The sequence below is a fragment of the Pseudomonas sp. LPB4.O genome, from assembly GCF_038383825.1.
GTDB classification, from domain to species: Bacteria; Pseudomonadota; Gammaproteobacteria; order Pseudomonadales; family Pseudomonadaceae; genus Aquipseudomonas; species Aquipseudomonas putida.
Window position 1 is genome coordinate 3,087,152 of sequence record NZ_CP151298.1, and the last position, 109,860, is coordinate 3,197,011.

114 protein-coding genes, 4 pseudogenes and 1 riboswitch (2 of these 119 only partly in view) are annotated in these 109,860 nt (G+C 60.6%); of the genes and pseudogenes, 55 read left to right on the forward strand and 63 right to left on the reverse strand.

Features of this window, described 5'->3' with window-relative positions; all coding sequences use genetic code 11:
- Positions 1–2,438 carry the 5' portion of an Ig-like domain-containing protein gene (locus MRBLPB4O_RS13760; protein WP_341795529.1) on the reverse strand. It extends 958 nt beyond the left edge of the window, so 2,438 of the gene's 3,396 nt are visible here — the first part of the coding sequence; its start codon is at positions 2,436–2,438; its stop codon lies beyond the left edge, outside the window.
- Positions 2,439–2,690: 252 nt separating this feature from the next.
- Positions 2,691–2,805, forward strand: a riboswitch (TPP riboswitch).
- A 78-nt stretch (positions 2,806–2,883) separates the two neighbouring features.
- Between MRBLPB4O_RS13760 and MRBLPB4O_RS13765 the strand changes: the two genes are divergently transcribed.
- From MRBLPB4O_RS13765 to codA, 5 genes are all read left to right on the forward strand, one after another.
- Positions 2,884–3,531 carry a TenA family protein gene (locus tag MRBLPB4O_RS13765; protein WP_341795530.1) on the forward strand — a complete coding sequence of 216 codons (648 nt, stop codon included), beginning with the start codon at positions 2,884–2,886 and terminating at the stop codon, positions 3,529–3,531.
- Positions 3,528–4,193 (forward strand): thiaminase II, encoded by a 666-nt coding sequence (tenA, locus tag MRBLPB4O_RS13770; protein WP_341795531.1) that lies wholly within the window; start codon positions 3,528–3,530, stop codon positions 4,191–4,193. Before MRBLPB4O_RS13765 ends, tenA begins: the two co-directional genes overlap by 4 nt.
- 281 nt (positions 4,194–4,474) lie before the next feature.
- Entirely contained in the window at positions 4,475–5,740 is a 1,266-nt protein-coding gene (gene codB, locus MRBLPB4O_RS13775) for a cytosine permease (protein ID WP_341795532.1), read from the forward strand.
- Entirely contained in the window at positions 5,737–6,954 is a 1,218-nt protein-coding gene (locus MRBLPB4O_RS13780) for a PucR family transcriptional regulator ligand-binding domain-containing protein (RefSeq protein ID WP_341795533.1), read from the forward strand. Before codB ends, MRBLPB4O_RS13780 begins: the two co-directional genes overlap by 4 nt.
- A gap of 4 nt (positions 6,955–6,958) precedes the next feature.
- A complete protein-coding gene (gene codA, locus MRBLPB4O_RS13785) occupies positions 6,959–8,200 on the forward strand; it encodes a cytosine deaminase (protein WP_341795534.1) in 1,242 nt (413 codons plus the stop codon).
- Between the two features lie 13 nt (positions 8,201–8,213).
- On the opposite strand, the gene MRBLPB4O_RS13790 is transcribed toward codA, so the two are convergent.
- The 3 genes from MRBLPB4O_RS13790 to MRBLPB4O_RS13800 all read right to left on the reverse strand — a co-directional run bounded on the left by MRBLPB4O_RS13790 (position 8,214) and on the right by MRBLPB4O_RS13800 (position 10,871).
- A complete protein-coding gene (locus MRBLPB4O_RS13790; protein ID WP_341795535.1) occupies positions 8,214–9,161 on the reverse strand; it encodes an ornithine cyclodeaminase family protein in 948 nt (315 codons plus the stop codon).
- Complete coding sequence (locus tag MRBLPB4O_RS13795) at positions 9,158–10,159, reverse strand: threonine/serine dehydratase (protein WP_341795536.1); 1,002 nt, start codon at positions 10,157–10,159, stop codon at positions 9,158–9,160. The genes MRBLPB4O_RS13790 and MRBLPB4O_RS13795 overlap by 4 nt, the downstream gene beginning before the upstream one ends.
- A 106-nt stretch (positions 10,160–10,265) precedes the next feature.
- Positions 10,266–10,871 carry a PAS domain-containing protein gene (locus tag MRBLPB4O_RS13800; RefSeq protein WP_341795537.1) on the reverse strand — a complete coding sequence of 202 codons (606 nt, stop codon included), beginning with the start codon at positions 10,869–10,871 and terminating at the stop codon, positions 10,266–10,268.
- A gap of 238 nt (positions 10,872–11,109) precedes the next feature.
- On the opposite strand from MRBLPB4O_RS13800, the gene MRBLPB4O_RS13805 reads away from it, so the two are divergent.
- Both MRBLPB4O_RS13805 and MRBLPB4O_RS13810 read left to right on the forward strand, forming a co-directional pair.
- Entirely contained in the window at positions 11,110–12,096 is a 987-nt protein-coding gene (locus MRBLPB4O_RS13805; protein ID WP_341795538.1) for a DNA-binding protein, read from the forward strand.
- A 55-nt stretch (positions 12,097–12,151) separates the two neighbouring features.
- Complete coding sequence (locus tag MRBLPB4O_RS13810) at positions 12,152–12,316, forward strand: DUF6021 family protein (protein ID WP_241801080.1); 165 nt, start codon at positions 12,152–12,154, stop codon at positions 12,314–12,316.
- A 95-nt stretch (positions 12,317–12,411) separates the two neighbouring features.
- On the opposite strand, the gene MRBLPB4O_RS13815 is transcribed toward MRBLPB4O_RS13810, so the two are convergent.
- Positions 12,412–12,663 carry a hypothetical protein gene (locus MRBLPB4O_RS13815; protein ID WP_341795539.1) on the reverse strand — a complete coding sequence of 84 codons (252 nt, stop codon included), beginning with the start codon at positions 12,661–12,663 and terminating at the stop codon, positions 12,412–12,414.
- Positions 12,664–12,671: 8 nt separating this feature from the next.
- Positions 12,672–13,172 carry a DUF4142 domain-containing protein gene (locus MRBLPB4O_RS13820; RefSeq protein ID WP_341795540.1) on the reverse strand — a complete coding sequence of 167 codons (501 nt, stop codon included), beginning with the start codon at positions 13,170–13,172 and terminating at the stop codon, positions 12,672–12,674.
- Positions 13,173–13,324: 152 nt separating this feature from the next.
- Here MRBLPB4O_RS13820 and MRBLPB4O_RS13825 point away from each other — a divergent pair, with 152 nt between their 5' ends.
- A complete protein-coding gene (locus MRBLPB4O_RS13825; RefSeq protein ID WP_341795541.1) occupies positions 13,325–14,893 on the forward strand; it encodes a sensor domain-containing diguanylate cyclase in 1,569 nt (522 codons plus the stop codon).
- Between the two features lie 22 nt (positions 14,894–14,915).
- On the opposite strand, the gene MRBLPB4O_RS13830 is transcribed toward MRBLPB4O_RS13825, so the two are convergent.
- Positions 14,916–15,425 (reverse strand): GNAT family N-acetyltransferase, encoded by a 510-nt coding sequence (locus MRBLPB4O_RS13830; RefSeq protein WP_341795542.1) that lies wholly within the window; start codon positions 15,423–15,425, stop codon positions 14,916–14,918.
- A 17-nt stretch (positions 15,426–15,442) separates the two neighbouring features.
- Positions 15,443–16,156 (reverse strand): MgtC/SapB family protein, encoded by a 714-nt coding sequence (locus MRBLPB4O_RS13835; RefSeq protein ID WP_016499648.1) that lies wholly within the window; start codon positions 16,154–16,156, stop codon positions 15,443–15,445.
- A gap of 396 nt (positions 16,157–16,552) precedes the next feature.
- On the opposite strand from MRBLPB4O_RS13835, the gene MRBLPB4O_RS13840 reads away from it, so the two are divergent.
- Positions 16,553–17,020, forward strand: coding sequence for a beta-carotene hydroxylase (locus MRBLPB4O_RS13840; protein WP_258911904.1), 468 nt, complete (start codon positions 16,553–16,555; stop codon positions 17,018–17,020).
- Between the two features lie 78 nt (positions 17,021–17,098).
- Here the strand turns inward: MRBLPB4O_RS13840 and MRBLPB4O_RS13845 are convergent, their stop codons facing one another.
- Positions 17,099–17,992 carry a bile acid:sodium symporter family protein gene (locus tag MRBLPB4O_RS13845; RefSeq protein ID WP_341795543.1) on the reverse strand — a complete coding sequence of 298 codons (894 nt, stop codon included), beginning with the start codon at positions 17,990–17,992 and terminating at the stop codon, positions 17,099–17,101.
- A gap of 184 nt (positions 17,993–18,176) precedes the next feature.
- Here MRBLPB4O_RS13845 and MRBLPB4O_RS13850 point away from each other — a divergent pair, with 184 nt between their 5' ends.
- The 9 genes from MRBLPB4O_RS13850 (at position 18,177) to MRBLPB4O_RS13890 (ending at position 25,968) form a co-directional block, all read left to right on the forward strand.
- Complete coding sequence (locus MRBLPB4O_RS13850; protein WP_341795544.1) at positions 18,177–19,037, forward strand: Dyp-type peroxidase; 861 nt, start codon at positions 18,177–18,179, stop codon at positions 19,035–19,037.
- An 89-nt stretch (positions 19,038–19,126) separates the two neighbouring features.
- Positions 19,127–20,038 carry an aldo/keto reductase gene (locus tag MRBLPB4O_RS13855; RefSeq protein WP_341795545.1) on the forward strand — a complete coding sequence of 304 codons (912 nt, stop codon included), beginning with the start codon at positions 19,127–19,129 and terminating at the stop codon, positions 20,036–20,038.
- Positions 20,039–20,042: 4 nt separating this feature from the next.
- Positions 20,043–21,326, forward strand: a complete 1,284-nt coding sequence (locus tag MRBLPB4O_RS13860) for an MFS transporter (protein ID WP_341798882.1) — start codon at positions 20,043–20,045, stop codon at positions 21,324–21,326.
- 147 nt (positions 21,327–21,473) lie between these two features.
- Positions 21,474–21,650, forward strand: a complete 177-nt coding sequence (locus MRBLPB4O_RS13865; RefSeq protein ID WP_016499654.1) for a KGG domain-containing protein — start codon at positions 21,474–21,476, stop codon at positions 21,648–21,650.
- A 60-nt stretch (positions 21,651–21,710) separates the two neighbouring features.
- Positions 21,711–21,908 carry a hypothetical protein gene (locus MRBLPB4O_RS13870; protein WP_016499655.1) on the forward strand — a complete coding sequence of 66 codons (198 nt, stop codon included), beginning with the start codon at positions 21,711–21,713 and terminating at the stop codon, positions 21,906–21,908.
- Positions 21,909–21,926: 18 nt separating this feature from the next.
- Positions 21,927–23,258, forward strand: a complete 1,332-nt coding sequence (locus MRBLPB4O_RS13875) for an iron-containing redox enzyme family protein (protein WP_341795546.1) — start codon at positions 21,927–21,929, stop codon at positions 23,256–23,258.
- Positions 23,258–24,211, forward strand: a complete 954-nt coding sequence (locus tag MRBLPB4O_RS13880) for a class I SAM-dependent methyltransferase (RefSeq protein ID WP_341795547.1) — start codon at positions 23,258–23,260, stop codon at positions 24,209–24,211. The genes MRBLPB4O_RS13875 and MRBLPB4O_RS13880 overlap by 1 nt, the downstream gene beginning before the upstream one ends.
- A 6-nt stretch (positions 24,212–24,217) precedes the next feature.
- Positions 24,218–25,324: a carboxylate-amine ligase gene (locus MRBLPB4O_RS13885; protein WP_341795548.1), complete on the forward strand. Its 1,107-nt coding sequence runs from the start codon at positions 24,218–24,220 to the stop codon at positions 25,322–25,324.
- Between the two features lie 56 nt (positions 25,325–25,380).
- Positions 25,381–25,968 carry a nucleosidase gene (locus tag MRBLPB4O_RS13890; protein ID WP_341795549.1) on the forward strand — a complete coding sequence of 196 codons (588 nt, stop codon included), beginning with the start codon at positions 25,381–25,383 and terminating at the stop codon, positions 25,966–25,968.
- Between the two features lie 137 nt (positions 25,969–26,105).
- Here the strand turns inward: MRBLPB4O_RS13890 and MRBLPB4O_RS13895 are convergent, their stop codons facing one another.
- Positions 26,106–26,522, reverse strand: coding sequence for a hypothetical protein (locus tag MRBLPB4O_RS13895; protein ID WP_341795550.1), 417 nt, complete (start codon positions 26,520–26,522; stop codon positions 26,106–26,108).
- A gap of 244 nt (positions 26,523–26,766) precedes the next feature.
- Here MRBLPB4O_RS13895 and MRBLPB4O_RS13900 point away from each other — a divergent pair, with 244 nt between their 5' ends.
- Entirely contained in the window at positions 26,767–27,318 is a 552-nt protein-coding gene (locus tag MRBLPB4O_RS13900) for an ATP-dependent Clp protease proteolytic subunit (RefSeq protein WP_341795551.1), read from the forward strand.
- A 70-nt stretch (positions 27,319–27,388) separates the two neighbouring features.
- Here MRBLPB4O_RS13900 and MRBLPB4O_RS13905 read toward each other — a convergent pair whose 3' ends face one another.
- Complete coding sequence (locus MRBLPB4O_RS13905) at positions 27,389–27,787, reverse strand: NUDIX hydrolase (protein WP_341795552.1); 399 nt, start codon at positions 27,785–27,787, stop codon at positions 27,389–27,391.
- Positions 27,788–28,046: 259 nt separating this feature from the next.
- Here MRBLPB4O_RS13905 and MRBLPB4O_RS13910 point away from each other — a divergent pair, with 259 nt between their 5' ends.
- Both MRBLPB4O_RS13910 and MRBLPB4O_RS13915 read left to right on the forward strand, forming a co-directional pair.
- The gene (locus MRBLPB4O_RS13910; protein ID WP_341795553.1) at positions 28,047–28,259 is read left to right on the forward strand and encodes a general stress protein; all 213 of its coding nucleotides are present in this window, start codon (positions 28,047–28,049) and stop codon (positions 28,257–28,259) included.
- 176 nt (positions 28,260–28,435) lie between these two features.
- Entirely contained in the window at positions 28,436–28,705 is a 270-nt protein-coding gene (locus tag MRBLPB4O_RS13915; protein WP_016499664.1) for a DUF6555 family protein, read from the forward strand.
- A 38-nt stretch (positions 28,706–28,743) separates the two neighbouring features.
- Here the strand turns inward: MRBLPB4O_RS13915 and MRBLPB4O_RS13920 are convergent, their stop codons facing one another.
- Positions 28,744–29,358, reverse strand: a complete 615-nt coding sequence (locus tag MRBLPB4O_RS13920; protein WP_341795554.1) for a response regulator transcription factor — start codon at positions 29,356–29,358, stop codon at positions 28,744–28,746.
- A 116-nt stretch (positions 29,359–29,474) separates the two neighbouring features.
- Between MRBLPB4O_RS13920 and MRBLPB4O_RS13925 the strand changes: the two genes are divergently transcribed.
- Positions 29,475–31,097, forward strand: a complete 1,623-nt coding sequence (locus tag MRBLPB4O_RS13925; protein WP_341795555.1) for a hybrid sensor histidine kinase/response regulator — start codon at positions 29,475–29,477, stop codon at positions 31,095–31,097.
- A gap of 32 nt (positions 31,098–31,129) precedes the next feature.
- Here MRBLPB4O_RS13925 and MRBLPB4O_RS13930 read toward each other — a convergent pair whose 3' ends face one another.
- The 16 genes and pseudogenes from MRBLPB4O_RS13930 to paaF all read right to left on the reverse strand — a co-directional run bounded on the left by MRBLPB4O_RS13930 (position 31,130) and on the right by paaF (position 47,021).
- A complete protein-coding gene (locus MRBLPB4O_RS13930) occupies positions 31,130–31,429 on the reverse strand; it encodes a hypothetical protein (protein ID WP_341795556.1) in 300 nt (99 codons plus the stop codon).
- A gap of 160 nt (positions 31,430–31,589) precedes the next feature.
- Positions 31,590–33,644, reverse strand: coding sequence for a phenylacetic acid degradation bifunctional protein PaaZ (gene paaZ / locus MRBLPB4O_RS13935; protein ID WP_341795557.1), 2,055 nt, complete (start codon positions 33,642–33,644; stop codon positions 31,590–31,592).
- A 37-nt stretch (positions 33,645–33,681) separates the two neighbouring features.
- Positions 33,682–34,914 carry an OprD family porin gene (locus tag MRBLPB4O_RS13940; RefSeq protein WP_341795558.1) on the reverse strand — a complete coding sequence of 411 codons (1,233 nt, stop codon included), beginning with the start codon at positions 34,912–34,914 and terminating at the stop codon, positions 33,682–33,684.
- 39 nt (positions 34,915–34,953) lie between these two features.
- Positions 34,954–36,516: pseudogene (locus MRBLPB4O_RS13945) on the reverse strand (cation acetate symporter); the annotation flags it as partial.
- A complete protein-coding gene (locus tag MRBLPB4O_RS13950; RefSeq protein ID WP_016499671.1) occupies positions 36,513–36,821 on the reverse strand; it encodes a DUF485 domain-containing protein in 309 nt (102 codons plus the stop codon). The pseudogene MRBLPB4O_RS13945 and the gene MRBLPB4O_RS13950, both read right to left, overlap by 4 nt.
- Before the next feature lie 102 nt (positions 36,822–36,923).
- Entirely contained in the window at positions 36,924–38,000 is a 1,077-nt protein-coding gene (gene paaE, locus MRBLPB4O_RS13955) for a 1,2-phenylacetyl-CoA epoxidase subunit PaaE (RefSeq protein WP_341795559.1), read from the reverse strand.
- A 15-nt stretch (positions 38,001–38,015) separates the two neighbouring features.
- Positions 38,016–38,549 (reverse strand): 1,2-phenylacetyl-CoA epoxidase subunit PaaD, encoded by a 534-nt coding sequence (gene paaD / locus MRBLPB4O_RS13960; protein WP_258911890.1) that lies wholly within the window; start codon positions 38,547–38,549, stop codon positions 38,016–38,018.
- Positions 38,536–39,294, reverse strand: coding sequence for a 1,2-phenylacetyl-CoA epoxidase subunit PaaC (gene paaC, locus MRBLPB4O_RS13965; RefSeq protein WP_341795560.1), 759 nt, complete (start codon positions 39,292–39,294; stop codon positions 38,536–38,538). Before paaC ends, paaD begins: the two co-directional genes overlap by 14 nt.
- Before the next feature lie 8 nt (positions 39,295–39,302).
- Complete coding sequence (gene paaB / locus MRBLPB4O_RS13970; RefSeq protein ID WP_004374528.1) at positions 39,303–39,584, reverse strand: 1,2-phenylacetyl-CoA epoxidase subunit PaaB; 282 nt, start codon at positions 39,582–39,584, stop codon at positions 39,303–39,305.
- A gap of 25 nt (positions 39,585–39,609) precedes the next feature.
- Positions 39,610–40,599 carry a 1,2-phenylacetyl-CoA epoxidase subunit PaaA gene (gene paaA / locus MRBLPB4O_RS13975; protein ID WP_049276226.1) on the reverse strand — a complete coding sequence of 330 codons (990 nt, stop codon included), beginning with the start codon at positions 40,597–40,599 and terminating at the stop codon, positions 39,610–39,612.
- 215 nt (positions 40,600–40,814) lie between these two features.
- Positions 40,815–42,134, reverse strand: a complete 1,320-nt coding sequence (gene paaK, locus MRBLPB4O_RS13980) for a phenylacetate--CoA ligase PaaK (RefSeq protein ID WP_341795561.1) — start codon at positions 42,132–42,134, stop codon at positions 40,815–40,817.
- A gap of 121 nt (positions 42,135–42,255) precedes the next feature.
- Positions 42,256–43,476, reverse strand: coding sequence for a 3-oxoadipyl-CoA thiolase (gene pcaF / locus MRBLPB4O_RS13985; RefSeq protein ID WP_341795562.1), 1,221 nt, complete (start codon positions 43,474–43,476; stop codon positions 42,256–42,258).
- Positions 43,469–43,909: a hydroxyphenylacetyl-CoA thioesterase PaaI gene (gene paaI / locus MRBLPB4O_RS13990; protein ID WP_341795563.1), complete on the reverse strand. Its 441-nt coding sequence runs from the start codon at positions 43,907–43,909 to the stop codon at positions 43,469–43,471. The genes pcaF and paaI overlap by 8 nt, the downstream gene beginning before the upstream one ends.
- Positions 43,902–45,419: a 3-hydroxyacyl-CoA dehydrogenase PaaH gene (paaH, locus tag MRBLPB4O_RS13995; RefSeq protein ID WP_341795564.1), complete on the reverse strand. Its 1,518-nt coding sequence runs from the start codon at positions 45,417–45,419 to the stop codon at positions 43,902–43,904. Before paaH ends, paaI begins: the two co-directional genes overlap by 8 nt.
- 2 nt (positions 45,420–45,421) lie before the next feature.
- The gene (paaG, locus tag MRBLPB4O_RS14000; protein WP_049277884.1) at positions 45,422–46,213 is read right to left on the reverse strand and encodes a 2-(1,2-epoxy-1,2-dihydrophenyl)acetyl-CoA isomerase PaaG; all 792 of its coding nucleotides are present in this window, start codon (positions 46,211–46,213) and stop codon (positions 45,422–45,424) included.
- Between the two features lie 34 nt (positions 46,214–46,247).
- Entirely contained in the window at positions 46,248–47,021 is a 774-nt protein-coding gene (gene paaF / locus MRBLPB4O_RS14005; RefSeq protein ID WP_341795565.1) for a 2,3-dehydroadipyl-CoA hydratase PaaF, read from the reverse strand.
- 353 nt (positions 47,022–47,374) lie between these two features.
- Between paaF and paaY the strand changes: the two genes are divergently transcribed.
- Positions 47,375–47,974: a phenylacetic acid degradation protein PaaY gene (paaY, locus tag MRBLPB4O_RS14010; RefSeq protein WP_016499682.1), complete on the forward strand. Its 600-nt coding sequence runs from the start codon at positions 47,375–47,377 to the stop codon at positions 47,972–47,974.
- A 77-nt stretch (positions 47,975–48,051) separates the two neighbouring features.
- Positions 48,052–48,975 (forward strand): phenylacetic acid degradation operon negative regulatory protein PaaX, encoded by a 924-nt coding sequence (paaX, locus tag MRBLPB4O_RS14015; protein WP_341795566.1) that lies wholly within the window; start codon positions 48,052–48,054, stop codon positions 48,973–48,975.
- 102 nt (positions 48,976–49,077) lie between these two features.
- On the opposite strand, the gene chrA is transcribed toward paaX, so the two are convergent.
- A complete protein-coding gene (chrA, locus tag MRBLPB4O_RS14020; protein WP_341795567.1) occupies positions 49,078–50,295 on the reverse strand; it encodes a chromate efflux transporter in 1,218 nt (405 codons plus the stop codon).
- 217 nt (positions 50,296–50,512) lie between these two features.
- Here chrA and MRBLPB4O_RS14025 point away from each other — a divergent pair, with 217 nt between their 5' ends.
- The 6 genes from MRBLPB4O_RS14025 to MRBLPB4O_RS14050 all read left to right on the forward strand — a co-directional run bounded on the left by MRBLPB4O_RS14025 (position 50,513) and on the right by MRBLPB4O_RS14050 (position 53,875).
- Positions 50,513–50,683, forward strand: a complete 171-nt coding sequence (locus tag MRBLPB4O_RS14025; RefSeq protein ID WP_341798942.1) for a hypothetical protein — start codon at positions 50,513–50,515, stop codon at positions 50,681–50,683.
- Between the two features lie 100 nt (positions 50,684–50,783).
- Entirely contained in the window at positions 50,784–51,311 is a 528-nt protein-coding gene (locus tag MRBLPB4O_RS14030) for a chalcone isomerase family protein (protein WP_341795568.1), read from the forward strand.
- A gap of 11 nt (positions 51,312–51,322) precedes the next feature.
- Entirely contained in the window at positions 51,323–51,859 is a 537-nt protein-coding gene (locus MRBLPB4O_RS14035; RefSeq protein WP_341798883.1) for a DUF3833 domain-containing protein, read from the forward strand.
- Complete coding sequence (locus tag MRBLPB4O_RS14040) at positions 51,856–52,161, forward strand: DUF6482 family protein (protein WP_016499695.1); 306 nt, start codon at positions 51,856–51,858, stop codon at positions 52,159–52,161. Before MRBLPB4O_RS14035 ends, MRBLPB4O_RS14040 begins: the two co-directional genes overlap by 4 nt.
- Positions 52,162–52,169: 8 nt before the next feature.
- The gene (locus MRBLPB4O_RS14045) at positions 52,170–53,696 is read left to right on the forward strand and encodes a cryptochrome/photolyase family protein (RefSeq protein WP_341795569.1); all 1,527 of its coding nucleotides are present in this window, start codon (positions 52,170–52,172) and stop codon (positions 53,694–53,696) included.
- Positions 53,693–53,875: a DUF2256 domain-containing protein gene (locus MRBLPB4O_RS14050; RefSeq protein ID WP_082421981.1), complete on the forward strand. Its 183-nt coding sequence runs from the start codon at positions 53,693–53,695 to the stop codon at positions 53,873–53,875. The genes MRBLPB4O_RS14045 and MRBLPB4O_RS14050 overlap by 4 nt, the downstream gene beginning before the upstream one ends.
- Here the strand turns inward: MRBLPB4O_RS14050 and MRBLPB4O_RS14055 are convergent.
- The 7 genes and pseudogenes from MRBLPB4O_RS14055 to MRBLPB4O_RS14085 form a co-directional block, all read right to left on the reverse strand.
- Positions 53,813–54,301, reverse strand: coding sequence for a DUF2878 domain-containing protein (locus MRBLPB4O_RS14055; protein WP_341795570.1), 489 nt, complete (start codon positions 54,299–54,301; stop codon positions 53,813–53,815). The genes MRBLPB4O_RS14050 and MRBLPB4O_RS14055 overlap by 63 nt on opposite strands.
- On the reverse strand, positions 54,301–55,563 hold the full coding sequence (locus MRBLPB4O_RS14060; RefSeq protein ID WP_341795571.1) for a cyclopropane-fatty-acyl-phospholipid synthase family protein: 1,263 nt from the start codon (positions 55,561–55,563) through the stop codon (positions 54,301–54,303). Before MRBLPB4O_RS14060 ends, MRBLPB4O_RS14055 begins: the two co-directional genes overlap by 1 nt.
- A complete protein-coding gene (locus MRBLPB4O_RS14065; RefSeq protein WP_341795572.1) occupies positions 55,538–56,347 on the reverse strand; it encodes a DUF1365 domain-containing protein in 810 nt (269 codons plus the stop codon). Before MRBLPB4O_RS14065 ends, MRBLPB4O_RS14060 begins: the two co-directional genes overlap by 26 nt.
- Positions 56,344–57,591: an FAD-dependent oxidoreductase gene (locus tag MRBLPB4O_RS14070; protein WP_341795573.1), complete on the reverse strand. Its 1,248-nt coding sequence runs from the start codon at positions 57,589–57,591 to the stop codon at positions 56,344–56,346. The genes MRBLPB4O_RS14065 and MRBLPB4O_RS14070 overlap by 4 nt, the downstream gene beginning before the upstream one ends.
- Before the next feature lie 6 nt (positions 57,592–57,597).
- Positions 57,598–57,796 (reverse strand): annotated as a pseudogene (locus MRBLPB4O_RS14075) (short-chain dehydrogenase); the annotation flags it as partial.
- Positions 57,786–57,944, reverse strand: a pseudogene (locus MRBLPB4O_RS14080) (nuclear transport factor 2 family protein); the annotation flags it as partial. The pseudogenes MRBLPB4O_RS14075 and MRBLPB4O_RS14080, both read right to left, overlap by 11 nt.
- A gap of 102 nt (positions 57,945–58,046) precedes the next feature.
- A complete protein-coding gene (locus tag MRBLPB4O_RS14085) occupies positions 58,047–58,493 on the reverse strand; it encodes a PAS domain S-box protein (protein WP_016499701.1) in 447 nt (148 codons plus the stop codon).
- A gap of 154 nt (positions 58,494–58,647) precedes the next feature.
- On the opposite strand from MRBLPB4O_RS14085, the gene MRBLPB4O_RS14090 reads away from it, so the two are divergent.
- Positions 58,648–59,535 carry a MerR family transcriptional regulator gene (locus tag MRBLPB4O_RS14090; protein ID WP_341795574.1) on the forward strand — a complete coding sequence of 296 codons (888 nt, stop codon included), beginning with the start codon at positions 58,648–58,650 and terminating at the stop codon, positions 59,533–59,535.
- A gap of 239 nt (positions 59,536–59,774) precedes the next feature.
- On the opposite strand, the gene rfaD is transcribed toward MRBLPB4O_RS14090, so the two are convergent.
- The 3 genes from rfaD to MRBLPB4O_RS14105 all read right to left on the reverse strand — a co-directional run bounded on the left by rfaD (position 59,775) and on the right by MRBLPB4O_RS14105 (position 62,856).
- Complete coding sequence (gene rfaD / locus MRBLPB4O_RS14095) at positions 59,775–60,806, reverse strand: ADP-glyceromanno-heptose 6-epimerase (RefSeq protein ID WP_341795575.1); 1,032 nt, start codon at positions 60,804–60,806, stop codon at positions 59,775–59,777.
- Positions 60,807–61,759: 953 nt separating this feature from the next.
- On the reverse strand, positions 61,760–62,236 hold the full coding sequence (locus MRBLPB4O_RS14100) for a nuclear transport factor 2 family protein (protein WP_341795576.1): 477 nt from the start codon (positions 62,234–62,236) through the stop codon (positions 61,760–61,762).
- A gap of 53 nt (positions 62,237–62,289) precedes the next feature.
- Entirely contained in the window at positions 62,290–62,856 is a 567-nt protein-coding gene (locus MRBLPB4O_RS14105) for a TetR family transcriptional regulator (RefSeq protein ID WP_341795577.1), read from the reverse strand.
- A gap of 334 nt (positions 62,857–63,190) precedes the next feature.
- Here MRBLPB4O_RS14105 and MRBLPB4O_RS14110 point away from each other — a divergent pair, with 334 nt between their 5' ends.
- The 3 genes from MRBLPB4O_RS14110 (at position 63,191) to MRBLPB4O_RS14120 (ending at position 66,779) form a co-directional block, all read left to right on the forward strand.
- Complete coding sequence (locus MRBLPB4O_RS14110) at positions 63,191–64,108, forward strand: bifunctional helix-turn-helix transcriptional regulator/GNAT family N-acetyltransferase (protein ID WP_341795578.1); 918 nt, start codon at positions 63,191–63,193, stop codon at positions 64,106–64,108.
- Positions 64,109–64,776: 668 nt separating this feature from the next.
- On the forward strand, positions 64,777–66,363 hold the full coding sequence (locus MRBLPB4O_RS14115; RefSeq protein WP_341795579.1) for a phospholipase D family protein: 1,587 nt from the start codon (positions 64,777–64,779) through the stop codon (positions 66,361–66,363).
- Between the two features lie 65 nt (positions 66,364–66,428).
- Positions 66,429–66,779: a DUF5329 domain-containing protein gene (locus tag MRBLPB4O_RS14120; RefSeq protein ID WP_341798884.1), complete on the forward strand. Its 351-nt coding sequence runs from the start codon at positions 66,429–66,431 to the stop codon at positions 66,777–66,779.
- Between the two features lie 223 nt (positions 66,780–67,002).
- Here the strand turns inward: MRBLPB4O_RS14120 and MRBLPB4O_RS14125 are convergent, their stop codons facing one another.
- The 3 genes from MRBLPB4O_RS14125 to MRBLPB4O_RS14135 form a co-directional block, all read right to left on the reverse strand.
- Positions 67,003–67,431, reverse strand: a complete 429-nt coding sequence (locus tag MRBLPB4O_RS14125) for an NUDIX domain-containing protein (RefSeq protein ID WP_341795580.1) — start codon at positions 67,429–67,431, stop codon at positions 67,003–67,005.
- Between the two features lie 99 nt (positions 67,432–67,530).
- The gene (locus MRBLPB4O_RS14130; protein ID WP_341795581.1) at positions 67,531–70,173 is read right to left on the reverse strand and encodes an ATP-binding protein; all 2,643 of its coding nucleotides are present in this window, start codon (positions 70,171–70,173) and stop codon (positions 67,531–67,533) included.
- Between the two features lie 102 nt (positions 70,174–70,275).
- Positions 70,276–70,440: a hypothetical protein gene (locus MRBLPB4O_RS14135; protein ID WP_341795583.1), complete on the reverse strand. Its 165-nt coding sequence runs from the start codon at positions 70,438–70,440 to the stop codon at positions 70,276–70,278.
- 184 nt (positions 70,441–70,624) lie between these two features.
- On the opposite strand from MRBLPB4O_RS14135, the gene MRBLPB4O_RS14140 reads away from it, so the two are divergent.
- The 4 genes from MRBLPB4O_RS14140 (at position 70,625) to MRBLPB4O_RS14155 (ending at position 72,745) form a co-directional block, all read left to right on the forward strand.
- Positions 70,625–71,128 (forward strand): CinA family protein, encoded by a 504-nt coding sequence (locus tag MRBLPB4O_RS14140; RefSeq protein WP_341795584.1) that lies wholly within the window; start codon positions 70,625–70,627, stop codon positions 71,126–71,128.
- An 11-nt stretch (positions 71,129–71,139) separates the two neighbouring features.
- On the forward strand, positions 71,140–71,646 hold the full coding sequence (locus MRBLPB4O_RS14145; RefSeq protein WP_341795585.1) for a hypothetical protein: 507 nt from the start codon (positions 71,140–71,142) through the stop codon (positions 71,644–71,646).
- Between the two features lie 9 nt (positions 71,647–71,655).
- Positions 71,656–72,099: a YetF domain-containing protein gene (locus MRBLPB4O_RS14150; RefSeq protein WP_341795586.1), complete on the forward strand. Its 444-nt coding sequence runs from the start codon at positions 71,656–71,658 to the stop codon at positions 72,097–72,099.
- 397 nt (positions 72,100–72,496) lie between these two features.
- Positions 72,497–72,745, forward strand: coding sequence for a hypothetical protein (locus tag MRBLPB4O_RS14155; protein WP_341798885.1), 249 nt, complete (start codon positions 72,497–72,499; stop codon positions 72,743–72,745).
- 167 nt (positions 72,746–72,912) lie between these two features.
- On the opposite strand, the gene MRBLPB4O_RS14160 is transcribed toward MRBLPB4O_RS14155, so the two are convergent.
- The 6 genes from MRBLPB4O_RS14160 to MRBLPB4O_RS14185 form a co-directional block, all read right to left on the reverse strand.
- Positions 72,913–73,071 (reverse strand): hypothetical protein, encoded by a 159-nt coding sequence (locus MRBLPB4O_RS14160; RefSeq protein ID WP_341795587.1) that lies wholly within the window; start codon positions 73,069–73,071, stop codon positions 72,913–72,915.
- Between the two features lie 28 nt (positions 73,072–73,099).
- Positions 73,100–73,393: a DUF6555 family protein gene (locus MRBLPB4O_RS14165; protein ID WP_341795588.1), complete on the reverse strand. Its 294-nt coding sequence runs from the start codon at positions 73,391–73,393 to the stop codon at positions 73,100–73,102.
- A 286-nt stretch (positions 73,394–73,679) separates the two neighbouring features.
- Positions 73,680–74,888 (reverse strand): pyridoxal phosphate-dependent aminotransferase, encoded by a 1,209-nt coding sequence (locus MRBLPB4O_RS14170; protein WP_341795589.1) that lies wholly within the window; start codon positions 74,886–74,888, stop codon positions 73,680–73,682.
- Positions 74,885–75,514 (reverse strand): dimethylmenaquinone methyltransferase, encoded by a 630-nt coding sequence (locus MRBLPB4O_RS14175; protein WP_341795590.1) that lies wholly within the window; start codon positions 75,512–75,514, stop codon positions 74,885–74,887. The genes MRBLPB4O_RS14170 and MRBLPB4O_RS14175 overlap by 4 nt, the downstream gene beginning before the upstream one ends.
- Complete coding sequence (locus MRBLPB4O_RS14180) at positions 75,511–76,176, reverse strand: RraA family protein (protein WP_341795591.1); 666 nt, start codon at positions 76,174–76,176, stop codon at positions 75,511–75,513. The genes MRBLPB4O_RS14175 and MRBLPB4O_RS14180 overlap by 4 nt, the downstream gene beginning before the upstream one ends.
- Position 76,177: 1 nt before the next feature.
- Positions 76,178–76,840, reverse strand: a complete 663-nt coding sequence (locus MRBLPB4O_RS14185; RefSeq protein ID WP_341795592.1) for an RraA family protein — start codon at positions 76,838–76,840, stop codon at positions 76,178–76,180.
- 107 nt (positions 76,841–76,947) lie between these two features.
- Here MRBLPB4O_RS14185 and MRBLPB4O_RS14190 point away from each other — a divergent pair, with 107 nt between their 5' ends.
- From MRBLPB4O_RS14190 to MRBLPB4O_RS14200, 3 genes are all read left to right on the forward strand, one after another.
- Positions 76,948–77,847, forward strand: coding sequence for a LysR family transcriptional regulator (locus MRBLPB4O_RS14190; RefSeq protein WP_063424285.1), 900 nt, complete (start codon positions 76,948–76,950; stop codon positions 77,845–77,847).
- A gap of 89 nt (positions 77,848–77,936) precedes the next feature.
- Complete coding sequence (locus MRBLPB4O_RS14195) at positions 77,937–78,746, forward strand: alpha/beta hydrolase (RefSeq protein WP_341795593.1); 810 nt, start codon at positions 77,937–77,939, stop codon at positions 78,744–78,746.
- Positions 78,747–78,832: 86 nt separating this feature from the next.
- Positions 78,833–80,287 (forward strand): alanine/glycine:cation symporter family protein, encoded by a 1,455-nt coding sequence (locus MRBLPB4O_RS14200; protein ID WP_341795595.1) that lies wholly within the window; start codon positions 78,833–78,835, stop codon positions 80,285–80,287.
- A gap of 45 nt (positions 80,288–80,332) precedes the next feature.
- On the opposite strand, the gene MRBLPB4O_RS14205 is transcribed toward MRBLPB4O_RS14200, so the two are convergent.
- The 3 genes from MRBLPB4O_RS14205 to MRBLPB4O_RS14215 all read right to left on the reverse strand — a co-directional run bounded on the left by MRBLPB4O_RS14205 (position 80,333) and on the right by MRBLPB4O_RS14215 (position 84,341).
- On the reverse strand, positions 80,333–81,703 hold the full coding sequence (locus MRBLPB4O_RS14205; RefSeq protein ID WP_341795596.1) for an MFS family transporter: 1,371 nt from the start codon (positions 81,701–81,703) through the stop codon (positions 80,333–80,335).
- A 276-nt stretch (positions 81,704–81,979) separates the two neighbouring features.
- Positions 81,980–82,903: a LysR substrate-binding domain-containing protein gene (locus tag MRBLPB4O_RS14210; protein WP_341795597.1), complete on the reverse strand. Its 924-nt coding sequence runs from the start codon at positions 82,901–82,903 to the stop codon at positions 81,980–81,982.
- Positions 82,904–83,045: 142 nt separating this feature from the next.
- Positions 83,046–84,341 (reverse strand): dicarboxylate/amino acid:cation symporter, encoded by a 1,296-nt coding sequence (locus tag MRBLPB4O_RS14215; protein ID WP_341798886.1) that lies wholly within the window; start codon positions 84,339–84,341, stop codon positions 83,046–83,048.
- A 491-nt stretch (positions 84,342–84,832) separates the two neighbouring features.
- Between MRBLPB4O_RS14215 and MRBLPB4O_RS14220 the strand changes: the two genes are divergently transcribed.
- The 10 genes from MRBLPB4O_RS14220 (at position 84,833) to MRBLPB4O_RS14265 (ending at position 93,359) form a co-directional block, all read left to right on the forward strand.
- Positions 84,833–85,363: a thiamine pyrophosphate-binding protein gene (locus MRBLPB4O_RS14220; protein ID WP_341795598.1), complete on the forward strand. Its 531-nt coding sequence runs from the start codon at positions 84,833–84,835 to the stop codon at positions 85,361–85,363.
- Positions 85,351–85,947, forward strand: a complete 597-nt coding sequence (locus MRBLPB4O_RS14225; protein WP_016499729.1) for a thiamine pyrophosphate-dependent enzyme — start codon at positions 85,351–85,353, stop codon at positions 85,945–85,947. Before MRBLPB4O_RS14220 ends, MRBLPB4O_RS14225 begins: the two co-directional genes overlap by 13 nt.
- Positions 85,948–86,022: 75 nt before the next feature.
- Entirely contained in the window at positions 86,023–87,183 is a 1,161-nt protein-coding gene (locus MRBLPB4O_RS14230) for an acyl-CoA dehydrogenase family protein (RefSeq protein ID WP_162471785.1), read from the forward strand.
- Positions 87,184–87,238: 55 nt separating this feature from the next.
- On the forward strand, positions 87,239–88,435 hold the full coding sequence (locus MRBLPB4O_RS14235; RefSeq protein WP_341795599.1) for a CaiB/BaiF CoA-transferase family protein: 1,197 nt from the start codon (positions 87,239–87,241) through the stop codon (positions 88,433–88,435).
- A 52-nt stretch (positions 88,436–88,487) separates the two neighbouring features.
- Complete coding sequence (locus MRBLPB4O_RS14240) at positions 88,488–89,237, forward strand: electron transfer flavoprotein subunit beta/FixA family protein (RefSeq protein WP_341795600.1); 750 nt, start codon at positions 88,488–88,490, stop codon at positions 89,235–89,237.
- Entirely contained in the window at positions 89,237–90,166 is a 930-nt protein-coding gene (locus tag MRBLPB4O_RS14245) for an FAD-binding protein (protein ID WP_341795601.1), read from the forward strand. Before MRBLPB4O_RS14240 ends, MRBLPB4O_RS14245 begins: the two co-directional genes overlap by 1 nt.
- A gap of 13 nt (positions 90,167–90,179) precedes the next feature.
- Positions 90,180–91,022 (forward strand): MaoC family dehydratase N-terminal domain-containing protein, encoded by an 843-nt coding sequence (locus tag MRBLPB4O_RS14250; RefSeq protein WP_229609274.1) that lies wholly within the window; start codon positions 90,180–90,182, stop codon positions 91,020–91,022.
- On the forward strand, positions 91,019–91,834 hold the full coding sequence (locus tag MRBLPB4O_RS14255; protein WP_059394843.1) for a CoA ester lyase: 816 nt from the start codon (positions 91,019–91,021) through the stop codon (positions 91,832–91,834). The genes MRBLPB4O_RS14250 and MRBLPB4O_RS14255 overlap by 4 nt, the downstream gene beginning before the upstream one ends.
- 187 nt (positions 91,835–92,021) lie before the next feature.
- Entirely contained in the window at positions 92,022–92,627 is a 606-nt protein-coding gene (locus tag MRBLPB4O_RS14260) for a TetR/AcrR family transcriptional regulator (protein WP_341795602.1), read from the forward strand.
- A 417-nt stretch (positions 92,628–93,044) separates the two neighbouring features.
- Entirely contained in the window at positions 93,045–93,359 is a 315-nt protein-coding gene (locus MRBLPB4O_RS14265) for a hypothetical protein (RefSeq protein WP_341798887.1), read from the forward strand.
- A 3-nt stretch (positions 93,360–93,362) separates the two neighbouring features.
- Here the strand turns inward: MRBLPB4O_RS14265 and MRBLPB4O_RS14270 are convergent, their stop codons facing one another.
- The 3 genes from MRBLPB4O_RS14270 to MRBLPB4O_RS14280 all read right to left on the reverse strand — a co-directional run bounded on the left by MRBLPB4O_RS14270 (position 93,363) and on the right by MRBLPB4O_RS14280 (position 96,430).
- Positions 93,363–94,406: a hydroxyacid dehydrogenase gene (locus MRBLPB4O_RS14270; RefSeq protein WP_341795603.1), complete on the reverse strand. Its 1,044-nt coding sequence runs from the start codon at positions 94,404–94,406 to the stop codon at positions 93,363–93,365.
- A 12-nt stretch (positions 94,407–94,418) separates the two neighbouring features.
- Complete coding sequence (locus MRBLPB4O_RS14275) at positions 94,419–95,774, reverse strand: MFS family transporter (protein ID WP_341798888.1); 1,356 nt, start codon at positions 95,772–95,774, stop codon at positions 94,419–94,421.
- Between the two features lie 236 nt (positions 95,775–96,010).
- Positions 96,011–96,430, reverse strand: coding sequence for a hypothetical protein (locus MRBLPB4O_RS14280; protein WP_341798889.1), 420 nt, complete (start codon positions 96,428–96,430; stop codon positions 96,011–96,013).
- A gap of 181 nt (positions 96,431–96,611) precedes the next feature.
- Here MRBLPB4O_RS14280 and MRBLPB4O_RS14285 point away from each other — a divergent pair, with 181 nt between their 5' ends.
- Positions 96,612–96,782, forward strand: a complete 171-nt coding sequence (locus tag MRBLPB4O_RS14285; protein ID WP_341795604.1) for a hypothetical protein — start codon at positions 96,612–96,614, stop codon at positions 96,780–96,782.
- A gap of 90 nt (positions 96,783–96,872) precedes the next feature.
- Complete coding sequence (locus tag MRBLPB4O_RS14290; RefSeq protein WP_341795605.1) at positions 96,873–98,444, forward strand: sensor domain-containing diguanylate cyclase; 1,572 nt, start codon at positions 96,873–96,875, stop codon at positions 98,442–98,444.
- A 39-nt stretch (positions 98,445–98,483) separates the two neighbouring features.
- On the opposite strand, the gene MRBLPB4O_RS14295 is transcribed toward MRBLPB4O_RS14290, so the two are convergent.
- From MRBLPB4O_RS14295 to MRBLPB4O_RS14320, 6 genes are all read right to left on the reverse strand, one after another.
- Entirely contained in the window at positions 98,484–100,553 is a 2,070-nt protein-coding gene (locus MRBLPB4O_RS14295) for a PAS domain-containing protein (RefSeq protein ID WP_341795606.1), read from the reverse strand.
- Positions 100,554–100,654: 101 nt separating this feature from the next.
- Entirely contained in the window at positions 100,655–101,476 is an 822-nt protein-coding gene (gene nfsA / locus MRBLPB4O_RS14300; protein ID WP_341795607.1) for an oxygen-insensitive NADPH nitroreductase, read from the reverse strand.
- Between the two features lie 119 nt (positions 101,477–101,595).
- Positions 101,596–102,360 carry an amino acid ABC transporter ATP-binding protein gene (locus MRBLPB4O_RS14305; RefSeq protein WP_341795608.1) on the reverse strand — a complete coding sequence of 255 codons (765 nt, stop codon included), beginning with the start codon at positions 102,358–102,360 and terminating at the stop codon, positions 101,596–101,598.
- Positions 102,357–103,016 (reverse strand): amino acid ABC transporter permease, encoded by a 660-nt coding sequence (locus tag MRBLPB4O_RS14310; protein WP_341795609.1) that lies wholly within the window; start codon positions 103,014–103,016, stop codon positions 102,357–102,359. The genes MRBLPB4O_RS14305 and MRBLPB4O_RS14310 overlap by 4 nt, the downstream gene beginning before the upstream one ends.
- 9 nt (positions 103,017–103,025) lie before the next feature.
- On the reverse strand, positions 103,026–103,673 hold the full coding sequence (locus MRBLPB4O_RS14315) for an amino acid ABC transporter permease (RefSeq protein ID WP_341795610.1): 648 nt from the start codon (positions 103,671–103,673) through the stop codon (positions 103,026–103,028).
- Between the two features lie 65 nt (positions 103,674–103,738).
- Positions 103,739–104,527, reverse strand: a complete 789-nt coding sequence (locus MRBLPB4O_RS14320) for an ABC transporter substrate-binding protein (protein ID WP_341795611.1) — start codon at positions 104,525–104,527, stop codon at positions 103,739–103,741.
- Positions 104,528–104,809: 282 nt separating this feature from the next.
- Between MRBLPB4O_RS14320 and MRBLPB4O_RS14325 the strand changes: the two genes are divergently transcribed.
- Entirely contained in the window at positions 104,810–105,250 is a 441-nt protein-coding gene (locus MRBLPB4O_RS14325; RefSeq protein WP_024717903.1) for an Lrp/AsnC family transcriptional regulator, read from the forward strand.
- Between the two features lie 428 nt (positions 105,251–105,678).
- On the opposite strand, the gene MRBLPB4O_RS14330 is transcribed toward MRBLPB4O_RS14325, so the two are convergent.
- Complete coding sequence (locus tag MRBLPB4O_RS14330) at positions 105,679–108,726, reverse strand: aminotransferase class III-fold pyridoxal phosphate-dependent enzyme (protein WP_341795612.1); 3,048 nt, start codon at positions 108,724–108,726, stop codon at positions 105,679–105,681.
- Between the two features lie 143 nt (positions 108,727–108,869).
- Here MRBLPB4O_RS14330 and MRBLPB4O_RS14335 point away from each other — a divergent pair, with 143 nt between their 5' ends.
- Entirely contained in the window at positions 108,870–109,310 is a 441-nt protein-coding gene (locus MRBLPB4O_RS14335) for an Lrp/AsnC family transcriptional regulator (RefSeq protein ID WP_016714074.1), read from the forward strand.
- A gap of 50 nt (positions 109,311–109,360) precedes the next feature.
- Here the strand turns inward: MRBLPB4O_RS14335 and MRBLPB4O_RS14340 are convergent.
- Positions 109,361–109,540 (reverse strand): annotated as a pseudogene (locus tag MRBLPB4O_RS14340) (TraR/DksA C4-type zinc finger protein); the annotation flags it as partial.
- Positions 109,541–109,547: 7 nt separating this feature from the next.
- Positions 109,548–109,860: the 3' portion of a DUF4440 domain-containing protein gene (locus MRBLPB4O_RS14345; protein WP_341795613.1), read on the reverse strand. Its footprint extends 65 nt past the window's final position; only the last 313 of its 378 coding nucleotides appear in the window; its start codon lies beyond the right edge, outside the window; its stop codon occupies positions 109,548–109,550.

Genomic DNA, 109,860 nt, shown 5'->3' on the forward strand with positions numbered 1-109,860 from the left:
CCATCGCCGCCGTTGATGATTTTCCACACTTCCAGGGTGCCGTCCCCGCTGAAACCACCGTCAGTAGACTGATTGGCCAATTGCGGTGCAGCAGTGATGCGTCGTGGGTCCATGCTATAGCCGAAGCCACCATCGGTCTTGATGGTCCACGGCTTGGTGTCGGTGCCGTCGGAGCGGCCAAAGATGAACTCGCGATGGCGGGCATCCTTGAGTTTGGCCAGGTCGGCGGCGGAGTTTCGGTCAATTGGCAGCGGTAGCATTTTCAGGCCTGCGGCCTTGCCTGGCTTGGCTGGCTCATAGGCCACCGGGTCCATGCTCAGGTCCTGGCCGGTATAAGGCTGTACCAGCAGTTGCAAGAACTTGCCGACTGCGGGGTCGCCGTTGTCCCACTGCGGGCCTTTGCTGGTCTGCTTGATCACCGCCTTGTATTTTCCCGACAGCACGTCGGCCAGCGCAATGATAGCTTCCGGGCCCTTGCCGGTGCGGTGCTCCTGGAGGTTGACGAAGTACAGCTTGTCGCCTGCCTTGATGCCGTTCTTGGCAAAGTTGATGATGATGTCATAGCGCTCGGCGATGGCTTGGAGCGGCAGGATGCCGTTGTTGTCCTGCAGGTTGCCGTCACCGTTGAGATCCATGGTGCCGTCGAATGGCACGGCGTGTTCCATGATGTTGCCGTCGTTGGCGATCATGTGGAACGGCACCCGGGCATACGACAGGTTGGAGCCGGCGGGGCCTTTGAACTCACCGCTGGTACCAACAATTTCCCGCACCACGGCAAACTTGAAGTAGCGCGATACCGAGCCGTTGAGGATACGGAAGCGGTAGCTGCGCGCCCGCACCTTGAGCTTGGGCTGGTACTGCCAGTTGACCAGTATCTGGTCACCGAGGAAGCCATCGGTGTTGAACGGGTTGAACCACAGCTGGCCGTTGGCATCCCAGGCCTTGTCGGCAATCATGAGGTTGACGTCATAGTCACGGTTGCCCCACGGCATGCCCGAGCCGCTGGGGAAGCGCAGGTTTACGCCATCCTGCAGGGCTTCGTTACCGCGGTCCAGGGCGCTGTAGTAGTTCATCATCACGGCGTTGCCCTTGTAGACGTTCTGCGCCGTGAAATCCATCATGTGGTCGTGGAACCAGTGCGTGCTCATGGTTTCACGCCAGTCACCGCGAATCTTGATGCTGCCGTTCTGGCAGGTTTTAAGGCCCGGCGTGGCGTCATTGACGAACAGGGTTTCGCCCGGTGAGCAGGGGAAGGCGGCACGCGGGTCCTGGGCACGGGTGTTGATGGTGTCATACCCGGCCAGTTGCACTGGCCAACGGTAGTCGTAGTACTGGCCCGGGAAGAAGTAGGCATTGGCAAAGCCATCGCTCTCGGCCGGGGAGTGGCCGTTGTGCTCGTGGGTGGAGAGGGTGTGCAGACCAAAGCCGCCGTTGGCCGAGGGGTCGATCGGCAGGGCGTTGTAATGGCGCATCAGGATCGGCTGGCCGTAGCGCACCATCAACAGCTTGGCCGGGAAGGTGCCGTCGAATGTCCACAGCGACTTGTGGTTCTGCAAGGGCATGTTCGGGTGAAAGCGTGTGTCGATGCCCTTGGTGGTGCCCAGTGTGGTCGGGATGTCGGAGGTCTGGTAATACAGGCCGCCGGGGGCGAACTCGCCAACCGCATAGTTGTGCAGCTGTTTGCGGTCACGCAGCCCGAGGTTGATCCGCGCACCGGCCTGGGCAGTCTTGAACGCCGCCTGCGGGTAGAACTCGTTCCAGCGCTGGTGCGACCAGCCTTTTCCTGGTGGCCGGCCTTCAGCAGGCGAACCGACCGGCTGGCGGTTGAGGAACATCTCGATCTGCGCCTTCCAGGGGTTGCGGTCCAGCACATTGGAGTACTGGGTCGGGAAGGGGTATAGGCCAGGTTGTTTGAGGAAGGCCTCCAGCGCAGTGCCGTTAGGACCGCTGCGGGCCACTACGTTAGGGTCTTGCGCGGGTGCCGCGCCGAGGGTGGGCACTGGGAAGCCAAGGTCGGGCCGCGGCAGTGTCGGGTCCAGTTTTTCTGGCCCGAACTCTTCGAACAACAACAGTTGCTGCGTGAAGGGTTGCGCACCGAACAATGGGCTGGGTTTGCCGTTGGTGGGGTACCTGTCCGAGGTTTGCAAGGCTGGCGGCAGCACGTTATCGGTGCGCACTGTATTGCGGTCACCGTACACGCCGTTGATAAGCTCCAGTGAGCCTTGGTTGGCTTCTGGCAAAGTGTTCAGGTTGAGCAAAGCCGGGGTCGGGTCAGCCGGCTGGTCGGTATAGGCCGATGAGTCGGTCGGCGGCGGCTGACTGTTGTCGTCCATGGGGGCGGCCATGGCCGTGATCAGTCCGAGGCTGAGCATCAGCGCAGTGACCGAAGATAGCTGGAATGCGTGCCTGGTAGGGTGGATCACGGCAGGTGTTTTCATTGCCTTGTGCCTCGCTCGCGGCTTTATGGCTTCTAGCCATCAATGGCGTTTTGCCCGATAAAAGGCCTTGAGCAACGGCTGTGCCAACAGATATCCGAGTAATGCTTTGTTAAACATATCCTTGTGGCGCCTGACGTGCGCTAGATGACGGAGCGTCAAGAATGGGTATAAATCCCCACAAGCGGGTGACCCAATGCCCCCTGATTGGGTGGATTGGGGGCGTGACAGCCTCGATCCGCTGGGGTATACCTGTTCGCCACCAAGGGGAGCCCGGCAAAGGGCTGAGAAACCGCTGCAAGCAGCAGCGCGGTGACCCTTCGAACCTGCTCCGGATCATGCCGGCGAAGGGATGGGGCTTGTAACCTGCCTTTTTGCCGGCCTCACTGCGAGGCCCGCCCATGCCAACTGCCAAGGTCTCGCTGTCACCTACATCAAGGACAGCAACATGACCGAACGTTTCAGCCAGTCCCTGCGTCGCCAAAGCGAGCCGACCTGGTCGGCGGCCGTTGGCCACCGTTTCGTGACCCAATTGTGCGACGGCAGCCTGCCGGACCCGATCATGGTCGACTACCTGGTGCAGGACCATCGCTTTCTCGACAGTTTCCTGACCTTGCTGGGTGCGGCCATCGCGACCGCCGATACGTTCGAGGCGCGTCTGCGCTTCGGCTGCTTTGCCGGGATGATTTCCAGCGATGAGAACACCTACTTCCTGCGTGCTTTCGAGGCCCTGGACGTGAGCCCCGCACAACGCAGCGCACCCGCCGATACCGTGCCAACCGCGGGGTTCAAGGCGATCATGCGTGAAGCGGCAGCGACCCGCTCCTATGCAGCGGCGCTGGCAGTGCTCAACGTTGCCGAAGGCCTTTACCTCGACTGGGCGCTCAAGGCACCCAAGCCGATGCCGGACAATTTTGTCCATGCCGAGTGGATCACCCTGCACAACAACCCGGCATTCCAGGCCTTTGTTGCCTTCCTGCAGTCTGAGCTGGACCGTGTCGGCCCGCGGGAAGCCGCACTGGCGAGCGATTTCTACCAGCGCACCGTTGCGCTGGAGCTGGCCTTCTTCGATGCCGTCTACCCGGAGGGCAAATGAGCATGGATATCTTCGAGCGCCTCAAGGCCGTAGCCACCCAACAGTGGCACAGCTACGTAGACCATGACTTTGTGCGGCAGATGGGCGAGGGCACGCTGAGCGAGGAAGCGTTCCGGACCTACCTGGTACAGGATTACCTGTTCCTCATCCAGTTCGCCCGCGCCTGGGCACTGGCGGCCTACAAGAGCCGGCGCCCGGCCGACATCCGCGCGGCGCAGGCCGGGTTGGCGGCGATTCTGGATGAAACCGACCTGCACTTGCGCCTGTGCGCCCGCTGGGGGCTGACCCAGGCCGATATCGAGGCCGCGCCGGAGCACCAGGCCACCGTGGCGTACACGCGCTACGTGCTGGACTGCGGCGCTGCCGGCGACCTGCTGGAGCTGCATGTGGCCCTGGCACCCTGCGTGATCGGCTATGCCGAAATCGGCCGGACCCTGGCCGATCGGATTGGCGATTTGAGCAATCACCCGTACCGCGAGTGGATTGGCGAGTATGCCGGTGAAGGCTACCAAGGGGTGGCGGCCGCAGCGCGCAAGCACCTGGATGAGCTGGCAGCGCGGAGCATGACCGAGCAGCGGTTTGCCGAGTTGGTGGGGATCTTTGGCCAGGCATCCAGCCTGGAGGCAGACTTCTGGCAGATGGGCCTGGACGGGGTGGCGTAGCCCCCGGGGCCGCCCGGCTTGCCGGCGATGGCTTGCGCAGCAGCCCCAAAGTGCTTGGTCGTCTGGGTGAATCCTACCCAGCCCAAGCCCGCTTTGGTGCATGAATGCCTCAAAATAAGTCGTTCAGCACACCTTCATAACGCCGAAATGCGACTTTAATGTTCACAGTGCACATCACCTTCTGGGCTGCCTGCCCGATTTGATTCCGGGTTTCGGCCCTCGAAAAAGCGGCCCGCATATTGCTCTTCCAGCTCCCAACTATCACCCGGAGCCCCCGTGCAATGAGCTCACCCAGCGAATATCCCCTCAGCGAAGCCCCGCAGTCTGCCCGCAAGGGCCTGCTGCCGATTGCCATGGTCTTGTTCAGCTTTACCTTTTTCACCGGCACGATGTTCGCCGGCGGCAAGCTGGGCATGGCTTTCAATTTTGTCGACATGTTGTGGGTGGCCACCGTCGGCAACAGCCTGCTGGCGATGTATGCCGCAGCGTTGGCATTCATCGCTTCGCGCAGCGGGCTGAATACCGTACTGATGGGGCGTTTCTGTTTCGGCGAGGCAGGTAGCCGGCTCTCGGACTTTCTGCTGGGTTTCGCTGAACTGGGTTGGTACGCCTGGGGTACGGCCACGGTGGCCATCGTGCTGGTCAAGCTGTTGGGGTTGGCGGAAGGCTTCGGTTTACCGTTGATGGTGCTGTTCGGGCTGGGTTTCAGCATTACTGCCATCATCGGCTTCAAGGGGCTGGACGTGCTGTCGCGCGTGTCGGTGCCATTGATGTTCGTGCTGCTGTTGGTGTCGATGTACATCGCCACCCGCGATGCCGGTGGCTTTGCCGGCCTGGCTGCAGTAGTGCCGCACGAGACCATGACCTTTTCGGCAGCAGTGACCATGGTGTTCGGCACCTTCGCCAGTGGTGCCACCCAAGCGACCAACTGGACACGGCTGTCGCGTAGCAGCCGGGTGGCGGTGATCGCCAGCGTGGTGGCATTCTTGCTTGGCAACGGCCTGATGGTGGTGGCCGGTGCCTGGTGCGCGATGGTTTACCAACAGGCCGATATTGTCGAAGTAATGATGCTGCAGGGCCTGTCGTTCGCGGCGGTAGTGATGCTGTGCCTGAACCTGTGGACCATTCAGGGGCCGACCATCTACAACGTGTCGGCGGCCGCCTGCCATTTGCTGCGCAGTGAGCGCCGGCGCACGGCAACGCTGGTGGCGGCCGGGGTTGGCATTGTGCTGGCGATTGGTGGCATGTACGAAATGCTGATCCCGTTCCTGGTGCTGCTGGGGTCGATCATTCCACCGGTGGGCGGGGTGATCATGGCTGACTTCTGGTACCGACACCGCGGCCAATACCCGGCACTGGGCACCGCAAGCCTGCCACGCTACAACTTCACCGGGCTGTTTGCCTATGCCGTGGGCGCAGTGTTGGCGTACGCCTCGCCCTGGGTCGCTCCGCTGGTGGGTATAGGCGCCTCGGCCCTGTGCTACATCGTCATGCTCGAACTGGGCGCACGCCGCCGGGCGCCGGGCCAGGCAGGTGTGGAGCCGTGAGCCTGGCGCTGGACGAGATCCTGCAGTTGCCTGGCCTGCACGAGATGCGTGTGCTGGCCGGGGCACGTAACCTTCAGCGGCGGGTGCGCTGGCCGTATGTGGCGGAAAACGAAGGCATCGCTGAATGGGTAATGGGCGGTGAACTGGTGTTCGTTACCGGCATCAACCACCCGCGCGGCGAGGCCAACCTGTTGAGCCTGCTGGAAGACGGCGACGCCGTGGGCATCGCCGGCATGGTGATCCTCACCGGCGGCAGCTTTATCCAGAGCGTCCCGGCGTCTGTCATCGCACAAGCCGAGCAACTTGGCATGCCGTTGATCGAGCAGCCCTACGCGTTGAAGATGGTGGTGGTTACCCACCTGATCGGCACGGCGTTGGTGCAGATGAGCCAGGTACGCCGCTCGCGTCACGATATCCTTGGCCAGCTGCTCACTGGCGACTACCCGAGCCTGGCGATTGCCCGGCAGCGCGCAACGCACCTACAGCTGGCACTGGACGAGCCGCGTCGCTTGCTGGCTTTGCGCCTGGCAGGCGTGGACGGTTTGTTCGAGCGCCACGGGCTGGCCCACGGCGAGCGTACCTGGCAAGCTACCCGGCAGGCCCTGGAAGACCAGCTCGAAGCCTGGTGCCGCCAACGGCCAGGCAGCGTTACCGCGCAGCTGCCGGGTGATCTGTTCGTGTTGCTGCTGGCCGATACACACGATCTGCCTGAGACGTTGGCTGCGCTTTACCGGCAGCTGCAGGCCACGACGGGTGAACTGAGTTTGCACATGGGTTTGTCGAGCGTCGCCGACGATTGCGCGCACTATCGTCAGGCCCTCAACGAGGCGCGTCAGGCCCTGGACGTCGCGCAGCACCTGCGCCCAGCCAACGGCTATTGCAACTTCAGCGAACTGGGCGTGCTGCGCCTGCTGCAAGGTATCGTCGACCGCTCGCTGATCGACGATTTCGTCAGCCGTACGCTTGGCCCGTTGATCGCCCCTGGCCGCAAGCAGGCCAATGCTCTGGTGCACACCCTCGACGCCTTGCTCATGGAAAACGGCAACGGCCTCAAGGCTGCACAGCGGCTAGGGCTGCACCGCAACACCATCAATCAGCGCATCCAGCGCATCGAACAACTGAGCGGGCAGTCCATTGATGACCCGCTTTTTCGCATGAATGCTTCGGTCGCCATGCTGGTATGGCGCATGAGCGAAGCCCACGGCAAGGAGTAACAGCATGAACATCATCAACGCACGGCTGCGCGGCAAGCCTGGCCTGTTCCGCATCGAACTGAACGGCGAGCGCATTGCCGCCATCGTGCCGCAGGCCGAGGTGGTGGCGCCCGTTGCCGCCCATGAGCTGGACGCAGGGCAAAACCTGGTGGTGGCGCCCTTTGTCGAACCGCATATCCACCTCGACGCCACACTGACTGCCGGCGAGCCCCGGTGGAACATGAGCGGTACCCTGTTCGAAGGCATCGAATGCTGGGCCGAGCGCAAGGAAATCACCACCCATGAAGACATCAAGGCACGCGCGAAAAAGACCATCGGCATGCTGGTGGACCACGGAATCCAGCATGTGCGCACCCACGTCGATGTGACCGACCCGAAACTCACCGCGCTCAAGGCTATGGTCGAAGTGCGTGACGAAGTGCGCGAACTGGTCGATTTGCAGATTGTCGCCTTCCCGCAGGAGGGGATCGAGTCGTACGCCAACGGCCGGGCGCTGATGACCGAAGCGGTGGCCATCGGCGCCGATGTGGTCGGCGGCATTCCGCATTTCGAGAATACCCGCGACCAGGGCGTGTCGTCGGTGAAGTTCCTGATGGACCTGGCCGAGCGTACCGGTTGCCTGGTGGACGTGCACTGCGACGAGACCGATGACCCGCAATCACGTTTTCTTGAAGTGCTGGCCGAAGAGGCCCGGGTGCGGGGCATGGGGGCCCGGGTGACAGCCAGCCATACCGTGGCCATGGGCTCGTATGACAATGCCTACTGCTACAAGCTGTTCCGCCTGCTAAAGCTGTCGGGCATCAACTTCGTGTCGTGCCCGACCGAGAGCATTCACCTGCAAGGGCGTTTTGACAACTACCCCAAACGCCGTGGCGTCACCCGTGTTGCCGAGATCGACCGTGCCGGGATGAACGTGTGCTTTGGCCAGGATTCCATCGTCGACCCGTGGTACCCGTTGGGCAATGGCAACATCCTGCGCATTCTTGAAGCCGGCCTGCACATCTGCCACATGCTCGGCTACGAAGACCTGCAGCGTTGCCTTGACCTGGTCACCGATAACAGCGCCCGCACCTTGAACCTTGGCGAGCGCTATGGCATCGAGGTGGGGCGGCCGGCGAACCTGTTGCTGTTGTCGGCGCCTGATGATTACGAAATGGTCCGTACCCAGGGGCATGCACTGGTGTCGGTACGCAATGGCAAGGTGCTGATGCAGCGTACGCCGGCACAGGTGCAGCGTTTGCTCTGACTTCGCTATGGCTTCAGGTGCTCAGTGCAGCCAGGGCGCAGCTCGCAATTTGAGCATCCTGCACAGCCACGCCGGTCAGGTCTGCCAGGGTGATCTGGCCGTCGTGCTCGCGCCCTTTGGTGCGGCCGGCCAACAGCGCACCCAACTCGATCAGCTGGTTCGCGTGTAGCTGACCGCTCTCGAGCGCGTGAGCCACTTCGCCGTACTGGCTGCACTGGGCGACCGAGTCGACGATGATGCGGTCTGCCCTGGCCACCAGTGCCGGGTCCAGCTCCTGCTTGCCGGGTGCATCGGCGCCGACGGCAGTGATATGCGTACCCGGTTGGACCCACTCGCTGTGCAGCAGCGCCTGGCGGGAAGGGGTGGTGCAGACAATCAGGTTTGCCGCGCCCGCGACCTCTGCCGCATCCCGTGTGGTGCGAACCTCAAAGCCCAGTTCACGGGCAAATGCTGCATAGGCCACAAGCCCGTTTTCATGCCGGCCCCAGACAATGGCCTGGCGGCAATCGGTAACGGCGCGCAGCTGTTCAAGCTGCATCTGCGCCTGCATGCCGGTGCCGAGGATGCCAATGGCCTTGACCTCGGCCGGTGCCAGCAGCCGGGCAGCAATACGCCCGGCCAGCGCGGTGCGCATCGCGGTCAGCCAGCCTTGGTCCTGCAGCAGTGCCAGCGGCTGCCCGGTGAGCGCCGAGAGCACCAGCATCAGGCCATCGTTGCTCGGCAGGCCCTTGGAAGGGTTGTCATAAAAACCGGTTGAAAGCTTGACGGTGAAGGTAGGGCTGCCTTCGATGTAGGCCGATTTCACGCAGCAGTCACCGTTCGCCGCTTGAAATGCGAAGGCCTGCACGGGCGGCACCTGGACCTTGCCGTTGGAGTAGGCGATGAAGCCTTCTTCCAGCAGGCTAACCGCCAGCTCGGGATTGAAGCTGGCGGTGATCTGCGCCTCGCTGAAGACTTTCATTGCACGGCCTCGAGGAATTTTTCCAGCACGATGTTACGGCCGCACAGGATCACTGCGACACGTTTGCCCTGATAGCGCTCGGCGAGCTTTTGCATGCCGGCGACCGCAACCGCTGCAGCGCCTTCGATGATCCAGCGTTCAGTGCTGGCGATAACGCGCATGGCGGCGCGAATTTCGTCTTCGCTGACCAGTACGGTATCGGTGAGCAACGCCTGGCACAGCGGCAAGGTGACAGCGCCGGGCTCGACGCCGCCAGCTGTGCCGTCCGACAGCGTTTCGCGGGCGTCCACCTCGACAATCTCTCCGGCCTTCAGGGATCGCTCCAGTGCAGGGTCATTCGCCGGCCAGCAGCCGATTATCTCGGTACCCGGCTTGAGTACGCGCAGGGCGGCACCGATGCCGGCAATCATCCCGCCACCGCCGACGGCGACAAACACCGCGTCCAGGTCGGGTGCCTGCTCGAACAACTCCATGCCGATGGTGCCCTGGCCGGCAATGACTTGCAGGTCGTTGTAGGGGGACACAAACGGTACACCCTGAGCCTTGGCTTGCCTGGCTGCCTCCAGCTCTGCACTTAGCGGGTCCGTGGGCAGGCAAAGCACTTCGGCGCCCAGCGCACGCATCGCCTCCAGTTTGTATGGCGAGGCGGAAGTGGCGGTGTAGACAGTCACTGGCACGCCAGCCGTTTTGCCGGCCAGTGCAAGTGCCTGCCCGTGGTTGCCGGAAGAGGCAGCGATTACCCCGCGCTTGCGTACTTCGGTCGGCAGCAGGCGGATCTTGTTGCTGGCGCCACGGAACTTGAACGACCCCGTGTGCTGCAGGTGTTCACATTTCAGCAAGACTTCGCAGCCGCTCAATGCCGACAACCGGGCGCTGTAGGTGAGTGGTGTAATGCTGACGGCTGGGCGCAGTGCGCTGTGTGCTTCCTTGATGGATTCGTAGAGTGCATCGAGGTAAAGGCTGTCGGCAAAGGTCGGTGAAGCTGTAGTGGCTGGCATGCTGTGCTCCTTATGGAATATTTGTCCACAGTAGAATAATTATCCATGCCAGGCAAGTACACGAGCACGCCCGCTTGGCGACCTCCTGTCGGTCAAGGTCGCACTGCTAGGTCTTCAGCTCTTTCAGGTACTTGTACACGGTGGCCCGGCCCATGCTCAGCACGTTGGCGACATAGTCAGCACCACTTCGCCCTTCGAACGCGCCTTCGGCGTGCAGTGCCTGCACGAGGCTGCGCTTGTCCTTCATCTGCAGTGTCTGCAGCGACAGGTTGCGCGCTTGCAGCCACGCGTGCAGGAAGGTGTTGATACGTTCCTGCCAGTCGTTGCGGAACAACGAGTCAGGTTGCGGTACCAGCCGGCCCATCTGGAAGAACGCATCGAGCGCCACACGGGCTTGCTCCAGTACCGACACGTTCAGATTGATGCACATCAGGTGCTCGGCTTCGCCATCTGCGTTGCGCAGGACGGTACTGATGGAACGGACCTTCTGGCCATTCCAGTTGAGCTTCTCGTACGGGCCCAGGTTGGCACCGTCAAGCAAATCGCCCAATTCGTGATCGATCGCCGAATCATCGCCCAGCTTGCGCTGGGAGAAGTTGTTGGCGATGTGCACCACCGTCTGGCTGCGCAGGTCATGGACGATGACTTCAGCGTGCGGGTACAGCAGCAGGGCGATGCTGTCGGCGATTGCCTTGTAGTTTTCCAGGTTCATTTTCTGTCGGTGATCAGTGCTGGACGCCCATGGTGGCGGCAAAGCGAAACCGGCACAAGGTCGTGCCCTGCGCCTTCCGTACGGCTGCCAGCGTCGAAAACAACAGCATTTTGCTTATCACATGCGATAAGCCGTGATTATTCCATGTCAGGAACTGTTTGCAGCAGCGATTGGATATCGCCATAATCAGTACGTAATTACATGGTACATAACACAGTACAAAATCGTAGGAGCAAGCATGGCCCGGGGCGGTATCAACAAGGTGGTAGTGCAGCAGGCGCGTCAGGCGCTGATTGCCAGGGGCGAGAACCCCAGCATCGATGCCATACGTATCGAGCTGGGTAATACCGGCTCCAAGACCACCATTCACCGTTACCTGAAGGAGTTGAACGGCCAGCAGCCGGTGGCTTCCGAAGGCGGCGCCGCGCTGAGCGATGTGCTGAGCCGCCTGGTCGGCCAACTGGCAACCCAATTGCAGGACGAGGCCGACCTGACGATCGAGCAGGCCGAAAGCAACTTCACTCAACAGCGGGAAACGCTTGAAGCGCAGCTGGAGATTGCCCAGCAGGCGCTGGCTGCAGCGCATCAGCAACACAAAATCGATGCAGCGGCATTGGCCGCCGAGACAGAAAAGCTGCTGTCCACACAAAGCACCCTGCAGGCCGAACAGCTGCGCAGTGCCAGCCTCAACCAGTCACTGGGCGAACTGCAGGTGCGTCTGGCTGACAAGGACGAACAGGTCAAATCGCTGGAAGACAAGCATCGCCATGCCCGCGATGCTCTGGAGCACTACCGCAATGCCAGCCGTGAGCAGCGCGAGCAGGAGCAGCGCCGCCACGAAGCGCAGTTGCAGCAGATGCAGGTGGAAGTGCGGCAGTTGCAGCAGGGCATGATCGTCAAGCAGGATGAACTGACCCGCCTGCACCGCGACAACGAGCGCTTGTTGGGCGAACACCGCCAGGCGGCCAGCGAGTGCCGGGCGCAGGACGAGTTGCTGGAGCAACGCGATGCGCAGATTCAGGGCTTGCGCACGATCCTGGCCCAGGCTCAAGGCGCCAGCGAGGAAATGCGCCGTCAGCTGGATGTGCAGGCGCAGAGCCTGGAGGCCAGACGAGACCTGTGCGCCGAACAAGCGCGGCAATTGCAGCGCTTTGAGGAACAGTTGAAGGAACGGGACCAGGCGCTGGCGCAATGTCGCGCACAGCTGGCACCCGTTGGAGATTAATCAAACTTTCCGTGGCTGGCGTGTTCTTCCTTTGACACTCACGGGAGAAAACGCCATGCATGATTCTGAGCAAGTACGCAAAGAGGGGCCCCACTCGACGGAGCAGTCGGATAAACCGGACGACCTTGGTTTCGACCCTGATTCCCCGGATGTAGACGACCCACAGGTGGACCCGCAAGGGCCGGCCAAGGCGCCCAGAGACATTGAAAAGGACAAGTGAGTGCGGCTATGCCCAGCGCTCCAACAGCGTCCTGCTAGCTCATTGAGCTAGCAGGTTTGCCGTAATAGCGGCCTTAGGGCCCGACGGGCGAGTATTCAGGCGTCAGCTTTTCGCGCTGCTTCGACCCCCGACGCCGACAGCTTGATCGGGTAGTGCACGCTGATCTGGTGATCACTACCCACTACCACGCTGCCGTCGTGGATCAGGCCTGCTTCCTGCAGTGTCTTCAGCATGCCGGCCACCGCTTTCTCACCGCGGTAGTTGTCCAGCACTTCCTTGCCCAGCCCTTCAGGGTGCGCATGCAGCAGGCGGGTAAGCACTTCGGTTTTCAATGCATCGTTACTCATGGCGAGCCTCACTTGGCGTGCTTGGCCTGAAGCGCCTTGGCATGCTCCAGGTGCTGTTCGAGTTTAGGCAGGGTTTCGCTGGCAAAGGCCTTCAGCTCGGCCTTGTCGGACGATGCAGCCTCTTTCTTGAACAGTTCCACCGCTTTTTCGTGAGCGTCGACCTGATTGTTGAGGTACGACTTGTCGAACGACTCACCACGCCATTCCAGGATCATTTTCTTGACCTTGTCGGTCATGGCTGCCTCGTCCGGAACGGAAATGTCCAGCTTGCGGGCGATGTCGCCGAGTTTCTGGTTGGCCTGGGTGTGGTCAGTGACCATTTGCTGGGCGAACGTCTTGATTTCGGCATTCTGGCTTTTTTCCCTGGCCAGATTACCGGTGACCACTTCGGCAATGCCGGCCTCGGTGGCCGCATCGACGAAGTCGTCGGAGCTCGCCGCCAGTGCGTGCACCGATGCCAGGCCCAACACCATGGAGAAACCAACGCGCTTGATGAAGAGATTGCTCATGCTTCACTCCTTAAACCGTGGCGCGACCTCAATGTCGCGTACAGTTGAGGGTGACGGTGAGACAAAGGTTTAATCTTTTTCGCCTCCGGTTTCGTCGGTGGGACGCTGAACTATAGTGAAAGGCGGCGAACGCGGTATGGCCAGGGACTCCAATGGGCGCAGCCAGGAAACAGGATGACGACGGACTTTTCGCGCTAACAGGCGAGGGCCGCGCCGTGGGGCTGTTCCGCCTGGTACTGGCTTTCATGTTGGTAGTGATGCTGGCATTTGTGCTGGTGGAAGGCTGGCGCATCTGGCGTGACTACCGATACGCCTACAGCAATGCCGAGAACATGGTCAGCAACCTGGCCCGGGCCACGGCGCAGCATGCCGAGGACGCTATCCGCCAGGTCGACGCCATTACCGCTGCCTTGGCCGAACGCCTGGAAGGCGACGGTTTCGAGCGCATCGACCGGCCGCGCCTGCATGCCTTGCTGGTGCAGCACAAACGCATCATGCCGCAGTTGCACGGGCTGTTCGTTTACGGCCCGGATGGAAGCTGGATCGTTACCGATCAGCCGGCAATCCCGCCCAACGCCAATAACGCCGACCGCGACTACTTTGCTTACCATCGCAACCACACCGACCGGGGGGTACGTATCGGTTCGGTGGTACGCAGCCGTTCGACCGGCGATCTGATCATTCCTATTTCCAGGCGCCTGGAATATGCCGACGGCAGCTTCGCCGGTGTATTGCTGGGCACCATCAAAGTGGAATGGTTCGTGCGCTACTACGGCGACTTCAAGATCGACGAACGCGGCGCGTTGGTGCTGGCCAAGCGCGACGGTACCATCCTGGTACGGCGCCCGTTCGTGGCACAGGTGGTAGGCCGCAGCCTGGCCAACAGCGAGATTTTCCGTAACCACCTGCCGTATGCCGCAGAAGGGGTAGCCGAGGCGGTCGCGGTGATCGATGGCACGCCGCGGCTGTATGGCTATCGCGCGTTGTCCAGCTACCCGCTGGTAGTGGAGGCGGGCTTGTCGCGTGAATCGATCATCGCGCCCTGGCGGCATGATGCAATCAAATCGGTGGCGGTACTGTTGCTGTTACTGGTCGGGCTGGCCGCGTTCGCAGGTGTGGTGCTGCGCCAGTTGCGCGAGCGCATTGCCATAGAGCGGGCGCTGCTCCAGGCACATCAGACACTGAAAGCGCTGGCCTTGACCGACAGCCTGACCGGGCTGGGTAACCGACGCCGGCTGGATGCGGTGTTCGAGTCAGAGCTGCGCCGGGCCCGCCGCCAGGGCTATTCGGTGGCGCTGGTGATGCTCGACCTGGATTACTTCAAAGCCTATAACGACCACTACGGGCACCCGGCAGGCGACCACTGCCTGCGGCGCTTTGCCGAGGTGCTGCGACAGGCCTTGAAGCGGCCCGCCGACCTGGCTGTGCGCTATGGCGGCGAGGAGTTCACGCTGTTGTTGCCCGACACCGATGGCCGTGGGGCAGAGGCGCTGGTGCAGGAGCTGCAGCAACTGTTACACCGACAGATGCTGGAGCATGCGGCCAGCCCGTTGGGACGGGTATCGTTCAGTGCGGGGATCGCAGTGGGCGACCTGGCGCGGGAGGGCGTGACTGCTGAGGCGCTGGTCGCGGCGGCAGATCGGGCGTTGTACCAGGCCAAACAGCAGGGGCGGGACCGGTATTGTGTGGCGGGGAGTGTAGTGCTGGGCGTTGATTCGTGATCTGGCTTTGCGCCGCCGACGGCTAACGAGCAAGGCAGAGGCGCATTGCACATCGCCCTTGCAGACCGTGAGCGTGCTCACTGGCAAGAATGCCCCGGAGTCGTTCGCCCAGCAGCCCCTCATCGATAATTTCAAACCCGAACCGTGCATAAAAAGGCGCATTCCAGGGTACATCGACAAAGGTGGTCAACGTCAGCTCGCCCACACCTGCGCAACGCGCTGCATCTGTGACTTGCTGCAGCAACCGGCGGCCGACCCCTTTTCCTTGGGCTTCCTGGCGCACCGATAGCTCATGAAGGTGCAGTGCCTGGCCCACAAGCCGGGCACATGCAAACCCCACAATGCGCCCGGCAGGATCCTCAGCCACCCAGCTACCACCTGCCTCGACGAAAGCCCTGTGCGCAGCGCAATCCATCACATCACCCTGGGCCAGCCAGGCCAGTCCCGGCCAGCCGACAAATGCCTGGGCTGCCGAACGCTCGATGTCCGGCAGGGATTGAACATCGTGTTCAAGGGTAGGGCGGATAAGCATGAATCACTCCTGTCGTTCTAGTCCGCCGCCAACACCTGCGGCTGTAATTGCCAGCGCACCGAGCTTACGCCTTTTTCCAGGCTGACCCGGCTGACCAGCCGCTCCAGTTGCGCCGGTGCCTGCGCAGTGCCCAGCAGTTCGGCGCGCACTTCCAGGCGCGCAGGGGTGTCCAGGTCTTCGCTCTGCAGTGACTGCAAGCGCAGCTGCGGATCGCCCAGGCTATGCAGCATCAGGCTGCGCACCTGGATTTCGTCCTCGGCGCGGCAGACGATGCGCACTTCGAAGTGCTGTTCCACTTCGCTGGCCGGCACCACGTCCTGTCGGTCCAGGCGCTGGGCGATATCACGCAACAGGATATTGGCGCATAGCACCACCAGGCTACCCAATGCTGCCTCCAGCAACAGCCCCAAGCTACACAGCACGCCGACCGCAGCCGTGCACCACAAGGTGGCCGCGGTGTTCAGGCCGCGCACGTTGAAACCATCGCGCATGATCACACCGCCACCGAGAAAGCCGATGCCCGACACGACATAGGCGGCGACGCGCGACGCGTCGGCAGGCGCCATGCCTGGCACCGCCTGGGTCATCAGCACGAACAGACAGGCACCGGTACTTACCAGCGCATTGGTGCGCAGCCCGGTCAGGCGTTGGCGCAATTGCCGTTCGGCGCCGATCAGTGCTCCGAGTAGCAGGGCAATGCTGACGCGCAGCAGAAATACTTTCCAATCCATAGCAAACCTCTTCCGCAGGCACACGCCCGCATGAACGCCATCAGTTGGCGTGGTTGAAAAACCAGAAAAATGCGCAGGACCACGAGGAGGGGAGAAGAAGCGGGGGTTACAGGAACCACCGTCTTGCCAGAGCGGCCAGACAGTGCAGGAAACTGCCGGGCTAGCGCGCCACGTGGGCCTGTCGCAAGCGACTGGGGCTACTGTCCAAGGCAGGTCTCCTGTTGAGGAAGGCAAAATTGCGTCGCGGACCATACGCCGCGTGGCAGAGCAGGTCAAGGGTGAAAACATGACGATGGCTTCATCCGTGGGTGGCCTGCAACCGGTCACGCCCGCATGGAAAAAAACCTGGGCAGCCGGTAACCTTGCGCCTCCCTTTGCCATCCACCGGACCGTTCCATGCTGTTCAATCTCGCCGTGTTGTTCGGCACCCTGGTGGCCATGGAGGGCGTTGGCACGCTGGCTCACAAGTACATCATGCATGGCTGGGGCTGGTGGCTGCACCGCTCGCACCATGAGCCACACCTGGGCATGCTCGAAACCAACGACCTGTACCTGGTGGCGCTGGGGCTGATCGCCACAGCCCTGGTCGCCTTGGGCAAAAGTGGTTATGCCCCTTTGCAGTGGATTGGTGGCGGGGTGGCGGGGTACGGCATGTTGTATGTCGTGGCCCACGACGGGTTCTTTCACCGGCATTGGCCGCGCGCGCCACGGCCGGTCAACCGGTACCTCAAGCGGCTGCACCGTGCGCATCAGTTGCACCACGCGGTGAAGGGGCGCACGGGGAGTGTGTCGTTCGGGTTTTTCTATGCGCCGCCGTTGAAGGTGTTGAAGCAGCAGCTTCGGCGCGAGCGGGGCCAGCAATAACGACCCGGGCGGTTGGCTCGGCCCCTTGCAGGAGCGGCCTTGTGCCGCTCCTGCAAGGGGCAGTGCAGGTCTGCACCATCAATTTGCGGTTTCACCCTCGGGCTGCGCGGCCACATGCCCGCGGCTCACCCACCAGCCAAACCCTGCCGCCGTGAAGAACATGATCAGGCTGTAAAGTGCCGCCGGCACCGCCATGGTCGGGTTGTTCAGCAATGAAGGGCTCAGTGCCAAGGCAATCGCCAGCGTGCCGTTGTGAATACCAATCTCCATGCCGATGGCAATTGCCTGACGTTTGGGGATGTTCAACAGGCGCGGCACCCAGTAGCCCACGGCCAGGCTCAGCAGGTTGAACAACAGCGCAGCAAGGCCCACCACCGGTGCGTACTCGACCACGGTCTGCCAATCCTTGGCCAGCGCCAGGACAATGGTAAAGGCCAGGAACAGTGCCGCCACCAGTTTCATAGGCTTCTGCATGCGTGTGGCAAAAGCAGGGACGTAATGGCGAATCAGCATACCCAGGGCGACCGGCAGCAGGACAATTGCGAACACCTGCAAGACCTTGGCAAATTGCAGTGGAATGGCCTGGTCCGAGGCCATGAACCAGCTCAGCGACAAGTTCACCAGCAACGGCATGGTCAAAATCGCGATCAGCGAGTTGACGGCCGTGAGCGTGATGTTCAACGCCACATCGCCATGGGCCAGATGGCTGAACAAGTTGGCCGTGGTGCCACCCGGCGAAGCGGCCAGCAGCATCAGCCCCACCGCCAGGGCCGACTCCAGGCCAAAGCCGTTGGCGATCAGGAAGCACACCAGCGGAAGCAGCAGAATCTGGCAGGCCAGGCCCACCACCACTGGCTTGGGGTACTTCACCACACGAGCGAAGTCGGCCAGGGTCAGCGACAGCCCAAGGCCGAGCATGATGATGCCCAAGGCAAGCGGCAGAAAGGCGGTGAGCAAGGGCGAGGCAGTCATGGGCAGTCTCTCGGGCGAACGATCTCGAGCAGTGTAGGTCGAGCCTGATTGATAGCTAATCGCAAAGGGCCAGCTATTGGTAACCGTTTGTTACCAACTGCGGCAGTTGGCGAGGCTGCATGCCGCATTGCAGCAGGCCTGCAGGCGCAGTAGCATTCCGCTTTTATCCGAGGATTAGCCTGTCATGCCGTTCCAGAAAGGGCTGCTTGCCACCCCGGTGCCGGCCCATGCCCGTCACCTGTTTTTCACCCTGCAATCACCCGAGGCGCTGCCCGCCGCTCTGGATGCCTTGCTGCCACAGGTCGATGGGGACCAGCTGATCCTGGGTGTCGGTGCACCGCTGGCCAAGGCCCTGGGCCGTGCTGTGCCTGGCCTGCGAGCTTTCCCGCTGCTGGACGCCGCCGTGGAGAACCCCAGCACCCAGCACGCGCTGTGGCTGTGGCTGCGCGGTAACGAGCGCGGCGATCTGCTACTGCGCGCCCAGGCCCTGGAGCACGCGCTGGCACCAGCCCTGCGCCTGACGGACAGCGTTGACGGCTTCCTGCACCGTGGCGGCCATGACCTGACCGGCTATGAAGACGGCACCGAAAACCCGGTGGACGAAGACGCTGTGCAGGCGGCCATTGCTGCCGACGGCTCCAGCTTTGCGGCGTTTCAGCTGTGGAAGCACGACCTGGAGTACTTCAAGTCGCTGCCCCAGGCTGACCAGGACAACATCATCGGCCGCCGCCTGAGCGACAACGAAGAGCTGGACGATGCGCCCGAGTCTGCGCACGTCAAACGCACCGCCCAGGAAAGCTTTGACCCCGAAGCATTCATGGTCCGTCGCTCGGTGGCCTGGGCAGACCAGCGTGGCGCCGGCCTTGCCTTCGTTGCCCTGGGCCACAGCTTCGATGCATTTGAAGTACAGCTGCGGCGCATGAGCGGCCTCGAGGACGGCATCATCGACGGCCTGTACCGCTTCAGTCGGCCACTGACCGGTGGCTATTACTGGTGCCCGCCGATGGGCGAGACGGGTGTTGACCTGAGCCTGCTGCTGGCCTGATCACTAAACATCCAGATACAGAAACACCTGCCGGCACGGGATAGTGCGGCTAGCCTTGAAAGTTTCCGATTCATGACGGGAGCTTTTCCATGTACGCACGTCGCGATGTCCTACGCGCGGGTGCCACGCTGGGGGTGCTGGCCGCCGTCAGCCCTTGGCTGCACGCCGCCACCCCGGCGGGTTTGCTGACCCGCAAAGTACCGTCCACCGGTGAGGCGTTACCCGTGATCGGTGCCGGTACTTCCGGCAGTTTTGAGGTACAAGCCGACTCGGCCCAGTATCAGCAGCTCAAAGCGGTGCTCAAGGCATTCTTCGAAGGGGGCGGCCGGGTGATCGACACCTCGCCCAACTACGGCGGTGCCGACAGCATCCTCGGGCAGTTGCTGGAAGAGGGCGGTTGGCACAGACAGTGCTTCATTGCCACCAAAATCGCCGCCGACAGCCGTGCCGACGCCGAAGCGCAATGGGCTGACAGCCTGAAGAGCCTGCGCACCGACAAGGTCGACTTGCTACAGATCCACAACTTGCGTGACTGGCAGACCCAGCTGCCCTATGCACGCGAGCTGAAGCGGCAGGGCAAGACCCGCTATGTCGGCATAACCCATTACCTGAACAGTGGCCAAGACGAAGTCGCCCGTATCGTGCGCAGCGAGCCGCTGGACTTCATCCAGATCAACTATTCGGTCAATGCCCCCGACGCTGCCCGCGAACTGCTGCCGCTGTGCCAGGACAAGGGCGTTGCGGTGCTCATCAACCGGGCCTTCGACGATGGCCGCCTGTTCGCCAAGGTCAAGGACCTGGCGTTACCCGGCTGGGCTGCTGAGGCAGGCATTGGCAGCTGGGCGCAGCTGTTTCTCAAGTTCGCCATCAGCCACCCGGCAGTGACCACGGTAATCCCCGCCACCGGCCGACCCGATCGCCAGCTCGACCAGCTCAAGGCCGGACAAGCACCCATGCTCACCCAGGCGCAGCAACAGGCGCTGATCAAGCAGTTTGCCTGACATCATGCAAGGCTGGCGGCGGCGCCTGGACCAAGGGCTGAACATTCAGCCCGGCGAGGGGCCAGCAGTAATCGCCGGCCTGATGTTGTTCTACCTGCTGTTCACCGGCTACTTCATGCTGCGCCCGGTGCGAGAAACCATGGGCGTCGCCGGTGGTGTAGACAACCTGCAATGGCTATTCACCGGCACCTTCATCGCCACCCTGGCCTGCCTGCCGCTGTTTGGCTGGCTCGCGTCAAAGGTGCAGCGCAGGTATATCCTGCCTTGGACCTACGGTTTCTTTGCCAGCAACCTGTTGCTGTTCGCGGCGCTGTTTGCCGGCAACCCGGACGATCTTTGGGCCGCCAGAGCCTTCTACATCTGGCTATCGGTATTCAACCTGCTGACCATTTCCCTGGCCTGGAGCGTGCTCGCCGACCTGTTTTCCACTGCGCAGGGCAAACGCCTGTTCGGCCTGCTGGCCGCCGGGGCCAGCCTGGGCGGGCTCAGCGGCCCAATCCTTGGCACCTTGCTGGTGGCCCCCCTGGGCCATTCCGGGCTGCTGGTGCTGGCCGCAGTGTTTCTGCTGGGCAGTATCGGTGCCGCGCTGTTCCTGCAGCGCTGGCGACTGCGCCACCCACTACCTGAACAGGTCGAGCGGGCGGGCTCGCGGCCCTTGGGTGGCAACCCGTTTGCCGGCGCTACCGCCGTGTTGCGCTCCCCGTATCTGCTGGGCATCGCTTTGTTCGTGGTGTTGCTGGCCAGCGTCAGCACCTTCCTGTATTTCGAGCAGGCGCGCATCGTCAGTGAAACCTTCACCGACCGCACCCGGCAAACCCAGGTCTTCGGCCTGATCGATACGGTGGTGCAGGCCCTGGCCATCCTCACTCAGGTATTCCTCACCGGGCGCCTGGCCCGGCGCTTGGGCGTGGGGGTGCTGCTGGTGGCGGTGCCGCTGGTAATGGCAGCAGGTTTGCTGTGGCTGGCACTGGCCCCGGTGTTCGCAGTATTCGTGGTGGTGATGGTGGTGCGCCGGGCCGGCGAGTACGCGTTGGTGCGGCCAGGGCGGGAGATGCTGTTCACCGTGCTGCCCGCCGAGGACAAGTACAAGGCCAAGAACTTCATCGACACGGTGGTCTACCGAGGCGGCGATGCCCTCAGCGGCTGGGTCAAGCGTGCGCTGGACGTAATGGGTGAGCACCCGCAACTGGCGATGCTGATCGGCGCCGTGATTGCCTTGGGCTGGGCTGCGACCGGGAGCTGGCTGGGCCGCCGCCAGGCCCATCTGGATAACCCGCCGCACGACTGACAGGCGCACCAAATATGGCGTTGCCGCTTATTTAACGCCGCCGGTCCGAACCCTTCGCAATAAAACGAATCCCGCGATATCGCCGAACTCCCAACCTGTGTACGGCAGCTTGCCGTGCATTCCGAAGTCATACGAGGTTTGAACACCATGGCCACTAAAGACAACAGCCGTACCGGCAACCAACAAGGCAGCCAAGGCGGTAACAAGAACCCAGGCAATTTCGCCAACGATCGTGACAAGGCTTCCGAAGCCGGACGCAAGGGCGGCCAGTCCTCTGGCAAGGACATGCCGCACGAGTCGGGCCGCAAGGGCGGCCGCTCGTAATTGACCGACGCGCAGTGCCGGGGCGACCTGGCACTGCAATCAGCCAAAGGGGGAATACCCATGCGACTGACTCCACTGATCATCCTCATGGGCTCGCTGACTTTGGTCGGCGGCTGCTTTGACCGCGACAATGACCACCCGGGCAAGGATGCCGACCCCAGCAAGCCATCACTGCAGATGCAGCAACCCGATACCAAGCCGGCACCGCAGCCTGCGCCCGACCCGGAACCGATGCCGGGGCAGAAACCGAGCCAATAGGCCCACAAGGAGTACGGCATGAGGGTGATGAACCGCGACACCGCTCCAATGTTGCCAATGACCGCCGAGCGGTCTAGCGTGCAACAGCGCTATCAGGCAATGCTGACAGGCCACTATGACGGCAGCGACGCATGGCTCGACGAACAACTTTCACGTGCTGCACGTTTGCCGGATGACCTGCCTGACTCACCTTCGAATTTGCCAGCCTGGAGCGCGAGGTGCGCTGGCGATGTCGCCGCCGGCTACGCCGACTACCTTGAGCAACGCCGGCAAGGCGCACCACCTCGCTTCTTTACCTGCCGCGCCCATGCGCTGTGGTTTCTGCAACAGGTTGCACCGACCAAAGCGGTGGATGGAGCCTGGCTGCACGGCACGCTGCAGCACTGGGGCGACCCACGTTTTCACGGTCTGATCCGGACTTACCTGGAAGAGCTTGGCAATGGTGACCCACGTTGCAATCATGTGCTGATCTACCAGCGTCTGCTGGGTCGCCTGGGGTGTGTAGAGGCGATGCCACTGGACGATGCACGGTATCTCCAAGGCAGCCTGCAGCTGGCCCTGGGGCAGCATTGCAACACGCACCTGCCTGAGGTCATTGGCTATAACCTCGGCTATGAACAACCACCGCTGCACCTGCTGATCACCACTTACGAGCTGGCAGAGCTGGGCATCGACGGCCAGTACTTCCAGTTGCATGTGACGATCGACAATGCCGCCAGCGGCCACGCTCAGCTATCGCTTCAGGCCCTGCGCCAGCTCAGCCCCCATCACGACCAGAAGGCGTTCTACAACAGGGTGCGCAACGGTTATCGCCTGAACGAGCTGGGTATTGCGGCAGCTGACCTGATCCGCCAGTTCGACCTGCAGGATGAACTGTTCGCAGCCCTGGAACGCAAGCGTATTTACGGCCAGTTCATGCATGCCGACCGCTGCCGCCTGCAGCAGCGCACTATCAATCAGTGGTTGGCCACACCTGGCGCCATGCCCGAGTTCGTTGCCGCGTTGCAGGCCCAAGGCTGGATTGTGCGGGGCCAGGACCCGGCCCACAGCCGCTGGTGGAAGCTGATCGAAGGGCCCACGGCGGTAATGTTCGGTGTGTTCAACAGTTACGAGAAACAACTGTGGCACGACTGGATCGCCGACACCTGGCGGCCCACGATCCGCCGTGTAGCGCCCGGTAGCTGGGGCCTGCCCGAATCCCCGGGGGAATCACAAGGCGAAATGCCCGGTGAAGCAGCCGCCGCGTTGATAGGGCGCATGGCCGGCAACCGCCATGCCACACCTGAGGGCCTGGCGGCGACCCGGGCATACATTCGCACCACCGGGCTGCTTCAGGAGGAACCCCGCTGATGATGCTTGATGCCACACAAGTCGAGGCCGACCAGGCGTTACTGCAACTGGGCCAGCGGTTACGCGCGGACGGCTACCGATTTACCTGCGTGACACCCGCGACCCACAGCCGCGTCAATGCCCGCGAGGGTTCCGGACAGGCCAGCAGCTTGCGCGACGTGTTCGGCTGGAGCCGACCTTTCGCCCCAGGCTTGTTATCAAATGATGAACTTCAGTTGCTCGAACGCGCGCAGGTGCTGGTCCCCAGGGGCGAACTGCTGGGCAGTTCGGTGCGTTGGTCCAGCCTGGACGACCTGCTGCTGGTGCATTCAGCGTTCCCCACCGACGCCAGCGATGCGGTGTTCTTCGGCCCGGACAGCTACCGCTTTGCCCAGGTCATCCACCAGCACCTGCAGCACAACCCCATGCCGGTCGAGCATGCAGTCGATATCGGCTGCGGCAGCGGGGTGGGTGCGTTGCTGATCGCTCGCGCCGCCCAGCATGCGCAGGTCAGCGCCGTGGACATCAACCCCTTGGCGTTGCGCTACGCCACGATCAACGCGGCGCTGGCGGGGGTGAGTAAAGTGTCGATAGCGCCCAGCGACCTGCTGGACGGCATCACCGGTACGTTCGACCTGATTGTCGCCAACCCGCCATACATGCTCGACCGCAGCGCCCGCACCTATCGCCACGGCGGTGGTGCGCTGGGCGCTGAACTGTCGCTGCGCATCGTTGAGCAGGCATGCGAACGCCTGACCCCTCACGGCACCTTGCTGCTATACACCGGCGTGGCCATTGTCGATGGCCGCGACCCCTTGCTCGAAGCTGTCCGCTTGCGCCTGGCGGGGCCACAATGGGCGTGGGTGTACCGCGAGATCGACCCTGACGTGTTTGGCGAGCAACTGGCCGAACCGGGGTATGAGCAGGTCGAACGCATCGCCGCCGTGGCGCTCACGGTAACCCGTCATCGCTGAGGCAACATGGCCCGGGCCTGCACATTTGGCATCGAGGAGGAATACCTGCTGGTGAGGCTGGACTCAGGGCAGGTCCCTGCGACACCGTCCCCTGCAGTAATCGGGCGTTGTCGCGAAGTGCTGGGCCAATACTTTGCCCAGGAGATGTTCCGCAGCCAGATCGAGCTGGCCTCCCCGGTGTTCAGCAACCTTCATGAAGCACGTGAGTTCTTCCAGCAGAGGCGGCAGCGTTTGAGCGTGGCGCTGGCCGAGGAGGGGATGGGACTTTACGGTGCGGCCAGCCACCCCAGTGCCGCCTGGCTGCGGCAGAAGGCTGCAGCCCCGGCACATTATCAGCAACTGTTCGATGACTACCGGCATGTGGCCCGGCGAAGCCTGCTCAACGGCTTGCATGTGCACGTTGGTGTTCCGCCAGGTTGTGACCGCATGCAACTGATAAACCGCTTGCTAGGCTGGTTGCCGTTGTTGCTGGTACTGAGCACCTCGTCGCCCTTTTGGGCTGGCCAGCGTACCGGCTACATGAGCTACCGCCGAGTGATTTGCGGGGAATGGCCGCACATGGGTTTGCCCGAGGCCTTGCCGGACTGGGCCGCCTATGAACGCTACCGGGCCTTGTTGCAGCGAACCGGTGCCTTGGCTGTGGATGGCGACTTCTGGTGGGCCATTCGGCCTTCGCGGCGCTTCCCGACGGTGGAGTTGCGTATCTGCGATGGCTGCCCGCAACTGGAAGATGCCCTGTGCATCGCCGCGCTGTTTCGCCATTTGGTGGAGCACGCCATTACCGGTCGCCATGACCTGTTGCCCAGCAACCGCGAACTGCGCTGGATCGCCCAGGAGAACTATTGGCGCGCCATGCGCTATGGGCGCCATGCACAATTCATTGGTATGCACGAGCAACAGCCAGTCACGGCCGAAGGCTGGCTTGGCCAGTTGCAGGAGCAGGTGCCGGTCGACAGCGTGGATGCCGAGCGTGCCTGTCAGCATGCCCGGCACCTGCTGCGCGACGGCACCCATGCCGACCAGCAGTTGCACCGCCTGGCCCAGGCCATCGAGGGCGGGCTCGACAAGGCACAGGCGCTGCAGGCCGTAGTGGCGGCCGGGACTTGCAATTAGCCGGGGTTGGCCGACAATGGCCGCGCCCCTTGCAGCCACGCGGAAACACCTGCTCCATGATGCTGATCAAGCAATTCCCCGACATTTCCCTGGATGACACGCTGTTCGTCTTCGCCCTCGAGGCCGAGGCTGGCGATGTCTTCACCGAGGTGAACACCGTGTTCACCGGCATTGGCAAAGTCAATGCGGCGATCGCACTGACCAAGGCGGTTGCAACCCGCAGGCCCAGACTTATCGTCAATCTTGGCTCGGCGGGCAGCCAGCGCCATGGCAAGGGCCAGGTGGTGTGCTGTAACCGTTTTGTACAACGCGACATGGACGTGACACCGCTGGGCTTTGCCCGTTACGAAACACCCTTGTCGGATATCCCGGTAGTCCTGGAACATGGCGCAGCAATCCCCGGCCTGCCGTTGGAAACCTGTGGCAGCGGTGACAGCTTCGAAGTCAACCATGGCGACGCGCCTTATGATGTGGTCGACATGGAAGCCTACGTGCTGGCGTTGATAGCGCTTAACGAAGGTATTCCGTTTGTGTGCCTGAAATACATTTCCGATGATGCCGGCAACGATGCCGCAGGGGATTGGGCCGTGCAGGTGCACCTGGCGGCCGAGGCATTCAAGCGGGTGTTGTTCAGCCAGGTTTGAGCGCTGATCGAAAACGCGGTGGATGGCACCGGCGTTGCCGGTGTTCGCGGCTAGGGCCGGTCCCATAGAGCACCCGCTGACTTGCAGTTGATGAGCAAGCTAGTTGCTGCGACAGGGACAGGCATGGGTTAGAAGATTTAATGAGTCTGCCAGACACCGTTGTTACGCTCGCAGTCGGTTCGTGCCTGGCCCAGGCTGGGAGTATCGTAGTAGTAGGTGATCACGCGGGCATCCTTGGGCAAAGCCGGCTTGTCGCCACCGACGGCTTTGGGATTGGCCAGCGCTTCCTGAGTCAAGGGCGCGATGCAGCTGCCAACGCTGCCATCCGCACAGCGTTCTACCTTGCGCTTCTCGCTATTAAGCATGTCCTTGCTCTCGTTGCTGCACGACCAGTTGATCGCTTCTGCAGGCAGATTGCTGTAGCTGTAGCAGGTGTGCCGGTCCACCGGCGTTACCGCATCGCTGGAGGAGCGGGTCAGCACATTGCAAGCTTCGGCCAGGGCTTGGCCGCTGGCCAGGCTTGCAACCATCACCATCAGCACAGAAAAGCGCATTTTCCACCTCCAGGGCACAGGGCCCTCGTCAGGTCCTCAAGACGGTCCTGAATCGGTCGACTCGTGATCAGTGGCGGAGGTTCAACGCGCTTGACCAACGGAGAGACCGATGCCGGGTTGAACTTTGCAGCCCCTGGCGTTTCCACCGCATATCAGGCTTTTGGAAGGTCAGCCTTGGCAGGTGGCCGGGCAGGGTGACGATACCCAGCAGTGCAAGGGATGCCTGCCAACCCTGGAGGAAAGCATGGCCAGACATATCATTCATTTCACCGGGCCGATCAATTCGTCGACCTGTGGCAACCTGATCAACACCTGCTCGCGGGCGTTGCAACAGGGCGCCGGGATCCTGCAATTGAACATCGCCACCATGGGCGGCGAATGCAGTTACGGGTTTACCCTGTACAACTTCTTGCGGGCATTGCCGGTAGCGGTGCATACCCACAACCTGGGCACGGTGGAATCCATGGGTAATATTCTGTTCCTGGCAGGGGAGCGGCGCACGGCGTGCAGCTTCAGCAAGTTCCTGTTCCATCCGTTTCACTGGACCTTGCATGGTTCGGTTGAACATGCGCGGATGGCCGAATATGCAATGAGCCTCGATTACGATCTGGAGTTGTATGCGCAGATCGTTGCCGAACGGACCGAGGGTGCGGCGCAGGTGCTGGATGTGCCGCGATACCTGATGGCCCACCCGCGAATTCTGAGCCCACGCGAGGCCCTGGAGAACGGGATGATTCATGCCATCGACGAGATGCCGATCGAGCCGGAGTCAGTTCAGTGGAGTGTGCATGCCTAGCGTTTGCCTTTGCGGGCCTCTTGGCAGGTAAACCCGCTCCCGAGGTTCGGCGACAACATTCCGCGCAGCCTTACCGGACTGACGCCGCAGTGGTTCTGTCGCAAGCCAGTAGCGAGCGGATAAGCGACTTGATTTCACCCTTGAGCCCGGGAGCCTGGTTTAGGTGGGCGAAGCGGTAATCGGCAATTTCATGCCGTGCCTTGGGTTGCGGTGCGTCGGCAAACTCTGCTTCGAATACGTAGTGCATTCGCTCGGGGGTTTCGTGGCGCATCAACAAGGTCAGGGAATCGGCCTGCAACCCGGTCTCCTCGAGCAATTCACGCTCTGCTGCCTGCATGGGCGTTTCGCCAGGTTCAATCTTGCCACCGGGAAGGGTCCAGGCGCCTTTGGACTTTCTCACCCATAACCATTTATGGGTTTGCTTGCCATGTCGGCAGATGATGGTGGCGCGGTCCTTGTTCAACTTCATCAGGCCTCCTGAGCGATGCGCTTGTTTTATGAGGATTCGGCCCTTGGCAGAAACAAACGTTGCGTTTAATCCGACGAACGGTCAAGACAGGGATTTGTCCTTTAATCGCGCACCCCACGCAAACATTTTGTCGGCGTCCTTTTCGTGCCACTGGTCAGCTGCAGTCAAAAGCATTGAGCAGACCCGGCAATCGGCCGCTCGGAACAAAGGCAGGGCACATGCTCATGCGACCAGCCAATCCATCGCAAGGAGAAACCAAATGGCGCAGGACCAAGAGCGAACAAGCCGGCGCGGCGGCACCAAGGAAACCAACCCGGGCAACTTTGCCAACGACCGGGAACGGGCTTCGCGCGCGGGTCACAAGGGCGGGCAGGCTTCTGGCGGCAACTTCGCCAACGACCGCCAGCGTGCTTCGGACGCTGGGCGCAAGGGTGGCCAGAATAGCCACGGCAGCGGTCGCAGTCAGCGGTGAACACCCTTGCTGACACGCAGCGATTCCGGGTTTGCCGACCCGGAATCGCCCATGAACAGGCCTGCTCTGGCACCTGTAACGGCCGCTGGTGCCAATTGTTCGACAAAATTTTGAATCTTCTGGCGATGGCCTGATCAATCAGGGAGTCATCCATGGAGAAGAGGAGGCCCCCTGCGATGCCTAGCCCACAGCTTTACATCATCGATTACCAACTGCATGGCCAACCGCGCAGTTTCATCATTCGCCTGGAACGCCTGGACAATGCCGAGGCCTGGCATTGGGCAAGTTGCGATGCGGGTATCGGCATCATTCCCAAGTTCGGGCGTGAGAAGATCAGGAAGATCAGCCGGCCGATGGCCGAGCGCTACGGGATTACTGCGGTGAGCTGGCGAATTTCGGGGAGCAAGCCGAACCAGTCGGTGGGGGACCCGGCGGCGACGGTCTAACCCGCCATCTGAGCGCCGGCAGCCCCTGACCTATGGTGTCAGCTGCCGGTGTACTTCACCGCAGCAGCCGTACGCGAGCTGACCCCAAGCAGCTTGAGCAGCGACGAGACATGTATGCGCACGGTAAACGGGGAGATATTCAGGGCCTTGGCAATTTCCTTGTTGGTCTTGCCCTGGGCAATCAGCCGGAGTACTTCTTGCTGACGGTGGGTAAGTTGCCCCACTGCACATTCGCCACCGAGGTTGGGCAGCAAGCCTGAGGGCGCATACCTGACCAGCACCTCGCCATTGCGTATGGCGAGGATTGCCGCACCTATCTCATCTGCGGCGATGCTTTTGCCGATGAAGCCCTCGACTCCCGTAGCCATCACCTGCTCGACGATAGCGGGGTCGTCGACCATCGACACGATGATCAGCGTGGTGCGTCGAAACTGTTGGCGTAAACGCGCAAGGCACTGGATGTCCACCAGCCCGGGGAAACGCAGGTCGAGGATCAGGGTATCAGGTACTTCCCCGCCATCAGCCAAGGCCATTACTTCATCCAGGTTGCCGGCCTCTTCTATGCAGGCACCCGCAACCACGCGCTTTACAGTGCGTGCCAGGGCTTCCCTGAACAGCGGATGGTCATCCGCCACGATGATGCGACACGTCACGCTTGGCAACTCCCTGTAGCCGCAAGTGTAGAAGGCCATGCTAATTTAGCAGCCTCGGAGAAAGGGTGCTGCCTACGGATGGCAGCAATGCGACCCCGTGCACAGGGAGGCTGGCCATGGAGCTGGACAAGAACAACGAACTCGATCAAGCCAACCTGCGCGTGATCGTCGCCTGCTGTGCGCTGGTCTACATGACCGTGCTGGGCTTTCTGCCGGGCAGCTCGCTTGCGCCTTATCTGCCGGTCATCTACTACATCGTCACCTTTGTGCTGGTGTCCATCGGTTTGCGCCAGGCCATTGCCCGTTGGCCCGGGAATTACCCTTGGCGACGGGTACTGGGCATGGTGCATGACTACACCGGTACCTGCTTCGGCCTGGTGGTAGGTGGCGAGGCGGCGTTGCCGATCTATGCGGTGATGGTGTGGGTGAACCTGGGCAACGGCATGCGCTTCGGCTCGCGCTACCTGGCGATTGCCACGGTGCTGGCGCTGGCGGCGTTGCTGGTGGTGTACCAGATCACGCCTTACTGGCAGGCCAACCCGTTCATGGTGTTGATGTTGCTTACCACCAGCACGGTCATCCCGGTGTATGCGCACCTGCTGCTGGAGCGCACGCGCAAGGCCTCTGAACAGGCTGCGGCGGCCAACCGCGAGAAATCCCGCTTCTTGGCGCAGGCCAGCCACGACCTGCGCCAACCAATTCACTCTATCGGCCTGTTCACGGCATGCCTGCGCGAGGCGCAGCTGGGCGAAGAGGAGCGGCGACTGGTGGACAGCATCGACCGCTCGCTGCTCAATGTATCGCAGCTTTTTCGCTCGATTCTCGACCTTTACACCCTGGACAACGGGCGCGTGCAACCGCGCAGCGAGACATTCGCCCTGGCCGGATTTCTGGCGGAGCTGGTGCGTCAGAACACCGAGCCCGCCCGCTGGGCGGGGGTGGAGATACGCTTGCGGCCCTGCGCGTACTGGACGTGCACCGACCGCGGCATGTTGACGACCATGGTGCAGAACGTACTGTCCAACTGCTTCAAATATGCAGCGCATCGCCCGCTGCTGCTGGGGGTACGGCGCTGCGGCGAAGGCCTTGCCATCGTCGTTTATGACCAGGGGCGAGGCATAGACGAAGCGCATCAGCGGCTGGTGTTCGAAGAGTTCTACCGGGTACGCCAGGTACGCGACAACGATGTCGAGGGTGTGGGCCTGGGTTTGTCGATTGTGCGGCGGCTGGGGCATCTGATGGGCCTGACAGTAGAGCTGCGTTCGCGGCCAGGCCACGGCACAGCGGTCAGCCTGCAAGGCTTGCCGCGCCTCAGCGCTCAGCCAGCCCTGGTTGTGGGCGAGCGCTCGCCGGCAGCGGCCGGCCTGCTTGGCGGCTTGCGGGTATGCCTGGTGGAAGACGACCACAATGTGCTGCGGGCGACCTCGGCGCTGCTGCAGCGCTGGGGGTGCGAAGTGGAGGCGCATAGTTCGCCTGCTGGCTTGAGCAGCGATTGTGAAGTGATCGTTGCCGATTATGACTTGGGGCAGGAGGCAACCGGGCTCGACTGCATCGACCAGTTGCGGGCCCAGCGCGGCTGGGACGTACCCGCGTTGATCATGACCGGGCATGACCCGGAGAAGATTCAGGCAGCGGTGCATGAGCGCAATATCGCCGTGCTTTCCAAGCCGGTACGCCCAGCTGAACTGCGTGCGGCCCTGCGCGCATTGCGCGAGGAGCCTGCGGCGCCGGCGCTTTAGACCGGCGCAAGGGCGCAGGGGCTGTGCGTGGGTTATTGCAGGATGACCGCCTGGCCTTCCTTCATGCAGGACGGCGTTGGCTCGTACAGGCCCATGCCGGCCAGCGCGACGATGCCACCGCTGGGCATCTGGCACTCGTACCGGCCTTTGGCGGTGGTGGCGGTGTAGTAGGTGATGGTGCTGTCACTGCGCACGTCGGCGACGTTCGAAACCTTGGTGTTCAGAATGAACTCGGTGCGCTGCTTGAGCGTGTCTTCGGAGGGTTTGATGGTCTGGCAGCCGGCGACGCCGGCCAGGAGGGCGGCACTGAGGACGAGCTTGAGGGCGTGCATGATGCGAGCTTCCTTGGCGTTGTTATCGCTGGACTATAACGCCGAGGGGCGAGGTGGGCGATTAGGGCAGATGTACGAGGTGGCCCTTGGCCTTTATGTAACCTGTGCGTGCCTCTTCGCGGTCCGATTTACCCGCGAAGAGGCACGCGAGGTCAACAAATCACTCAGGCTGTTTCAGCACCAAGGTCAGGATGTCATAGCTGGCCACCAGCTCACCCAGCTGGTTGGTCACCTCCACATCCCACGCCACCACACCCTGCGGCTGGCCCAGCGGGCTGGTCTTGCCCTGGTCGATCTTGCGCTTGCAGGTGAGGCGCGCCTGAATGGTATCGCCGATGCCCACCGGGTTGATGAAACGCAGGGTGTCCAGGCCATAGTTGGCCAGTACTGGCCCGGCGCCAGGCGAGACGAACAGGCCGGCAGCTGCCGACAGAACGAAATAGCCGTGAGCAATGCGTTTACCGAACTGCGATTGCTTGGCGGCGATTTCGTCGAAGTGCATGTAGAAGTGGTCACCCGACAGGCAGCCGAAGTTGACCAGGTCCGCTTCGGTGACGGTGCGGCGATGGGTGAGCAGGGATTCACCGATGCGCAGTTGCTCGAAGTAGCGGCGGAACGGGTGCACTTCAGTCTCGATCACTTCACCACCGCGTACGTATTCGCCGGTGACTGCCGTAAGCATGCTTGGCGAGCCCTGTACGGCGGCGCGTTGCAGGTAGTGCTTGACCGCGCGCAAGCCACCCAGCTCTTCACCGCCACCGGCCCTGCCCGGGCCGCCATGCTTGAGCTGCGGCAGAGGCGAGCCGTGGCCGGTGGATTCCTTGGCGGCTTCGCTGTCGAGTACCAGCAGGCGGCCATGCCAGGCAGCCGCCACCGGAATGGCCTTGGCAGCGATGCTGCGGTCGGCGGTGACCAGTGTCGCCACCAGGCTGCCTTTGCCTCGGGCGGCCAGCGCCAAAGCTTCGTCGAGATCGTCATAGGCCATCAGCGTGCTGACCGGGCCGAACGCTTCGATATCGTGGGCGCCGCCTTCGGCATGCGGATCGCGGGCCTGCAGCAGGGTCGGGGCAAAGAATGCACCCTCGGCCACGCCCTCGCCACGCGGAGCAAAGCCATCGCTGGCGCCGAACAGCTGATCACAACTCTTTAGCAGGCTGCGCACCCGCTCGGCCACGTCGTGCTGCTGGTCGTGAGAGGCCAGGGCGCCCATGCGTACGCCTTCCAGCGACGGGTCACCCACTACCACCTTGCTCAAACGCTCGCGCAAGCGCGTGGCAACGGCGTCGATGTGCTTGGCCGGCACGATGGCGCGGCGGATGGCGGTGCACTTCTGCCCGGCCTTGGTGGTCATTTCACGCACCACCTCCTTGATGTACAGGTCGAACTCTTCGCTGTCTGGCGTTACGTCCGGGCCGAGGATGGCGCAGTTCAGCGAGTCGGCTTCGGCGGTGAACGGTACCGAATTACGTATCAGGTTCGGCGTGACGCGCAATTTGGCGGCGGTATCGGCGGAACCGGTGAAGGTCACCACGTCCTGGCCTTGCAGGCGGTCGAGCAGGTCGCCGGTGCTGCCGATCACCAATTGCAGGCTGCCCTCTGGCAGCAGGCCGGAGGCGTTCATCAGGCGGACGACGGCTTCGGTCAGGTAGCTGGTGGAAGTTGCCGGCTTGACGATGCACGGCATGCCCGCCAGGAAGGTCGGGGCGAACTTTTCCAGCATGCCCCAGATGGGGAAGTTGAAGGCGTTGATGTGCACCGCCACCCCTGCGCGCGGCACCAGGATGTGGCTGCCGGCAAAGTGACCTTGCTTGCCCAGCGGGATGGCCGGGCCCTCGTGTACCAGGTTGCCCGACGGCAGCTCGCGGCTGCCGATGCCGGCATAGGCGAACAACGTGGCGTTGCCGCCTTCGATGTCGATCCAGCTGTCGGCACGGGTGGCGCCGCTATGGTGCGACAGGGTGTACAGCTGCTCCTTGCGTTCGGCCAGGTACAGGGCCAGCGCTTTCAGGCGTGCAGCGCGTTGCTGGAAGTCCATGGCCATCAGGCTGGCCAGGCCGCGAGCACGCGCGAAGTCGACGGCTTCGGCGAAGTCCGGGCGCTCTTCGTGGCTGTAGGCCAGTACGTGGCCGTCGAGGGCGCTGCGCAGGGCCTGGGCGCCGTGCTGGCCGAGCCAGCGGCCGGCGATGAAGCTTTGCAGGGTAGGGGCGGCAGACATGCTGTTCTCCATGCTGTTCAAATGTAAGGGGGCGCTGTTACCACAGCGCCAGGGTGTAGCCGATGATCAGGCGGTTTTCGTCAACGGCGTTGGTCAGGCCATTGCCGGAACGGAAGGTGACGTTGCGCCAGCGCAGGCTGACGTCCTTGAACGGGCCGCTCTGGATGACGTAGGTGATGTCGGTGTCGCGCTCGCGCTCGCGGCCATTGCTGACCGTGGCGGTTTCGGCGTGGCGGCCGTCGGTGTAGCGGGTCATGAAGCTCAGCCCGGGGATGCCCATCGCGACAAAGTCGTAGTCATAGCGCACTTGCCAGGAGTCCAGCCCGGCGCGGGTGAAGGTGTTGTAGGTCACCAGGTTGACGGTGAACGGGTCGCCGCCGTTGACGAACGGGAAGGCACTGTCGCCCGACATCTGTTGCCAGGTGGCGGTGAACTTGTGCGCCCGCACGCCGAGGGTGAACATGGCGTTGAAGTTACGGTTGTCGATGTTGCCGGCAAGCTCGGCGCCGTCGTTGCGGCTGTCGAAGTAGCGCAGGTCGCTGCGCAGGCTCACGCCTTCGCTCAAGGGACGGGTATCGATCAGGCCGACGAACTGCTGGCGGTAGATGTCCTCGAGCTTGGCGTAGTAGTAGCTGACGCTGGTTTGCGGGGTGATGGCGTAGCTGCCACCGCCAAAGTCCAGGTGGTCACTGCTGGCAGCGCCATAGCCGATGTCGTCGCGGCCCGAGGAGTCGCGCAGGTTGGCCTTGGTCAGGCGGCCGGCGTTGAAGGTTAGGCCATCGACATCCTGGCTGGTCAGCAGGCCGCCCTGGAAGGTGGACGCGAGCAGGCGGGTGTCGTTGTAGACCACCACCGGCAAGATTGGCTGCAAGGTGCCCAGGCGCAGGGTGCTTTTGGACACGCGGATTTTGCCGGTCAGGCCCAGTTCGCTGTAATCATCAACAGGTTCGTGGCTGTTCGGGCCGAAGGGCAGCAGCCCGGTATTGCGGCGGTCGCGGCTGGAGTCGAGCTTGATACCCAGCTGGCCCACGGCGTCAACGCCAAAGCCGACCGGGCCCTCGGTGAAGCCGGACTCCAGCTTGGCAGTAAAGCCCTGGCCCCATTCCTCTGCCTTGGCCTGCGGGGCGTTGCTCTGGCGAAAGTCGCGGTTGATGTAGTGGTTGCGCAGCTCCAGCCGTGCGTGGCTGTCGCCGATGAAATCGGCCATCGCCGGCACTGGCAACGCAAGGGTGGCCAGGCAGGCGGCTGACATGAAATGAGTGCGGTTCATTGTTGTTGTTTTACCCGACATGGTTGTTCGTCCTTGAGGTCAGTGCTTGCTGGCGCCGGCAGCGCCGATACCGGTCATGGAGCGGATGAACTGGGCCAGGTAGCGGCCTCGCTCTTCACTGGCACGTTCGGAGCTGTCGGTAACCGAGAACACCCACGCACTGAGGAATGCCAGGCTCATGGAGAACAACGCCGGGTTGCTGTACGGGAACAGCGCTTTCTCGTGATGCAGCACGTTGACCCACACTGCCGGGCCCAGTACTACCAGCAGCACCGCCGACGCCAGGCCGGCCATGCTGCCGCACACCGCGCCGCGAGTGGTCAGGCCCTTCCAGAACATCGAAAGGAGCAGTACCGGGAAGTTGACCGAGGCAGCCACCGCCAGCACCAGGCCGGAGAGGAAGGCGATGTTCTGCGACTCGAACATCAGGCCGAGCAGCACCGCCAGCAGGCCGATCAGCAGGGTGGCAATACGCGATACGCGCATTTCCTCCTGCTCGGTGGCCTTGCCTTGGCGGATCACGCAGGCATACAGGTCGTGGGAGACCGCCGATGCGCCGGACAGCGCCAGGCCGGCGACCACGGCCAGGATGGTGGCAAAGGCCACAGCGGAGATGAAGCCAAGGAACAGGTTGCCACCGACAGCCTGGGCCAGGTGCACGGCGATCATGTTGCCGCCGCCAATGATTGCACCGGTGGCGTCGCGGTAGGACGGCTCGGTGCCGACCATCACGATGGCACCAAAGCCGATGACGATCAGCAGCAGGTAGAAGTAACCGATGAAACCAGTGGCGTAGAACACGCTCTTGCGTGCTTCCTTGGCATCACTGACGGTGAAGAAGCGCATCAGGATATGCGGCAGGCCGGCGGTGCCGAACATCATGCCCAAGCCGAGGGAAATGGCATCCACCGGGTTGGACAGCAGGCCGCCCGGGGCCATGATGGCCTGGCCCTTGGCATGCACGGCCACGGCGCTGGCGAACATGGCCTCGGTGCTGAAGCCAAAGTGCTTGAGCACCATGAAGGCCATGAAGCTGGTGCCCGACAGCAGCATCACCGCCTTGATGATCTGCACCCAAGTGGTGGCGAGCATGCCGCCGAAGGTGACATAGGCAACCATCAGTACACCGACCAGCATCACGGCGTACAGGTAGCTGATGCCGAACAGCAGCTCGATCAGCTTGCCGGCGCCGACCATCTGCGCCACCAGGTACATCAGCGCCACGACCAGGGTGCCGAACGCCGAAGTCAGGCGCACCGGGGTTTGTGCCAGGCGATAACTGACTACGTCGGCAAAGGTGTACTTGCCCAGGTTGCGCAGGCGTTCGGCAATCAGGAACAGAATGATCGGCCAGCCGGCCAGCACGCCCAGGGCATACAACAGGCCGTCATAGCCGTTCATGAACATCATCGCGGAAATGCCCAGGAAGGAGGCGGCGCTGATCATGTCGCCGGCAATCGCCAGGCCGTTCTGCATGCCGGTCAGGCCCCCACCGGCGGTATAGAAGTCGCTGGCCGAGCGGGTGCGCAAGGCCGCCCAGCGGGTGACCAGCAGGGTGAAGCAGACGAACACCATGAACATCGAGATGGCGGTCCAGTTCATTGTGCACACTCCTGCTTGACCTTTTCGTTGAGCGGGTCGAGCACATTGTTGGCGCGGTGTACGTAGATGCCGGTCAGGGCGAAGGACAGCAGCACCATTAGCACCCCCACCAGCATGCCGACGGTGGTCACACCGCCGCTAAGGGATTGGCCAAGCGTGCTGGGAGAGAACGCCACCAACAGGACGAAGCCGTAGTAGATCACCAGCATGGCCAGGGTCAGGCTGCCGTTGAGGCGGCGCTTACGCCGCACCAGGTGTTGGAAATCGGGATGGTTGGCGATGCTTTCTATGCGTTCGGGTGTCATGGCAAGCGATCTCTTGGTTTTGTAATTGTTTTGTTGAGGTCACGCGGGTGTTGCGGCAAAGGGCCTCTTCGCGGGCATGCCCGCGAAGCAGGCGGCGCGGTCTTAAAGCTGGTCGAAGTCGAGCACCACCGTGTCGCTCACCGGGTAGGTCTGGCACGACAGCACATACCCGGCTGCCACTTCGTAGTCTTCCAAGGCATGGTTGCTGTCCATTTCCACTTCGCCCTCGATCACCCGGCACTTGCAGGTCGAGCACACGCCGGCCTTGCACGAGTAGGGCAGCTCGGCACCGATGGCGTTGCCGGCGTCCAGCACGTTCTGGGTGTTGCGTGGCAAGTCGAAGGTGAGGGCACGGCCGTCGCTGATCACGGTGATGTGGCTGCGCGCGGAATCTACCTGGCGCGCGGCCTCACGGGCTTCGCGGCGGGTTTCGCTGCCGGCGGCGGCGAACAGCTCGAAGTGGATGCGCTCCTTGCCCAGGCCATTGGCCTGCAGGCTGTCACGTACGGTTTCGGTCATCGCCTGGGGCCCGCAGATGAAGGCGGCGTCCAGGCCTGGCACATCCAGCCAACGGGAGAACAGCTGGCCGCACTTGTCGGCATCGATGCGACCGTTGTACAGGTCGACATCCTGCTGCTCGCGGCTGAACACGAAAATCAGGTTCAGCCGGTCGAGGTAGCGGTTTTTCAGGTCCTCGAGCTTGTCGCGGAACAGCGCGCCAGAGCTGGAGCGGTTGCCGTACAGCAAGGTGAAGCGGCTGTGCGGCTCACTGTCCAGGGTGGTGCCAATAATCGACAGGATTGGGGTAATGCCGCTACCAGCGGCCACGCCCAGGTAATTGCCCTGGCGGGCAGCGTCCAGCGGCACGAAGAAGCTGCCCGCTGGCGGCATCACCTCCAGTTGCTGGCCGGCCTTGAGCACTTCGTTGGCAAACGCCGAGAAACGCCCGCCTGGCACGCGCTTGACGGCCACGCGGAGCTCGCCGTCCTGCACGGCGCTGCAGATAGAGTAAGAGCGGCGGACCTCTTCGTTGTCCAGTTGCGTGCGCATGACCAGGTACTGGCCCTGGGTAAAGCGGAACTGCGCCTGCAGGTGCTCGGGCACGTCGAAGGCAATCGAAACCGCATCACGGGTTTCGTTGCGCACTTGCTTGATGGTCAGGCTGTGAAACTGGCTCATGGCGTTCTCCACGGCTCAAATGCATTTGAAATAGTCGAACGGCTCCAGGCACTCGCGGCAGCGGTACAGCGCCTTGCAAGCGGTGGAACCGAACTGGCTGAGCAATTCGGTATGGGCGCTGCCGCACTGCGGGCAGCACACCTGGGGTGCTTCTCCTAGCAGGCTGCGCTTGCTGGCGCTGCCTTGCGGCGGAGCGATGCCGTAGAGGCGCAGGCGCTCGCGGCCCAGCTCGCTGATCCAGTCGGTGCTCCAGGCCGGGGTCAACCGGCGCTCAAGATCCGGTGCGGGGAAGCCCGCCTGCTCCAGCGCCTGGCGGATATCACCCTCGATCACCTCGGTGGCCGGGCAGCCGGAGTAGGTCGGCGTGACCACCAGGTGCAGGTGGCCGGCGCGCCAGTCGAGGTCGCGGACTATTCCCAGGTCGACCACGCTGACCACTGGCACTTCGGGGTCCATGACCTGGGCAAGGACCTCCCAGGCCCGGGCCAGGTCGTCGCCGCGTGGCGGCCGCGCGCCACGGTCGCCGGCAATCAGCTCACCAGGTTGCATCGGGGTAAGCCCTTGGCAGGAACTGCATCTCGGCCAGCAGCAGGCCCAGGTGCTCGGTGTGCAGGCCTTTGCGACTGTCCAGGTAGAAGTGGCTGGCGGCCTTGGGCAGCGGCAGCTCAACCGAAGCGAAAGTCTCGCTCACCTGTTTGAGCCACGCGGCACCCACAGTTGCCGGGGCGGCGGCAATACCCGCTTCGGCCAACCGCACCTCGTTGTCGCTGGCGGCCGTCAGTTCGACGGTGAAGCGCCACAGTGCCGGAATGGCGGCGAGCATGCGTTGGCGGCTTTCTTCTGTACCGCCCCCCATGCGCTGTACCCACTCGCTGGAACGGCGCAGGTGGTAGGTGACTTCCTTGAGTGCCTTGGCGGCGATACCGGCGATACGCTCGTCGCGGGACCCGACCAAGCCCTGTAGCACGGCGAAGTGCCAGGCGTCGTAGAGGAACTGCTTGGTCATGGTCACGGCGAAATCACCGTTGGGTTGCTCGACCAGCAGCAGGTTGCGGTAGGCGCGCTCGTCTCGGCGGAAGGCCAGGGCGTCGGCGTCGCGACCGTCGTCAAGCACTTCGGCTGCGTATTCCAGCCAGTTGCGCGCCTGGCCGACCAGGTCGAGGCCAACGTTCATCAGGGCCAGCTCTTCTTCGATGGCAGGGGCGTGGCCACACCATTCGCAGAGGCGCTGGCCTTGGACCAGGGCACTGTCGCCGAGCAGCAACAGGTAAGGGATCAGGGCTTCGTTGTGCATGGCCAACCTCACATGTGTCCGACTTCATCGGGCAGCTCGTAGAAGCTGGCATGGCGGTAAACCTTGTCGTCCGAAGGAGCGAACAGCGGGTCTTTCTCGTCGGGGGAGGAGGCGGTGATCAGCGCCGAAGGCACCACCCACAGGCTGACGCCCTCGCTGCGGCGGGTGTACAGCTCGCGGGCATTTTCGATGGCCATGGCGGCATCGGCGGCGTGCACGCTGCCGACATGCTTGTGGTTAAGGCCGTGCTTGCTGCGCACGAACACTTCGTAGAGGGTCCAGACAGACATTTTCGATCTCCGCATCAATCGCCGCTCAGGCGGCGTTCTTGTTCTGTTGCTTGCGCGCGTAGGCCACGGCGGCCTCGCGTACCCAGGCGCCGTCCTCGATGGCTTTGCGGCGGGTGGCGACACGTTCCTGGTTGCACGGGCCGTTGCCCTTGATCACTTCGTAGAACTCGTCCCACTGGATTTCGCCGAAGTCGTAGTGACCGCGCTCGGCGTTCCACTTCAGTTCCGGGTCGGGGGCGGTGCAGCCGAGCAGTTCGAGCTGCGGCACGGTCTGGTCGATGAAACGCTGGCGCAGTTCATCGTTGGTCTGGCGCTTGATCTTCCAGGCCATGGACTGTGCGCTGTTCGGGGAGTGTTCGTCGCTGGGGCCGAACATCATCAGCGATGGCCACCACAGGCGATTGATCGCGTCCTGGACCATGTCGCGCTGGGCCTGTGTGCCGTGACGCATCATGGTCAGGAGGATTTCGTAGCCCTGGCGCTGGTGAAAGCTCTCTTCCTTGCAGATACGGACCATTGCGCGGGAGTAGGGGCCATAGGAGGTGCGCTGCAGCACCACCTGGTTGACGATTGCGGCCCCATCCACCAGCCAGCCCACTGCGCCCATGTCGGCCCAGCTGAGGGTGGGGTAGTTGAAGATGCTCGAATACTTCGCCTTGCCGCTGTGCAGCTTGGCGATCTCCTCGTCGCGGTCGGCGCCCAGGGTCTCCATGGCGCTGTACAGGTACAGGCCGTGGCCGGCCTCGTCCTGGATCTTTGCCATCAGTTGCAGCTTGCGCTTGAGGCTAGGCGCGCGGGTGACCCAGTTACCTTCGGGCAGCATGCCGACGATTTCCGAGTGGGCGTGCTGGGAAATCTGCCGGATCAAGGTCTGGCGGTAGGCCTCGGGCATCCAGTTCTTGGCTTCGATCTTGATTTCGGCGTCGATCTTTTCCTGGAAGTTGCGTTCCTCGGGGGACATTTCTTCCAGCGACTTGACGCGCTTGACTCCGGTTTCCACTAGCTGTGCGTACATGTGGTGCGACTCCTGCTAAGGCATGAGTCATTTGTAAGCGATACAAAACATAACGTCAAACAGTATTAGGTGTATCAGATAAGATTTGTGTATCGCTTTTCGGCCTCTTCGCGGGTAAACCCGCTCCCACAGGGGTTGCGCGGCACCTGCAAGCGCGCATAAAACGCAAAAAAAAGCCCCGGACTATGCCGGGGCCGAAAAGGCAGCCGAATGAATCAGCTGGCCAACCGTTTGTCGTACACGTGGCACGCCTTGCCCTCGGAACGCTTGAGCGTGCCGCAAGGCTGCAGGTGCACCTGGGTGCTGATGCCGATGTAGGTCTTGATCTGTTTGCTCAGCTCCCCGATAACCAGCTTGCGCTGGCCTTCATCGAGTTGCTGGCACTCCGCACGCAACTCAACATGCACCTCTACGCTGTCCAGGTTGCCGTTGCGATACAAATGAACCTCATACATCTCGGAAAGTTGTTTTATTTTTAATACCTGTTCCTCGATCTGGGTCGGGAACACATTGACGCCGCGAATGATCAGCATGTCGTCACTGCGCCCGGTGATCTTGCCGATCCGCCGCATCGGCCTGGCGGTGCCGGGCAGCAGGCGGGTGAGGTCACGGGTGCGGTAGCGCACCATCGGCAGCGCCTCTTTGCTTAGCGACGTGAACACCAGTTCGCCCAGCTGACCGTCTGGCAATACTTCGCCGGTGACCGGGTCGATGATTTCGGGGTAGAAGTGGTCTTCCCATATGGTCGGGCCGTCCTTGGTTTCGATGCATTCCATGGCCACCCCGGGGCCCATGATTTCCGACAAACCATAGATGTCGAGGGCATTGATGCCCAGGCGCTGCTCGATCGAGCGGCGTAGTTCATCGGTCCAAGGTTCGGCACCGAAAATGCCCAGGCGTAGCTTGAGGTCATGCGGCTCGATGCCCTGGCGCTCAATCTCGTCGGCCAGGTTGAGCATGTAGGACGGTGTGACCATGATGATGTCGGGCTGAAAGTCGCGGATCAGCTGCACCTGCTTCTCGGTCTGGCCACCCGACATCGGGATTACCGTACAGCCCAGGCGCTCGGCGCCGTAGTGCGCACCAAGCCCGCCAGTGAAAAGCCCATAGCCGTAGGAAACATGCACCTTGTCGCCCTTGCGTCCGCCGGCCGCACGGATCGAGCGCGCCACGACGTTGGCCCAGGTGTTGATGTCATTCTGGGTGTAACCGACCACCGTCGGCTTGCCGGTGGTGCCGCTGGAAGCATGCAGGCGCACCACCTCTTCCTGGGGGACGGCGAACATCCCGTAGGGGTAGTTGTCGCGCAGGTCGTTCTTGCCGGTGAAGGGGAACTTCGCCAGGTCTTCCAGGCACGTGAGGTCGTCGGGGTGGGCGCCGCATTCGGCAAAGCGCTGGCGGTACAGCGGCACATTGTCGTAGGCGTGCTTCAGGCTCCAGCGCAGGCGCTCCAGCTGGTGCTGGCGCAGGGCGTCGACACTGGCGGTTTCCATCGGGTCCAACAGGGCACGGTCGGCATCATGGTACATGTTCATGGCTTCACTCGAATTGTTCTTGTACGCCGCGCGCCAGCGGTTGCAAGCCACGCGGTGAGTGTCATGAGCGCAGCATATACGGCTGCGTTCGGTTCGGTAACAGGCTGATGGTCTGACCCGCTCAGAGGCGCTCGATGACCATGGCTATGCCTTGGCCAACCCCGATGCACATGGTGCAAAGGGCATAGCGCCCGGCGGTTACTTCCAGCTCGTGGAGGGCGGTTGTAACCAGACGGGCACCACTCATGCCCAGTGGATGGCCGAGGGCGATGGCTCCGCCGTTGCGGTTGACCCGGGGGTCGTCGTCGGCCAGGCCCAGCTCGCGCAACACTGCCAAGCCCTGGGCGGCGAACGCTTCGTTGAGTTCGATGACGTCCAGGTCGGCCAACGACAATCCCGTAAGCCCAAGCACCTTCCGGGTTGCGGGTACCGGGCCGATGCCCATCAGCCGTGGCTCAACGCCGGCCACCGCCATGCCGACGATACGACCGCGGGCTTTCAGGCCATGGCGCCGGGCAGCGGCGCTGCTGGCCAGCAGCAGTGCACAGGCGCCGTCGTTGACGCCGGAGGCATTGCCGGCGGTGACGCTACCGCCCTCACGGAATGGCGTGCCGAGGCGGGCCAGTTGTTCCAGCGTCGTGTCGCCGCGCGGATGCTCGTCGTGCTCCACCCGTTTGGCCGGTCCTTTACGCTGCGGGATCTCGACCGGTACGATTTCTTGCGCCAGGCGGCCGCAGGCCTGAGCTGCAGCCGCCTTGTGCTGGCTGCGCAGGGCGAAGGCATCCTGATCGACGCGGGAAATGCCAAACTGTTCAGCCACGTTCTCGGCAGTTTCCGGCATCGAATCGGTGCCGTAGGCAGCCTTCATCAGTGGGTTGACGAAGCGCCAACCGATGGTGGTGTCGAACGACTCCGCTGCGCGGCCGAACGCCTGCTCCGACTTACCCATCACGAAGGGTGCACGCGACATCGACTCTACGCCGCCAGCCAGCATCAGCCCGGCTTCACCGCAGCGCAGGGCGCGGGCCGCGTTGCCGATGGCGTCCAGGCCGGAACCACACAGTCGGTTGATCGTGGTCCCGGGCACTTCCATCGGCAGCCCGGCCAGAAGGCTGGCCATGTGCGCCACGTTGCGGTTGTCTTCGCCGGCCTGGTTGGCACAGCCGAGGATCACGTCGTCGATCGCTTTCCAGTCAAGCTCGGGGTGGCGCTGGATCAAGGCCTTCAGCGGAATGGCGGCGAGGTCGTCGGCACGTACGCCGCTCAAGGCCCCGGCATAGCGGCCGATGGGGGTGCGCACGGCGTCGATGATCAAGGCATCGGCGAGGGTGTGTTCAGTCATCTTGCGTCTCCTGCGCCAGCACGGTGCCGCGCACTTTGTAGGATTTGCCATGGAACATCGCCACCAGCTCACCGCGCTGGTTGTGGATGCGCACGTCGTACAGGCCGGTGCGGCCTTTGCGGCTGACCTCGCTGGCGTCGGCGGTGAGCACGTCATCGCGCAATGCCGGGGCCAGATAGTCAATGCTGCAGCCCAGCGCCACGGTGGCCTGGTCATAGCTGTTACAGGCAAAAGCAAACGCAGAGTCGGCCAGGGTGAAGAGGAACCCGCCATGGCACGTGCCGTGGCCCTGGATCATGTCGGCGCGTACCGTCATACGCAGGCTTGCCCGGCCCGGGCCGGCATCCAGCAGGCTGATACCCAGGCCCTGGGTGGCCGGGTCGCGGGCATACATGGCGTCGGCACAGGCTTGTGCCAGTTCGAGTTCAGTCATGCAGGGTGCCTCCTTTGGCCTCGCAGCGACGTAACAACAGGGAAGGGCGGTAGCGGCTCTCGCCATAGCTGCGCTGCAGGTTGTCGAGCACGCGCAGGGTGTGGGCAATACCGATGTTGGTCGCCCAGGCCAGCGGGCCGCAGGGGTAATTGACACCGGCGCGCATGGCCAGGTCGATGTCGCCGGCGCTGCCGACGCCCTGCAGCACGGCATCGGCGGCCTCGTTGGCGAGCATTGCCACGGTGCGCAGTACCACCAGGCCGGGCAGGTCGGCGACCGCAGTGACCTTGAGGCCGGCCCGCTGCAGCAGCGCCACCGCCTGGTCGCGGGCGCTTTCTGTGGTATCGCCCGACCAGCTGATGGCAATCCGCGAGGCAGTGCTGTAGTCCAGCGCGAGGTCGAGCAGCACCAGGTTGCGCAGGCCATCTTCACGGGCGCGCTGGCTAGCGAGGCGGCCATCGGACAATGCCAGGGTGGCATCACCGACCTGGATCACGCCGCTACCGGCACGCTGGGTTACGACGATGCCGTTCTGGCGCAGGCGTTCGACCAGTGGCTGCAGTACACCCAGTTGCCCCTCGATAACGCAGGCTTCGGCCTTGGTGGAGCTGTGCAATTCGACCGGTGCAGGGCGCTCGGCGCCTTCGGCGTAGCTATAGAAGCCTTGCCCAGTCTTGCGGCCGAGGCGGCCGGCATCCACCAGCTCTTTTTGCACCAGTGAAGGCTGGAAGCGGAAGTCCCCATAGAACGCATCGAACACTGAGCACGTAACGGCGTAGTTGACGTCGTGGCCGATCAGGTCGGTAAGCTCGAACGCCCCCATGCGGAAGCCACCCGCATCGCGAAGCAGCGCATCAAGGCTGGCGCAGTCCGCTGCGCCTTCCTGTAGCAGGCGCAGGCTCTCGGCATAGAAAGGCCGTGCCACACGGTTGACGATAAAGCCCGGTGTCGAGCGCGTTTGCACCGGCTGCTTGCCCCAGGCCTGGGCGGTGTCGTAGATACGCGCGGCCACTGCCGGTTCGGTTGCCAGGCCTGACACCACCTCGACCAGCGCCATCAGCGGTGCCGGGTTGAAGAAGTGCATGCCCACCACCTGCTGTGGGCGTGCAAGGTCTGCAGCCAGGCTGGTAATGGACAGCGATGAAGTGTTGCTGGCCATGATGCAATCAGCCGTGCACAGAGCTTCTAGCTGGCTGAAGAGCGCCTGCTTGACCTGCAGGTTCTCGACGATGGCTTCGATCACCAGGCCGGCATCAGCCAATGCTTCGAGCGTGTCGACCGGGCATAGCCGAAGGCTGATCATTTCGCGCTCTACGGCCTGCAGCTTGCCTTTTTCCACTAGCCGGGCGAGTTGCCGTTCTATACCGGCCACTGCCTGGGCGGCAGCCCCCGGGCGGTTGTCGTAAAGCTTTACCGGGTGACCGGCCTGGGCGGCGACCTGGGCGATGCCGGCGCCCATGGCACCGGCACCGATCACCGCTACTTGCACTGTGCTTGCGAGTGCGCCCATGTTCAGCGCCCCTTGAATGCGGGTGTGCGCTTGTTCATGAAGGCGCTCACGCCTTCACGGTAGTCCTCGCTGCGCCCGGCCAAGCGTTGCAGGTCGCGCTCGAGTTCCAGTTGTTCATCGAAGCCGTTGTCGAAACTGGCATTGAGGCTGCGCTTGATCAGCGCAAGGCCATAGGTGGGCTGGCTGGCGAGCTGGCGAGCGAGGGTGAGGGCTTCGTCGCGCAGTGCGGCATCGTCCACCACGCGGTGGATCAGCCCCCATTGCTGGGCCTGTTCGGCACCAAGCCGCTCGCCCAGCATGGCCAGTGCTTTAGCCCGCGCCATGCCGACCAGGCGCGGCAGCAACCAGGTACCACCAGAGTCCGGCACCAGGCCGATCTTGCAAAATGCCTGAATGAAGCTGGCCGATCGCCCGGCCAGCACCAAGTCGCAGGCCAGTGGGATGTTGGCACCGGCGCCGGCGGCCACACCATTTACCGCACAGATCACCGGCAGCGGCAGGTCGCGCAGGGTGCGCACCAACGGGTTGTAGAACTTGTCGATCGATTCGCCCAGGTCTGGCACCTCGGCGTCTGGGGCAACGTTACGGTCGGACAGGTCCTGGCCGGCGCAAAAGCCGCGGCCCTCAGCCGTCAGCAACAGCACCCGTGCATCACTGCTCTGGCGAACTTGCTTGAGGGCTTCGCGCACTTCAAGGTGCATGGCGGCGTTGAAGCTGTTCAGTTGCTCTGGGCGGTTCAAGGAGAGGAAGGCGACGCCGTCCTCGATGGAAAACAGGATGTGCTGGAAAGTCATGACAGACTCGCTCCGTCAGTCGAGGGGTAAATGATCAGCGGCCTTGGAAGCGCGCCGGGCGCTTTTCCTGAAAGGCCCGAATGCCTTCGTCACGGTCGGCGGTGCCGGCCAGCAGGGTGAATGCATGGCGTTCGAAGCGCAGGCCACTGGCCAGGTCGGTATCACCGGCCTTGAGCAGCGCCTCTTTTGCCAGGCGCACTGCCAGCGGCGCCTTGGCGGCGATGTTGCGGGCGATCTGCATGGCGCGTTCTACGGTGAATTCGGGCTGGGTTATTTCGCTGACCAGGCCGGCTTGCTGGGCGTGACGGGCGGTGATGGCTTCGCCGGTCAGCACCATCTGCATGGCCAGCGGCTTGCCGACGGCACGCAACAGGCGCTGTGTGCCGCCAGCACCGGGGATGATGCCGAGGTTGATCTCCGGCTGGCCGAAGCGGGCGTCGGTACCGGCGATGACGATGTCGGCACACATCACTAATTCGCAACCGCCACCCAGGGCGTAGCCGTTGACCGCCGCAATCAGCGGCTTGGCAAACGCGGCGATACGTTGCCAGTGGGCTACTCGAGGGTCGTTGAGGATGCCGACCAGGTCGCGCTCGGCCATTTCGCGGATGTCAGCGCCTGCGGCGAACGCCTTGCGGCTGCCGGTGAGCACCACAGCGCCTATCTGGTCATCCCGGGCGGCTGCGTCGAGCGCAGTGGCCAGCTCTGCCAGTAACTCGGTACACAGGGCGTTCAGTGCCTCGGGCCGTTGCAGGGTAATGAGCTGAACGCCGTTTTCCGGCGCCGGCACATCGAGATATCGCGGCATGTCGGGTTCCTCTGGCTGCACGCACGGCACATCGTGGGGCCGGCATTTCTTGGAATTGTTTGCAGGGGCGTGACGCTGGATCACGACCAGGTGGGGGGCAGTATATGCATTACGTGATACGTGAATGCAACACTAGAAATAGTTTTGCGTATCTCTTCCTGCTAATTATAGTGTTGCTGTCGTGCAGTGAAAAATCCGTATTCGGCGATTATCATTGCGAGTTCGCTGATCTTATTGCCAGTTTTGCAGAGAAAGCCTAGCGAATAGGAAGTGATACACGACTACGCCGATTGACGACCAAATATTTTTTGATACAAGATCGGGTGCCATTTCAAATCATTTCTGGAGCTTCCATGCCTTGCTATCGACTGGACGGCTTGACGCCTGTGGTTCACCCCACAGCCTATGTGCACCCAAGCGCAGTACTGATTGGCGACGTCATCGTCGGCCCACGTTGCTACATAGGGCCCTTGGCATCGCTCAGGGGTGATTTCGGCCGCATCGTGCTGGAAGAGGGCGCCAACTTGCAGGACACCTGTGTAATGCATGGTTTTCCGGGTGGCGACACGGTGGTAGAACGAAACGGACATGTCGGTCATGGCGCTGTGCTGCACGGCTGCAAAGTGGGCGAGGACGCCTTGATCGGCATGAACGCAGTGGTGATGGATGGCGCCCATGTCGCACCACGCTGCATCGTCGCGGCGACGGCGTTCGTCAAAGCCGGCTTCGCATGTGAAGCGCAAAGCCTGGTGATGGGGTCGCCGGCCCAGGTCAAACGGCCCTTGAGCGAACAGGAGTTGGCCTGGAAGCAGCGCGGTACTGCGGAGTATCAGCACCTGGCGCAGCGCTGTATGAACAGCATGGTCGAATGCCCGCCATTGGCCGAAGCCGAACCAGGGCGCCCGCGCATGGAAGATACCGGTGTCCGACCCAAAGGCCAGGCTTCGGCATGAGCCTGGTAGCGTCACGCAATGGTCAGGCGGCCCGCCGCACAGGTATAGTCGGTGCTTTATCCGCGCACAGTTCGCCCATGAGCAATCTTGCCCCACTGAACAACCTGATCACTCGCTTTCAGGAGCAGACGCCAATCCGCGCCAGCTCACTGATCATCACCTTGTACGGCGATGCCATCGAGCCCCATGGGGGGACCGTCTGGCTGGGTAGCCTGATCAACCTGCTGGAGCCGATCGGCATCAACGAACGACTGATCCGCACGTCGATCTTTCGCCTCACCAAAGAGGGTTGGCTCACAGCTGAAAAGGTTGGCCGACGCAGTTACTACAGCCTGACGGGCACTGGCCGCCGCCGTTTCGAAAAAGCCTTCAAACGTGTCTACAGCCCGAGCCAGCCGGCCTGGGATGGCGCCTGGACGCTGGTGTTGCTGTCGCAGCTTGAGGCCGCCAAGCGCAAGGCCTTGCGTGAAGAGCTGGAATGGCAGGGGTTTGGCGCCATGGCGCCGAACCTGCTTGGCTGCCCACGGGCAGACCGCGCTGATCTGACCGCAACCTTGCGTGACCTGGAAGCCAGCGACGACAGTATCGTCTTCGAAACCCACACCCAGGAAGTGCTCGCGTCCAAGGCCATGCGCGCCCAGGTGCGGGAGAGCTGGCGTATCGATGAGTTGGGGCAGCAGTACAGGGAGTTCATCCAGCTGTTCAGGCCGCTGTGGCAGAGCCTGAAAGAGCAGCAATTGCTCGATGCGCAAGATTGCTTCCTGGCGCGCACCCTGCTGATTCACGAGTACCGCCGCCTGCTGTTGCGCGACCCGCAACTGCCAGACGAGCTGCTGCCAGGGGATTGGGAGGGAAGAGCTGCGCGGCAGTTGTGCCGTAACCTGTATCGGCTGGTGTTTGCCAAGGCAGAGGAGTGGCTGAATGCGGCGCTGGAGACGGCCGACGGGCCTTTGCCGGATGTGAACGAGGGTTTCTACCAGCGCTTTGGCGGGCTGGCCTGAACAAAAATGCTACAGCCAGGGCAATTGCAGGGCCACTGGTGGGCTGGCTGCCGTCGTGTCGCTTCCTTTGTAGTGAGCTGCCCAATACTGTCTCAACGGCCTCTAGAAGGTGCTGCTGAGCAGCCAACCGAACACGCCGCAGCCCAGGACAACCAACCATGCCGGCCACTTCCAGAACATCAGGGCCATCAAGGCGATCAGCGCCCATGCCAAGTCTGCTGGCTTGGCGATGGCGCTCGTCCACACCGGTTGGTACAAGGCAGCCAGCAGAAGTCCGACCACGCCGGCGTTTACCCCGGCAAGCGCTGACTGGCTGCGGGCGCTGCGCCGCAGTGTTTCCCAGAAGGGAACCACACCGATCACCAACAGGAAGGAGGGGGTGAAAATGGCGAGAATGCCAACGGTCGCGCCCACCCAGCCGGATGGCTGCACGCTCATCGAGGCGCCCAGAAAGGCTGCAAACGTGAAGAGTGGGCCCGGTATGGCCTGCGCCAGGCCATAACCTGCCAGAAAGGTGTCATTTGCGACCCAGCCATTGGCTACTGTGGCCGACTCAAGCAACGGTAGAACCACATGGCCGCCGCCGAATACCAGTGAGCCTGCGCTATAAAAGGCGTTGACCATTGCCAGTGCTTGCGAGGGCCAGATGCGGGTCAATAGCGGCAAGCCGATCAACAAGGCAAAGAACACTACCAGCGCAGCCAGCCCGGCCTTTCGGCTGACTGAAAACGGCAGCTCTTCCCCTGCAGGGGAGCCCGGAGGCTTGAGCAGGATCAAGCCTGTGATGGCCGAGCCTGAGATCACGGCTATTTGCCCGATTGCGTTGGGTAACAACAGCGCGGTACAGGCAGCGAGCAGGGCGATGGTTACCCGTGCAACATCGGTGCAAAGGCTACGTGCCATGCCCCACACCGCCTGGGCCACCACGGCGACTGCGACGATTTTCAGGCCGTGCAACAGGCCACTTGGGGCGCCACCTCCCCATGCACCCAGGCCCTGAGCACACAGCGTCAACAGGATGGCCGATGGCAATGTGAACCCTGCCCACGCGGCGACAGCGCCCGCGAACCCCGCCCGTGAAAGGCCCAGAGCAATGCCGACCTGGCTGCTGGCGGGGCCGGGAAGCAGTTGGCACACGGCGACCAGCTCGGCATAACTGCGCTCACTGAGCCACTGGCGGCGCGCGACAAATGCTTCACGAAAGTAACCCAGATGCGCGATGGGGCCACCGAAAGACGTCAGCCCCAGGCGCAAGAACACCAAAAACACCGACCAGGCAGAGTCGCTGGGCTTCACGCCGCAGTGAGTGTGTTCTGACACGGCAGGCTCCTTGGGCTAGTGACGCTGTGGTTTTTTAGTTCGGACAGCCTGCCATGAGGCCTGTCGTAGCGCGTAAATCCTGCGCCGACCGCGCGGCGCCCGTATTCCCAGGCACTGAAGATCTTGCGCCAAGCCCCCCTGACTACCCGTACTCATTTGTGCGAATTTTGGTGTTCGCCACCTACGCTGTCCAGAGTCGTGATCAGCAAGAGGCAGCATGAGCGATCTCCCTACCGTTGCTACCGTCTTGTCCATGGTGCTGGGCCTTTGTGTCACACGCCTGCCTCTGGGGGCGCTGACTGTCTTCCGTATTCGGCGCAACGCAACCCCAGACTCGGTTGCCGTGGCCTGGGCGGTCATGCTCTTCACCACCCAGATGGTGGGGTGAGCGAAATCTGGCGCTGCGCATGAAAAATCTATGCAGTATTAGCGCAATATCTATACAAGATGCTATCGTTGTACAGTATTTACGCGTGATCGAGGTCAGTATGGCGCACCGTGCTCGTTGGGCTTGCCTCTGTCTGCTACTGGCTGCCTTTTCGGCGGTGGCGGGCTGGAGGGCGGAGCTGCCTGGGGCGCAACGGCTTGGGAGTGGTGAGTTCACCTGGTTTGGTCTGCGTTTGTATACAGCGCAATTATGGACAGCAGGGCAAGTTCATGACTGGAACCAGCCATTCGCCCTTGAGCTCCTCTACCACCGTTCCTTGTCCAGGGACACCTTGGTACAGGCCAGCCTCGAGGAAATGCGCCGCCTCAACGGTGGCAGCATAACGCCGCAACAACGCACGGCGTGGACCCGCGGGATTGAAGAGGCATTCGTGGATGTGCGCCCCGGCATGCGCATTACCGGCTTGTACCTGCCGGGGCAGGGCTGCCGCTTTTACGTCGACGGTAAATTCAGCCGCGAAATCGCCGACCCGGTCTTTGCCAGGGCGTTTTTTGCCATCTGGCTCGACCCCGGAGCCCGGGATACACAACTGCGCCAGCGCCTGCTTGGGCTGGCTGGCAACGACTGAGGAACATGAACATGTACAAAGTGCTGTTGCTGGTGTCCTGCCTGCTTCTGGGCAGCTGTGGCAATGTCGGTGTCGAGCACTATGCCAAGGAGCAACCGAAACTGGACCTGGCTGCATTCTTCTCGCGACCGGTGCAGGCCTGGGGGATGTTCCAGAAGCGTTCCGGGGAAGTGGTCAAGCGCTTCCACGTACGGATCGACAGCCGCCGCGAAGGCGAGCGGCTGATCCTCGACGAACATTTTCTCTACAGCGATGGCACTCGCCAGCAGCGGACCTGGACACTGGTGCCAGACGGCCCTGGCCGCTGGCGGGGTACCGCTGGGGACGTGATCGGCGAGGCGCGCGGCGAAGTGGCGGGTAACGCGCTGCGATGGCGGTACCAGTTGGACCTGCCAGTTGACGGGCGGCACTGGCAGGTAGACCTGGACGACTGGATGTACCTCATGGATGACGACACGCTGATCAACCGTTCAAGCATGAGCAAGCTGGGCGTTGAAATCGGCCAGATCACCCTGTTCTTCCGCCGCCTGCCAGAGGGCACACCATGAACCTGATCGCGCTTACCCAGCTGGTCTCGACCGGCGAAGCAAAGGAACTTGAACTGCTGTCGCTGGAGGGTGGCTTCTACCTCCTGCGTGCCTTGACCGACGCCGGCCCTGTGACATTGAGCGATGCCCATGGGCAGCCCGTTCGCGTGCGCTCCACTACCGAGCTACGGCAGCTGTTGGCCGACCTGCCAACCGTGCCCTGCATGCTGGTACAGCAGGTGGTGCATGATGAGATGTGCGGGCAACGTGACGGCCCCATTGCGCCGCTGCGCGTACCGGTAACGCTCACCAGCCAATGGTAGCCTGAACGATGCGCCTGGGCCTTGTGCTGGGTGACCAGCTGTCGTTCGACCTGGCGAGCCTGGCTGCCCTTGACCCCGCCCGCGATGCTGTTCTGATGGCGGAGGTGGAGGGTGAAGCCCGCTACGTGCCGCATCATCCGCTCAAGATCGTGCTTATATTCAGCGCCATGCGGCACTTTGCCCAGGCCCTGCGTGAGCGGGGTTGGCAGGTGCATTATGTCGAGCTCGATGCTTATGGCAATAGCGGCAGCATCGTTGGCGAGTTGCACCGCTGGCAACACACCTTGGGCGCCACGCACATTCACCTGACCGAGTGCGGAGAGTGGCGCCTGGAGCAGGCTTTGCGTGATGCCGCATTGCCCCTCGTGTGGCATCGCGACACGCGTTTTCTGTGCTCCCGGGAGGCTTTTGCGCGCTGGGCCCATGAGCGTCGTCAACTGCGTATGGAGCACTTCTACCGTGGCATGCGCAAGCGAACCGGCCTGCTTATGGAGCCCGACGGCAGCCCGGCAGGTGGGGCCTGGAATTTTGATGGTGACAACCGCAAGCCATTACCTCGCCAGTTACGTGGGCCGTTCGCTGCGCATTTCGCGCAGGACGGGATCACGGCAGCGGTGGTCGCCCTGGTCCGTCGGCGCTTCAGCGACCACTACGGGGACATCGACGGCTTTGACTACCCCGTGACCCATGCCGAGGCACAACAACTGTGGCAGCATTTTCTGGATTTTGGCCTGGCGGCATTCGGCGACTACCAGGACGCGATGGCCGAGGGCGAGCCATACCTGTTCCATGCGCGCATCAGTGCGGCGCTCAACATCGGGCTTCTGGATGTGCGATGTCTGTGTGAGGAGGTCGACCAGGCCTGGCGCGAGGGGCGGGTGCCGCTTAATGCAGCTGAAGGCTTCATTCGCCAGTTGATCGGCTGGCGCGAGTATGTGCACGGTATCTACTGGCTGCGCATGCCGGAGTATGCCGGGCTCAATCACCTGGGCAACGACCGAGCGTTACCTGAATTCTATTGGACCGGGCGCACCCGCATGCGCTGCATGGAGCAAGCCATCGGCCAGACCCTGCGGTTGGGCTACGCGCACCATATCCAGCGACTGATGGTGACCGGCAACTTCGCCTTGCTGGCCGGTATCGTGCCCACCGCGATTTGCGAGTGGTACCTGGCGGTGTACATGGATGCCTTCGACTGGGTCGAGCTGCCCAACACGCTCGGCATGGTGATGCACGCCGACGGCGGCTACCTGGGGTCCAAGCCGTACTGCGCCAGTGGTCGATACATCCAGCGCATGTCCGATCATTGCAAGGCTTGCAGTTACAAGGTCGATCATGTGATGGAGGACGATGCCTGCCCGTTCAATGCCCTGTACTGGCATTTTCTCATCCGCCATCGTCCGCTGCTGTCGACGAACCCGCGTTTGACCCTGGTGTATCGCAGCCTGGATGCCATGACGGCTAGCCGGCGCGACGCCGTGTGGCAGCGTGGCCAGGCGCTGTTGGCGCAGCTCGATGCGCAGCAGCCGCTATGAAAAAGAGTCTTTTGCCCAGCAAGGTGTGCGTGGTGTGTGGTCGGCCGTTCAACTGGCGCAAGCGCTGGGCACGCTGTTGGGAGCAGGTGCGCTACTGCTCCGAGCGATGCCGCAGGTCAGCGCCGCGCCGCGAGGCGCGCGAGCAGGGGCAGGGCCAAGGCCCAGATCGGCATCAGTAGCAGGCCGGTTTCCAGCGTGCCCAACGGCAGGGCGACTTGTGCAACCCTTGCGCCGCCTACGTAGGCCAAGGGACCACCCAATGCGCCCAGCAGCGCACCGAGCTGCCAGTGCCTGCCGGCCCATGCCAGGCTGTGGCGCATGCCGCTGGCCAGCACCAGCCACAGCAGCGCCAGCCACAGTGGCAGCGGCCAGGCGTCGAAACCGAACACGCCCAGCGCCCCCAGCGTGCTATCGAGCACACACCCGGCCAAGGTGACGCGCAACAGCGCCTTGACCTCGGCGTTAACATCCGGGCACAGGCGCAGGTGCACCACCACACCTGCAATCACCAGCAGCAATAGCCAGGGGCGTTCGGCGCCTAGCACGCAGATCCACCAGCCTGCCTGTAACCAGACGGCATTGGCGACGAGCCAGCGCCCAGGCATCAGGCACCGTCAGGCAATGGAGCGCGACGCGCCAGTGGCGCTGCCCACAGCAGGTGTGCAACGCCGATAGTGCGTTCCTCGAAACCGCCCTGGCAGTAACACAGGTAGAACTCCCACAGGCGCTGGAACATGTCGTCGTAGCCCAGGTCCGTCAGTGCTGTGCGCGCCAGGCGCAGGTTTTCACGCCAGTGCTGCAGGGTGAGGGCATAGTCCTGGCCGAAGTCCTCCATGTGCACGAGGTTGAGTGCGGTGTGCCGGCTGGCGGTGTCGAGCAACACGCTTAGCGAAGGCAGGGCGCCACCTGGGAAAATATAACGTTGAATGAAGTCGACAGAGCGCCGCGCCTGGGCATAGCGCTGGTCGCGGATGGTGATCGCCTGCAGCAGCATCAGGCCGTCGGGCTTGAGCAGCGAGGCACACTGGCGGAAATACGCAGGCAGGTAACGATGGCCGACTGCCTCGATCATTTCGATCGAAACCAGTTTGTCGAAGGTGCCTTGCAGGTCGCGGTAGTCTTCGCGCAGCACCTTCACGCGCAGCTCAAGCCCCAAGGCTTGAACACGCGCCAGGGTATGGCTGTACTGGGCATCGGAGAGCGTTGTGGTGGTGACCCTGCAGCCGTAACGGGTGGCTGCGTGGATTGCCAGGCTGCCCCAGCCGCTGCCAATTTCCAGCAGGTGATCGTCGGGGTGCAGTTCAAGTTTCTGGCAGATGCGCTCCAGCTTGCGCAACTGGGCGTGCTCCAGTGTTTGCCCAGCATGTTCGAATTGGGCCGCTGAATACATCATGGTGGGGTCCAGCAGCCGCTCGAACAGGGCATTGCCCAAATCGTAATGGGCCAGAATATTGCGCCGGGCACCGCGTTTGTTGTTGCGGTTGAGCCGGTGCAGAAGGCGCAGGGCAGGGCGGCCGAAACGAGCCAGGCCACCCTCGAGCGCGTCGAGCACTTCAAGGTTGGCGACGAACAGGCGGGTCACCAGCGCCAGGTCGGGGCTTCGCCAATAGCCGTGGATGTAGGCCTCGCCAGCACCGATCGAACCATTGCCGGCGATCAGGCTCCAGGAGGCGTCATCGAGGATCTCCACCTCGGCCTGCAACGGGCTGTCGACATCACCGAAACTCCACTGCTGCCCGTGGCAGAGCAGGCGCAGGTGGCCGTGGCGAAGCTTGCCCAGCTGGGCGAGCACGGCGCTTCGTGCCAGACCGCCGAGCAAGGGCGCAAGGCCTGCGAACTTGCTAACGCTCAGTGTGGGATTTGACATCATCAGGGTCCTCGCAAGGTTGGCCCAGCGCCAGGTCATTCTGGCTGGTGGTGTGGTCATGCACGGGGGTGCGTTTGAGTAGCAGGCGTAGCGCTTGCCAGTAGATGGCCGAGACAGTGCGCAGACTCATCCATGGGAAGGTCATGACATATCGACGTAGTGCGGTTCCATCCAGTGGTTGACGGTGCAGGGCGAGGTCGGCCTCGAACACCTTGCGGCCGTCCCGCCAGTTCTGCATGTGGATGCGTACATGGTCTGCGCTCAGGAAAAAGCGCAGGTGATAGTCCATGTCTACCGGCATGAACGGTGAAACATGGAAGGCCTTGGCCACGGTGAACTGCTTGGCAAGGTTTTCTTGCACCGGCAGTACGTAATGAAAACGCTCACGCCACGGGGTGTTGCGCACCTCCATCAGGATTGCGGTCAGGCAGCCGTCGCGGTCGTGGCAGAAATAGAAGCTCACCGGATTGAACGACAGCCCCCAGCAACGCAGTTGCGTGAGCAGCCGTACCGGGCCTTCGGGCATATGCCCAGTGGCCTGACACACCAGCAAGCGAGCGGCCTGTGCCAGGGTTTTGCCGTGGCGGGTCTGCGCTGGCAGGTAGTCGGTCTCGCGCCAGCACAGCGGTGCGAGGCGCCAGCGCCCCAGCCAGCGTGACAGGCCCATCAGCCAGGCTTGTTCGTCCAGGTCCACGTAGAACATGCCAATCCGGTAACGGAAAGCATGGCACCGCGGGGTCAGCCGACGGTGACTGATCCAGCCCAGACAAAGGCTGCTGTTCACAATTGCTCTCCGAAGTGCGCAGCCACCTTCAGCGCGCTGACTACCCCGTCCTCATGAAAGCCGTTTCCCCAGTAAGCGCCACAGAAGTAACTGTGCTGCTGACCCTGCAGTTGTGCCTGGCACGCCTGTGCGGCGGACGCGGCAATGCTGTACTGCGGATGGGCATACTGGAAGCGCGCGATCACCTGCGCCGGGTCTATCAGCGCGGTCTGGTTGAGGCTCACGCAGAAGGTTGTCGGTGCCTGGATTCCTTGCAGGATGTTCATGTTGTAGGTCAGCGCGGCGGGAGCCTGCTCGGGGCCGCCCAGGCGGTAGTTCCAGCTGGCCCAGGCGCTCTTGCGGCGTGGCAGCAGGCGGGTATCGGTGTGCAGCACCACATCGTTGCTGGCGTAGCCAATGGCGCTGAGTACAGCGCGCTCCAGCATGGTTGGGGTTTCCAATACCGCAAGAGCCTGGTCGCTGTGGCAGGCGAACACCACATTGTCGAAGCGTTCGGTGCCGGCCGCGCTCACCAGAGTCACGCCTCCCTCGTCGCGGCTGACCCGGGATACCTTGCAGTTGAGGCGTATGCGTTCAGCAAACGGTCTGCACAGCGGCGCGACATAGCTGCGTGAACCGCCTTCAACCACCCGCCACTGTGGCCGTTGGTTGACCGACAGCAAGCCGTGGTTGCGACAGAAACGGACAAAGAACTCAAGGGGGAAATGGAGCATGTCGGCGCGGGACATCGACCAGATCGCAGACCCCATCGGCACGATATAGTGGTCGATGAAGCGCTGCCCGTAGCGCTGTGTCTGAAGGTAGGCGCCCAAGGTGGTATCTGTATCGATTCGCTGGTTGTCCAGATCGGCCAGCGCCTGGCGGTTGAAGCGCAGAATATCCCTTATCATGCCCCAGAAACCTGGCGACACCAGGTTACGGCGTTGAGCAAACAGTGTGTTCAGATCGTGACCGTTGTACTCCAGGCCAATGACCGGATCATGCACGGAAAAACTCATTTCGGTCGGTTGCGAGGTGACCTTGAGCTGGTCGAGCAAGCGTATGAAGTTGGGGTAGGTCCAGTCGTTGAAAACGATGAAGCCGGTATCTATTGCATGGCGCTGGCCCTTCCAGACCACATCGAGGGTGTGCGTGTGCCCTCCAATCCATTGCTCGGCTTCGAAAACCGTGACTTCATGCTTGCGTGACAGCAGGTGGGCGCAGGTCAGCCCCGCGATGCCACTGCCGATGATTGCGATACGCATGGATCATCATTCCTGTTCATGACGGGCGAGGCGTTGGCCGAGTGCCAAGCGCAGGCGCGCGGGTAGCGCCCCTGACAGGCGCAACACCAATGTGAAAAGACCGGGACAGTTGATTTCCAGGGGCGGGGCAGGGCAGCCGCGTGGGGAAATCGTTGCGACGTATGAGTGGCGTGTCGACGAAGCCAGGGCTGACCAGGGTGACCGCGGGCCAGGCGTGGGTGGCAAAACTGCAGCGTCCAGCGCAGATAGCCTTGCCGTGGTCTTAGCTCGTCGTACAGTTTTTCCCGCGTGTCGATGTTAGCCCCATCGAGCCTGGCGAGGCGCACGACGAATTGCTGTAGGTACGCTGGCATGCTGGGCCCCAGGAAATCCTGTACAAAAGTTGTTTGTTGTACAGGTATAGCTGAAAGCCAAGCATTAATCTATACAGAAAGACGATCTTGTATAGGTTTTTGTCAATGCTCTATCTGTCCCAGTTGCCGGCGCAATTCAGCCACTTCAGCCTCCAGCGCGCGTACTTTCTCCTCGGCGCATATCTGCGCGGTGACGTCGCGCTGAATGCCGATGTAGTACGTCAGCTGGTCCGCTTCGTTGTACACGGGCGTGATGGACAACTCATTCCAGAACAGGCTCCCGTCCTTGCGGTAGTTGCGAAGCACCTGGCAGCAGGGGCGGCCTTCGCGGATCGCCTCGCGGATGGTTGCCACGCCCGCCTGGTCATGATCTTCGCCCTGAAGAAAACGGCAGTCCTGATAGAGGATATCGTCGGCGCAATAGCCGGTCAGGCGCTCGAAGGCGGGGTTGGCGTAAATCAGGATGCTTTCAGTGCCTTCCTGCTCGGCGACGACGATGCCATCGTTGGAATGCTCGACCATCAGTTGCAGGAGTTTCGCGGTGATCATAGGGCCCACCTACAGGCGTTTTGTATGCGATATGCGCAGCGTAGCTTCTGTGCAGAAGGTATCGGCGCTGTTTGTTGCATGATGGACCAAGGAGGCTCGCCGCAGAAGGTGCATATGGGTTTAGAATGGCCTACCACTCGGATATCCCCTCGTTATGACTGACGCTACCCCACCCGATTTGCTACCTATGCGCGATGTTGTCAGCTTGACCGGCATCAATCCGGTGACCCTGCGTGCCTGGGAGCGGCGGCATGGGTTGATACGTCCGCAGCGCACCGAGGGTGGCCACCGACTTTACACGGCGCGGGATGTACAGCGCATACGCGACATCTTGCGCTGGACAGCAAGCGGCCTGTCCGTCAGCAAGGTCGGTGATCTGCTCGCAGCCCAGCCTGAGGCGTCTGTGCAGCAGCATTCGGCCTTTGACGATTGGCGCGCGGCCGTTGTGCGCGCAACCAAGGCATTCGATCGGCCGGCACTGGAAGGGATCCATGGTCAGTTGTTCACACTCTTGCCCAAGGCCACCGTGCTGCGTGAAGTGCTGATGCCAGTGTGGCATGACCTGGCTTCAGGCACTGCGCCAGGCCAGCGCAGCCAGTGGTTGTTTCTCGACACTTTCCTGCGCGCCCGCTTGCTGCTGCGTCTGCAGGTGAACCAGGTCGATGCGCCGCAGGTTTTGCTAGCCGGTAGCGAGGGGCAAGCCGAACTCAGTGTGTTGTGCGCCGCGCTACTGTTGAGCAGTGAGCTACAGCGTATCGAGGTGCTCGGTTGCGGGCAGCCACTTGAAGAGCTACCCATCGTGTGTGCGGCCATGCAGCCTGCGGCACTGGTGATAAAAGTCCAGGTGCCGGTGGGACCCGGCTTGGCCAAGCGCTTGCGGTCGTTGCAGATGGAAATCGCGTGCCCGCTGGCCCTGATAGGCGAAGGGCTGGTCGATTCGCAACCCGCCCTGAGCGGAATCCCGCTATGCCTGCTGGACGAGGGGGGCGCCGACGCCTCGCGCATGCTGAACGCCTTGCACCGCGGTGCTCTTGACGTTTGACCGAGGGGCTTGTCCCTTTGCCGTCATGCCTGAACCTCGCCACTTTCGGCAATCAGCCCGAACGCGGGTTGTTTAATTTGAGGTCGTGAAGAGTAGGGCAGATGGCTCGTAAGCTTCCTGAAGAACAGCACTTCAATAACTACACTAAATGTCTATTTAGTGTAGTTATCAGCAATTATCGTCCAAACAATGAACAATGCAGAGATATAATCACTGGTTTTTTGTTGGTGCAAGCAATATCAAGCTTCCGCCGCCTGTTTGAACGGAGCAGGCGGCGGGCTTTTGATACCCTGCAACCAGTCGCAGTAGCGCGCCACGCCTTGCTGGACGGTCAATGTGGGTGAATGGTAACCGGCAGCGCGTAAGCGCTCCAGGTCAGCACAGGTGTAGCACTGGTATTTGCCACGCAAATGATCAGGAAATTCGCTGTACTCAAGCACCCCCTCAAGCAAGGCAATCTCAAGTGACAAGGGCGATTGGTCTTGTTGCTCACGCAGCCGATTGATCACAGCCAAGGCAACGTCATTGAACGGCTGGGCGCGACCACTGCCGACATTGAAGATACCGCTCAACTGTGGGCGCTCAAGGAAGAACATATTGACCTTGACCACATCATCCACAGAGACAAAATCACGCAGATGGCCACCGCCGGGATAGTCACCATAACTGCCGAACAGGCTGACTTTTCCATGGGACTGGTACTGGTTGAAGCAGTGCAGGGCCACTGACGCCATCGCACCTTTATGCTGTTCATGGGGCCCGTAGACGTTGAAATAACGCAAGCCGACGACCTGGCTGCTTGCTGTCATCAACTGCCGGCGTACCTGTTGATCAAACAGGAACTTGGAATAGCCATAGACGTTTAGCGGGCGCTCACACTCACGTTGTTCGCGAAAATCCTGCCCGGCGCCATACACAGCTGCCGATGACGCATATAAAAGCGGGACCCGTTGTTGCTGCGCAGACGCCAGCAATTCACGGCTGAACCGGTAGTTGTTATCCATCATGAAACGACCATCAGCTTCGACGGTGCTTGAACACGCACCCTGGTGCAGCACAGCACGCACGCTTCCAAACTCACCACAAGCAAAGCGATCGAGAAAATCGTCCTTGTCCAGGTAGTCGGCAATTTCACAGTCGGCCAGGTTGCGGAATTTGTCGCCATCGGTCAGATCGTCGACGGCGATGATCTCGGTTTCGTTGCGCTGGTTGAGCGCCTGTACGAGATTGCTACCAATGAATCCTGCGGCACCGGTTACGATGATGGTCATGACAGATTCCCCGTGAGGGTACGGTGCCCGCATTTTAATCAAGGGAACGAGAGCCAACCTTAACCTGGGTCAACGAATGAACCGGGTTCGACGCATGAGGGCCTTGAGCAGGCTCACCATCTGGGCAACCACGGTGCAGCGCTAAAATACGAATGTTCGGATAATGCATATTATGTTAAATCTGATGTCGGGCAGATACCCCTGTGGTGTGACCAGCCGTCGGTGTCCACTTCCATTAACCCCCGGTCGGTTTTGCACAAACCTCCGCTCGATGCAAAATCAGTCCGTTGCATCACCATCTTCACATCCTCTCTTAGATTGCCCTGTCACGAATCTCCGTTTCACCACCTGACGCTCTGAAAACTGGCCAGCACCAGGTACGTTTGCTAAACGTAGATGCACAACTCAGAGATTTTAGCGCGCGGGTCCAATGACGCGGCCGTTCATCCCATAGTACCTGGTACGTCGACCGGCTCATCAACTGGATTGCCCACAACGGGAGCCCGTGTAATCCCCACCGGCAATACAACACCTGCGTCCAAGGTTTGGAAAAGATGCTCAATCTGCGTCAAACAGTTCATGGATTTCTACCTTAAGAACGTTGATGCCTCTCGGGAAAAAGTCGCACTGAAAACGCCGAAATCGCTAGTATTTAAACGCCCAGAAGCTCTTCGCACCATCTCCGATGAGGTGCTTGAGTGATTGCCCAAGCGGCTGATGACATCCGGCGTCTGACTGCGGTCATGCTGTCAAAGTCTTCGCTTGAAAAGCCTGAGCCCTGATTTCAGTGCAAGCGCCCTCACCTACTTTTTGCTGAGTTCTCTCCTTGTAGGCTTTGGCTTGCGCAAGGGAGACGGCACTTGCGATGGGTTTCGGCATGATTACCACGGCGGCACCTTGGGGAAAGCAAAAAACCTGATCCTTCAGCTGTGAAGGATCAGGCTCTGCATGGCTTAGAGACCCAATTCAGTTAAACTTGGGTGATCATCTGGCCGGCGACCCAGTGGCCAGTGGAACTTACGCTCGCTTTCCTTGATAGGCATATCGTTGATGCAGGCAAAACGGCGGTGCATCAGGCCATCTGCTTCGAACTCCCAGTTTTCATTGCCATAGGAGCGGAACCAGTTGCCCGAATCGTCGTGCCACTCGTAAGCGTACCGTACGGCGATGCGGTTTTCAGTAAACGCCCAGAGCTCTTTGATCAGACGGTAGTCCAGCTCCTTCTTCCACTTGCGAGTTAGGAAACCCTCGGCTTCTTCGCGATTGGTCGCAAACTCGGCGCGGTTACGCCATTGGGTGTCCAGCGTGTAGGCGAGCGAGATTTTTTCGGGTTCGCGAGTATTCCAAGCATCCTCAGCGAGTCGGACTTTTTCAATCGCCGATTCGCGAGTGAAAGGAGGAAGTGGCGGACGAGCTTGTTCGTTGGGCATGAGGGTGCCTCCAATCATTTAGATCGTTCAGTGGAATTAGCGTTTCTGGAACGTTAAGCGCTTGTGCGCGGTACTTCTTTGAGCAAAATGTTAGCGATTTCTTTAGCACTATCCAGGGCGGTGAAATCACCCATTACCCGGGCCACGGTTATAGTGCCCTCTATAAGCACGAACAACTGCCTAGCCAAAATAATCGGATCTTTGACGCCTAAATCGCTAGTAAGCTCTAGCGTGTACTCAAGTAGCTTTTGTTTATGCAGCCTTGCGATCTGCCGAATAGGGTCGTCCGCATCGCCCACTTCTCCGGCGGTGTTAATAAAGGCACAGCCGCGAAAACCGTCCGACTCAAACCAGGTCTTTAAAACATCAAAAATGCTGAGAATGCGTTCTTGTGGAGTTTGCGCTTTTTCGCATTCACCTTTAAACCACTGCATCCAGCGTACATCGCGTGCATTCAATGCCGCTGCTGCTACATCGTCTTTATTCGCAAAATATCGATAAATACTTTTACGTGCTACGCCCGAGGTCTTTACCAGGAGATCCATGCCAGTGGCGTGAATCCCATTTTCGTAAATAAGCTTCTCGGCTGTAGCAAGAATTTTTTCGCGTGTGTCGGTCATTGGCTGATCCATGTAGCCAGAGTAGAACGATCGTTCTCCCTGGTCAAGCATCTCTTGGGATTTTTTTGATTGTACGCGTGAGATGAGTTTTCAATCGATCTCTCGCTCGAATTTGCGCCCAGCAGCCCGGATGGCACCGGCTATGCCGGTGTTCGCGGATGAACCCGCTCCCACAAGGTAGCTCTCAGGCGCAGCGGCGGCTACGGGTCGAAACCTGCCGGTTGCGAGAGGCGGCTATCGCTCCATCGCTGCCCATGCATCCGCACATGAGAGGATTGACATAGTTGCCCAAGGCAATAATATAGATGCCAAAAGCAACTATATGAGCATTTTCATGACTACAACCCTCCTGGAGCGCGCTGACATCGTCCGCCGTTTCAACCGCTTCTACACACGGCAGATTGGCGCGCTGCAAGAGCACCTGCTTCAAGCCGAATTCTCCTTGACCGAGGCACGCATCCTCTTTGAATTAGGCGCTAGTGCTGGCCTGAAGAGTTCAGATCTCTGCCATTTGCTCGGCCTGGACGCCGGCTACCTCAGCCGATTAATCGGTGGCTTCGAGAAAAAAGGGCTGATCAGCAGATCTCGGTCGGCAATCGACGCCCGAGCCTCTCAAATCCAGCTCACCGAGCCAGGTCGTCAGGTGCTGGCCTCGCTGGAGCAAGCCGCTCGTGAAGAAGTCATGTTGATGTTGCAAGGCTTATCTGAGCCCCAGCAAGAGCAATTGATCCAAGCCATGAGAAAGATCCAGACTCAATTGGGCGACGGTGATCGTTCCTACATCCTGCGCGATCCACAAGCGGGCGACATGGGTATTGTTGTTCAGCAACAAGCGCAACTCTATGCCCGCGAATACGGTTGGAATATGGAGTTCGAAGCGCTGGTGGCGGAAATCGTCGCCAACTACCTTCGTGAATTCGACCCGTCCTGCGAGCGATGCTGGATCGCGGAAAAAGAAGGCACAGTCATCGGTTCGGTCTTTGTCGTCAAACATGACCAGACGACCGCCAAGCTGCGGATGCTCTACGTTGACGCGAGCGTCAGGGGCATGGGAATCGGCAATCGGTTGCTGGAAGAGAGTATTCGGTTTGCGCGGCTCGCGGGCTACAAGCACATGATCCTCTGGACAACCAGTGTGCTTGTCGATGCCCGAAAGCTCTATCAGAAAGCAGGTTTCCAATTGGTCGAAGAAGAACAGGTACACAGCTTCGGAAAAGACCTCGTCAGCCAGACTTGGGCTCGGGAACTGTAAGTGTCGGGAGCACTGGCCGCGAGGGATCGAATTCTGCCAGTGCTGAACGGCTGCAATGGGTCGAAAGCTGTCAGTGATGGAGGCCGTTCGACCTAGAGCTGATACGCCAACTTGGTTGCAGTCATCCCTCCTGAATACGCCGCAAGGCTAAGCGCAAAAGCTTAGGCATGGTCACCGGCCGCACTGCCTGCCGTGGTATGGAGAGGTGAGACGCTTCAAGAGGTTCCCACGAGGAGAATGGGTCTTAGGAAGGCTGTCGTGAACCGACCCCTAGGGTCGGCCTGGGGTCCGCCCTACCGGGCTTCCATGCTCACGCCTCTGGCCCATTGGGCCGGCGCGCTCCGCTTACCCTTTTTGAACTCAAGATTCAAGGAAGTGAACCGTCGCAAATCTCTGTCGCAGATCACGCGCATAGGACTGCCCTGCGTATCGCGTATATGAATCAGTAAGAGAGTAGTGTTGATAAGCATTGTAAATAATTTCTTGATTTCTAAGGCATTGCTTAATACTCCCTGAGCGATACGGCACCCTCAGAGTTGATCTACGCTTTGAAGAAACCGGCTGATCGAAGAAACATTGCGCACGATCGTTGCAGCTATGCGCTGGTGGTAAGGGATGGCCCATCTTCGGCTCCGACACCCTCATCGCCATCCGCTGGGGTACGCTCCGTGAGATCCAAACAGCCCTTGTTTGTCGCTCTGTTTCTCACGCTGTTCATCGGTGGCTGTACGACACACAATGCACCCCATGAACCCAGTCAGGCCTTGCCCGCCAACAATTCGGCGTTCGGTCGTTCGATTCAGGCGCAGGTAGCGCCCCACCATGGACGATCGGGCTTTCGGCTGTTCCCGGAGAGTGCCGAGGCTTTTGCCGCCCGCGCCGAGCTGATTCGCAGCGCTCAAAGCAGCATTGACCTGCAGTACTACATCGTCCATGACGGTATCAGTACCCGGATACTGCTGAGCGAGCTACTCCTCGCTGCCGACCGTAAAGTGCGTGTGAGGATTTTGCTCGATGACACCACCAGCGATGACCTGGAGGAAACCATCGCGACTCTGGCGACGCATCCGTATATACAGATCCGAGTGTTCAATCCTCTCCATTTGGGCCGCAGTACCGTGGTGACACGCACGATGGGTCGACTCTTCAACCTGTCGCTTCAACACCGGCGTATGCACAACAAGCTGTGGGTGGTAGACAACTGTGTGGCCATCGTCGGAGGTCGCAATCTGGGCGACGAGTATTTCGATGCCGAGCCCAACAGAAATTTTACTGACATTGACATGCTCAGTGTCGGCCCGGTCGCAGAACAGTTGGGACATAGTTTTGACGAGTACTGGAACAGTGCCCTCAGCAAGCCCATCGAGCAGTTTATATCGTTCAAGCCGACGAGCAGAGACCTGAAAGATCTTCGGACTCGGCTGGATGCCTCCTTGGAGGAAACGCGCACTCAGAATCATGCGCTCTATCAACACTTGATGAGCTATACCACTCAGCCTCGCCTGAATAACTGGCGCCGGGAATTGATTTGGGCCTGGAACAAAGCGATGTGGGATGCACCTAGCAAAGTATTGGCGAGTGGTGAACCCGCTGCGCACTTGCTGTTGGCTACTCAGTTGGCACCCGAACTCAACGGGGTAAGTAAGGAGCTAATTTTGGTGTCGGCCTACATGGTGCCGGGCTATCCCGCGGTGGTGTACCTGACCCGTCGAGCCGACGCCGGCGTGTCAATCAGCTTGCTTACAAACTCTCTGGAGGCCACCGACGTACCGGCTTCGCACGGTGCTTACGCGCCCTATCGCAAGACCTTACTCGAGCATGGCGTGCAGTTGTTCGAGTTACGTCGCCAAGCAGGTGATCGTAGCGACAGCGATACTAGGCCGCGTTTCTCTCGCAAAGGCTCTTCCAGCGGGCCCTCCAGCAGCTCCGACTCCAGCCTGCATACCAAGGCGATGGTTTTCGACAAGCAAAAAGCGTTTGTCGGTTCGTTCAATTTCGATTCGCGCTCTTTGCTGTGGAACACCGAAGTCGGCGTCTTGGTTGATGATCCGGAGCTCGCCGGACGGGTGCGCGAACTGGCTCTGGAAGGCATGGCATCTGCTCTGAGTTACCAGGCCCGGCTGGAAGATAATCATCTGGTCTGGGTCACCGAAGACAATGGCCAACAACGCACGTTGACCACAGAACCGGGGGGCTGGTGGCGGCGCTTCAATTCGTGGCTCAGCAGCACGATAGGACTTGAAAAGATGCTATAGCGTGGGAAGGACAAATCATGCGGATGTGGACGAGAGGCCCCAGGCGGGTTATCAGTCAACTGATAATGGCGGTGAGTGTTTGCGTTATCGCAATCATCGTTGACACACGGGTAGTAGCCCTGCCTCAAACCGCTAATGAAATAAGGGGATTGCTAGAGTTTGTAGAGCAGAGTGACTGCACATTTATTCGTAACGGAGCGGAATACTCAGGCGCCCGAGCTCGAGCGCACCTAGAGCGGAAGCTAGATTACCTCAAAAGCAAGAACAGGGTGAAAAGCGCGGAAGACTTCATCGACCTTGCTGCGACTAAAAGCAGCTTGAGTGGCCGTGCCTACGAGGTGCGATGCTCAGATGGTAGGAAACCGGCAGCCATCTGGTTGCACAGAGAGCTTCAAAGGCAACGGCAATTTCACTGAATCTCTTATTGAGCCAAGAGAAGGCTGGGACGTCAGGAGCCAAGCGTCCGTAGATAGCAAAAAACGGCAATGCTTGAAAAGACACCGGCATTAGGCACGAACATGATCAAGCACATCTATCAAAAAAAGCCCGCGCGTTCACGCGGGCCGCTCATGGAGCAACACCCGCCCTGATAAGTTTTCATGGCATTTAACGATCCGACCGGCTCGATGACCTTGCCGTTCAGTTTGTGTTGGATGCCAATTCTGCGGGCTCATAACGATGGACAAGCGCTGATAGATCTCGTGACAGCAAAGCAGCAGCTGTGGGCTTGAGCATGGTTGAGCTCAAGTCCTCCCAGCCAATCCACTTACATGCGACAATGCCTCTCCCCAGCGCCACGCTACAGCCATCAGCGAAGTCAGTGGTGAAGATATGGTGGAGTACGTTGCCTATCTCAATGATGCCCACGAGATGTAGGCCTGAGCAGTGCAACGATAGGGCCTTCCAAAGCTCTCTAGCGGCAGCCACGGTTGGAGCCTCTCCTCTCTCAAGCAGACCGTTTGGAAACTTCCATTTGGCACCCTTCCTGCGAACAAGAAGAACCTGGTCATTTCGAGTACAGATGATCGTTACTTTTGCCCCTGCTGGACGATGCTTGATGACGCTCATGAGGGATAGCACCTAAAGAACGCGCGACATCCTGAACGCTGGGACGAACTTCCTTAGGCTGATGACTGCCGGGGAGGAAGCTGAGTTCCGGCACCCTGCTCAAGTCTGGGGCTGGTGCAGCATTACGGTCACCTTGTTCAGGAGTACCTGAATGTCGAACGGTTTTGTGATCACTGCCGTGCTAGGTGTCAGGAATCCACCTTTCAAAACCGATGCCTCTGCAAAACCGGTCACGAATAGAACCCGAAGGTCTGGAAAAGCCTCACGAGCGGCATCTGCCACCTGGCGTCCATTCAGAGCACCTGGAAGCCCGACATCGGTGACGAGCAGATCATAAGGTGGGCACGAGCGAAGCGTATGCATGGCGCTAGATCCATCTTCAGCCTCATCAACTTCATATCCGGCCTCCATCAAGGCTTCCACGATGGACATGCGCACGATAGGTTCGTCATCGACTACTAGAATTCTCCCGACCCCTTGGCCGCTAAGCGCACTCTGCCTGGCCTCGCCCTCGAGTAATTCCAGTTGCCCTTCGAATTTGGGCAGCAAGAGGCGAATCGTCGTGCCCACACCTTCTTGGGAATGCACATCAATCTGGCCACCGGACTGCAGTACAAAACCGTGCACCATAGATAGCCCCAGTCCGGTGCCCTGGCCAAGTGGCTTGGTGGTGAAGAACGGGTCAAATATCCGCTTGATGTTCTCCGCAGAGATGCCCCTTCCCGAGTCAGTGACAGAAATCGCAATGTACTCGCCTGCAGGCAGGTCGGCACGAGCTGCCATCAGGTCGTCAAGTTCGATTGTCTGCGTAGTGATGGAGATCGCACCGCGCCCCTCGGGCATGGCATCACGCGAGTTGATCGCCAGGTTGAGCAGCGAACTCTCCAACTGGGCAGGGTCAATCCGGGACAACCCTAGACCCGGCTCCAGATGCGTGATGACAGTAATTGCAGGCCCCACCGAGCGATTGATCAGGTCGACCAGACCATCGATAAGTACGTTGACGTCCGTAGGCCGGGGATCGAGCGTCTGCCGCCGTGAGAATGCGAGCAGACGCTGAGTCAGCGATGCTGCTCGCTTGGCGCTGACTTGAATCCCTTCCAACAGCCGCGCCGTAGCTTCGCCTTTCCCCTGTTTCAATCGCCGTGATAGTAAATCGGCGCTTCCCAGAATCGCCGCCAGGATGTTGTTGAAGTCGTGGGCAATTCCGCCCGTTAACTGCCCAAGCGCTTCCATTTTTTGAGCTTGGCGAAGGGCTTCGTTGGCCTGTGAAAGCTCGTCTGTGCGTTGAGCGACCCGCTCTTCAAGTGTGGCTTTCGCCTGCTGTACCTGCCGATAAAGCTGGGCGTTATCGATGGCCACTGCTGCCTGGGCGGCCAGGGCGACTACCAGCCGTTCGTGCCGCTCAGTGAATTTTCCCGGTTCAGGATGACCGAAAAACAACCCTCCCAGGACATCGCCTGTTCTCGATACCACCGAGATCGCCAAGTAACTGCGTACGGGCAGATGCCCCTTAGGCATTCCATGATGGGGCTCGAACTGGCCATAGCGAGGGTCGGCCAGGATGTCCAAGGATCGAACGACACCTTCATTCCGGAAAGTAGGTGCAAACACCGGAGTGGCGCGAGGATGACCCAACTTTTCAAAGGCCGAGCGATCAGCACCTGACAAGGTATAAAGCTTCAGATGCGCGCCGGCATCGTCGACCTCATTGGCAAAGTACGAGCCAAAAGCTGCTCCTGTGAGCGACGTTGCTGCATCCGTGAGGTTTTGCACGATCCGTTCAAGGTTCAGGTCACTGGCGAACGCCGCGTTGATGTCTCGAAGGATCTCAAGCGTGCGGCTTTCCTCTTTAAGCGCCCGCTCGGTTTCCACGCGTTTCGTGACATCGAAGCCTTCGCAGAAAATACCGGTCACTACACCGGCATCGTCTAATACAGGCTCATACACGAAATCGAGGTAGCGGATCTCGACCCCATCTGATTGCCAGAGCAGCGAAATAGGCGTGCCGGTAGCGACAAACCGCTCGCCCGACTTGAACACCTCATCCAGCCAGGAAAAATAACCCTGCCCTTCCAGATCGGGGAATACATCACGTACAGAGCGGTTGAGATAGCCTCGATCACCAAAGCTCCGCCTGAAGGCCTCGTTGACGAATTCAAAGATGTGGTCAGGGCCTCGGAAGATGGTGATGAACCCCGGTGCCTGGTCAAACATACGGCGATCTCGACCCAGCATAATGTGCGACGGTACGGGTTCAAGGGCTGACGACTGTACTTCTTGCCCTTGCACCAGGACACCAACGATGTGCCCCTCAGGGGCTCTCAAAGGACTCAAGCTGAACGCCCACGGCTTTTCTCGATCCAGGCGAACCGGAAACTCCGAATCGGAAAGTAATAACAGGCTTGCCTTCTCCATTACCGCTTCGAGCTGCAGACCGACCCGCCCCCACACCGCCGTCCAGACCTCGTGCGCGGGCCTGCCCAGCCCTAGGGGATGACGGTGCCCCATGGCCGGGATCCAGTTGTCGTTGTAGAGCAGTGTTCTGTCGGCACCCCAAAGAAGTGCAGTGGGCAGATCCGAGCTGAGCAAGAAACTCACGGCGTGCCGCAGTTGCACTGGCCAGCACCCTGGATTACCTAGGGTCGTACTGGCCCAATCTACTCGACGCATCTGGGTGCCAATCTGGCCGTCGTTCGTCACGAACGATTCGATTGCTGAGCGCTGATCACCGTAATCCATAGGACAAATCACCACGGGGGGAGCCCTATAAATTTAACTCAAGATCCATGCATTGGCGTGCTGGTCTGACAAAGAAGCTGGCAGGCGCCAACGTTGCTGGCCTCAGTGCTTCTTCTCCCCTTCATTGCGCGCTGTTTTCTGTGCGGTCGAATCATGATCGGAGCCTGATGAGCCATCCGGTCTATGTGCATCGTTGTCGCGTTCTTCTTCACCTTGGGATTTTGATGGGGCCTGGGGCCTATGCCCGGTGTCGGTGTGCTTTTTCATGGCTACCCTACCCTTGTCTCTGTTATTCAAATAACACTTCGGAGCCCGGCTCCGTGCTACCTAAATTGATGCTGACGCGGGGAATGAAGTTCAAGTCAAGAACCCAAGCGAAACTGCGCTGAACCGGTGAACCATTTACATAGCTGACACGTCCACCACAAAAGAACAACGAGTCGACATCAAAATGGCAAGTGATCCCGTACTGGCCGTGCTTGGCTACCTCAAAGACCACCATCTGGTACTCACCACTGCCGAGTCCTGCACAGCGGGCTGCATGGTCGCTCTGCTAGCGGCATTCCCAGGTACAGGCGAGGTGCTCGAAAGCGGCTACGTAGTGTATTCCCCCTCCGCCAAGAAGCGTTTGCTAGGTGTAAGCGCGGAGACCATCGAACGATACGGGCTCACTAGCGAACCAGTCGCCTGGGAGATGGCTCTAGGGGCTTTGAAGGACAGCGATGCCAACGTCGTTATTGCAACTACCGGTGTAGCCGGGTCTAGCCCAGCATCTGGGGTTCTACCCGGCACAGTGTGCTTTGCCTGGGCATTTGCCGGGGAACCAATTGCCGTATTTACCCGTACCCAGCGTTTTTTTGGAGAGCGAGCGCAAGTCATGCATGACGGGGCCGTCTACGGACTGACCCGCCTGATCCATTATCACGAGCGCTGGCTTCGTGGGGAGCGCGCCTGAGGATTATGGCTATGGCGGATGATGAACTGGTGTCGAGACAGCAGCCTGTCCAGGAAGACATGACCATGCAGCAGCGCGTCTGGCGCTTCGAACGCGTGGGTTGGTACCTGTTGGTCGTCATTGTCTTACTTGGATTGGCCGGCGTATTCGGTAATGGCCCACTCAGCAATGCTCAGGTCACGAGCGCTGATGGCCGTCTGCATGTTGAGTATCAACGCCTCAGCCGCAGTGGCACAACTGACAGCTTGCGCATCACTGTACGCGGCAGCGCCCGAGAACCCATCATGGTGCAGCTCGATGGTTCACTACTGCGCGAAGCCAGCATTGAAACCTTACAACCTCAACCACAAGCCTCGCTCTCACAGGGCAAGGCCATCTTGCTGCAACTGGGAACCAGCGGGGATGGCATTGCCACGCTCTATCTGACCTTACGCAGCGAGTATGTCGGAACACTGGAATGCGCGGTGCGCGCAGGCCCATCCAGTGCAGTCCACTTCTCTACCTTCCTATTCCCTTAGGAGCGAGTAATGGATTCAATCCTTCGCGCAGCCGGCATGTACATCGCCCTCATGCTGTTGTTTCGCGTTGCAGGCAGACGTTCCTTAGCTGACCTGACGACCTTTGATTTTGTGCTGCTGTTAATCATCGGCGAAGCGACCCAACAGGCTTTGCTGGGCGATGATTTTTCCTTCACCAATGCCATGTTGGTCATCGCGACGCTGATCGTCCTGGATGTCGGACTGTCGCTCGCGAAACTCAATTCCAAGCCTTTGGCGCGACTGCTGGATGGCTACGCTACGCTGGTCGTTGAGCATGGCCGTTTTCTGCACCACCGTATGCACCGAGCGCGGCTCACTGAAGACGATATTCTTGAAGCTGCGCGCGATAGCCAGGGAATCGAAAAAGTGGAGCAGATCAAATTTGCCATTGTCGAGCGCAACGGCAAGATCTCGATCATTCCCAACGAGTGACATTCTCTAGGAGCCTCGGACAGGCCACGGCGCCCCGCCTATTTAACTAAGGAGAATGGCGTGGTGAGGCTCAATTATTGGTGTAGGCATCAGACTCCGCTGGGTGGTCAGCCATTCTCACATTTTGCTGGTGTCGAAGATCTGCCCCTGTTCCATCATCGCCAAAATGAGTGATTGGGACATGCGATAACCTCGGCACTCCTTGCTGCGATGCGCGCCGCCCTGGCAATCAGCGGTTACGGCCCAGAGCGTTAAATGGGCCGCGTCACCTGCCTTATCGTATGCGGAACCCAGTCCTCCAGGATGAACTCCAAATCCAAAGGGATCCGGTTACTCACAAGCGGATTGACCGACGGAAAATGGCTCTAGGTTTATGGAAACGGTCTGGAATGGTTTGATGGAAAATTGGATTGAGTTGCTGGAATGGCCAGCGATGGCGGTCACAGTGCTGGCAGCCTGGTGTATTGGATCGCACCGCCCTAGGCGGCGCAAAGTGGGCTTCTGTTGCTTTATCGCAAGCAACATTTTATGGACGGTCTGGGGATGGCATGCCCAAGCTTGGGCATTGATTGTGCTTCAGGTAGTGCTGTGTCTTATGAACTTTAGGGGTTGGAAGAAAAACACAGCAGCCGAGCTGCGGTCATGACCAGTCCGGCTGTGGGGTGATCCCAGTCACCGCTACTCATTGTGCTCTACCGTAGGGTCTGTTCACCTTGAGGGGATTACGGAGTTGAGCGAATCCTTTTACCGATGAGAAAGCTTGCGAGCAGCCACTTGTACAAACCGTAGGTATCCATGCGTAGCTCCTCGGCTCTAGATCGACTCTGCGTCATCTTGAATGTCTTCCTCCGCCTCTGCTGCGTCCGTAGCATCGGCATCATTCAAAGGCGGCGACGTGGGTTTTTGCGGGTCGTTGATGAATGGGACATCGCTTGGCCCTTTTTCTTCCGGGCCCTCAGTCTTAGGTTGCATAGCTACCTCCAGTGTGATCTGCCTGGCGCTACGCGCCACCTGCCCTTTCCGAAAACTTCTTAAAATCAACAGGGGTAGGTATGAACTCCGGCCCCTGCCCCGCTAACCTCCATCTCACCTCGGAAATGCCATAGCGCTCCGCCATAGGCCGGCTCACCAGCTTGATATTGTGCTGACCAAACCTCGGAATGATGCCGACACCGGCATCGCAGCTCGCCCAGTGCCAAGCAGTAGCGTTATCCATCTTCTCGAGGCGGATGATGAATGTCCGATGATCGCCGTGCAGTTCATACTCGATCACGTACAGTTGAAGTGCTGACACAAGAATCCCTCCCTATAGTTCATGTCTTATGGAGGTATCGAATGTGAGAAAAATTCAGTTGAGAAGCGGAGCGGCTCGGTGCCGCCGTCTCTCTCAAACCTCATCGATGGCAGGCTCATCACGCTCAATCAATTCAGAACGTCGAATTTTCCGCGAAGCGGCCATTGCGCCAGCCCCGTCTGGGTACAGTACCTTACAGAGCGCTTTCATCAACGCTCAGATACCGCTGCCTGATATTGCCAAGAAAGCACAGAGCCATGATGAGCCACTGATACAGGGACTAGACCTATCGTGCGTCCTCGCAGAAGCGGTAAATGGCCCGGCAAGCCGCACGCAGTGACTCGTCATCCAGCGCATAAGCAATGCGCAAATAGCCCGGTAGACCAAAAGCACTGCCCTGAACGACTGCAACATTGGCCTCCTCCAGCAACGCCAGGGCCACAGCTTCGTCATTGACCAATTCGCGCCCAGCAGGTGAGCGCTTGCCGATCAGCCCAAAACAGTCGGCGAAAGCGTAGAACGCCCCGCCTGGCACCTCGCAACTGATGCCCGGCGCCTGGTTGAGCAACTCGACCATGAAATCACGGCGCCGCTGGAATACTTCGCGACTGTGGGCGATGAAGTCTTTCGGACCGTCCAGGGCAGCGATTGCGGCGTGCTGCGAGATGGAGCAAGCGCCCGAGGTCTGCTGACCCTGAAGCTTTTCCATCGCCTCAAGCAGCCAGCGAGAGCCGGTAGCGAACCCGATCCGCCAACCCGTCATGGCGTAAGCCTTCGACACGCCGTTCATGGTCAGTGTCCGTGCAGCCAGCCGTGGTTCGACCTGGGCAAGCGTGAGGAAGTCACGGCCGTCGAATATCAGGTGCTCATAGATATCGTCCGCCAGAATCAGTACCTGCGGATGGGCCAGCAACACCTCAGCAAGAGCCTGCAATTCGTCGCGGTCGTACACGGCGCCCGTCGGGTTGGACGGTGAGTTCAAGATCAGCCAGCGGGTTTTCGGCCCGATGGCTTCGGCCAGCGCTTGCGGGGTGAGCTTGAAGCCCGACTCGGCGCCACAAGCGACGATCCGCGACTCGCCACCGCACAGTTCAACCATTTCTGGATAACTGACCCAGTATGGCGCGGGGATCACAACCTCGTCGCCTTCGTTCAGGGTCGCGGCCAGGGCATTGAAGATGACCTGCTTGCCGCCACTGCAAACCAGCGTGTCCTGCCAGCTGACATCAAGACCATTCTCACGCTGGTATTTGCGTGCGATGGCTTCACGCAGCGTGCGAAGGCCGGCTACCTGGGTGTAGCGGGTATGGCCGTTGTCGATCGCACTGATGGCCGCGGCCCGGATGTGCTCCGGTGTATCGAAGTCAGGCTCACCCGCACAGAGCGAAATGATCTTCGCCCCGTCTGCGCGGCGCGCAGCCACGCGGTCGATGATCTTGTAGGTCGCCGAAGGCTTGGCAGCCTCCAGGCGACGGTTCAGCGTTGCCAGGCTCACGCGTGCTCCTCCGGGTGGGAAAGACCCATCAGGTCCATGGTGGTTTTGCCTTCGCGCAGCTTGCCCATGAATACGGCTTCTTTGTCCGCGCGCTTCTGTCCTTCCCGCAAGGTATGTTCAACGGCATTGGCCGGAATGATGATCACACCATCCTCGTCCGCGACGACCAGATCGCCGGCGCTGACCTGCGCACCGCTGAAGTCGAACGGCTTGCCGACCGAAGGCGTGGTTGCCTTGACGGTGCCTTTGACCGAGATGCCTCGCGCAAATACAGGGAAACCATGAGCTTCGAGCGCGGCGACGTCGCGCACACCACCGTTGATCACCAGGCCAACGATGCCTGCCGCTTCCGCCGCCACCGTGAGCACCTCACCCCAATAGCCGGCGACGAAGTCGGCGGTATCACACACCAGCACGCTGCCGCGCGGCGCTTTGGCCACGGCCAGGTGCAGGCCCAGGTTGTCACCTGGTGAACACTGCAGCGGGTAAGCCGGCGCGGCGATGAATGCGCCTTTCCAGACTGCGCGAATCTCGCGATCGACCGCGCACGGCAGCCCGGACGCCTCGTACAGGGTGGAGGTGCCCAGGACCTTTGCAAGGTTCTGATAATCGTGTGGAAGGCTCATGATTGCTTGCTCTGCAGGGAGTGGTAACCGAGGGCGGCACGGGCTTCTTTGAGGCTCTTGCCAGCCGCAATCTGTTCGCGGATTTGCGCTTCGACGTGTTCGATGCGACGTGCCGTTTCAGCAACTTCCCGGGCACGGTCACGCGGGACGATGACGACACCATTGGCGTCAGCGACGACGATGTCGCGGGCACAAACCCGGGCATGGCCAACCGACACCGGCTGGTTGACGGCCACGACCTCCACGCGGTCCTTGCCGGTACGCATGAAGCGGCCTTTGCTGAACAGCGGGTAGCCTTCGCCCAGCGCCTTGTTCACATCGCGGCAGACACCGTCAATGACCGTGCCGGCAATACCGCGGGCCAGGGCGTACTGGGTCATGATGTCGCCCCACACCGTGCAATCGGTACGGCCTTCGTTGGCGATGACCACTACGTCGCCTGGTGCGACTTCCTCAATGAAGTCACCCACGGTGCCTGGCGGTGTGCTCGCACTGACGTACTGGACAGTGAAGGCTGGGCCGACCACGACCTGGCTGTAGTTGGCCAGCGGCGCGATACCAAAGGCCTGGCCGGGAAGGCCCAGCTTGTCCATCGCGTCGGACACCCCTGGGGTATCCAGGCCTTCGAACAAGGCGACGAGGTCTTTATCAGAAAGGCCCATATCAGTGCTCCACCTTGATGGCTTCGAATTGGGTATCGTGCATCACTTCCTCGACCGAACGGCCTGCGCGGACGGCGTCCACCATGCCGGCCTGGCGACGGTCGATACGCTCGGCCAGGTCAAGCACCTTGTCGATGGCACTGGCCGGGACGAAAACGGTGCCGCATGCGTCGGCAATCACGTAGTCGCCTTCATCCACGTCAACGCCGGCCATGCGAACTGTGACGGCCGCGTCGATCTGGATGAGCCTGTTGCGCGCGCTGATCATGGTCACGCCACGGCCGTAGACCGGGTAACCGATGTCGGCGCTGCCGCAGATGTCGCGGCTGAAGCCATCAATGATCGAGCCACGGATGCCTTTGCGCCGGGCGGCATTGGCCAGGATGTCACCCCAGCTGGAAATACCGTCAACGCCACCCGCAATCACCAGCACGCGGTCATCGGTGGTGATCTGCTCGATGACTGGGGTAATCAGGTGAACGGTGGGTGCCACGTCCTGCTTTGGCCCCAACTGCACGGTGCTGGCTCGGCCAACAATCTTCGGGCAGTTCCAGAGCGGCATCAGGCCGTTGGTGGCTCCAGGCAGTTGGAGGAAGTCCAGCGCGTCCGACACCGTATTGGTATCGAGCACAGCCAGGCGCTCAAGCGGGGCTTTCAAGCTCATCGGTTGCAGGCCTCTTGTAAGTGAGGCTTGAGTATCTGCGCGGGCATTTGATACGTATATTACGAAGAAGCTAAGCTTGTCATACCCCAAACCTATGGAAGAATGCCGTGATCAACTTTCGCTTGATACGTCACCTGTGGCTGTTCCTGGCCGTTGCCGAGGACCAGAACTTCAGCCGCGCGGCCAAGCGGCTAGGCATGTCACAGCCGCCGTTGACCGAGCAGATCCAGGCGCTTGAACAGTCCCTTCGCATTCAACTGTTCACCCGCTCTCGCCGTGGCGCTCAGCTCACGGCCGCCGGGGCTGCAATTCTCCCCGCGGTGCGCAAGTTTGCTGATCAGCTGGAGCGACTGGAGTTGGCGGTTCACGAGGCTGTGGCAGGGCACGCCGGCGTGGTGACCATCGGGGCAATCACCTCGGCCATGATCGATGTGCTGCCCCAGCTGATCGAGCGGTTCAAGCAAGACCACCCGTTGGTCACGGTTTCGGTTCGAGAGATCGATAGCGCGGAGGCGATACCCGCGCTTGAGGCCGGCGATATCGACATCGCCTTTGCACGCCTTGAAGGCAACCTCGGCCGGCATCTGCAGTCCATGCCGCTGTCAGAGGATCGCCTGGCAGTCGCGATGCCCAAGGACCACCCACTGGCGGCCAGTGCAGCCATTGAGCTCAAGGCTCTTGCCGATGAAACCCTGGTGATGGCCTCACGAGACGTCAGCCCGGTGTATTTCGACTATCTGGTGGGGCTATGCAAGGCCAGCGGCTTCGCGCCGCGTATCGTGCATCAGGTCCGCTCTGTCACGGCGCAGGTGGCGTTCGTCAGTTGTGGCCAGGGCATCGCTTTGGTGCCCACCTCCATGGACAAGCTTGCTCCTGAAAATGTTTTGGTGCGGCCGTTGCAGCCCGAAGTGAAGGTTGTCACCACCGCCATGGCATGGCACGGCGTTAACGGCAATCCTTTGGTGGATGCGATGATTGACCAGGCCAAACAGGTTTTTGCGTCATAGGCTGGGCATATGACAGGGTTCGCGGCTTCGTATTTTACAAAATTCAGGGTGGGCCCGACATTGGGGCCTCTGTAAAAGGAGTTCCCACCGTGGCAAACCCTGCTCGCTTCACTCACGAGAAACTGCCGTTGAACATCGACGGCGTGCTGCTGGACCTGGCGGTGATCCATCGTTCCGGCCCCAAGGCACCTATCCTCTTCCTGCATGGGTTCGGTTCTACCAAAGAAGACTATGCCGACATCACGCTGCAGCCCGCATTCGAAGGCCATCCCTTCATTGCCTACGATGCGCCTGGTTGCGGAGAAACCGAATGCGCCGACCTCGCCCGCATCAACATCCCCTTGCTGGTGAAGACTGCCCAGGCTGTACTGGCACACTTTGGCGTCGACAAATTTCACCTGGTCGGCCACTCCATGGGTGGCCTGACCGGGCTGATGCTCGCTGATGCCGCTCCAGATCGAGTGCTGAGTTTCGTCGACATCGAGGGCAATATTGCGCCCGAAGATTGCTTCCTCAGCCGGCAGATCCACGATCACCCGCGCGAAGACGATTTGCGCTTTTTCCGCGACTTCATCGAGCGCACCCGGCTTGCCGCCGATCCTGCCAGCGCACTCTATGCGGCCAGCCTGGCGCACAAGGTACGTACCGGGGCGGTGCGCGGCATCTTCGAGTCCATGGTTGAGCTGTCAGATAACGGCGGTCTGATGGAGAAGTTCCTGGCGCTACCCTTCCCGCGCCAGTACATGTACGGCGCAACCAACGCCCACCTTTCCTATCTGGACGACATCGCTGCCCAAGGGGTGCAACTGGCTTGCATCCCTGATTGTGGCCACTTCCCGATGTACTCCAACCCGGCGCTGATGTGGCAGCACATCAAGGCACTGCAAGACCGCGCCTGACCCCGTTCACCGGCTCCAACTCCTACACGGCTGCTTGCGGCCGTGTGTACCCGCACACCCAGTCATAATAACAATGAGGTTGCGTCATGCTCGAAGCCATCAATGGCTTTCTTTCGGGAAAGCTGCTTATCGTCCTGGTCGTCGGACTGGGCGCTTATTTCACCGTCAAGACACGATTTGTGCAGCTTCGCTACTTCCTGCACATGTTCAAAGTGTTCAAGGACAGCCTCACCAGTAGCTCCACTCAGATCAGTTCCTTCCAGGCCCTCATGCTCAGCCTGGCCGGCCGTGTCGGGGCGGGCAACATCGCCGGCGTCGGCGTGGCTGTAACCCTGGGCGGTCCTGGTGCGGTGTTCTGGATGTGGGTTACCGCACTGGTCGGGATGGCCACCACATTGTTCGAATGCAGCCTGGCGCAGCTGTACAAGCGCCACAACGGTATTGGCCAGTTTCATGGCGGCCCGTCGTTCTACATCGAATACGGGCTGAACAAGCGTTGGCTGGGCGTTGTGATGGCGGTACTGCTGATCGTCACTTTCGGTTTTTCCTTCAATGGCCTGCAGTCACACGCAGTGACCCACTCGTTGCAGAATGCTTTTGGCGTTGACCCAGCCTATTCCGGCATCGCCCTGGCCGCCGTGCTAGCGCTGGTGTTCGTGGGCGGCATCAAACGCATCGCCAGGGTGGCAGACCTGTTGGTACCGGTGAAAACGCTGGCCTACATAGCGGTTACCCTGTACGTCATTGTCCTGCAATTTGATCACGTGCCCCTGATGCTGTTGACCATCGTGAAAAGCGCGTTCGGGCTCGATCAAGCCTTTGGTGGCCTCATCGGCAGCGCAATCGTGATGGGTGTGAAGCGTGGCGTATTCGCCAACGAAGCTGGCCTGGGCAGTGCGCCAAACGTCGCCGCGGTGGCCGAAGTCCGGCACCCTGTCTCACAAGGTGTCGTGCAGGCGTTCAGCGTGTTTTTCGATACATTCATCATCTGCACCTGCACCGCTTTGCTGATCTTGCTGTCGGGCTTCTATACCGCCGGTTTCGCGGGTGACGGCATCGTGCTGACGCAGAACTCGCTTGCCGCAGTGGTCGGTGACTGGGGCCGCAGCTTCATCAGCGTTGCACTTGCGTTGTTCGTGTTCACCTCGATTCTCTACAACTACTACCTGGGCGAAAACAACCTGAGGTTTATTCTGGGCAAGAACCGCAAGGCGCTGCTGAGCTATCGCGCCATGGTGTTGGCCTTGATTCTCTGGGGCTCGGTTCAGGACCTGTCCACGGTGTTTGCCTTCGCCGACATCACCATGACCCTTTCTGCGCTGGTGAACCTCATCGCCCTGGTCCTGCTATGCCGAGTCGGCCTGCGACTGCTCGCCGATTACGACACACAGCGCAAAGCCGGCGTGGCCGAGCCGGTTCTCACCGCCAGTGCCTTCCAGGACCTCAACATAGACAGGACCATCTGGGGCAATGCTCCAGAGCAGGTCGCAAAAGATCAGGGCTTGGGTGTGCTCGAGCCTGAACCACCAAAAACATCCTGATTGGCAGGAAGCCCAGGCAACCGTAGTGGTTGCCTGGGCTTGGTGTCAGCTTCGTGCATTCGAATAATGGGTACCGGGCCGCAAGCCCGTGTTTTCTTCCACAGCCCCCGTTCCGTCGAGGTAACCGTGCTTGCGTAGATCGGGCATGAGCACTGCGGCAATCAGGGTAATGACGCTCATCGCCGCCACGTAGTAGTAGAAATACGACTCCACGCCAGCGCCGCGCAGGGACAGCGCCACGTACTCGGCAGTACCGCCACACAGCGCGTTGCCCAAGGCATAGGGCAGCCCTACGCCCAGCGCGCGGACCGTGGCGGGGTACAGGTCCGCCTTCAGCACGCCGGTGACCGGCGTATAGAACGCAGCAATCAGGAGGCCCATCATGACCAGCGCGAAGGCTTCGTACGCATTGTTGACGGTCTTGAGACCCGTGAGCAACGGTACGATCAACAGGCTCGACAGCAAGCCGAAGGCAATCATGCTGTTTCGCGAACCAATCCTGTCAGCCATCATTCCAAACACCGGCTGAAGGCACATGAACACCACCAGCGCGGCTGTCATGATGAAGCTCACGGTCGACGGATCGAAGCCCGCCGAAACCACCAGGTATTTCTGCATGTAGGTGGAGAATGTATAGAAGTGCAACGAGCAACCGGCAGTGATGGCAATCGTCAGCAGCACGGCTTTCTTGTGCTTCATCAGCGCTTTTATCGAGCCCGCTTCCTTGTGTTTGGCGCCTTGGTGACTTGCCGTTTCAAGCATCGAGCGGCGAAGGTAGACCACCACCAGCGCACTTACTGCACCAATGAAGAATGGAATCCTCCAGCCCCAGGCCTTGAGTTCTTCGATGGGCAGCAGGTTCTGCAGCACAACCACAGTCAGCAATGCCAGCAGTTGCCCGGCAATGATCGTGAAGTACTGGAACGAGCCAAAGAAGCAGCGCTTGCCCGTACTGGAAATTTCGCTGATGTAGGTCGCACCGGTACCGTATTCAGCCCCTACCGAAAGGCCTTGCATCAAGCGGGCAATCAGCAACAGAACCGGCGCGGCCATGCCAATGGTTTCGTAGGTGGGCACGACCGCGATCATCAGCGAGCCCCCACACATCAGAAAGACGGAGATGATCATGGAAAACTTGCGGCCACGCGTGTCAGCGAGGTAACCGAAAATCCACCCGCCCAGGGGGCGCATGAAGAAGCCCACAGCAAAAATGCCGGCCGTTGCCAATAGCTGTGTGGTCTGATCGCCCTGAGGGAAAAAAAGCGCGGCGAAGTAGATTGAGGTGTAGGCGTAGATGAAGAAGTCGTACCACTCCACCAGGTTTCCGGAACAGGCGCCGAGAATGGCGCGGATCCGTTGGCGATTGGTCAGGTTACGAATATCAGGCGCAGCAGGATTGTGATTGTTGGCGTGCATTGGGGAACTCCAGATCTGAGGCAAACGCGAGGCAAGAACAACAGCGTTGGTCTGCGTCGATCTACTGGCTCGGAGTCATCACAGGAAAAGCAGGCGGCAGTACGCGGGGCGATGGAACGCACATCATGGGGGCACCTTCTGGGATCTATTATTTTACAAGTCAGCGAAAGCGCACTGACTTTTATCCCGGGCAAAGCTACGCCCTCACCTGGGTAGCGGCCAGACCCGCTGCCCTCTAGCAGTTATGCCGCGATTGAATAGCTTGGCGCAGCCGTTTCAGAGCATGTGCCCCGCCCAGATGCCTTTGGCCACCAGCTCGCTGGCAATGTCCACAAAGGTCTGGCCGACGTAGCGTGTTGCGGGGCTTACCTGCCGATCGGCGGGCAGCACGAGTACCAGCTTGCGCATTGGCGTCGGGTCAACCAGCGGCGCGGCGCACAAGCTGCCGTCATCAAGGCGAGAGTAGATGGAGGCCAGTGGCAATGCCGTATAGCCAAAACCATGACGGACCAGGTCGATCATCGCGCCAAAGGAGTCCGCCTCGACACTGGTGGTGATCTTGAAGCCTCGCTCAAGGGCGCACTGGTCCATGATCTTGCGCAGCCCATGCCGGGGGCTGGGCAGCACCATCTGTTCATTGGCCAATTCTGCGAACGGCACGGCCGTGTCCAGGTTCAACCTGGCCTCGGGAGGGCCAACCAGGACCAGGTTCTCCATCATTACCGGTTCGATTCGCAACGTGTGCAGTGGCTGCGGATCGTAGGAGATGGCCAGCTCCAGCTCGCCCCGCTGCAACCAGTCCAGCAAATAGCCGCTGAACGCCGATGAAAAGCGGATCGAGAGGTCCGGGTGAGTGTCGCGGATGCGTTGAACCAACGGCACAGTGACAATCTCGGCGGTGGTCGGCGTGGTACCGATGGCGACCATGCCTCGAAATGCGGCACGGCCGCCGGCTACCGAGGTACGGATGGACTCGAGCTCGTCCATGATCCGGGTAGCCCGTTCAAGAACCTCAAGGCCGGCAGCGGTGATTTCCATGCCGCGGCCATGCCGCTCGAACAGGTAGACGCCCAATTCCTTTTCCAACTGCCGAATCTGCCGGCTCAATGCAGGTTGCGCCACATGGAGCCGGTCCGAAGCCTTGCTCAGGCTGCCAAGTTCGGCCACATGGATCAGGGTTTTCAGTTGCACTACGTCCATCGGTCAACCACTGGCAAAGAAAGGGGCGCCTCAGAACGGCGTTTTCACAGTCTAAAGACAGGTTCGGGGACCAGCTATAGAATTTGAGCATAGCAGCTAGCACCAAAGGCATACGCCACGGCGCGACTGGGCTATCGATACCTCAGACTGTTGAAGACCCTGCCGGCCCCTGTGTTGTGCCACGATCAGTTGCCGGCTGTGTATCCGGGTCCTGCAGCTCCCCTTCCCACTTGGCGACCACCGCCGTGGCGATCGAGTTGCCTACGGCGTTGGTGGCCGAGCGACCCATATCGAGGAATGTGTCGATGCCCAGGATCAGCAGCAGCCCTGCTTCGGGAATATCGAACTGCACCAGCGTCGCCGCAATAACCACCAGTGATGCACGCGGCACCCCGGCAAGCCCCTTGGATGTAAGCATCAACGTCAGCAGCATCAGGATCTGCGTACCAAGGGTCATCTCGATGCCGTATGCCTGGGCGATGAACAGCACAGCGAAGGTGCAGTACATCATCGAGCCATCGAGGTTGAAGGAATAGCCCATGGGCATGACAAAACTGGAAATCTTGCGGCTTACTCCGAATCGGTCCAGCGCCGAGAGCAGTTTGGGATAAGCCGACTCGGAACTCGCCGTGGCAAACGCCAGCAGGAAGGCCTCCTTGATCAGCGCCAGAAGCGCGAAAACCCGCCGGCCCAGGAACAGCGCCCCAGCCATTATCAGCAACAGCCAAAGCACCATAAGCCCCAGGTAGAAGTCGCGCATGAACACCGCGAACGTTGCGAGGATCGACAGCCCGTTAACCGCGACTGTGGCGGCCATCGCTGCCATGACAGCCAGCGGTGCCAGCTTCATGACGTAGCCCGTAATGAGAAGCATGGCCTGGGCCAACTCGTCGGCAAGGCGCACGAGACCCTTGGCTTTTTCGCCCAGGGCCGCCAGGGCTACACCAAAGAACAGTGAGAACACCACAATCTGCAGGATCTCGTTGTTGGCCAGGGCCTCGACGAACGACCTGGGCACCAGATGCGTGACAAACGCCTTGAGGGTGAAGGCAGATGTCTGGAGGGAAGTGGTTGCGCTCACGTCCGGCAAAGGCAGTGCCAGATGATGCCCTGGCTGCAGGATGTTGGCCATCATCAGGCCCACCGCCAATGAGAGCAGCGAAGCAGTCAGGAACCACATCATCGCCTTGCCAAAGACTCTACCCACCGCACCGGCGTCGCCCATGTGAGCAATCCCCACCACCAAGGTGGAAAAGACCAGCGGCCCGATCAGCATCTTGATCAGCCTCAGGAATACGTCCGATATCACCGAAATGTACCCGGCAGTCTCGGTAGCAGCTGCCTTGTCAGGGCTGGTGAGGAAAATGACATAGCCGATCACCACGCCAAAAAACATGGCGAGCAGTATCCAGCCCGCCAGCGGTAGTTTGAATTTCATTGAGCACCTTTTTTCAACCAATAGGGACCGTCACCGCCAGAGCGGTGCACTACGGAACGAAGTAGGACAGTGCAAGATGCCGGAAACAGCATGGTGAGGATGGTGTATCGGCCAATGGCGACTCTGCAGCGGTGAGCCACCCGGCGAGCGTGCGCAGGTAACGAAGCAACATGGAAAATCCTCGTTCTTATTGTTGTTTTGATTCGATAGCGGCGCAGCCGCGACCGAGCAGGCAACCTAACGTTTTCACCTGCTGCCCAGAAGCGCTGAGCGCGTCTAACAGCTATGCCCGCTTTATATAGCCACTGGCGGGCCTGCCCGGGCGATGCTTCACATGACGCGGCAGTCAGTCGCACTCAACCTCGATGACCTGTGGCATGCCCTCACCTATGCCGCTACGGCATATCTCAAAGAAAAACACGGTAGTCGTCCTGCGCTGCATCTCGCCGCATGATGAGGAAAAACAAAAGCAGCACTGCCGGGAGATACCCATGTCATCGCAAGAAGCTGAACAGAACTGGCAAGAGGACGTGTTCCGTGTTCTCAAGGCCCACGACGTCAAGCACGTCGTATTCGTACCGGACGCTGGCCACTCGGCGTCCATTCGCATGTCCTATGCAGACCCCGACCTCAAGGCCGTTGTGCTCACCACGGAAGAAGAAGGCATTGGCTACCTGGCCGGCGCCTGGCTAGGTGGGGAGCGCGGCGCGCTGCTGATGCAATCGAGCGGTGTCGGCAACTGCATCAACACCCTCGCCTTGCAGAACTGCGCTGGTTTCCCCCTGCTGATGGTAGTGACCATGCGGGGTGACTGGGCTGAATTCAACGCCTGGCAAAACCCGATGGGTCAGGCCACTGAAGCCTCCCTGAACCTGATGAAAGTGATGACCTGGCGCGCTGACAAACCTGAGGATGTGGCCCCACTGCTGCATGGCGCCGCCACCATGGCCTTCAACGGCGATGCCGCCACCGCCCTGCTGCTTGGTCAGCGCCTGATCGGAGAAAAGAAATGGGTCAAGTAAGCGCCAACCACGTGCTTTGCCGCCGAGAGGTCGTGCGTACCTTGCTCGCCGATCGCAATGATGTGCTCGTCGTCACCGGCCTGGGCTCTGCCTCCTATGATGTGATGGCCGCGGGTGACCACGACAACAACTACTACCTTTGGGCGGCCATGGGCAGTGCCATTACCGTGGGCTTGGGCCTCGCCAATGCGCAGCCGGACAAAAGCGTGGTGGTTGTCACTGGTGACGGTGAGCTGCTGATGGGGTTCGGCGCACTGGCCACTGTTGCACTGCAGCAGCCGAAAAACCTGACCATCGTGGTGCTGGACAACGGCCACTTTGGTGAAACCGGCATGCAAGTCAGCCACGCCGGCTTCGGCATCCAGCTGGACCGGGTCGCTGAAACCTGTGGCTTTGCCTGGACCCAGGAAATTCGTGAAATGGACGGGGTCCATGCCCTGCGTGAGCGTTTCGCCAATCGGGACGGGGTCAAGCTGGCCACTGTGAAGATCAAAGCCGAAAACCCGCCACGTGTACTTCCGCCGCGTGATGGCCAATACATCAAGAACCGTTTCCGCGCCGCCCTTGGCTTCCAGCCTATTTGACCGTGTTACAGGGTCGGGCCGGCGGCCGAACCACGATGACGCTGCCGGCCTGTCCCACCCTGGAGAATGATGATGATCGACAACAATCAAGAAGAACTCAACGCCATTCGTGAGGGTGTACGTGCCCTGTGTGGCGATTTCCCGGCCGAATACTGGCGCAAGGTCGACGAAGAAAAAGGCTTCCCTGAAGCCTTCGTCAAAGCCATGACTGAGGCCGGCTGGCTGTCGGCGATGATACCCGAGGAGTTTGGCGGCTCCGGCCTGGGTCTGGCCGAGGCGTCGGTGATTCTTGAAGAAGTCAACGCCTGCGGCGGCAACTCCGGCACCATCCATGGCCAGATGTACAACATGTTCACCTTGCTGCGTAACGGCAGCGAAGAGCAAAAGCGCTACTACCTGCCCAAATTGGCCAGTGGCGAGCTGCGCCTGCAGTCGATGGGCGTGACAGAGCCGACCACCGGTACCGATACCACCAAGATCAAGACCACGGCGGTTCGCAAAGGCGACAAGTATGTGGTCAATGGCCAGAAAGTGTGGATCTCTCGCGTCCAGCATTCTGACTTGATGATCCTCCTGGCGCGCACCACCCCGCTCGCCGAGGTCACCAAGAAGGTCGATGGCATGTCGATTTTCCTGGTCGATCTGCGTGAAGCCATTGGTAACGGCCTGACCGTACAGCCGATTGCCAACCTGGTGAACCACGAAACCAACGAGCTGTTCTTCGACAACCTGGAAATCCCTGCCAGCAGCCTGATTGGCGAAGAGGGCAAGGGTTTTCGCTACATCCTCGATGGGCTCAATGCCGAGCGTACCTTGATCGCCGCCGAATGCATCGGCGATGGCCGCTGGTTCATCGAAAAATCCAGCCAGTACGCCCGTGATCGCGTGGTATTCGGCCGCCCGATCGGCCAGAACCAGGGCGTGCAGTTCCCCATCGCTGAAGCCCACATCGAAATCGAAGCCGCCGACCTGATGCGCTGGCGTGCTTGCGCCGAGTACGACAGCGGCCGCAACGCTGGCGCCGCCGCCAACATGGCCAAGTACCTGGCGGCCAAAGCCAGCTGGGAGGCCGCCAACGCATGCTTGCAGACCCACGGCGGCTTCGGCTTTGCCAATGAATATGACGTCGAGCGCAAGTTCCGCGAAACCCGCCTTTATCAGGTCGCGCCCATTTCAACCAACCTGATCTTGTCCTACGTGGCCGAACATCTGCTGGAACTGCCACGTTCGTTCTGACCCGGGGCCCCCTCGCCAACCGCGAGGGCCTGCCATAACAAGAGAGACAACAATCATGAGTCAGCCCATTCGCCCACTTGACGGCATAACTGTCATCAGCCTCGAACATGCGATCGCAGCGCCCTTCTGTACCCGTCAGCTGGCTGACCTGGGCGCCCGGGTGATCAAGGTCGAACGCCCGGGCAGTGGCGACTTCGCCCGTGGTTACGATCAGCGGGTCAACGGCCTGGCCTCGCATTTCGTCTGGACCAACCGCTCGAAAGAAAGCCTGGCCCTTGACCTCAAGCAGGATATCGCCGAGGACATCCTTGGCCAGCTACTGGAGCAAGCCGATGTGCTGGTGCAGAACCTTGCGCCAGGCGCGGCCGCGCGCCTTGGGTTGAGTTTCGAGCAATTGCACGAGCGCTTCCCGCGGCTCATCGTCTGCGACATCTCCGGCTATGGCGCTGGGGGCCCCTACGAGCAGAAAAAAGCCTATGACCTGCTGATTCAGAGCGAAGGCGGTTTTCTTTCGGTCACCGGTGGCCCCGGCGAAGACGGGATGGCCAAGGCGGGCAACTCGATAGCGGATATCGCTGCCGGCATGTATGCCTACACGGGCGTCCTCTCGGCCGTATTGTTGCGGGAAAAAACCGGCATCGGCAGCCACGTTGAAGTTTCGATGCTTGAGAGCCTGGTGGAGTGGATGAATTACCCGCTCTACTACGCCTACGAAGGAGCCCCGCCACCGCCTCGCGCTGGTGCAGCGCACGCCACGATCTATCCATACGGTCCATTCCCTGTTGGCGATGGCAGCACCGTGATGCTCGGCCTGCAGAACGAACGGGAGTGGCAGCTGTTCTGCCAGCATGTGCTGATCCGACCGGAGCTGGCTGATGACGATCGGTTTTCTGCCAACTTCAAACGCGTGGCCAACCGCGACGCCCTGCGCGCGTTGATCATCGAGGCTTTCGCCCCCTTGAGCTTCGATACCGTTATTCAGCGGCTGGATCAGGCCAGCATTGCCAACGCCAAGGTAAACGACATGCAGGGCGTCTGGGAGCACCCACAACTGAAAGCCCGAGACCGCTGGCGGCGCATCGACACGGCCGCAGGCAGCGTTCCCAGCCTGCTCCCGCCCGCCACCAGCAATGCCTTTGCACCACGCATGGGCCCGGTGCCCGCGCTTGGCGAGCATAGCGAAAACATCCTTGCCGAACTTGGCCTGACGCATGAACGAATTCAACAGCTGCGCGCTTCAGGGGTCATCTGACCCCTCTTTTTACCGCCTGTTGTGAGAGCTCAAGAACAGAGTATTACTGCTTATGAAAGTGCTGGTCGCTATCAAACGTGTGGTCGATTACAACGTCAAAGTCCGCGTCAAGGCGGACAACGCCGGCGTCGACCTTGCTAACGTCAAGATGTCCATGAACCCCTTCTGCGAAATCGCCGTGGAAGAAGCCGTACGCCTGAAGGAAAAAGGCGTGGCGAGCGAGATCGTGGTCGTCTCCGTGGGCCCGCCCGCCGCCCAGGAGCAACTGCGTACCGCCCTGGCGCTAGGCGCCGACCGTGCCATCCTGGTCGAAGCCGTCGATGAGCTGAGCTCCCTGGCCGTAGCCAAAGCGCTGAAAGCCGTTGTCGACAAAGAGCAGCCGCAGCTGGTCATCCTTGGCAAGCAGGCCATCGACAGCGACAACAACCAGACCGGCCAGATGCTGGCCGCGCTGACCGGCTACGCCCAGGGCACCTTCGTCTCCAAGGTCATCGTTGCTGGCGACAAGCTGAACGTCACTCGTGAAATCGATGGTGGCTTGCAAACCGTGTCGCTGAACCTGCCAGCCATCGTCACCACCGACCTGCGTCTGAACGAGCCACGCTATGCGTCGCTGCCGAACATCATGAAGGCCAAGAAGAAGCCGCTGGAGACCGTCAAGCCTGACGACCTCGGCGTTTCCCTCGCCTCCACCAACACGACCCTGAAAGTCGAAGCGCCAGCTGCGCGCAGCGCGGGTATCAAGGTCAAGTCGGTGGCCGAACTGGTCGAGAAGCTGAAGAACGAAGCGAAGGTAATCTGATGTCTATCCTGGTAGTAGCTGAACACGACAATCACACACTCGCCGCGCCGACCTTGAATACTCTGGCTGCAGCCCACCAGATCGGAGGGGAAGTCGTGGTCCTGGTCGCGGGACTGGACGTTTCCGGTGTCGCTTTCGCGGCTGCGCAGATCGCGGGAGTGAGTAAGGTGCTAATGGCAGACGACGCTGCCTACGCGCGCCAGCTCCCGGAAAATGTTGCGCCATTGGTGGCCAACCTGGGTCGCGACTTCAGCCATGTACTCGCCCCTGCCACCAGCAACGGCAAAAACATCCTGCCACGGGTCGCAGCGTTGCTGGATGTCGATCAGATCTCCGAAATCATTTCGGTCGAGTCTGCCGATACCTTCAAGCGCCCGATCTATGCGGGTAACGCCATCGCCACCGTGCAGTCGGACGCCGCAGTCAAGGTCATCACCGTACGATCCACCGGCTTTGAGGCCCTGCCGGCAGAAGGCGGTAGTGCGCCGATCGTGGCATTGGCTGGCGCGCGTGATACAGGCATATCGGCGTTTGTCGGCGAAGAACTGGCCACGTCCGATCGCCCCGAGCTGACCGCGGCAGACATCGTTGTTTCCGGTGGCCGCGGCATGGGCAACGGCGACAATTTCAGCCACCTGTACCGCCTGGCCGACAAGCTGGGCGCGGCAGTTGGGGCATCACGCGCCGCAGTAGACGCAGGCTTTGTTCCCAACGACATGCAGGTCGGCCAGACCGGCAAGATCGTGGCCCCGCAGTTGTACATCGCGGTCGGTATCTCCGGCGCGATCCAGCATTTGGCGGGCATGAAGGAATCCAAGGTCATTGTCGCGATCAACAAGGATGAAGAAGCGCCGATCTTCCAGGTGGCCGATTACGGACTGGTCGGCGACTTGTTCGATATCCTGCCAGAACTCACCTCCACGCTGTAACAGGACAAAAACAATGACCACATCAGCACCTGAAACGTGGATCGGTCGCAGTGAGACCGTGCACGATTGCATCAGCCATAACCTGGTAAAACGCATTGCCGCAACCTTGGGTGAGCCAGCGCCAGCTCCGGGTGCCCCCCTGCCCGAACTCTGGCACTGGGCATTCTTCCAGGACGCCGTCGAGCACTCCGGGCTTGGTGGGGACGGTCATCCAGCGCGAGGCGGCTTCTTGCCCCCGGCAGATAACCGCAACCGCATGTGGGCAGGTGGCCGCCTGGAGTTCCTGCACCCGCTGCGCGTCGATGCCCAGGTATCCCGCCGTTCGACCATCCTCAACGTTCAGGAAAAGCATGGGCGTACGGGGGCGTTGCTGTTTGTCACCGTACAACATGAGTACGTGCAAGACGGCCAGCAGGCGCTCATCGAGGAACAGGACATCGTTTATCGTGAGCCCTCGCCACCCAAACTGGGCGGAACCGAGCCGATGCCGCAGGGAGACTGGCATCTCCACGTTCAGCCAACCCCGACGCTGCTGTTCCGCTATTCGGCAGTGACGTTCAACGGCCACCGCATTCACTATGATTGGCCTTATGTGACCGAAACCGAAGGTTACCCTGGCCTGGTGGTGCACGGCCCCCTGATCGCAACGCTGAACGTGCAAGCATTTGTACGGGCGAACCCTCAATTGACAGTGCGTCGATTCAGCTTCCGTGGTGTTCGTCCCTTGATCTGCCCTGACGCGTTCGATGTCGGTGGCCGATTGATCGGTGAGGGTAAAGCCCAAGTCTGGGCTGGCAATCAGGCAGGCCAGGCCCAGGTCGGCGAGATCGAATTCGTCCAGGAGGCACGCCGATGACACAACAACCAGTCCGTAGCGCGCTTTTCGTTCCCGCTACTCGACCAGAACGCATTCCGAAAGCTTTGGCCAGTGGCGCCGACCGGGTCATTGTCGACCTTGAAGACGCTGTGGAAGAGACGCTGAAAGAGCAGGCGCGCAACAACCTCGACCAGTTCCTCAACGATCATCCGCAGGCCAAGGTGCTGGTTCGGGTGAATGCGCCTGGTCATTGGGCCCACGAGGCTGACCTCTCGCTTTGCCGGCGTCATGCCGGGGTCATCGGCATTCTGCTGCCAAAGGCTGAAAGCGTCGACCAGATAGATCGCGCCCATGCCACTGGCAAGGCGGTGTGGCCAATCATCGAAAGTGCCAAGGGCCTGGCTGCCCTACCATCCCTGGCGGCAGCGGCTGGCGTAGACAGGTTGTCATTTGGCAGCCTGGACCTGGGCCTGGACCTTGGCCTCAGCACGGGTAGCGCAGCAGCCGAGCACGTGCTGGGGCATGCCCGTTATGCAGTGCTGCTACATAGCCGGGTCGCGGGACTGGCCGCGCCCTTGGACGGTGTGTTCCCCGCCATCCAGGATATCGACGGCTTGCAGCGTCAAGTCCGGTTCGCACGGGACATGGGTTTTGGCGGTGCCTTGTGCATTCACCCAAGCCAGGTCCAGGTAATCCACGATGCCCTGAAACCCTCGCATCACGAGCTGGATTGGGCTCGACGGGTGGTCGAGCAGGCCGAAGCTGGCGCCGGCGTTTTCACCCTTGATGGCCAGATGGTCGACGCTCCGGTGATCCTGCGTGCCCGGGCAATCTTGCTGCAGGCGGGTTGAAGGGTCCAGTTCATGCTCCCGTTACAGCACGCGACCACTGTTCTGACGCGCAGGGGTAATCTGTATCGGGGGCACCTGTCGAAGAGGTGTCGTATGTGCTCCATGAATGGCGCAGCCCTGCCACCGTGCAAGGGCTGCAAGCGCTTGATCTGCCGGCTGCTGCGTGCCCCGTCCAGGTTGCCGGCGTATGGCTGAGGCCGCCCGTACATGCCCTGCACCTGTCATGCAGGCCGCGTCAGAGCTGATGGTTGAAATAGGCTATACCGCCATGACCATGCGAAAACTGGCGCAACGTGTCGGAATACTCCCAGGCAGCCTTTACCATCACGTCGACTGCAAACAGGATCTGCTGCTCAATGTGGTCCTGGACATCGTCGAAAAACGTCTTCAGGCGTGGCATGCGAGCGTATGTCCACGCGACCTGAAGGGATATGTGTGTTTCTCACTCGAGCGGCAAGTCACCGTCCCACAGGAAGATTTGATCCTGCGACACGAGGTCAGGCACCTTGAAACCAGCCACCGGCGCTGGCTGGACCGGGCGAGTGCGCGCCTGGCCCAACCTGTGGAATGCATCATTCAGAAAGGTTGTGCGACAGGCCAGTACCGCGTGGATGAGCCCTCCAAAGCCTCGGTGGCGATCGTTGCGATTATCGAAAGCGCCAACAGCCTGCGGCTCAGCAAGGCGCATTTCGATGAAACCTGGATCCAGGAGCACATCCTGCAGGCGTGCAATGCATTGCTGCGACCTCATCAACGCGCGCTCTGGTGCTCAGGCCACCGCAATCATCCTTGACCTATCCTGTCTGCAAGCACGCCCGGACGGAACGGATCAGGATCTAGATCATGCCATTCAGATTCACACTGTGGTCGAGCCTCGCGCAATTCACCCAGGGGATAGGTAAAGAGTTCTCCAACCCGGACCGCCTCCCCCAACGCTTGCTGGACGAAGCCGAGACGCTGCTGTCCGTGTTGTTGGCTATCGGCATGGCGCATTACTTGGCTGTCGATAATGTTGGCTGGGCTGCGTTCAGTGGCTACATGGTGATGCGTTCAAGTCTGCATGACTGCGTTTACCGTGGCGGGCTCCGGATCATCGGCACTGCCGCAGGCGGCTTGGCCGCAGCAGCGCTACTGACTCAACTGCAAATAAGCGTGCATTGTCTTGGTCCCGTCATAGGGCTGGTCGGCGCATGCACACAATGTTCATCGCCTGGCAGGCTGTTGCGCGGGCGCTGCCTGTGCAGGGCTGGCTTTATGGCTGGTAGGCTCGAACTGGATCGCCATGACCCTGGCAATGTGCATCGGCGTGATGGTCGGGCGGCACATCGAGAACAGCAACCGCTCATACGCTTACGCCGGCACCCAATTTTCCCTCGTGTATCTGGTAGTGATGGTGCCTGATACGTACGTCAACGTCAGCCCTTCGCCCGGGTTCATCCGCTTGGAGGGGGTGTTGGCAGGTTTCGTCCTGATCGGCGTAATACGCCTGGCGAATCAGTTGATCCGCCAGGGCGCGTCCCGATGAACCCTAGGCTGACGAATGATTACTGGCCTGCAGCCGTTGTCGATAGGCTGCAAACACTAGCGGGTTGACCATACGTGGCCCCTCCTCCCCGCGCAGCACCTGCAGAATTTGCTCCGCTGCCCATAGCCCCATGCGCAGACGGGCCTCACGGGTTACCCCTGCGGTGTGATAAAGGCCCACCACGTTATCAAGCCCAAGCAATGGATGATCGAGGGCTGGCGGCTCTTCGTCCCAGACGTCGATACCCGCGCCCCCAAGGTGGTCACAGGCCAGCGCCGCATGAAGTGCGGCCTCGTCATGCAGGCCGCCACGCGCCGTATTGATAAAAATGGCGCCCTTGCGCATGGACGCAAACGTTGTTGCGTTCATCATGTTCAGCGTCGAAGCCAGGCGGGGGCAATGTAACGACACGACATCACTCTGCTGCAAAAGCGTCCCCAGTTCGCAGCCTGTTGCGCCTCGCTGATCGATCTGCTCGCTTGTCAGTAACGGATCATGGGCGATGACACGCATGCCCAGGGCCTGAGCGATACGCGCTACCCGTTTACCTATCTCACCGATACCGACCAGACCCAGCGTTTTCCCTGAGAGCTCGAAGCCCATCAAATCTTCGCGCGAGAAACCTCGGTCCCTGCGCAACCGCCGATCCGATTCACTGATGCGCCGCGCACTGTCGAGCATCAGTCCGATGGTTGCCTCCGCTACCGATTGGGCATTGGCACCGGACTGGTTCACCACCAGAACTCCGGCACGGGTGCAGGCATCGACGTCGACGGTGTCATAACCGGCCCCATTGGTTGAGACACAGAGCAGGTTTGGCAGTTGGTTGAGTAAACGTTCCGTCACATGCCATGCAGGTGGCAGCTCATCGCGCGCGGATGGCACCTGGTAGACCTGGCAACTGCGCAGCGCTTGCATGATCAGCCCGGGCGCCTGGTCACGAGGTACGGTTTGCAACACCACATCGGCTGAGGCTTCGAGCGTCTGGGCCATCACCGGGTGGTACCAGACGTCGAAGCGTACGATCTTCTTCACTTCGCTATTCATGCTCGCCTCACCTCAATGGCTGATGTGGGATGGCGTGGATTTGCGTCCCATGAATTTGCGAACCCCAATGTTCTCCTCGACCTTGCCATCGCCATCCAGGTATCCATGTCTGGAGAGGTCTGGCATCAACAGAGAGGAAACAAGGGTGATGGCACCGATGGCTGCGACATACAGATAGAAGTACTGCTCCATGCCCAGCGAGCGGAAGCTCAGCGCCACGTATTCAGCGGAACCCCCGAACACTGCAGCACCTACCGCATAAGGCAGCCCTACACCAAGGGCCCGAACGGTTGGCGGGTAGAAGTCTGCTTTCAGCACGCCAGTAACCGGCGTATAGAAAGCTGCAATGAGCAACCCGGCGACCACCAGCGCGAATGCACTCAGCGGGTTCTGAACAGATTTGATCGCTGACAACAGGGGTATGACCAGGAACGTGGACAGCAGACCGAAAATTATCATGTTGCGGCGTACGCCGATCTTGTCCGCAAGCATGCCGAAAACCGGCTGGGCAAACATGAAGATCACCAGCGCCGAAGCCATGATGATGCTCACTGTCGGTGCCGGAATACCGACACTCACCACCAGGAATTTCTGCATGTAGGCAGTGAAGGTATAGAAGTACAGAGAACAACCGATGGTGATTGTGAAGGTCAGCAGTACAGCGCGCTTGTGTTGCATGAGGCCTCTGAGCGAACCCGCCTCCTTGCTCTTCATACCTTGCGCAGTGGCTGTTTCGCGCATGGTCCGGCGCAGGTACACCACCACGATCGAGGCCAGCGCGCCGATCAGGAACGGCACTCGCCAACCCCAGGCTTTCAGGTCCTGTTCAGACAGCACCAGCTGCAGCACTGCCACCGTCAACAGCGCCAGCAGTTGCCCTGCGATAATGGTCATGTACTGGAACGAGCCATAGAACGAGCGGCGCCCAGCGCGTGATACCTCACTGATGTAGGTCGCGCCGGTGCCATACTCTGCACCGACCGATAGCCCTTGCATCAAGCGGGCGACCACCAACAGGACCGGCGCCGCGACACCGACAGTGGCGTAGGTAGGCATGACAGCGATCATCAACGACCCACCGCACATCATGAACACGGAGATGATCATCGATATCTTGCGACCACGCGTATCGGCGATATAACCGAATATCCAGCCACCCAGCGGGCGCATGAAGAAACCGACCGCAAAAATACCGGCGGTGGCTAATAGCTGGCTGGTCTGATCGCCCGCCGGAAAGAACAGTGAGGCGAAATAGATTGATGTGTAGGCATAGATGAAGAAGTCGTACCACTCCACCAGGTTGCCGGAACAGACACCTACAATTGCAGTTGTACGCTCTTTGCGAGTCAACGGACGTGCCGTGCCCATATCTGCATTCATGATCGCTACCCTTGTTGTTATTGTTTTGCCAACTCGGGTACAGCTTTGCACAGCGATGGTGTGACGGAAGACCTGCCAAAGATCTAACAGCTATGCCTGGCGGGCATGGCCGTTTACTTCAACCAAACTAAACCGGGGTGAGATCAGGGCAAGCTTGTGCTGGCCACTCACCACACAGCCGAACGCCGGCTGGCTCTACCACGTGTTGCATGAAACCCTGCCCCTTACAGGCAATAGAATTCGCTGACCTCTGCAACCACCTCCCCCTTGGCGTCGTACAAACGCGCTTCAGGAGTTAGCGCCATCGACCTCCCCTCCAGCACATAGCGCTGGCCTGCCTGGAAGTTGGCGTAAGGGACCGTCAGGTAGCATTCGCGCACAGTGGTGCCGCCCATCAGGCTCAGCCCCCCGCCACCGCCCACTTCATAATCGAACCTGACGATCAGCTCATGGCTGCCCGGGCTCACTTGAAAGAAGCGCCCGTCGCTCAACCGTTGCTTATCCAGCCGTTCAGCCATCAGTAACCTGTCATTGGGAAATGGCACCGAGAAATCGACCCAGGCCATCTGAGGATTGGCGGTTGGCAGCGGCGACTGGCAACCTGTAACTGCCGTGATTGCCAATAAAAGCATCATTGTGCGCATGATCGGTGCACCTGAGGCTGGGGCTTTCAGGATACCGCCAACCAGCATTCCATACCCTGCCAAATAGGTCCGTTCTGCCATTTCACAGGTAAACACGGCCGCAGGCGCGCAAGTGGGCTGCACAATTTCGGCAGCGCCGGTATGGTCAGGGTTCTGATATCGAACTGCATCGGAGGCAGTCATGACAACCCTCTTTCGCATCAGCGTGCTGGTGTTGGTCACAGGCATGTTGCTGGGCGACATCCTGCTTGCCAGTGTCGGCCTGGCTTGCGTGTGCGGGGTTGCCGTGTACAGCAACATCCAGCAGGACAAGCAGCCGGCTTGCCCTGCTGATTCGGAGTTTCTGGCCTGACGGCTCACCCCCCGCGCAGATGCACCTTTGCTGCCATACCCGTCTAAGCTTGTGCCGAACTTTCCAGCTAGCGAGGGACGAGGCGTACTCATGAGCAAGGTGCTGTCATCGCGTATCGGTCTGCGTGGCCTGGTTCTTGGCTTTGTCCTGCTCGCCGTGCTGAGTACCCTCTGCAACAGTCTGATCACGGCCTACAGTGTGCAACGCGATGCGCTGGTGCACTCGGCACTGGAGGCTAACCGTGCCTATGCCTTCAAGGTCGCCTCGAGCATCGATCAGTTTCTGTACTCGGTCAATGAACGCCTGAAGTACAGCAGCCAACGCCTGGGCAGCGACTTTGCCAATCGAGCGTTGCTCGAGGAAGAAGCACGCCGACTGCAGGCCCAGGACTCGGAGTTGAACACCGTGCTGATCACCGACCCTGCGGGCAAGGTATTGCAGGCTTACCCGCCTGCGGTACCGATCGGCTCGACCGTCACCTCCGATGAACTGCACCAGGCGCTGAACGTGCGTCGCCCCATGGTCAGCCAGGCTTTTACCTCAACCAGCGGCAAGCTGATCGTCTTCGTCTCCCAGCCTGTCTTCAGCCCCACAGGCGAGTATCTAGGGCTAGTCGGCGGCTCCGTGTTCTTGCAACAGCGTGGCGTGATGCATTCGTTGATTGGTGAACACCACCTCGAGGGTGCCTTCGCCTTCGTCGCCGATGGCAACCGCCGGTTGCTTTACCACCCCGATCAGCAGCGAATCGGTGAAGTGCTCGGCTGGAGCGAGACGGTGGACAAGGCGTTGCTCGGTGACAACGGCCCGCTGGAGACGGTCAACTACCATGGGATACCGATGCTCGCCGGGTTCGCGCACGTGCAGGGCTCCAACTGGGCCGTAGTCGTCCAGCAACCCCGGGAACAGGCACTGGCGCCACTGGGCAAACTGATGCGCGACATGCTGGTCAGGATCATCCCGGCTGGGGTGATCGGTCTGGTCCTGATACTGCTCGGCGTCATGCTGATCACGCGCCCCCTGCGCGCTCTGGCCGGCCATGCCATCGACCTTTCGACGCCGAATGCCACCGCTGAACTGTCCGCGATCAACGCCTGGTACGCCGAGGCGGCGGCGATCCGCCAGGCGCTGGTAGTGCAGTCGCAGCAACTGCAACAGAAGATCGGCAGCTTGAACGCCGCCGCCGACACCGACCCGTTGACCGGCCTGGCCAACCGGCGTGCGATGAACGCGGCACTCCAGGCGCTTGATGCAAGCCAACAGCCGTATTCGGCACTGGCGTTGGACGTCGATCACTTCAAGCGGGTGAACGACAACTTTGGTCACGATGTGGGTGACCTGGCGTTGCAAAGGGTCGCGCAAGTGATCCGCGACTGCACGCGGGCCGGGGACCTGCCGTGCCGGGCGGGTGGCGAAGAATTCTGCCTGCTGCTGCCGAACACCGCGCTGAGCACGGCCTGGGAAGTCGCCGAGCGGATCCGCACCACGCTCAACGCTACAGCGGTGGCGCAGATCGGCACCTTGACTATCTCCATCGGTGTGGCCTGCCGGGACGCAGACACCCCCAGTGCCCCGGCCATCCTCAAGCGCGCTGACGAGCGCTTGTACCTGGCCAAACAGAATGGACGTAACCGGGTAGTGGCCGATGATCGGGTAACGCTCTGATGCCCCAAGAGATACGGTGCTTGCGTGTCTTATGCATCATCAATTCATGAGTAACGCATTTACGTTCAACGTCAACGCTTCGAGTGTGAAAGGTTTCGTCAGCACAGCCGTGTTGGGCTCTAGCTGGGCGTTGTCCAATATATTCGGTTGCGCATACCCGGTCATGAACAAGACGGGAAGGCCCGGCCTGAAGCTGCGGCCGGTATTGGCCATTTGCCTGCCGTCGATTCCTCCTGGCAGGCCAATGTCTGTGACAAGCAGATCGATGCGGGTATCCGAGCGGAGTAACTGCAGGCCCGCAAGGCTATCGGTCGCCTCAATGACGATGTATCCGCAGCTGCCCAGCGACTCACTCACAAACATGCGGACGGAAGGCTCATCATCGACGACCAAAACCGTTTCGCCTGACGAGGTCAGTTCTGACTCAGGCGATGGCTCGGCACGACCTGCAGCATCGACCTCAACCTCATGGCTGGGTAGCTGCAGAAATACGCGGGTGCCCTGGCCCGCCTCTGACTCGATCCGAACCTGCCCGCCAGACTGCTTGGCGAAACCATAGATCATGGACAGGCCGAGCCCGGTACCCGCCCCCACAGGCTTGGTGGTAAAGAAAGGCTCGAATGCACGCGTTAACGTCTGGGTGCTCATGCCGACACCGTCATCGGCGACACAGATCGTGAAGTACGTGCCGGGTGGCAGTTCAGGGTCAAGATCTGCCCCCTGTACAAGCTCCTCGTTGTACGTCCTGATGGCGATCGACCCTCCGCCTTCCAGTGCGTCACGCGCGTTGATACACAGGTTTAGCAGCGAGTTCTCTACTTGGGCCGGATCCACCAGGCAGGTACTTGAGGTTGCATGGAGCTCTACCTTGAGTTGGATTGCCGGCCCTACTGTCCGACGTATCAGCTCCTCCATTTCGCTGATCAGGGTGTTCACATCGGTATGAACAGGCATCAGCGTCTGGCGGCGAGAGAACGCCAGGAGCCGGTGGGTCAGGGATGCTGCCCTTTGTGCGGCACCCTGTGCCACCGTCAGGTAACGTTCCACGTCAGCAGTGCGCCCCTGCTTCAAGCGGAGCTTGATCAGTTCAAGGCTTCCCGTGATGCCCGCGAGCAAATTGTTGAAGTCGTGAGCGATACCCCCGGTCAGCTGACCGACCGCTTCCATCTTCTGCGATTGCCGTAGCGCCGCCTGCGCCGCTTCCCGCTCGGCCACGGCTTGTTCGATCTTCGCTTCCAGGGTGCGGTTAAGCTCAAGCAACTGCGCCTCGGCATTTCTTCGCGCGGTGACATCGATGGACGAGCCGATCAGCCCGATGACCTCGCCTGCTTCGTCGCACAGGGGTGCCTTGACGGAAAGCCAGTAGGTAGCCGTGCCATCCGGCATGTCGACACGCTCTTCGATCTGCAGCGCGCCCTTCCCGCCATGCATGATATGACGATCGGTTTCCATGACCTGGCGTGCCTGGGCCTTGTCTTCCAGAAACTCCAGGTCGGTTTTGCCCAGATACAGCTCTGGTGGTTTACCAACCAGTCGGGTGACACCGTCATTTGCAACAATCAGCCGCCCCTCGAGATCCTTTGCGTAGACAACACCCGGGACAGCAGCCGTGAAGGTACGCAGCAACGCTGACATCCTGTCGCGTTCAGCCTCCGCTGACCGGCGTGACTCAATGTCCATGAGAATGCCAGGGAACCGAACAGCCTCGCCTTGCTCGTCTAGCTCAGCTCTGCCATTGGCCTCAATCCAGCGGTAGCTGCCGTCATGCTGTCTGACGCGGTATTCACACCGGTAGGCGCCGCCACGGCTCATCGCCTCCTGGATATCGGCAGAGACACGATCACGGTCGTCAGGGTGAATCGAGGCAAAAGCTTCCTCGATCGGAATACCCGCCAGGCATTTATCTGCAGGAAGCCCGAATGATCGCGAGAACCGCTCATCCGCGGTCACCTGGTTGTGCCGAATATCCCACACCCACGTTCCAATGATCGCGCCCGCATCGAGCGCCAACTGCAGACGCTCCAAAGCGGTTGTCGGAAACGCGGACTCCTGACTGGGTAATGCGGGAGCATCCAGCTCTCCTGAAAAGCCGGCGCGTTCGCGATCCATATATTGCCTCTTTTGCTTACGCACATGAACGACAAGCCAATGGATGAGATTCTAGAGCGTGATGCCGAGCTATGGCGAGCAAAGCCCTTTACCTGATCTGTTCAGCGCAGGCCAAAGCCCATCCGGCTCAATTCCCCCAGCAACTCCTCGCGCCCATGCAGGCTCGAAACGTTCCGCAGCCTGCTGACCACTTGCTCCGACCAGCCTGAAGCCTTCATGCCTTCGCGTTGATAGAAAGCACCCAGGCGCTTGTCGTATTCCGCTAGAACGCCCTGCTCGTCGGCAGCCGAGTACGTTTCGTGATGAAGCACTGCTGCCTGTGGCAGCCTCGGCTTCACCTTGGCTGGCCGATCCGGCGATGGATAGCCAACGCAGAGGCCGAAGACCGGATAGACCTGAGGCGGCAGTTGCAGTTCCTTGGCAACGGCTTCGATGTCGTTACGAATACCGCCGATGTACACGCTTCCAAGCCCAAGCGACTCCAACGCAACGACCGCATTCTGGGCCGCAAGCGCTGCGTCGATGGTGCCGAGCAACAGGCTTTCCAGGTATGGCAAAGCCTCCAGCTCTACCCCATGCTGGTCTGCAATGCGCGAGACGCGGGACAAATCGGCAAGCCAGACCAGGAACAGTGGCGCTTGATGGATATAGGGCTGGTTGCCGGCTAGCGCCGAGAGGCGGCCTTTGCGATCCCCCTCTTGCACCGCAACCACACTCCAGACCTGGAGGTTGGATGATGTGGACGCGGACTGCGCGGCAGCAACCAAGGTCTCGAGCGTACCCTCGGGCAGAGGCTGATCAGTGAACGCCCTGACGCTGCGGTGTTGGAGCAGTTGGTCGATGGTGTCATTCCATTGTTGCAGCGCAGAAATGTTCGGTGCGCCATAGCGTGCAGCGAGTTTTGCCTGAGCGTTGGTTGTCATGAGAAGCCTCCAAAATGATAGGAGGCTATCAAATTCAGGCGTTTACCACACAGCTACACTGATTATTTTTTTCGCGCCTCAGCGTCACTCCGCTATCCAGCACCTGAGGGGTAGGCCCCCTAGCGGCCATGCAAATGCTTCTTCAAAAAAGCCCGGGTACGATCCTGCACCGGATTCCTCAGGATTTCCCCAGGAGCCCCTTGTTCCACAACAACCCCACCATCCATGAATACGATCTGGTCAGCAACCTCGCCGGCAAAGCGCATCTCATGCGTGACGATCAACATGGTCATGTGCTCGGCCGCCAGTTGCTTCATCACCAGGTTCACCTCTTCCACAAGCTCCGGGTCCAGGGCTGAGGTCGCTTCATCGAACAACATGACCTTGGGTTGCATGGCCAACGCCCGGGCAATGGCCACGCGCTGCTTCTGCCCACCGGACAAGCGAGAAGGATATTCGTCGATCTTGTTAGCCAGCCCGACCTTGTGCAGGTACTCCAGGGCCAGCGCTCTGCCCGCAGTTTTCGAGTAGCCTTTGAGCTTCACAGGCCCGATCGCGACGTTTTCACAGACGGTAAGGTGCGGGAACAGATTGAAGTGTTGAAACACCATGCCCATTTGCTGGCGCACCCGATTGATGTGCTGCTCGAAGGCGCGGCCTTTCAAGGGGCGGTTGACCTGGTCACCATCCAGCCAGATTTCACCGTCATTGAGCACTTCGAGATGGTTGATCGACCGCAGCAAGGTGCTTTTGCCAGAGCCACTCGGGCCGATGATGGCGTAGATCTGCCCACGCGAAACCGACAGGTCGATGCCCTTCAGCACCTCAAGTGTGCCGTAGGCTTTGCGAGCGCCCTTCACTTCTACCATAGCGTTGTTGTTCATCGTGACATCTCGACCTTGGCTTCAATAAGATGCAACCCAGCCTCGAGCACCAGGTTGGCCACGTAGTAGATCACTGCGACGGCGATATAGAATTCAAACGGGCTGTACGTTTCGCTGACAGCCAACTGGGCGCTGTAGACGAGTTCGGCGATACCGATGATCGACACCAGTGAAGTGTCCTTCAGCAACACAATGAGGTTGTTCCCCAGCGGCGCAATGGTTTTTCTGAGGGCCTGCGGAACGATGATGTAGCGCTGGGTCATGGCCTTGCTCAGGCCAATCGAGCGCGCGCCCTCTATCTGGCCTGGGTCCACCGCCTCGATCCCGGACTTGATCACCTCGGCGTTGTACACCGCAAAATGCAGGCTTAGCCCGATTATCCCCGCAGCCAGCGCCGGGATATCGATACCGACCTGAACCAGCCCGTAATAGATCAGATACAGTTGCAGCAACAATGGCGTGCCCATCAACAGCCAGGTCACAAACCGTACAGGCAGTGCCATGGCCTTCGGCGCATACAGGTCGATCAGGGCAAATAGCACACCCACCGTCAGGCTGATGACGCTGGAACCGAGAAACATGACAACCGTCCACCACAGGCCGGTTGCCAGCATTTCATAGTAAGGCGTGATGACACTCAGGTTTAGTCCTTCCACTGGCACTCCTCACTGGGTTGCGTATCGCCGGTCCAGTATGTCCACCAGGTACTTGACCGAGTAGACCATGACGATATAAAGCAACGCCGACACCATGAATATCTCGAACGGTTTGTAAGTTGAACTGATAAAACGCTGCGCGGTGTAGGTCAGTTCAACTACCGAAATGGCCGACACCAGGGCAGAACCCTTGATCAGCCCGATGGCATTTACGCCAAGCGGCCTGATCATCAGCTTCATTGCCTGGGGAATGATGATGAACAACAGCGTCTGGCTGCGGCTGAAGCCAATCGACCGTGCGCCCTCCTCCTGGCCTGGGTCGACATTATTGATAGCCCCTCGAATGGACTCCGACATATACGCCGCTATATTCATGCCTAAACCGATCACCGCAGCAGCAAACGGCTCAAGCTCAATACCTATTTGTGGCCCACCAAAATAGATAATGAACAACTGCACCAGGCAGGGTGTACCGCGAAATACGCTGACGTAGATGTTGGCTGCCCACCGCAAGATAATAAATGGTGATAACCGGCACGCCACCAGAACGATTGCAAGGAGTAAACCCAGCAAGAGTGATAGCAACGAGATCTGCACAGTTACCCAGGCGGCTTCCAGGAAGAACGGGTAGGTGCGATGGATCAATGACAGGTCCATAAAAATCACTCACAAAATTCAGCCAACCCGACCCAAACAGTCAGTCAGGCCACTCCAGGTGTGCATCAGCGAATGTCGCTACCCACCCATTTCATGGAGATTTCTTCATAGGTGCCATCGGCCAGGATCTCCTCCAGGGCCTTCTGCAACTGGGCCTTGAGTTCAGGGTTGTTTCTGCGAATGGCAATGCCCAGGCCTTCACGACCACCCTGCTCGTCCGGCAGGCTGATGATCCGCACCTTCTGCCCGGTCTCCTTTACCGCAACCATTACCGGAATACTGTCCATTACTACCGCGTCGATACGACCGGCTTCCAGGTCCACCAGCATTTCCGGCAAGCCTTTATAGGTGCGCACTTTAAGATTGCCGCGGGTGCGCGCCCATTTGTCATGCGAATCGCCCAGCGTAACGCCGACGGTGACATCCTTGAGGTCGTCAAGCCCCTTGATCGGAGACTCTTGCTTGACGCCGATGGTACGGCCTGCATGGTAATAAGGGCCCACGAAGTCAACGGCTTTCAGCCGCTCGGGGGTAATGGTCATCGAGGCAATGACAGCGTCATACTTCTTGGCCAGCAGCCCGGCGATAATGCCGTCAAACGGTGTGGTAATAATTTTTATATTCACGCCCAAACGCTGAGCGAGTGCTTCACCAATAGAGGCGTCGAAACCGACAATTTCATTCTTTTCATTGGCAAAGCTGAAGGGAGCGTACTGGCCGCTCATTGCCACGCGCAGTACTTTTGACGCTTGAACGGCCTGCAAGTCATCGGCGTGCGCCAGACCGTGAGAGAACAACCCAGCCGCCGCAACAGCGGTGGAAGCCAGTAGCATCCTGGTTTTTCTTGCCAGCATCGAGGCACTCCTTGGAAGTTTCTATTTCTTATTGTCTTGGGTTTTGAGGCCCCAACCTTCACTGAGAGCTTTGCACACTGATACCTTGAAATCACCCTGCAATGTGCGCGTTCGGCTGGCACATTGCCGGAATCGACCGACACAATGCCGGCACTACTTTGGGCATTGGAAAACTGGAGTAGTGTCTGCCAATGCACTAAAAACAAGCAAGTATTCGGCGGGTTTGCCTACTGCACTTTGGGCAACCAGTCATTTACCGGTGATCAGGTGGGAGTGTCAGCATTGCGCGAGTTAGACGTCAAAGATCGGGAAATCCTCGAAATACTCTCCAAGGAAGCGCGTGTGGCGCTCAAAGCGCTGGCTGCAAGAGTTGGCCTGTCAAGAAGTGCCACCAGCGAGCGGGTTTTGCAACTGGAGCGTAGCGGGGTCATTCGCGGATATCGCGCAGACATCGGTGAAATCGATGCCAATGTCATACGGGCAATCATCCTGGTAGCGCTGAAACGTACACCGGCGCTTGGGTTGTTGGACCTGCTGGCACAGAACGCCCAGGTAAAACGGGTTTCATCGGTCAGCGGGCAGCTCGACCTGATAGTCGAGGTCGAAGCACGGACGATTGATGATTTGAACCGTGTACGGGACGCCGTGGCGTGCCACGACTCTGTAGACGACATCACCACAGCGGTAGTGCTCCGGCGTGACATAGACCGGCAGAAGGCGTGATGCTGGTGCGGCCTTGTGTCGCGACAGGGCTGCGAAGCAGCCCCAGGTTTCAGTGCTGATGCACAAATTGCCACGATGGATGTCCGCACCGGTGAGCAGACCATCCTCAATCACCTGATCTAGTCGCTGAACCGCGCCAAGGAGGCACTGGTTTCAAGCCATGCAAAGTACGTGTAGGAGCAGCCTTGTGCTGCGAAGAGGCCATAGCTGGCGAAGATGATCTTTTGCCTTGCCGGCCTCTTCGCAGCACAAGGCTGCTCCTACAAGGAAATGGCAAGCCTGAGCGATTGAGCCATTGCCGGCACAATTGCCATGGTGGATATCCGCACCGGTGAACATTTGATACGGCCAAGCTTTTCAGCTCTGAATACCTTAGAAAAGCTTGACCGCCAACAGAGTATCTACAGGGACCGTGCAATCTGTGAGGGCTACTTCAAGGCTGCCACAAAGCTGTCTTTCAGCACCTCGAGAAGGAAGTTGGCATTGCCCCGACTGAAAATCATTGAAGGGCGCATTTTCAGCACGTTGTCATGCGGGCCTTCAGTGCCGATCAATACGCCGCGTTCCCTGGCTCCATCAGCCACTTTCCGGGCCAGGGCCGTGGCCGGCGCCTTCGACTTGCGATCTGTGACCAGGACGATGCCGAGGAAAAGCCCAAGCCCGCGCACATCACCAATCACATCGAATTGCTGCTGAAGCTTGCGAAAACCATCGAGCAGGTAGTTGCCGACGTTCAAGGCGTTTTCTTTTAACTGGTCGCGCTCGATTGCATTGAGCACCGCCAGGCCTACCGCGCACGACACGGGGTTGCCGGCAAAGGTATTGAAATATTCCATGCCGTTGTTGAAGGCATCGGCAACCTCACGGGTGGTCACAACCGCCGACATCGGGTGGCCGTTACCAATCGGTTTGCCCATGGTGACGGCATCCGGCACCACGCCCTGGGTCTCGAATGCCCACCAGTGGCTACCGACGCGGCCGAACCCGACCTGTACTTCATCGGCCAGGCACAGCCCACCCTCGGCGCGAACCATGGCGTAGACCTCCTTGAGGTAGTTATCAGGCAGGAACACCTGGCCTGCCACGCTGGGAATCGACTCGGCAAGGAAGAACCCGGGGCCCTTGCCTGCCTTGCGCATGGCATCCAGCTGCTCTGCGACCGACTCGGCAAAACGCTTGCCGTGCTGTTCCACTGGCCAGTGCTCGGGCGCGTAGTAACTGTCCGGGACCACCGCCTCGTGAACATGCGGCGCCCTGCCCTTGCCGGCCTTGCGTTTGTACTTGTAAGGGCTAAGGTCGATGAGTTCTTGCGTGGTGCCGTGGTAGGCCCAGTCCAGCACGATCGCCTGGTCACTGCCGGTGTAGTTGCGCGCCATGCGCAGCATGAGGCTGTTGGCTTCACTCCCCGAACAACCAAAGGACGCTACGCAAAGGCCCTCTGGCAGGGTACCGGTCAGGCGTTCGGCGTATTCGACGATGTTGTCGTGCAGGTAGCGGGTGTTGGTGTTGAGTAGAGCAGCCTGGCGGGTCAAGGCCTCGACCACGTCGGGGTGGCTATGGCCCAGGTGGCACACGTTGTTGAAGCAATCCAGGTAGGCGCGCCCGAAGTTGTCGATCAGCCATACGCCATCACCGCGCACGAACTTGATCGGGTCGCTGTACGAAATCGACAGGTTCGGTAGCAGCAGTTCCTTGCGCCTTGCGATGATCTGGGCCTTGGTAAGCCCTTGCTGGGTGTAGGTCTCTGGCGGGATACCCGCCAAGGTCGAGGCATCGGGGAACAGGTCGGCCCACACTTCGCGGTACTCTGGCTCACCCACGCCAATGACCTCGCTCGCGCTCAGCTGGGTATCGGTGGTCATCTGCAGGTGCAGGTGGGGAATCCAGCCGCCGTTTTCATGATCGGTGCCCATGTAGCCGACCAGGTCGCCAGCTTCGAGCTTGTCACCGGCTTTCAAGCGGCTGAGCGCTTCATGCGCCATGTGCCCCCACAGGGTCAGGAATGGCGGGCAACCGGGTGGCGTGTGCTCGATCATCACCAGGCCACCATACCCCAGCGGGTCTGGTTCAACCTCCACACTTCTGACAGTGCCAGCGACCGGTGCGTACAACGGCGTACCCGCTGGCATCACCAGGTCGACACCTACATGCAGTGTACGGCGTTGCCCCTTGATGAAGCGGGACTCGAACGCGCTGTCGGTGTAGATGCTGCGCAACTCACCCCACGGCCCGATGGCCAGCGGCACCTGGTGAGCAGCAGAGAACTCGTCCCACCAACGGGTTGCATCTGCAGGGCGCTGCTCAGCCGAGGCGATGGTCATCTCGTGGGTGGTGTCGCCAAACGGGGCAATCACCTTGTTCAGGATGGCGGCAGACGGGCGTACCAGGTCGGCGAAGGATTTGTGGTTGTCCGCAATCCAGCGGCGGACATCACCCGCGCCTTCGATGGCATCGAAACCACAGGCCTTGCGCAGGATGCCGGTGGCCAGCCGTGGGTTCATCGCATCAAGCTGTTCCAGCAGGCGCCAGGCAGGCGCTTCACTGATCGCCAGGTAGGGGTTGTCGTCTGTCTGGTCATGCCGGGAAGCGGAAAAGGTGACGCTGATGACCAGGCGCATGGCGATCAGGTTGAACAACACATCAAGCTCTTGCGCTTGCAGCGGGTACTTTTCATGGAAACCGGCCACCAGCGCAGCAGCGGCGCCGATCGGGTCGTCCATGTCGAGAATGGCGTAGGCACTGGCGATCGCAACCTCGGCTATCAGCACGGTATGCACGGCATCGCCAAAGTCGATGAAGCCAGTCACGGTACTGGTAGTTTCGGCATCGACCAGGATGTTCCAGTCGTTGGCATCGTTGTGGATCACCTGGGCCCGCAGGGAAGCCAGCCTTGGCTGTACAGACTGTTCGAACTGGGTGATGAAGCGCTCGACAATGGCCCGGCGTTCAGGGCTCTTTATGAAGTGCAGGCGCGAACGGGAGCGCGCAGCATGGCGCAGATCCCAGTCAAGGTCGCGGACGGCGCCTGGGTGCATGAAGCCCTGCAGCGCGCGATCGAGTTCGCCGAGTGCCTGGCCGAAGTTGCTCATCAGTGCGAATGAGCGCCTGGCCTCGGCAAGTGGCGTGCCGGCCAACCAGCTGACCAGGCGCACTGCGTGCTTTTCACCTGTGGCACCGGTCACCGACGGCAGGTAGTCGCCAGCCACGCTGGCCCGCAAGTGAGGCACGCCCAGATGCCCGCCGTGCACGGCCAGGTGATCGAGCAGCGCGGTTTGAAACTCGCTTTCTACCCTGGGCTCGCTGGCATTGACGATTTTCAGTATCCAGCCTGCATCCAGGCCAGTCTCCAGCCGGTAATTGCGATCACGCTCCCCGTCCAGGGGCGTGGCAGTGCCAGAGACATTGAAGAAATCTTTTGCGAGGCCCTCTGCATCGCTTGCCGAAAACCGAGGTGCCGGGTGGGAAAGGTCTGTCATATCATCACGTTCCGAGCGAGCAAATTGTTTTTTCAATAGCTTGTCATGCACCACCGAAACCGACACCCTGCATACGGTCGGGATCAACAGGCATTATGCCGGTTCTGACCGGCATAAAGACGGCGAGCTAATCGGGTGCTGCAATGCGTGAGCTGGATGCAAAAGATCGTGAGATTCTTGAAGTACTTTCGAAGGACGCGCGCATTGCGCTGAAGGCATTAGCCGGCCGCATAGGCCTTTCCAGAAGCGCCACGACCGAGCGCGTTGCCAACCTTGAACGCAGCGGGATCATTCGCGGATATCGGGCGGATATCGGCGAGATAGACGCCAATGTCATACGCGCTATCTTGCTGGTAACGTTACAGCGCACGCCTGCCATGGGGCTGCTTGACCAGCTGGCTACTGACGCACGCGTGCGGCGGGTTTCCTCGGTGAGCGGTCAGCTCGACCTGGTGGTTGAAGTGGAGACCCGGACCATCGACGACCTCAACCAGGTTCGCGACAACGTCGCGCGCCACGAATCCGTGGATGACATTACCACGTCGGTAGTCCTGCGCCGTGATATCGACCGCCAGGGTGCCTGACGACCTGCAGGATGGCACGGGCGAAGCCGGTGCCATCCACACCTGGGGAATCAAGCTTCGCGTATATGCCGCTCCTGGCGTTCCTGCCGCTCCTTGGCCTCGATACTCAGTGTCGCCGTCGGCCGCAGCAGCAAGCGCTTCAGGCCGATGGGCTCGCCAGTGTCCTTGCACCATCCGTACTCACCCCGAGCAATGCGCTCCAGGGCTTCGTCGACCTTGTCCAGCAGCTCGCGCAGCTCAAGCCGCCCAGGTTTCCTGCAGATGGCGCCATAACACGCGTCCCCCTACAGCACTGAACAGTGCGGTCGAGACCCGTGTCTTCGCTTTCTGGCCGGGCAAATGGTGCGTCTCGCGATAGCACACTACTGCACCCTCCGGCCATTGTGCGAGGGTTTCCAGTTCGGCGACCTCAATGCTCAATCCCGGCTGAGACCCTGCACGCTGAGCAAACAGGGATGAAACATCGCCCAGGTCTACCTGAGCACCGGCAGGCGTCACCATAGAAAAATCCGCGTGAAACCGCTCGACCATGGCTGCAACAGAACCCTCC

Bases quoted from the DNA above. Each gene is read 5' to 3' on its own strand.
- MRBLPB4O_RS13835 (WP_016499648.1), bottom strand. From the start codon at position 16,156: ATGGATTGGAAAGTATTTCTGCTGCGCGTCAGCATTGCCCTGCTACTC.
- paaE (WP_341795559.1), bottom strand. From the start codon at position 38,000: ATGAGCCAGTTTCACAGCCTGACCATCAAGCAAGTGCGCAACGAAACC.
- MRBLPB4O_RS13950 (WP_016499671.1), bottom strand. From the start codon at position 36,821: ATGACACCCGAACGCATAGAAAGCATCGCCAACCATCCCGATTTCCAA.
- paaY (WP_016499682.1), top strand. From the start codon at position 47,375: ATGCCTTGCTATCGACTGGACGGCTTGACGCCTGTGGTTCACCCCACA.
- MRBLPB4O_RS13825 (WP_341795541.1), top strand. From the start codon at position 13,325: ATGGGCGCAGCCAGGAAACAGGATGACGACGGACTTTTCGCGCTAACA.
- MRBLPB4O_RS14145 (WP_341795585.1), top strand. From the start codon at position 71,140: ATGGCGGATGATGAACTGGTGTCGAGACAGCAGCCTGTCCAGGAAGAC.
- MRBLPB4O_RS14210 (WP_341795597.1), bottom strand. From the start codon at position 82,903: ATGGACGTAGTGCAACTGAAAACCCTGATCCATGTGGCCGAACTTGGC.
- MRBLPB4O_RS13875 (WP_341795546.1), top strand. From the start codon at position 21,927: ATGAGGGTGATGAACCGCGACACCGCTCCAATGTTGCCAATGACCGCC.
- MRBLPB4O_RS14035 (WP_341798883.1), top strand. From the start codon at position 51,323: ATGTACAAAGTGCTGTTGCTGGTGTCCTGCCTGCTTCTGGGCAGCTGT.
- MRBLPB4O_RS14205 (WP_341795596.1), bottom strand. From the start codon at position 81,703: ATGCACGCCAACAATCACAATCCTGCTGCGCCTGATATTCGTAACCTG.
- MRBLPB4O_RS14225 (WP_016499729.1), top strand. From the start codon at position 85,351: ATGGGTCAAGTAAGCGCCAACCACGTGCTTTGCCGCCGAGAGGTCGTG.
- MRBLPB4O_RS13810 (WP_241801080.1), top strand. From the start codon at position 12,152: ATGCATGATTCTGAGCAAGTACGCAAAGAGGGGCCCCACTCGACGGAG.
- MRBLPB4O_RS13865 (WP_016499654.1), top strand. From the start codon at position 21,474: ATGGCCACTAAAGACAACAGCCGTACCGGCAACCAACAAGGCAGCCAA.
- MRBLPB4O_RS13815 (WP_341795539.1), bottom strand. From the start codon at position 12,663: ATGAGTAACGATGCATTGAAAACCGAAGTGCTTACCCGCCTGCTGCAT.
- MRBLPB4O_RS13845 (WP_341795543.1), bottom strand. From the start codon at position 17,992: ATGACTGCCTCGCCCTTGCTCACCGCCTTTCTGCCGCTTGCCTTGGGC.
- MRBLPB4O_RS14335 (WP_016714074.1), top strand. From the start codon at position 108,870: ATGCGTGAGCTGGATGCAAAAGATCGTGAGATTCTTGAAGTACTTTCG.
- MRBLPB4O_RS13915 (WP_016499664.1), top strand. From the start codon at position 28,436: ATGCCTAGCCCACAGCTTTACATCATCGATTACCAACTGCATGGCCAA.
- paaZ (WP_341795557.1), bottom strand. From the start codon at position 33,644: ATGTCTGCCGCCCCTACCCTGCAAAGCTTCATCGCCGGCCGCTGGCTC.
- MRBLPB4O_RS14120 (WP_341798884.1), top strand. From the start codon at position 66,429: ATGGCGGTGAGTGTTTGCGTTATCGCAATCATCGTTGACACACGGGTA.
- MRBLPB4O_RS13885 (WP_341795548.1), top strand. From the start codon at position 24,218: ATGGCCCGGGCCTGCACATTTGGCATCGAGGAGGAATACCTGCTGGTG.
- MRBLPB4O_RS14045 (WP_341795569.1), top strand. From the start codon at position 52,170: ATGCGCCTGGGCCTTGTGCTGGGTGACCAGCTGTCGTTCGACCTGGCG.
- MRBLPB4O_RS14025 (WP_341798942.1), top strand. From the start codon at position 50,513: ATGAGCGATCTCCCTACCGTTGCTACCGTCTTGTCCATGGTGCTGGGC.
- MRBLPB4O_RS13930 (WP_341795556.1), bottom strand. From the start codon at position 31,429: ATGCACGCCCTCAAGCTCGTCCTCAGTGCCGCCCTCCTGGCCGGCGTC.
- MRBLPB4O_RS13940 (WP_341795558.1), bottom strand. From the start codon at position 34,914: ATGAACCGCACTCATTTCATGTCAGCCGCCTGCCTGGCCACCCTTGCG.
- MRBLPB4O_RS14250 (WP_229609274.1), top strand. From the start codon at position 90,180: ATGACCACATCAGCACCTGAAACGTGGATCGGTCGCAGTGAGACCGTG.
- paaD (WP_258911890.1), bottom strand. From the start codon at position 38,549: ATGCAACCTGGTGAGCTGATTGCCGGCGACCGTGGCGCGCGGCCGCCA.
- nfsA (WP_341795607.1), bottom strand. From the start codon at position 101,476: ATGACAACCAACGCTCAGGCAAAACTCGCTGCACGCTATGGCGCACCG.
- MRBLPB4O_RS13910 (WP_341795553.1), top strand. From the start codon at position 28,047: ATGGCGCAGGACCAAGAGCGAACAAGCCGGCGCGGCGGCACCAAGGAA.
- MRBLPB4O_RS14220 (WP_341795598.1), top strand. From the start codon at position 84,833: ATGTCATCGCAAGAAGCTGAACAGAACTGGCAAGAGGACGTGTTCCGT.
- MRBLPB4O_RS14140 (WP_341795584.1), top strand. From the start codon at position 70,625: ATGGCAAGTGATCCCGTACTGGCCGTGCTTGGCTACCTCAAAGACCAC.
- MRBLPB4O_RS14060 (WP_341795571.1), bottom strand. From the start codon at position 55,563: ATGTCAAATCCCACACTGAGCGTTAGCAAGTTCGCAGGCCTTGCGCCC.
- MRBLPB4O_RS14235 (WP_341795599.1), top strand. From the start codon at position 87,239: ATGAGTCAGCCCATTCGCCCACTTGACGGCATAACTGTCATCAGCCTC.
- MRBLPB4O_RS14285 (WP_341795604.1), top strand. From the start codon at position 96,612: ATGACAACCCTCTTTCGCATCAGCGTGCTGGTGTTGGTCACAGGCATG.
- MRBLPB4O_RS13895 (WP_341795550.1), bottom strand. From the start codon at position 26,522: ATGCGCTTTTCTGTGCTGATGGTGATGGTTGCAAGCCTGGCCAGCGGC.
- MRBLPB4O_RS13855 (WP_341795545.1), top strand. From the start codon at position 19,127: ATGTACGCACGTCGCGATGTCCTACGCGCGGGTGCCACGCTGGGGGTG.
- MRBLPB4O_RS14160 (WP_341795587.1), bottom strand. From the start codon at position 73,071: ATGCAACCTAAGACTGAGGGCCCGGAAGAAAAAGGGCCAAGCGATGTC.
- MRBLPB4O_RS14295 (WP_341795606.1), bottom strand. From the start codon at position 100,553: ATGGATCGCGAACGCGCCGGCTTTTCAGGAGAGCTGGATGCTCCCGCA.
- MRBLPB4O_RS14315 (WP_341795610.1), bottom strand. From the start codon at position 103,673: ATGGACCTGTCATTGATCCATCGCACCTACCCGTTCTTCCTGGAAGCC.
- MRBLPB4O_RS13870 (WP_016499655.1), top strand. From the start codon at position 21,711: ATGCGACTGACTCCACTGATCATCCTCATGGGCTCGCTGACTTTGGTC.
- MRBLPB4O_RS13805 (WP_341795538.1), top strand. From the start codon at position 11,110: ATGGCCCGGGGCGGTATCAACAAGGTGGTAGTGCAGCAGGCGCGTCAG.
- paaK (WP_341795561.1), bottom strand. From the start codon at position 42,134: ATGAACATGTACCATGATGCCGACCGTGCCCTGTTGGACCCGATGGAA.
- paaB (WP_004374528.1), bottom strand. From the start codon at position 39,584: ATGTCTGTCTGGACCCTCTACGAAGTGTTCGTGCGCAGCAAGCACGGC.
- paaF (WP_341795565.1), bottom strand. From the start codon at position 47,021: ATGCCGCGATATCTCGATGTGCCGGCGCCGGAAAACGGCGTTCAGCTC.
- MRBLPB4O_RS14240 (WP_341795600.1), top strand. From the start codon at position 88,488: ATGAAAGTGCTGGTCGCTATCAAACGTGTGGTCGATTACAACGTCAAA.
- MRBLPB4O_RS13790 (WP_341795535.1), bottom strand. From the start codon at position 9,161: ATGAAAGTCTTCAGCGAGGCGCAGATCACCGCCAGCTTCAATCCCGAG.
- tenA (WP_341795531.1), top strand. From the start codon at position 3,528: ATGAGCATGGATATCTTCGAGCGCCTCAAGGCCGTAGCCACCCAACAG.
- MRBLPB4O_RS14040 (WP_016499695.1), top strand. From the start codon at position 51,856: ATGAACCTGATCGCGCTTACCCAGCTGGTCTCGACCGGCGAAGCAAAG.
- MRBLPB4O_RS14100 (WP_341795576.1), bottom strand. From the start codon at position 62,236: ATGCCCAACGAACAAGCTCGTCCGCCACTTCCTCCTTTCACTCGCGAA.
- MRBLPB4O_RS14320 (WP_341795611.1), bottom strand. From the start codon at position 104,527: ATGCTGGCAAGAAAAACCAGGATGCTACTGGCTTCCACCGCTGTTGCG.
- MRBLPB4O_RS13905 (WP_341795552.1), bottom strand. From the start codon at position 27,787: ATGAAGTTGAACAAGGACCGCGCCACCATCATCTGCCGACATGGCAAG.
- paaI (WP_341795563.1), bottom strand. From the start codon at position 43,909: ATGACTGAACTCGAACTGGCACAAGCCTGTGCCGACGCCATGTATGCC.
- MRBLPB4O_RS14200 (WP_341795595.1), top strand. From the start codon at position 78,833: ATGCTCGAAGCCATCAATGGCTTTCTTTCGGGAAAGCTGCTTATCGTC.
- MRBLPB4O_RS14055 (WP_341795570.1), bottom strand. From the start codon at position 54,301: ATGCCTGGGCGCTGGCTCGTCGCCAATGCCGTCTGGTTACAGGCAGGC.
- MRBLPB4O_RS14125 (WP_341795580.1), bottom strand. From the start codon at position 67,431: ATGAGCGTCATCAAGCATCGTCCAGCAGGGGCAAAAGTAACGATCATC.
- MRBLPB4O_RS14215 (WP_341798886.1), bottom strand. From the start codon at position 84,341: ATGAAATTCAAACTACCGCTGGCGGGCTGGATACTGCTCGCCATGTTT.
- MRBLPB4O_RS13890 (WP_341795549.1), top strand. From the start codon at position 25,381: ATGATGCTGATCAAGCAATTCCCCGACATTTCCCTGGATGACACGCTG.
- MRBLPB4O_RS14175 (WP_341795590.1), bottom strand. From the start codon at position 75,514: ATGAGCCTTCCACACGATTATCAGAACCTTGCAAAGGTCCTGGGCACC.
- paaH (WP_341795564.1), bottom strand. From the start codon at position 45,419: ATGGGCGCACTCGCAAGCACAGTGCAAGTAGCGGTGATCGGTGCCGGT.
- MRBLPB4O_RS14290 (WP_341795605.1), top strand. From the start codon at position 96,873: ATGAGCAAGGTGCTGTCATCGCGTATCGGTCTGCGTGGCCTGGTTCTT.
- MRBLPB4O_RS14330 (WP_341795612.1), bottom strand. From the start codon at position 108,726: ATGACAGACCTTTCCCACCCGGCACCTCGGTTTTCGGCAAGCGATGCA.
- MRBLPB4O_RS14275 (WP_341798888.1), bottom strand. From the start codon at position 95,774: ATGGGCACGGCACGTCCGTTGACTCGCAAAGAGCGTACAACTGCAATT.
- MRBLPB4O_RS14180 (WP_341795591.1), bottom strand. From the start codon at position 76,176: ATGGGCCTTTCTGATAAAGACCTCGTCGCCTTGTTCGAAGGCCTGGAT.
- MRBLPB4O_RS14090 (WP_341795574.1), top strand. From the start codon at position 58,648: ATGACTGACGCTACCCCACCCGATTTGCTACCTATGCGCGATGTTGTC.
- MRBLPB4O_RS14130 (WP_341795581.1), bottom strand. From the start codon at position 70,173: ATGGATTACGGTGATCAGCGCTCAGCAATCGAATCGTTCGTGACGAAC.
- pcaF (WP_341795562.1), bottom strand. From the start codon at position 43,476: ATGACTGAACACACCCTCGCCGATGCCTTGATCATCGACGCCGTGCGC.
- MRBLPB4O_RS14305 (WP_341795608.1), bottom strand. From the start codon at position 102,360: ATGAACAACAACGCTATGGTAGAAGTGAAGGGCGCTCGCAAAGCCTAC.
- MRBLPB4O_RS13795 (WP_341795536.1), bottom strand. From the start codon at position 10,159: ATGCCAGCCACTACAGCTTCACCGACCTTTGCCGACAGCCTTTACCTC.
- MRBLPB4O_RS14085 (WP_016499701.1), bottom strand. From the start codon at position 58,493: ATGATCACCGCGAAACTCCTGCAACTGATGGTCGAGCATTCCAACGAT.
- MRBLPB4O_RS13880 (WP_341795547.1), top strand. From the start codon at position 23,258: ATGATGCTTGATGCCACACAAGTCGAGGCCGACCAGGCGTTACTGCAA.
- MRBLPB4O_RS14050 (WP_082421981.1), top strand. From the start codon at position 53,693: ATGAAAAAGAGTCTTTTGCCCAGCAAGGTGTGCGTGGTGTGTGGTCGG.
- MRBLPB4O_RS13900 (WP_341795551.1), top strand. From the start codon at position 26,767: ATGGCCAGACATATCATTCATTTCACCGGGCCGATCAATTCGTCGACC.
- MRBLPB4O_RS14105 (WP_341795577.1), bottom strand. From the start codon at position 62,856: ATGACCGACACACGCGAAAAAATTCTTGCTACAGCCGAGAAGCTTATT.
- paaC (WP_341795560.1), bottom strand. From the start codon at position 39,294: ATGCACAACGAAGCCCTGATCCCTTACCTGTTGCTGCTCGGCGACAGT.
- MRBLPB4O_RS13840 (WP_258911904.1), top strand. From the start codon at position 16,553: ATGCTGTTCAATCTCGCCGTGTTGTTCGGCACCCTGGTGGCCATGGAG.
- MRBLPB4O_RS14030 (WP_341795568.1), top strand. From the start codon at position 50,784: ATGGCGCACCGTGCTCGTTGGGCTTGCCTCTGTCTGCTACTGGCTGCC.
- MRBLPB4O_RS13765 (WP_341795530.1), top strand. From the start codon at position 2,884: ATGACCGAACGTTTCAGCCAGTCCCTGCGTCGCCAAAGCGAGCCGACC.
- MRBLPB4O_RS14110 (WP_341795578.1), top strand. From the start codon at position 63,191: ATGACTACAACCCTCCTGGAGCGCGCTGACATCGTCCGCCGTTTCAAC.
- MRBLPB4O_RS13820 (WP_341795540.1), bottom strand. From the start codon at position 13,172: ATGAGCAATCTCTTCATCAAGCGCGTTGGTTTCTCCATGGTGTTGGGC.
- paaG (WP_049277884.1), bottom strand. From the start codon at position 46,213: ATGACTTTCCAGCACATCCTGTTTTCCATCGAGGACGGCGTCGCCTTC.
- MRBLPB4O_RS14150 (WP_341795586.1), top strand. From the start codon at position 71,656: ATGGATTCAATCCTTCGCGCAGCCGGCATGTACATCGCCCTCATGCTG.
- MRBLPB4O_RS14260 (WP_341795602.1), top strand. From the start codon at position 92,022: ATGGCTGAGGCCGCCCGTACATGCCCTGCACCTGTCATGCAGGCCGCG.
- MRBLPB4O_RS13800 (WP_341795537.1), bottom strand. From the start codon at position 10,871: ATGAACCTGGAAAACTACAAGGCAATCGCCGACAGCATCGCCCTGCTG.
- MRBLPB4O_RS13830 (WP_341795542.1), bottom strand. From the start codon at position 15,425: ATGCTTATCCGCCCTACCCTTGAACACGATGTTCAATCCCTGCCGGAC.
- paaX (WP_341795566.1), top strand. From the start codon at position 48,052: ATGAGCAATCTTGCCCCACTGAACAACCTGATCACTCGCTTTCAGGAG.
- MRBLPB4O_RS14070 (WP_341795573.1), bottom strand. From the start codon at position 57,591: ATGCGTATCGCAATCATCGGCAGTGGCATCGCGGGGCTGACCTGCGCC.
- MRBLPB4O_RS14245 (WP_341795601.1), top strand. From the start codon at position 89,237: ATGTCTATCCTGGTAGTAGCTGAACACGACAATCACACACTCGCCGCG.
- codA (WP_341795534.1), top strand. From the start codon at position 6,959: ATGAACATCATCAACGCACGGCTGCGCGGCAAGCCTGGCCTGTTCCGC.
- MRBLPB4O_RS14280 (WP_341798889.1), bottom strand. From the start codon at position 96,430: ATGCGCACAATGATGCTTTTATTGGCAATCACGGCAGTTACAGGTTGC.
- MRBLPB4O_RS13850 (WP_341795544.1), top strand. From the start codon at position 18,177: ATGCCGTTCCAGAAAGGGCTGCTTGCCACCCCGGTGCCGGCCCATGCC.
- MRBLPB4O_RS14255 (WP_059394843.1), top strand. From the start codon at position 91,019: ATGACACAACAACCAGTCCGTAGCGCGCTTTTCGTTCCCGCTACTCGA.
- rfaD (WP_341795575.1), bottom strand. From the start codon at position 60,806: ATGACCATCATCGTAACCGGTGCCGCAGGATTCATTGGTAGCAATCTC.
- MRBLPB4O_RS14155 (WP_341798885.1), top strand. From the start codon at position 72,497: ATGGAAAATTGGATTGAGTTGCTGGAATGGCCAGCGATGGCGGTCACA.
- MRBLPB4O_RS14135 (WP_341795583.1), bottom strand. From the start codon at position 70,440: ATGAAAAAGCACACCGACACCGGGCATAGGCCCCAGGCCCCATCAAAA.
- MRBLPB4O_RS13925 (WP_341795555.1), top strand. From the start codon at position 29,475: ATGGAGCTGGACAAGAACAACGAACTCGATCAAGCCAACCTGCGCGTG.
- paaA (WP_049276226.1), bottom strand. From the start codon at position 40,599: ATGTACGCACAGCTAGTGGAAACCGGAGTCAAGCGCGTCAAGTCGCTG.
- codB (WP_341795532.1), top strand. From the start codon at position 4,475: ATGAGCTCACCCAGCGAATATCCCCTCAGCGAAGCCCCGCAGTCTGCC.
- MRBLPB4O_RS14270 (WP_341795603.1), bottom strand. From the start codon at position 94,406: ATGAATAGCGAAGTGAAGAAGATCGTACGCTTCGACGTCTGGTACCAC.
- MRBLPB4O_RS13860 (WP_341798882.1), top strand. From the start codon at position 20,043: ATGCAAGGCTGGCGGCGGCGCCTGGACCAAGGGCTGAACATTCAGCCC.
- MRBLPB4O_RS14185 (WP_341795592.1), bottom strand. From the start codon at position 76,840: ATGAGCTTGAAAGCCCCGCTTGAGCGCCTGGCTGTGCTCGATACCAAT.